Annotated in this window: 82 protein-coding genes and 1 pseudogene (2 of these 83 cut by a window edge); 42 read left to right on the forward strand and 41 right to left on the reverse strand. The window is 46.5% G+C overall.

The features are described from left to right. On the forward strand, positions 1-4,696 hold the 3' portion of the coding sequence (locus tag ACOJUN_RS00190) for a hypothetical protein (protein ID WP_422134678.1). The gene continues 512 nt to the left of window position 1, outside the view; the window shows 4,696 of its 5,208 coding nt (coding positions 513-5,208); its start codon lies beyond the left edge, outside the window; its stop codon occupies positions 4,694-4,696. Continuing rightward, a complete protein-coding gene (locus ACOJUN_RS00195) occupies positions 4,686-5,189 on the forward strand; it encodes a YcgN family cysteine cluster protein (RefSeq protein WP_422134679.1) in 504 nt (167 codons plus the stop codon). The genes ACOJUN_RS00190 and ACOJUN_RS00195 overlap by 11 nt, the downstream gene beginning before the upstream one ends. Before the next feature lie 119 nt (positions 5,190-5,308). Here the strand turns inward: ACOJUN_RS00195 and ACOJUN_RS00200 are convergent, their stop codons facing one another. The 6 genes from ACOJUN_RS00200 to ACOJUN_RS00225 form a co-directional block, all read right to left on the reverse strand. Continuing rightward, complete coding sequence (locus ACOJUN_RS00200) at positions 5,309-5,584, reverse strand: hypothetical protein (protein ID WP_422134680.1); 276 nt, start codon at positions 5,582-5,584, stop codon at positions 5,309-5,311. Between the two features lie 74 nt (positions 5,585-5,658). After that, a complete protein-coding gene (queF, locus tag ACOJUN_RS00205; RefSeq protein WP_422134681.1) occupies positions 5,659-6,483 on the reverse strand; it encodes an NADPH-dependent 7-cyano-7-deazaguanine reductase QueF in 825 nt (274 codons plus the stop codon). Positions 6,484-6,574: 91 nt separating this feature from the next. Further along, positions 6,575-7,288 (reverse strand): ABC transporter permease, encoded by a 714-nt coding sequence (locus tag ACOJUN_RS00210; protein ID WP_422137128.1) that lies wholly within the window; start codon positions 7,286-7,288, stop codon positions 6,575-6,577. Between the two features lie 62 nt (positions 7,289-7,350). Next, on the reverse strand, positions 7,351-8,322 hold the full coding sequence (locus ACOJUN_RS00215) for an ABC transporter ATP-binding protein (protein ID WP_422137129.1): 972 nt from the start codon (positions 8,320-8,322) through the stop codon (positions 7,351-7,353). Positions 8,323-8,580: 258 nt separating this feature from the next. Continuing rightward, positions 8,581-9,486 carry a TIGR01777 family oxidoreductase gene (locus ACOJUN_RS00220; RefSeq protein ID WP_422134682.1) on the reverse strand — a complete coding sequence of 302 codons (906 nt, stop codon included), beginning with the start codon at positions 9,484-9,486 and terminating at the stop codon, positions 8,581-8,583. 413 nt (positions 9,487-9,899) lie between these two features. Further along, positions 9,900-11,651 (reverse strand): hypothetical protein, encoded by a 1,752-nt coding sequence (locus tag ACOJUN_RS00225; protein WP_422134683.1) that lies wholly within the window; start codon positions 11,649-11,651, stop codon positions 9,900-9,902. A gap of 363 nt (positions 11,652-12,014) precedes the next feature. Between ACOJUN_RS00225 and ACOJUN_RS00230 the strand changes: the two genes are divergently transcribed. Then, entirely contained in the window at positions 12,015-13,019 is a 1,005-nt protein-coding gene (locus ACOJUN_RS00230; protein WP_422134684.1) for a LacI family DNA-binding transcriptional regulator, read from the forward strand. A gap of 194 nt (positions 13,020-13,213) precedes the next feature. Continuing rightward, entirely contained in the window at positions 13,214-14,650 is a 1,437-nt protein-coding gene (gene ptsG, locus ACOJUN_RS00235) for a PTS glucose transporter subunit IIBC (protein WP_422134685.1), read from the forward strand. A 5-nt stretch (positions 14,651-14,655) separates the two neighbouring features. On the opposite strand, the gene ACOJUN_RS00240 is transcribed toward ptsG, so the two are convergent. The 12 genes from ACOJUN_RS00240 to ptsI all read right to left on the reverse strand — a co-directional run bounded on the left by ACOJUN_RS00240 (position 14,656) and on the right by ptsI (position 31,098). Beyond that, entirely contained in the window at positions 14,656-15,390 is a 735-nt protein-coding gene (locus tag ACOJUN_RS00240) for a copper homeostasis protein CutC (RefSeq protein WP_422134686.1), read from the reverse strand. A gap of 288 nt (positions 15,391-15,678) precedes the next feature. After that, positions 15,679-16,380 carry a hypothetical protein gene (locus ACOJUN_RS00245; protein WP_422134687.1) on the reverse strand — a complete coding sequence of 234 codons (702 nt, stop codon included), beginning with the start codon at positions 16,378-16,380 and terminating at the stop codon, positions 15,679-15,681. A 334-nt stretch (positions 16,381-16,714) separates the two neighbouring features. After that, on the reverse strand, positions 16,715-17,221 hold the full coding sequence (gene crr, locus ACOJUN_RS00250) for a PTS glucose transporter subunit IIA (protein WP_422134688.1): 507 nt from the start codon (positions 17,219-17,221) through the stop codon (positions 16,715-16,717). 291 nt (positions 17,222-17,512) lie between these two features. Next, positions 17,513-18,493, reverse strand: a complete 981-nt coding sequence (gene pfkA / locus ACOJUN_RS00255; protein WP_422134689.1) for a 6-phosphofructokinase — start codon at positions 18,491-18,493, stop codon at positions 17,513-17,515. Positions 18,494-18,570: 77 nt separating this feature from the next. Further along, positions 18,571-20,007, reverse strand: coding sequence for a pyruvate kinase (pyk, locus tag ACOJUN_RS00260; RefSeq protein ID WP_422134690.1), 1,437 nt, complete (start codon positions 20,005-20,007; stop codon positions 18,571-18,573). A gap of 393 nt (positions 20,008-20,400) precedes the next feature. Next, positions 20,401-21,408 carry a type I glyceraldehyde-3-phosphate dehydrogenase gene (gap, locus tag ACOJUN_RS00265; RefSeq protein ID WP_422134691.1) on the reverse strand — a complete coding sequence of 336 codons (1,008 nt, stop codon included), beginning with the start codon at positions 21,406-21,408 and terminating at the stop codon, positions 20,401-20,403. 708 nt (positions 21,409-22,116) lie between these two features. Further along, entirely contained in the window at positions 22,117-22,374 is a 258-nt protein-coding gene (locus ACOJUN_RS00270; protein ID WP_422134692.1) for an HPr family phosphocarrier protein, read from the reverse strand. Positions 22,375-22,693: 319 nt separating this feature from the next. Beyond that, a complete protein-coding gene (nagE, locus tag ACOJUN_RS00275; protein WP_422134693.1) occupies positions 22,694-24,076 on the reverse strand; it encodes an N-acetylglucosamine-specific PTS transporter subunit IIBC in 1,383 nt (460 codons plus the stop codon). A 315-nt stretch (positions 24,077-24,391) separates the two neighbouring features. Continuing rightward, a complete protein-coding gene (locus ACOJUN_RS00280) occupies positions 24,392-24,907 on the reverse strand; it encodes a YgjV family protein (protein WP_422134694.1) in 516 nt (171 codons plus the stop codon). 25 nt (positions 24,908-24,932) lie between these two features. Continuing rightward, positions 24,933-26,138 carry a 5-aminolevulinate synthase gene (gene hemA / locus ACOJUN_RS00285; protein ID WP_422134695.1) on the reverse strand — a complete coding sequence of 402 codons (1,206 nt, stop codon included), beginning with the start codon at positions 26,136-26,138 and terminating at the stop codon, positions 24,933-24,935. A gap of 437 nt (positions 26,139-26,575) precedes the next feature. Continuing rightward, positions 26,576-29,194 (reverse strand): bifunctional acetaldehyde-CoA/alcohol dehydrogenase, encoded by a 2,619-nt coding sequence (gene adhE / locus ACOJUN_RS00290; protein WP_422134696.1) that lies wholly within the window; start codon positions 29,192-29,194, stop codon positions 26,576-26,578. 182 nt (positions 29,195-29,376) lie between these two features. Next, the gene (ptsI, locus tag ACOJUN_RS00295) at positions 29,377-31,098 is read right to left on the reverse strand and encodes a phosphoenolpyruvate-protein phosphotransferase PtsI (protein WP_422134697.1); all 1,722 of its coding nucleotides are present in this window, start codon (positions 31,096-31,098) and stop codon (positions 29,377-29,379) included. A 959-nt stretch (positions 31,099-32,057) separates the two neighbouring features. Here ptsI and fba (ACOJUN_RS00300) point away from each other — a divergent pair. The 5 genes from fba (ACOJUN_RS00300) to ACOJUN_RS00320 all read left to right on the forward strand — a co-directional run bounded on the left by fba (ACOJUN_RS00300) (position 32,058) and on the right by ACOJUN_RS00320 (position 37,665). Further along, on the forward strand, positions 32,058-32,915 hold the full coding sequence (gene fba / locus ACOJUN_RS00300; protein ID WP_422134698.1) for a class II fructose-1,6-bisphosphate aldolase: 858 nt from the start codon (positions 32,058-32,060) through the stop codon (positions 32,913-32,915). Positions 32,916-33,287: 372 nt separating this feature from the next. Further along, positions 33,288-34,352: a class II fructose-bisphosphate aldolase gene (gene fba / locus ACOJUN_RS00305; RefSeq protein ID WP_422134699.1), complete on the forward strand. Its 1,065-nt coding sequence runs from the start codon at positions 33,288-33,290 to the stop codon at positions 34,350-34,352. A 90-nt stretch (positions 34,353-34,442) separates the two neighbouring features. Further along, on the forward strand, positions 34,443-35,348 hold the full coding sequence (nagK, locus tag ACOJUN_RS00310) for an N-acetylglucosamine kinase (RefSeq protein WP_422134700.1): 906 nt from the start codon (positions 34,443-34,445) through the stop codon (positions 35,346-35,348). Between the two features lie 73 nt (positions 35,349-35,421). Next, the gene (locus ACOJUN_RS00315; RefSeq protein WP_422134701.1) at positions 35,422-36,444 is read left to right on the forward strand and encodes a hypothetical protein; all 1,023 of its coding nucleotides are present in this window, start codon (positions 35,422-35,424) and stop codon (positions 36,442-36,444) included. 237 nt (positions 36,445-36,681) lie between these two features. Further along, on the forward strand, positions 36,682-37,665 hold the full coding sequence (locus tag ACOJUN_RS00320; RefSeq protein WP_422134702.1) for a hypothetical protein: 984 nt from the start codon (positions 36,682-36,684) through the stop codon (positions 37,663-37,665). A gap of 28 nt (positions 37,666-37,693) precedes the next feature. On the opposite strand, the gene ACOJUN_RS00325 is transcribed toward ACOJUN_RS00320, so the two are convergent. The 3 genes from ACOJUN_RS00325 to ACOJUN_RS00335 form a co-directional block, all read right to left on the reverse strand. Continuing rightward, positions 37,694-38,545 (reverse strand): hypothetical protein, encoded by an 852-nt coding sequence (locus ACOJUN_RS00325; protein ID WP_422134703.1) that lies wholly within the window; start codon positions 38,543-38,545, stop codon positions 37,694-37,696. Between the two features lie 194 nt (positions 38,546-38,739). After that, on the reverse strand, positions 38,740-40,467 hold the full coding sequence (locus ACOJUN_RS00330) for a WD40 repeat domain-containing protein (RefSeq protein WP_422134704.1): 1,728 nt from the start codon (positions 40,465-40,467) through the stop codon (positions 38,740-38,742). A 457-nt stretch (positions 40,468-40,924) separates the two neighbouring features. Beyond that, positions 40,925-41,260 carry a PBPRA1643 family SWIM/SEC-C metal-binding motif protein gene (locus ACOJUN_RS00335; RefSeq protein ID WP_422134705.1) on the reverse strand — a complete coding sequence of 112 codons (336 nt, stop codon included), beginning with the start codon at positions 41,258-41,260 and terminating at the stop codon, positions 40,925-40,927. Positions 41,261-41,691: 431 nt separating this feature from the next. Between ACOJUN_RS00335 and ACOJUN_RS00340 the strand changes: the two genes are divergently transcribed. The 9 genes from ACOJUN_RS00340 to ACOJUN_RS00380 all read left to right on the forward strand — a co-directional run bounded on the left by ACOJUN_RS00340 (position 41,692) and on the right by ACOJUN_RS00380 (position 52,838). Beyond that, complete coding sequence (locus ACOJUN_RS00340) at positions 41,692-42,696, forward strand: ArsJ-associated glyceraldehyde-3-phosphate dehydrogenase (RefSeq protein ID WP_422134706.1); 1,005 nt, start codon at positions 41,692-41,694, stop codon at positions 42,694-42,696. Between the two features lie 64 nt (positions 42,697-42,760). After that, on the forward strand, positions 42,761-43,555 hold the full coding sequence (locus ACOJUN_RS00345) for a metalloregulator ArsR/SmtB family transcription factor (protein ID WP_422134707.1): 795 nt from the start codon (positions 42,761-42,763) through the stop codon (positions 43,553-43,555). Continuing rightward, positions 43,530-44,768, forward strand: a complete 1,239-nt coding sequence (gene arsJ, locus ACOJUN_RS00350; RefSeq protein WP_422134708.1) for an organoarsenical effux MFS transporter ArsJ — start codon at positions 43,530-43,532, stop codon at positions 44,766-44,768. Before ACOJUN_RS00345 ends, arsJ begins: the two co-directional genes overlap by 26 nt. 242 nt (positions 44,769-45,010) lie before the next feature. After that, complete coding sequence (fkpA, locus tag ACOJUN_RS00355; RefSeq protein ID WP_422134709.1) at positions 45,011-45,790, forward strand: FKBP-type peptidyl-prolyl cis-trans isomerase; 780 nt, start codon at positions 45,011-45,013, stop codon at positions 45,788-45,790. Between the two features lie 176 nt (positions 45,791-45,966). Further along, positions 45,967-48,000 carry an amidase gene (locus ACOJUN_RS00360; RefSeq protein ID WP_422134710.1) on the forward strand — a complete coding sequence of 678 codons (2,034 nt, stop codon included), beginning with the start codon at positions 45,967-45,969 and terminating at the stop codon, positions 47,998-48,000. A gap of 397 nt (positions 48,001-48,397) precedes the next feature. Continuing rightward, positions 48,398-50,374: an amidase gene (locus ACOJUN_RS00365; protein ID WP_422134711.1), complete on the forward strand. Its 1,977-nt coding sequence runs from the start codon at positions 48,398-48,400 to the stop codon at positions 50,372-50,374. Between the two features lie 102 nt (positions 50,375-50,476). After that, positions 50,477-51,550, forward strand: coding sequence for an SbmA/BacA-like family transporter (locus ACOJUN_RS00370; protein ID WP_422134712.1), 1,074 nt, complete (start codon positions 50,477-50,479; stop codon positions 51,548-51,550). Positions 51,551-51,702: 152 nt separating this feature from the next. Next, positions 51,703-52,179, forward strand: a complete 477-nt coding sequence (locus tag ACOJUN_RS00375) for an RING finger domain-containing protein (RefSeq protein ID WP_422134713.1) — start codon at positions 51,703-51,705, stop codon at positions 52,177-52,179. A gap of 203 nt (positions 52,180-52,382) precedes the next feature. After that, a complete protein-coding gene (locus ACOJUN_RS00380; protein ID WP_422134714.1) occupies positions 52,383-52,838 on the forward strand; it encodes a DUF29 domain-containing protein in 456 nt (151 codons plus the stop codon). A gap of 59 nt (positions 52,839-52,897) precedes the next feature. Here ACOJUN_RS00380 and ACOJUN_RS00385 read toward each other — a convergent pair whose 3' ends face one another. From ACOJUN_RS00385 to argR, 6 genes are read right to left on the reverse strand one after another with little or no spacing between them, the layout of a single operon-like run. Further along, positions 52,898-53,479: a PqiC family protein gene (locus ACOJUN_RS00385; protein ID WP_422134715.1), complete on the reverse strand. Its 582-nt coding sequence runs from the start codon at positions 53,477-53,479 to the stop codon at positions 52,898-52,900. Between the two features lie 4 nt (positions 53,480-53,483). Continuing rightward, positions 53,484-54,452: an MlaD family protein gene (locus ACOJUN_RS00390; RefSeq protein ID WP_422134716.1), complete on the reverse strand. Its 969-nt coding sequence runs from the start codon at positions 54,450-54,452 to the stop codon at positions 53,484-53,486. Beyond that, positions 54,449-55,282, reverse strand: coding sequence for an ABC transporter ATP-binding protein (locus ACOJUN_RS00395; RefSeq protein ID WP_422134717.1), 834 nt, complete (start codon positions 55,280-55,282; stop codon positions 54,449-54,451). Before ACOJUN_RS00395 ends, ACOJUN_RS00390 begins: the two co-directional genes overlap by 4 nt. A 2-nt stretch (positions 55,283-55,284) precedes the next feature. Further along, entirely contained in the window at positions 55,285-56,406 is a 1,122-nt protein-coding gene (locus ACOJUN_RS00400; protein WP_422134718.1) for an ABC transporter permease, read from the reverse strand. Further along, positions 56,375-56,569: a hypothetical protein gene (locus tag ACOJUN_RS00405; protein ID WP_422134719.1), complete on the reverse strand. Its 195-nt coding sequence runs from the start codon at positions 56,567-56,569 to the stop codon at positions 56,375-56,377. The genes ACOJUN_RS00400 and ACOJUN_RS00405 overlap by 32 nt, the downstream gene beginning before the upstream one ends. Positions 56,570-56,614: 45 nt before the next feature. After that, positions 56,615-57,073: a transcriptional regulator ArgR gene (gene argR, locus ACOJUN_RS00410; protein ID WP_422134720.1), complete on the reverse strand. Its 459-nt coding sequence runs from the start codon at positions 57,071-57,073 to the stop codon at positions 56,615-56,617. Positions 57,074-57,450: 377 nt separating this feature from the next. Between argR and ACOJUN_RS00415 the strand changes: the two genes are divergently transcribed. From ACOJUN_RS00415 to ACOJUN_RS00435, 5 genes are all read left to right on the forward strand, one after another. Then, on the forward strand, positions 57,451-58,188 hold the full coding sequence (locus ACOJUN_RS00415; protein WP_422134721.1) for an ATP-binding cassette domain-containing protein: 738 nt from the start codon (positions 57,451-57,453) through the stop codon (positions 58,186-58,188). Positions 58,189-58,375: 187 nt separating this feature from the next. After that, positions 58,376-59,152: a lysine/arginine/ornithine ABC transporter substrate-binding protein gene (locus ACOJUN_RS00420; protein ID WP_422134722.1), complete on the forward strand. Its 777-nt coding sequence runs from the start codon at positions 58,376-58,378 to the stop codon at positions 59,150-59,152. Between the two features lie 53 nt (positions 59,153-59,205). After that, complete coding sequence (gene artQ, locus ACOJUN_RS00425) at positions 59,206-59,868, forward strand: arginine ABC transporter permease ArtQ (RefSeq protein WP_422134723.1); 663 nt, start codon at positions 59,206-59,208, stop codon at positions 59,866-59,868. Beyond that, positions 59,868-60,545, forward strand: a complete 678-nt coding sequence (gene artM / locus ACOJUN_RS00430; RefSeq protein ID WP_422134724.1) for an arginine ABC transporter permease ArtM — start codon at positions 59,868-59,870, stop codon at positions 60,543-60,545. The genes artQ and artM overlap by 1 nt, the downstream gene beginning before the upstream one ends. A 62-nt stretch (positions 60,546-60,607) precedes the next feature. Continuing rightward, positions 60,608-61,303 carry an HD domain-containing protein gene (locus ACOJUN_RS00435; RefSeq protein WP_422134725.1) on the forward strand — a complete coding sequence of 232 codons (696 nt, stop codon included), beginning with the start codon at positions 60,608-60,610 and terminating at the stop codon, positions 61,301-61,303. A 20-nt stretch (positions 61,304-61,323) separates the two neighbouring features. On the opposite strand, the gene ACOJUN_RS00440 is transcribed toward ACOJUN_RS00435, so the two are convergent. Then, entirely contained in the window at positions 61,324-61,932 is a 609-nt protein-coding gene (locus tag ACOJUN_RS00440) for a TetR/AcrR family transcriptional regulator (protein ID WP_422134726.1), read from the reverse strand. 137 nt (positions 61,933-62,069) lie between these two features. Between ACOJUN_RS00440 and ACOJUN_RS00445 the strand changes: the two genes are divergently transcribed. Then, positions 62,070-64,118, forward strand: a complete 2,049-nt coding sequence (locus ACOJUN_RS00445) for an FAD-dependent oxidoreductase (protein ID WP_422137130.1) — start codon at positions 62,070-62,072, stop codon at positions 64,116-64,118. A 726-nt stretch (positions 64,119-64,844) separates the two neighbouring features. After that, entirely contained in the window at positions 64,845-65,747 is a 903-nt protein-coding gene (locus tag ACOJUN_RS00450; RefSeq protein ID WP_422134727.1) for a transposase, read from the forward strand. A gap of 501 nt (positions 65,748-66,248) precedes the next feature. On the opposite strand, the gene ACOJUN_RS00455 is transcribed toward ACOJUN_RS00450, so the two are convergent. From ACOJUN_RS00455 to ACOJUN_RS00465, 3 genes are all read right to left on the reverse strand, one after another. After that, entirely contained in the window at positions 66,249-66,929 is a 681-nt protein-coding gene (locus ACOJUN_RS00455; RefSeq protein ID WP_422134728.1) for a hypothetical protein, read from the reverse strand. A 175-nt stretch (positions 66,930-67,104) separates the two neighbouring features. Then, positions 67,105-68,133 (reverse strand): hypothetical protein, encoded by a 1,029-nt coding sequence (locus tag ACOJUN_RS00460; protein ID WP_422134729.1) that lies wholly within the window; start codon positions 68,131-68,133, stop codon positions 67,105-67,107. 345 nt (positions 68,134-68,478) lie between these two features. Next, positions 68,479-69,606, reverse strand: a complete 1,128-nt coding sequence (locus ACOJUN_RS00465; RefSeq protein ID WP_422134730.1) for a hypothetical protein — start codon at positions 69,604-69,606, stop codon at positions 68,479-68,481. Positions 69,607-70,048: 442 nt separating this feature from the next. Here ACOJUN_RS00465 and ACOJUN_RS00470 point away from each other — a divergent pair, with 442 nt between their 5' ends. Continuing rightward, positions 70,049-70,579 (forward strand): hypothetical protein, encoded by a 531-nt coding sequence (locus ACOJUN_RS00470; RefSeq protein ID WP_422134731.1) that lies wholly within the window; start codon positions 70,049-70,051, stop codon positions 70,577-70,579. A gap of 134 nt (positions 70,580-70,713) precedes the next feature. Here ACOJUN_RS00470 and ACOJUN_RS00475 read toward each other — a convergent pair whose 3' ends face one another. From ACOJUN_RS00475 to ACOJUN_RS00500, 6 genes and pseudogenes are all read right to left on the reverse strand, one after another. Further along, complete coding sequence (locus ACOJUN_RS00475; protein ID WP_422134732.1) at positions 70,714-71,865, reverse strand: hypothetical protein; 1,152 nt, start codon at positions 71,863-71,865, stop codon at positions 70,714-70,716. A 137-nt stretch (positions 71,866-72,002) separates the two neighbouring features. Next, positions 72,003-72,347, reverse strand: coding sequence for a hypothetical protein (locus tag ACOJUN_RS00480; RefSeq protein ID WP_422134733.1), 345 nt, complete (start codon positions 72,345-72,347; stop codon positions 72,003-72,005). A 199-nt stretch (positions 72,348-72,546) separates the two neighbouring features. Then, positions 72,547-74,475 (reverse strand): DNA topoisomerase III, encoded by a 1,929-nt coding sequence (locus tag ACOJUN_RS00485; RefSeq protein WP_422134734.1) that lies wholly within the window; start codon positions 74,473-74,475, stop codon positions 72,547-72,549. Positions 74,476-74,605: 130 nt separating this feature from the next. Next, positions 74,606-76,462, reverse strand: a complete 1,857-nt coding sequence (locus tag ACOJUN_RS00490; protein ID WP_422134735.1) for a hypothetical protein — start codon at positions 76,460-76,462, stop codon at positions 74,606-74,608. Positions 76,463-77,164: 702 nt separating this feature from the next. Further along, a pseudogene (locus tag ACOJUN_RS00495) lies at positions 77,165-77,598 on the reverse strand (DNA topoisomerase); the annotation flags it as partial. 362 nt (positions 77,599-77,960) lie between these two features. Next, positions 77,961-79,769: a hypothetical protein gene (locus ACOJUN_RS00500; RefSeq protein WP_422134736.1), complete on the reverse strand. Its 1,809-nt coding sequence runs from the start codon at positions 79,767-79,769 to the stop codon at positions 77,961-77,963. A gap of 469 nt (positions 79,770-80,238) precedes the next feature. Between ACOJUN_RS00500 and ACOJUN_RS00505 the strand changes: the two genes are divergently transcribed. From ACOJUN_RS00505 to ACOJUN_RS00530, 6 genes are all read left to right on the forward strand, one after another. Continuing rightward, positions 80,239-85,176 carry a hypothetical protein gene (locus ACOJUN_RS00505; RefSeq protein ID WP_422134737.1) on the forward strand — a complete coding sequence of 1,646 codons (4,938 nt, stop codon included), beginning with the start codon at positions 80,239-80,241 and terminating at the stop codon, positions 85,174-85,176. A gap of 386 nt (positions 85,177-85,562) precedes the next feature. Continuing rightward, entirely contained in the window at positions 85,563-90,611 is a 5,049-nt protein-coding gene (locus ACOJUN_RS00510; RefSeq protein ID WP_422134738.1) for a hypothetical protein, read from the forward strand. A 385-nt stretch (positions 90,612-90,996) separates the two neighbouring features. Then, positions 90,997-96,153, forward strand: coding sequence for a hypothetical protein (locus ACOJUN_RS00515; protein ID WP_422134739.1), 5,157 nt, complete (start codon positions 90,997-90,999; stop codon positions 96,151-96,153). A gap of 190 nt (positions 96,154-96,343) precedes the next feature. Then, positions 96,344-97,606, forward strand: coding sequence for an SGNH/GDSL hydrolase family protein (locus ACOJUN_RS00520; protein WP_422134740.1), 1,263 nt, complete (start codon positions 96,344-96,346; stop codon positions 97,604-97,606). Between the two features lie 354 nt (positions 97,607-97,960). Further along, positions 97,961-99,418 (forward strand): dGTPase, encoded by a 1,458-nt coding sequence (gene dgt / locus ACOJUN_RS00525; RefSeq protein WP_422134741.1) that lies wholly within the window; start codon positions 97,961-97,963, stop codon positions 99,416-99,418. Between the two features lie 152 nt (positions 99,419-99,570). After that, a complete protein-coding gene (locus tag ACOJUN_RS00530; protein ID WP_422134742.1) occupies positions 99,571-99,888 on the forward strand; it encodes a hypothetical protein in 318 nt (105 codons plus the stop codon). 70 nt (positions 99,889-99,958) lie between these two features. Here ACOJUN_RS00530 and purL read toward each other — a convergent pair whose 3' ends face one another. The 3 genes from purL to tadA all read right to left on the reverse strand — a co-directional run bounded on the left by purL (position 99,959) and on the right by tadA (position 105,518). Then, positions 99,959-103,864 (reverse strand): phosphoribosylformylglycinamidine synthase, encoded by a 3,906-nt coding sequence (purL, locus tag ACOJUN_RS00535; RefSeq protein ID WP_422134743.1) that lies wholly within the window; start codon positions 103,862-103,864, stop codon positions 99,959-99,961. Positions 103,865-104,603: 739 nt separating this feature from the next. Next, positions 104,604-104,906, reverse strand: a complete 303-nt coding sequence (locus tag ACOJUN_RS00540) for a hypothetical protein (protein ID WP_422134744.1) — start codon at positions 104,904-104,906, stop codon at positions 104,604-104,606. 111 nt (positions 104,907-105,017) lie between these two features. Beyond that, positions 105,018-105,518, reverse strand: coding sequence for a tRNA adenosine(34) deaminase TadA (tadA, locus tag ACOJUN_RS00545; protein WP_422134745.1), 501 nt, complete (start codon positions 105,516-105,518; stop codon positions 105,018-105,020). 235 nt (positions 105,519-105,753) lie between these two features. Between tadA and ACOJUN_RS00550 the strand changes: the two genes are divergently transcribed. The 9 genes from ACOJUN_RS00550 (at position 105,754) to sctU (ending at position 112,836) form a co-directional block, all read left to right on the forward strand. After that, positions 105,754-106,251: a type III secretion system chaperone gene (locus ACOJUN_RS00550; protein ID WP_317145613.1), complete on the forward strand. Its 498-nt coding sequence runs from the start codon at positions 105,754-105,756 to the stop codon at positions 106,249-106,251. 110 nt (positions 106,252-106,361) lie between these two features. Then, a complete protein-coding gene (gene sctN, locus ACOJUN_RS00555) occupies positions 106,362-107,693 on the forward strand; it encodes a type III secretion system ATPase SctN (RefSeq protein ID WP_422134746.1) in 1,332 nt (443 codons plus the stop codon). Between the two features lie 5 nt (positions 107,694-107,698). Beyond that, positions 107,699-108,160: a type III secretion system stalk subunit SctO gene (sctO, locus tag ACOJUN_RS00560; protein ID WP_422134747.1), complete on the forward strand. Its 462-nt coding sequence runs from the start codon at positions 107,699-107,701 to the stop codon at positions 108,158-108,160. A 27-nt stretch (positions 108,161-108,187) separates the two neighbouring features. Then, positions 108,188-108,922, forward strand: coding sequence for a type III secretion HpaP family protein (locus tag ACOJUN_RS00565; RefSeq protein ID WP_422134748.1), 735 nt, complete (start codon positions 108,188-108,190; stop codon positions 108,920-108,922). 67 nt (positions 108,923-108,989) lie between these two features. After that, positions 108,990-110,015, forward strand: coding sequence for a type III secretion system cytoplasmic ring protein SctQ (sctQ, locus tag ACOJUN_RS00570; RefSeq protein ID WP_422134749.1), 1,026 nt, complete (start codon positions 108,990-108,992; stop codon positions 110,013-110,015). 30 nt (positions 110,016-110,045) lie between these two features. Continuing rightward, positions 110,046-110,705: a type III secretion system export apparatus subunit SctR gene (gene sctR / locus ACOJUN_RS00575; RefSeq protein ID WP_422134750.1), complete on the forward strand. Its 660-nt coding sequence runs from the start codon at positions 110,046-110,048 to the stop codon at positions 110,703-110,705. 9 nt (positions 110,706-110,714) lie between these two features. Then, a complete protein-coding gene (gene sctS, locus ACOJUN_RS00580) occupies positions 110,715-110,978 on the forward strand; it encodes a type III secretion system export apparatus subunit SctS (RefSeq protein ID WP_317145607.1) in 264 nt (87 codons plus the stop codon). A gap of 14 nt (positions 110,979-110,992) precedes the next feature. After that, positions 110,993-111,784 (forward strand): type III secretion system export apparatus subunit SctT, encoded by a 792-nt coding sequence (gene sctT / locus ACOJUN_RS00585; protein ID WP_422134751.1) that lies wholly within the window; start codon positions 110,993-110,995, stop codon positions 111,782-111,784. Continuing rightward, the gene (sctU, locus tag ACOJUN_RS00590) at positions 111,781-112,836 is read left to right on the forward strand and encodes a type III secretion system export apparatus subunit SctU (protein WP_422134752.1); all 1,056 of its coding nucleotides are present in this window, start codon (positions 111,781-111,783) and stop codon (positions 112,834-112,836) included. Before sctT ends, sctU begins: the two co-directional genes overlap by 4 nt. A gap of 23 nt (positions 112,837-112,859) precedes the next feature. Here sctU and ACOJUN_RS00595 read toward each other — a convergent pair whose 3' ends face one another. Next, positions 112,860-114,140: a DNA polymerase Y family protein gene (locus tag ACOJUN_RS00595; RefSeq protein ID WP_422134753.1), complete on the reverse strand. Its 1,281-nt coding sequence runs from the start codon at positions 114,138-114,140 to the stop codon at positions 112,860-112,862. Positions 114,141-114,342: 202 nt separating this feature from the next. On the opposite strand from ACOJUN_RS00595, the gene ACOJUN_RS00600 reads away from it, so the two are divergent. Beyond that, positions 114,343-115,343, forward strand: the 5' portion of a protein-coding gene (locus ACOJUN_RS00600) for a hypothetical protein (protein WP_422134754.1). It continues 253 nt past the right edge of the window; only the first 1,001 of its 1,254 coding nucleotides appear in the window; it begins with the start codon at positions 114,343-114,345; its stop codon lies beyond the right edge, outside the window.

Below are 115,343 nucleotides of genomic sequence, written 5' to 3' on the forward strand. Positions count from 1 at the left end.
ACTATGGGCTACTATGACGGGCCAAACAACGCTGGCCCGGATTATGTCAGACCGGATCATGGTAATTAAAGCCGACCTTCTTGATCTGGAAAGGTCAGGCCCTGCCGGGTTTCAAACGGGGCTGGTTCAGTCATGGCTGGCAGAGAATGGTCAGGAACTCAGTGTTTACTGTGAAATCATTTCTGGCAAATATTCTGGCCGACAGGCGGCTTCCGGCGACAAGAATCAAACCTCCCGAACGACCAAAGAACCAACAACTGCGGCCACAGCTCAGAACAGCCAGAGGAGCCGGGGCGCAGCCCCTAACCAGAGAATCGCTTCAATAGACGGCAGCGATCGTGGAGGCGATGAGCCACCGGGCCCCTCAGCTCAGCAGGATACCGGAAAAGCCGCTGTCAATTGTTCGAAGTGTGACAAGGCGCTGACTCAACAGGAATTAAGACGTGTAGCTAATGAGACAGCAGCTTCAGCATTTTTATGCAACCAGTGCCTGTCGGACACTCACAGTAAAAAAAGGGCAAGACCAGCCCACCATGAAACAGAGCCGGATTCATCAGAACCCGCTCAGAAAAAAAAGAAGGACGTGGGTAGAAAGAGAAATATTTCAATAGCAGCCGCAGCACCACCGGCCAAAAAAAGTAAACCGGCAGACACTCAGCCCCCCGATGACCCATTGGAAAAAGTAAAAGAAAACATCAAATACAAATTAAGCAAGGAAGATCTGGAGAAAGTGCAAACTTTGCTTGAGGTATTCAAGAAAAAAAACATCACCGTCAAGCACACTTTTTATAAACTGCTTGGTTTCGTAGAGAGAGAGTCTTTTAATGGTTTCTTCGATAATGCCACTGCGTTTTTTGGGCAACTTCCTGAAAACGTCAAAAATACCGGCATGCTGACCAGCATGCTACATAATGTCAGAAAATATATTCGTAGCTTTGCACAAACTAGCCAGGATGAACTCGAATATTTGGCGGGTTTGGATTTATTGACTTCCCTCTCTTCCATGAACAATAGCAAAGGCATACCCAGACAAGAGGAAGTGGAAGAAGTGCTGGGCTGGCCGGAATGGAAAGACCAAAATGGCGAGTTCGACAGGGAGCGGTTCCAGTCTTTCTCGTCCATGTACAACACAAAAGGTTTGCCCGAGCATAAGGATGTGGAAGAGGTGCTTGGCTGGTCGGAGTGGAAAGACAAGGATGGCCAGTTCAATATAAAGTTATTCCGCTGCTTCTCATCCATGAATCATGCCAAGGGAAAGCTCAAATATGGGAAAGTGAAAGAAATATTGGGCTGGCCGGAATGGAAAGACAAGTATGGAAAGTTCAACATGGAGCTGTTCCGCGCCTTCTCGTCCCTGAATAGTTCCAAAGGCATGCTTAAACATGAGGCAGTGGAAGAGATCCTTGACTGGCCGGAATGGAAAGACAAGTATGGAAAGTTCAATATGGAGCTGTTCCGCGCCTTCTCGTCCCTGAATAGTTCCAAAGGCATGCTTAAACATGAGGCAGTGGAAGAGATCCTTGACTGGCCGGTATGGAAAGACAAGGATGGCGAGTTCAATATGGAGCTGTTCCGCGCTTTCTCTTCCATGAATAGTTGCAAAGGCATGCTCAAAAAAAAGGAAGTGGAAGAGGTGCTGGCCTGGCCGGAATGGAAAGACAGGGATGACGAGTTCAATATGGAGCTGTTCCGCGCTTTCTCTTCCATGAATAACGGCAAAGGCGTGCCCAAAAATGAGGAACATAAGAAATTAAAAGCGATGCTGGGCTGGCCGGAATGGAGAGACAAGAATGGTCAGTTCAATATGGAGTTATTCCGCTCTTTCTCGTCTATGTTCGCCAAAAGAGGCATACCCAAACACAAGGAAGTGAAAGTGGTGCTGGGCTGGCAGCTATGGAAGGACAAGGATGGCCAGTTCAATATGGAGCTGTTCCGCGCTTTCTCGTCCCTGAATGGTTCCAAAGGCATGCCTTTACATGAGGAAGTGAAAGAGATCCTGAGCTGGCCGGTATGGAAAGACAAGGATGGCGAGTTCAATATCGAGCTGTTGCGCGCTTTCTCATCCATGAATTGTGGCAGAGGCATGCTCAAAAAAAAGGAAGTGGAAGAGGTGCTGGCCTGGCCGGAATGGAAAGACAGGGATGGCAAGTTCAATATGGAGCTGTTCCGCGCATTCTCGTCCATACATAACAACAAAGGCGTGCCCAAACATGAGGAGCATAAAAAATTAAAAGCGATGTTGAACTGGCCGGAATGGAGAGATGAGGATAGCCAATTCAATATGGATTTATTCCGCTCTTTCTCGTCTATGTTCGCCAAAAGAGGTATGCCCAAACACAAGGAAGTGAAAGCGGTGCTGGGTTGGCAGGTATGGAAAGACAAGGATGGCGAGTTCAGTATGGAGCTGTTCCGCACCTTCGCGTCCTTGAATCATGCCAGAGGCTTGCCTGAACATGAAGAGGAAGTGAAAGAGCTTCTGGGCTGGCAGGTATGGAAAGATGAGTATGGCGAGTTCAGTATGGAGCGATTCCGTACTTTCACAGCCATGAATTCTGGCAAAGGCCCACCCAGATATGAGGACGTAAAAGAGATGCTGAACTGGCCGGAATGGAAAGAAAAGGATGGCAAGTTCGTTATGGAGCGGCTCCGCGCATTTTCTTCCATGAATTTTAGCCGGGGCATGCCCAGATATGAGCAAGTGAAAAGAGTGCTTGGCTGGCCGGAGTGGAAAGACCAGGATGGCGAGTTCAGTAAGGAGCGGTTCCGTGCCTTCTCGTCCATAAATTATGGCCAGGGCGTGCCCAAACATGGGCCAGTGAAAAAAGTAATGAACTGGATAAGCTGCGGGGGGGCACCCAACCATCTGTTATTGCAAATTATGGCCAGACTCTGGGCATCAGAAGGGCTACCTGCTACCGAAGAGCTGAAACACCAGGAAGCACAACTGAAGCAGTGGCTGTTGACAGAATCTACTGAAGAAAATAGCGGCTTGGATGACAACCTGGATAATGAAGAGAATGACAAATTCAATCGCCAGCTAAAAACAGTTTCCCTTTATCTTTCCACCCCTAAACCAGACTGGTTAATCAACTGGGCGGTTTTAAAACAATTTCACCACCGTGAAAAGACTAAACCCGCTCTGATGCTGAAATCATTAATAAGGCTTCTGTCTTCTTATGGAGGGAAAGGCGTCAGGAACTATCTTAAAGCTAATCAACGGAACCGGAATTTTTTGTGGCGTCATTCGGGTAAAACCACGCCTTTGCACGTGTTAAAGAAGACAATGGCTTTGTTTTCTTCAGATGAATACAGAGAGCGTTATGTCTACTTTGTCAAGCGGCTGATGTCATTGCCGGGTAAAAACCAATGGCAACAGCTCTCAACCCGGTTGCAACAACTATCGGGCGTGCTGAAACACGACTCTATGAAAAGACTCTACTGGGAAATCCTGCAACCCTTAACAAAGGATGATCAACTGCGTTTTCTGGATGCCAGCCATGCCCGGGCTGTATTCGATCTGTTTCCTTCTTTGAGCGCCCTGCAAAAACTCAGCAAAGAGCATTCCTCTCAATATTTAAAACGGCTGCTTGAAGCCTGCCTGCAACTAAAAACCCATGAAATCACCAAAAAAGGCATCCAGATACTGTTTGAAGCATTACTCAAAACCCACAGTCTTCTGCCCTGGGATCAGGATATCCCCGATCACTTTCTGTCCGGGATGCGTTCAACCGACAACAACAATGTTGAGATAACTGTCTCTGGACATATCCAGTCAGGAAAACAGTTGGCCCTGAGCTATATCGCTGTGCTGCTGCAAAACCTCAACGAGATGTCTTTTACCGTCAAAGGGCAGCGGCTTGAGGTTGAGGTTGACGGTGTTCAGACCTACCGTTTCCCCATGCCACTGCTGAAAATACGGGATGAAAAAATAGAAATCAGCAACTGGACAGAGGAGCAACTCAGGATTTTTTTGAAAATCACTGAGATGTCTGAACGTTATTATCTGACAGCAGATGAGTGGCAAAAGCGTTTAAAACCCGATTGCCCGGTATACATCCAAAGACGTAAAGCCAAACTGGCCGCAAACAGAGAGCTGAGGGCAGAAGGTGCGTTGACAGCAGCCCCCTTCAATCCGATACCTGTTCATGTTCTGATTCTTCTGGTCAGGAGAGGAATGACCATCAAACCCATCACCTGGAGATCCCTTGACCATCATAAAGAGAGACTGCCTGCCCCCCTGTTTTGCCAACTGAGAGAAAAAGTCGAAGCATCAGGTAGCGAGTGCCCCGATGAGATTAAAGAATCGCTGTCCCAATACCTGGACAACATTCAACCCGGAGACGCTGAAGCCTGTGACACGGTGAGTGAAACAGAAGCACAAAGCATTAACCTGCCAGACAGCAAAAGAGAAAAACAGGCGTTTGACAGCTTGTGGTCAAAGCTAAACCAGACAGAAATTTTTGGCACCGAAATTCTGAACTTACTCGACGAGTATGGGGATGAAATGGAGCTTACGCATACGGTGACCGTCCTTAAAAAAGCCAAAATCGATATCGCTGACCACATACTGGAAGGATGGAGGCAACGGGCATGCAGTAAAATAGAGCAGTTAAAAAAACGGGACACTTTATTATCAGATGTTGCTCCTGATGTTTATCAGAACTGTCAGGAACTGGAGTTGCTTGATGAGCATTAGTCCGTTAGTTTCCCAGTCACACGACACTGTAAATAGTCGGCATTGCGATATGACAACACCTTTCTGGCAGACCCAATCTCTCGAACAGATGACCCCTGAAGAATGGGAGAGTCTTTGCGATGGCTGTGGTCGCTGCTGCCTGCAAAAACTCGAAGATGAGGAGACAGGAGAGGTTCACAACACCTCTCTGGCCTGCCAGCTGCTGGATATTCACAGCTGCCGGTGTTCAGACTATGAACACCGAAAGGAAAAGGTTCCTCAATGCCTGAAACTTACAGCCGGTGATATACCTCATTTTCACTGGTTGCCAGACACCTGTGCCTACCGACTCCTGGCCGAAGGTAAACCGCTCTTCGACTGGCACCCTCTGATATCGGGAAACCCGAACAGCGTTCACCTGGCTGGCATTTCCGTCAGGGCCTTTGCGCAATCAGAAACCTCGGTGCCTGAAGAGGATTGGGAAGATTACATTATCCCCATGCGGCCTGTTTAGAGTTGAGTCACAAGCAAACGAAGTGGCCTCTCCTGCCAGGTTTTTGCTGGCTCCCTGTGTCGGGGAGCCGTTATTTGCCCTTGGCGGAGTTACAGGTCAACTGTGTCAGATCGACTGAGCTATGGGGAGAAGTAATCCAGTACCTCTGTATAGTGTACGCAGCCTCGAATCACAATACCGATATGGCTGGGGAAGAAGTTTGTTGGAGCTGGGTAGCCCTGCACCAGATAAGGAAGAAACTGTTGTCTGCTGGACAACCAGAGAATACCCCAGCCGTTTGATAAAAGTATTAAACTAGCCACTGAATGATAGTCATAAGGACTGCGGATAACATAGCCTGCGGCAAAACTTTTACAGGAAAGACAAAGAGCAGTAAGAGCTATATATTTTTTCATATCGGTAGAGAACCTCCATATACCAAAGAATATATATGGACCAACTTACTGATCTTGCAACTCAAAACCTGACTTTATTGCCTGATCAGACGCCTATCATCCTGCCCGGCCTGATCAGTGCTGCGCCATGGGTTAATATCCAGCCCCCCCCGGCGTACATAGCGGGCATAGACGGTCAGGGACTCCATTTTGAAACGGGCCTGTATTTCTGTGAATACTCTTTCCACACATTGCTCATGAAATTCCTGATGCCCACGGAATGAACAGATAAACTTCAGAAACGACTCATGACTAATGGCTTCTCCCTTATATTGAACAACCACAGTTCCCCAGTCTGGCTGCCCGGTCACAGGACAGTTGGACTTCAGCAGATGAGAATGGATAGTTTCTTCCCGAATGCCTTCAGCCTTTTGCAAAAGATCAGGTGTATAGTCATAGCAATCAATAACCACATCCAGCTCATCCACTCCGGTGCCGGGAGCCGATTTGAATCCGAAAGCTTCCATTTCAGCAATCGTCATCAGCTTTACTCTGACCGGCGCACCTGCAGCCTGGCTGAGATCCTTTTCCATAACCGCCTGAACCTGTGCCACAGAATCAAACTGAGTCTGGTTGAATGAGTTCAGATAAAGCTTGAAGGACTTGGATTCAATCAGGCAGGGAGACTGGCAGGGCAGCTCAAAGCGACCGATCATTGCCAACGGCTTACCCTTGGCGTCAAGCCAGGACAGCTCATAACCAAACCAGACATCACTGCCTGCAAAAGGGAGGTTATCGGGGTCCAGCCCCAACTCCAACTGCTTCTCCCTGCGGGGAATAGGGAACAAAACTTCCGGATTATACTCCGCCTGATACTCACTGTTTTTCCCCAGCGGGGAAGCATTCACTAATTCACTCATAACTTCACTTGACCCAATCCTGTTTGCCCGGCAACCCCGCCAGATCAGTATCCTCTGGAAAAAACGAGGCCTGGAAAGCCTCGCTTCAAATTCAGTTTCGAAGGCCTTTGCCCACTCGCAGAAGGTGGAGAGCCCAGGCGGCCAGTATTACGATAGCCAGAACCATCACAACAAAAGCCCAACCTAAACTGATACCACTGTCCTGTCCCAGGATTCCATATCGAAAGGCATTCACCTGATACAGGATAGGATTCAGCAGCGAGATGGATCGAAATGGCTCTGGAAGCACGTCTATCGAGTAGAAAACACCTCCCAGGTAAGTAAGAGGCGTCAGTACGAAGGTCGGGATGATGGCCACATCGTCAAACTTTCTGGCAAACACTGCATTGATGAAACCACCCAGTGCAAACAGAGTTGCAGTCAGGAAAACAGCCAGCAGGGTAATAAGAATATGATGTACCTGTAGTTCTACGAAGAAAGCGCCCAGTAGCATAACCAGAACACCTACGTAGACCCCCCTGACAACACCACCCATGGTGTAACCGGCCAGAATCACCCAGTTCGGTACGGGTGACACCAGCAACTCTTCAACACACTTCTGAAACTTGTTACTGAAAAAGCTGGAAGCCACATTAGTGAAGCTGTTGGTAATCACCGCCATCATGACCAGACCCGGTACGACAAAGGTCATATAATCAAAGCCACCCATCTCGCCCACTCTGGAGCCAATAACAGCACCAAAAATAACGAAATACAAAGACATGGTCATCGCCGGTGGCAATAGCGTCTGTGGCCAGATCCGCATGAAACGACGAATTTCTTTAGTGAAGATCGTATTAAATGCAACCAGGTTATATTTCCACTCACTCACTGTGCACTTCCTCCCTTCACGGCCGCGCTGTCCTTTGTTTGTCCTGAAGCCGCTAAAGCATCCGAAGTCAGACTGACAAACAACTCCTCAAGACGGTTGGACTTGTTTCTCATACTGGCCACTTCAATTTGATATTCACTCAGCTGCCGGAACAGGTCATTAACCCCCTGGTGCTTGCCGACCTCAACTTCAATACTGTGGTTATCCAACTTCTTGACAATATAATCCGCAAGGGTCGGCAGATCTCCAATCGGCTGTTTCAGATCCAGCACAAAACTTTCTTGTTGCAGTTTGCCCAGCAGAGCCTTGGTGCTGGTGTTCTCGACGATCCTGCCACTGTCAATGATGCCGATATTGCGGCAGAGCTGCTCGGCTTCCTCAAGGTAATGAGTAGTCAGGATAATCGTGGTGCCCTGCTCGTTGATCTCCCTGAGAAAATCCCAGAGAGAGCGACGAAGTTCAATATCAACTCCGGCGGTCGGTTCATCAAGAATCAGTAGTTTTGGCTGATGAATCAGGGCTCTGACAATCATCAAACGTCGCTTCATACCACCGGACAACATTCTTGAGACATTGTGTCGTTTATCCCACAGGCCCAGCTGCTTGAGATACTTCTCGGCACGTTTGCGGGCTTCTTTTGCCGATATGCCGTAATAGCCGGCCTGCGTCACAATGATATCTTCAACTTTTTCAAACTGGTTGAAGTTGAACTCCTGGGGAACGACGCCCAGCATCCGCTTGGCCTTGACAAGGTCAGTATCAATATCGTGCCCGAATATTGAAACCTCGCCTGAAGTCTTGCGAACCAATGATGAAATAATACCAATAGTGGTTGATTTGCCAGCACCATTGGGTCCCAGCAGGGCGTAAAAATCGCCTTCTTCAACTGAGAGATCAATCCCTTTCAGGGCTTGAAATCCATTGTCGTATTGTTTTCTAAGATTCTGTATTTTCAGTGCCTGGGGCATGCTTCTATAGTCCGTATTATGCAGGATTTCTTCTCCATCAGAGCCTCTGCACAGTTTCACTCTTGCTTTACCCTGCTTCCTTTTCATCCATTGCGTGAAGTCAAACAGAGGCGATTAGTCTTGGCAGTTACTTTGAACGTTTTTCCATCATCAGGAAATAGAAAAATATCCTGTTGCTTATGGCTGTCAGTACTTAAAAGAGGGTCATTTTATTATAAAACGACGAAGTAAACGGCACTTTTAGAGCATTTTTTCACGCTATGCTCTGATCAACTGCGTCAGTGCCGGTTTCAATTGTGGATAGGTGAACTGATAGCCTTCAGCCATTAGACGCTCTGGATAAACATTCTGGCCTTTCAATACCATTTCAGAAGATTCCCCCAACATCCACTTCAGAACCCTTGCTGGCATTTTCAACAAGGCGGGACGATTGAGAGTACCAGCCAGAGCCATCGCAAAGTCTTTATTGCTGACCGCTTCAGGGGCGGTGGCATTAAAAGCACCCTCAGCTGATTCATTCTCCAACAAAAACAGCAGCGCATTCACCATATCTTCCATGTGAATCCACGACATCATCTGTTGGCCAGAACCCAGCGGACCTCCAATCCCTAAACGAAAAGGAGTCATCATTTCATGCAACGCACCTCCTTCGGGGTGTAACACAACGCCAGTTCTGACCAGACAAACCCGTACCCCCAGACCTTTGGCACGCTCGGCAGCCTGTTCCCAGCGCACACAGAGCCCTGAAGCAAAGTCGTCTCCTGCGCCGGAAGACTCGTCCAGACGGGCCGCATCATCCCTGCCACCATAAAACCCGATGGCAGAGCCACTGATCAGGCAGCCTGGTCGGTTTTCCATTCGTTCAATCAGGTCAACCAGTTCTGAAGTCAGGGCGACCCGGCTATCGAGCAACTGTGTTTTTCTCGAGGGTGTCCAACGTTTATCCATTACCCCCTCACCGGCCAGATTGATAACGGCATCGAAAGCCACAGAAGGATTCACTGCCGTCAAAGACTTCACAGAACTCACTTCAGGGGTCAGCAGACGTTGGACACCCACGGCATCCTGCCTGCTTAAAATGGTCAGCCGATGCCCTCTTGACAAAAGCCTGGCCACCAGTCGTCGGCCAATAAATCCTGTTCCCCCGGTAATCAGTATCTGCATAACATTAAGTCCTGAAAAAAAACCTTGAGATGGTATTAAAACGTCTTCGGTCCCACGGGACAAAAACCCATGGTTCCATAGTAAACAGCCATGGGGGTCAGAAACAATTTTTCACTGACGATTTTATTACAGAAAGAATGAACTCCGGGCAGTTTTTTTACCCATAAAAAAATACCCGTGGTCCCCTCAAACCCGGGTATTTGATCGGCTGGCTTGTCACTGGCTCCCGCTTCTTTTTTTTATGTCCTTAATTCTCTGGCGCTTTTTATTATTTTTCTTGATTGCCTGAGTGATTCCATAATACGTACTAGCCACTATCAAAACCTTGACCTACATCAATAAAACTTCGGTTTACACTTACCCATCCATCCAAGCCTGACATGCGACACACTCTGAAAGAGCGGAGAAACAAATTAAGGTCTGAGGTTATCTTTCTGGTCCATATCAACGGGCTTGCGTTTTCGATGTATTCTTTTGTGGATCGACAAGGCTTGAGCATTATTGCAGACAGCCCCGCATGACCGCTGCTGACCATCCTCCCCGAACTCTCTCAGGTTACAGATTTTTTGTCCGCTATGGCTTCTGTTTTTGTGAGACAACAGGATTCCGGCATTTTCGCAGACTCTCCCACATGTCTGTGGATGCCCATCTTCTCCGACCACGATTTCGTCACAGGTTTTTTGCCCACTGTGTACTTTGACTTTGTGACTCCACATGGCTTTAGCATTCTTGCAAACCATTCCGCATGGCCGTGGCTGGCCGTCCTCCCAGACTATTGTTACATCACAGGTTTTTTGCCCGCTATGGTATGTGACTTTGTGATTCGCCAGGGCTTGACTATTCTTGCAGACTACTCCGCATGGCTGCGGCTGGCCATCCTTCCCGACTACTGTGGCGTCACAGGTCTTTTGCCCGGTATGGTATTGGCTTTTGTGTGACGACAGGCCTTTAGCATTCTTGTAGGTCCTCCCGCATGGTCGATGCAGGCCATCCTCCCCAACCACAATCGCATTGCAGGTTTGTTGCCCGGAGTGAATTAATCTTTTGTGATACGCCAGGGCTGTAGCACTCTTGCAGACCATCCCGCATGACTGCCGCTGTCCATCCTCCCCGGCTACTGATACATCACAGGTTTGTGGCCCGGAGTGGATTCCTCTTTTGTGATCGAATAGAGCTTTTGCATTCTTGCAGACCGTTCCACATGGCTGTGGCTGGCCATCCTTCCCAACCCTGATTGCATTACAAGTTTTTTCCCCGCTGTGAATGCTGCGTTTGTGACTTAAAAGCGCTTTGTTATTCTTGAGGACCTTCCCGCATTGCCGCAGTTGACCATCCTCTCCAACCAGGATCACGTTGCAGGTTACTTGCCAGTCAGGGTCAATTGTATTAGCTGTTCCTGCTGCCATTGAATCTGAGGCGACCCCGTCTAAGGCGACCCCGTCTAAGGCGACCCCGTCTAAGGCGACCCCGTCTATCAAGTTGCAACGATAACAGTGTGCATTGGTCAAATGGTTGCATAAGCTGTGTTCGGGTGTTGCTACAGTGCTGTCTGTCGAACTTTCTTCACAATTCTGCACTCCGCTAACCAATGAATCGGAAAATTGTCGAAATCGACAGACGCCATGACAGGGCTGGACAAAACAATTTAAACCCAACGAATGCTGGTGTCGTTCAGAGCCTCCGTTCCCGTCACTGTAGTCAGTATCCCGGGGGCGGATGAAAGAAACTGTTCGGTGGCGGTTGACTGGTGGTCCTTGCTGGCTGGATGGTTCTGATGGCTGGTGTTGTTGCTGATCCTGTTCTGAGCCAAACATAAATGCCGCCTCTTGTTGTTCAATCGGGTTAAACAGCGGTGAATCTATGTTCCAATAGCCTTTCAAAAGCCAACTGACAGTGACAATCATTTCTACAGATAACCATGAATAAGGGGTTGAGCTTAGAGTAATGATTGTTTTTGCCCTGTAGTTGCCAGGTTTTTGTCGTTTGTTATCAGCAGGAAAATCGGGTTCTTCATAAACGTCTGTGTCGGTAATCTCTAGCGGGTTGTCAGACAATGTTCGCAGTTCACGCTTTATAGAAAAGCTCTGTTTTGAAAAATCTACAATCTGTTTAGACTCGAAAATAAAATGCTCTGTCAAAGATTTAGCCTGACAAATGGCAGACAACAGCGACAGCAGCACAATAAAGAGTGAGTGTTTAATAATCCTATCCCTGTCTTCTGACCTACAGAGAGAAAGGATAGATCAAGAAAATAAGTGTGTTTTTGTGTTTTCCTAATACCAGACATCTGTTTGTTGTTGACCTGATTCTCATCGACGAAGTCCATAATTTGGTTTTTTGACTTAGATCAACCATTATGAGGCCGGTCGATAAAACCGGTTACATCTAAAAACACACAGCGCAGACCGGTGTCCTGACTATCTTTACCTTGAAACATTTTCTGAGGACCATTTAATGACATCCATGCTGGCCCGGGAAATGGTTCAGGAGTTGATAACACTTCACAAAAAAGTCGATCAGAAGCAATAATGGCAACCATTAAAGATGTCGCTGAGCGAGCCAAAGTATCCCGCGCTACGGTATCCAGGGTACTGAACAACACCGGACAGGTAAAGGAGACAACTCGTCTGAGAGTAGAGTCCGCCATCGACGAACTGAATTATCATCCAAATCCTGTTGCCCAGTCACTGGCGAGCAATACCACCAATACCATCGGCTTGATGGTCTCGTCCTTCCGGGGTGTTTTTTTTGGTGACCTTATGGCAGAGGTTCAGCAGGTCGCAGACTCTGCAGGTAAAGTGATGATCGTCACCCAGGGCAAGCACAGTGTTGAAAGCGAGCGTGCCGCTATCGACCACCTGATCAACATGCGGGTTGACGGATTACTGCTGCACGTCCGTTACCTGGGTGATGATGAGCTGATTAACATTGCAGAAACCGCTCCGCCCTTTGTACTTCTGGATCGTTACGTCGATGTCCTGGCCGACCGCTGCGTCACCTTTGATCACATCAAAGCCAGCGACAACACCGTAGAACTGCTTCTGAAAAATGGCCACACCTGTATTGCCTGTCTGGCCGGAAAACTCGCCAAGTCAAAAGCAAAAGAACGTTTCCAGGGTTATGCCAATGCCCTTACCCGGCATGATATTGCCCTGGATATGGACCTGATCACTGAAGGCAACTATACGAGACAAGCCGGATACGAAGGCACCAGGCAACTACTCACAACCGGCAAACCTTTTACTGCTGTATTTGCTTGCAGCGAAGAGATGGCGGCAGGTTGTATGGACGCCTTTCGTGAAAACAACATCCGTGTGCCCGAAGACGTTTCTCTCATCAGTTATGACAGTGTGGACCTTTGTACTTTCCTGACTCCACATGTCACTGCATTGCATTTTCCAATGACAGAGATGGCCAGAGTTGCCGGAGAACTCTTGATGAACCGACTACGGGAGGAGGGTTTTAGCAGGCCGGAAAGCACCCATTTTGAGGGCGAGCTACGCCTGAGAGATTCAATAGGAAGGCTCTGTTAGTTTTACTTCAGTTTGTCAAAGGACTTTCATCCTAGACTGTCGCCGCCCTCAGCGGCGCACGTGCCCGGACTTGCAATACACCCAGGAAAGAAGATGTTTTTTTCTACGCTCATGGCTGTTTGGTCTATTCTTCCATAAATCCACGAGTCTTCGGTTTGCTCTCAGATCAGAATCGTCTCCCCGGAGTTTCTCCAATGGTCAAATCTGCATTCGGCACACTTCAGCAGATAGGTCGGGCGCTGATGCTGCCTGTAGCCGTTCTGCCTGTTGCAGGGATACTGCTGGGCGTCGGCAGTGCGGGCTTCAACTTTATTCCAGATCTCGTCTCCAGCGTCATGGCCCAGGCCGGCGGCATGGTTTTCGGAAACCTGCCCATTATCTTTGCCATTGGTACTGCTATTGGCCTAACTGATAATGACGGTGTTTCCTCAGTAGCGGCAACTGTCGGCTACGTGGTCATGCTGGGAACCATGGGCGTTATGGCCTCAGAGCTGGGAGTTGAGCCCAGTTCTGTTATGGGAATAGATACCATTGATACCGGTGTTTTCGGTGGGATCGTTGTTGGTATGTTGGCCTCATGGATGTTCAGACGCTATTACAAAATCAAACTTCCGGATTACCTGGGCTTCTTTGCAGGAAAGCGCTTTGTTCCGATCGTCACTGCCATAGGAGCCGTCTTCCTTGGCATTCTCCTCAGCTTTATCTGGCCCCCTATACAACAGGCTATCGACGCCTTCTCTCAATGGTCAGTGACTGAGAACCCGGTTCTGGCTGGCTTTATCTACGGTGTGGTTGAACGTGCCCTGATTCCATTTGGCCTACATCATATCTGGAATGTGCCCTTCCAGATAGAGATGGGTGAGTTCATTGATCCATCAACAGGTAACGTCTTCAGAGGTGACATCGCGCGATTCTTTGCCGGTGATCCTACTGCCGGATTTCTGGCAGGCGGCTATCTTTTCAAAATGTTTGGCCTACCTGCTGCGGCCATTGCCATCTGGCATTGCGCCAAATCTGAGAATAAACAAAAAGTCGGTGGCCTTATGATGTCAGCGGCGCTTACCTCATTGCTCACTGGTATCACCGAGCCCATAGAGTTCTCATTCCTTTTTGTCGCTCCGATACTTTATGTGATTCATGCGCTGCTGGCCGGACTGGCTTACGCCATTACCAATTACCTCGACATCAAGATGGCCATGTCATTTTCCAACGGCATGATCGATTATCTCCTCTATTACAGCATAGCCACCAGACCCGCCTGGATTATCGGCCTGGGACTGATCTACGCAGTCCTCTATTATGTGATCTTCAGAGTTATGATCACGCTGCTGGACCTCAAGACACCCGGGCGAGAAAGTGAATCAGAATTATCAGCGAAAGTGGTTCCATCCAGTGAACTGGCCAGGGACCTTATTCTGGCCTTTGGTGGCAAGGGAAATATCAAGAATCTGGATGCCTGCATCACTCGTTTGAGAGTCACGGTTAACAACCCTGACAAGGTTGATCAGGAGGCCATTAAACAGCTGGGAGCCACGGCTGTAGTGGTGATAGGTCAGAATATGCAGGCTATCTTTGGTACTCAGTCCGACAATATCCGAACCGAGATGGAAGAAGCCATTAAGGCCATGTAGACCGGCTAAAAGGATTCTACTGCTGCACACAGGGAACGGACTCTCTCCACCGATAACTCCCCTTCATCAAGAACACTGCTGTACGCGTGAATGCTGGCTGAATGATTCGCTACTGGCAGCTGTTGTAGTATCTTTCCGATATTTTCCGGATCAACCCCGCCACCGACGACCACCTCCAGCCTGTTTTCAGCTTTCAACATAAGTTGCTCGAGCATCCTCACACCTTCAAAGGCACCGTCAGCAGAACCCCAGGTTGTACCACTACTCAGAATACGATCCACACCATATTGAATCAGTACATCCAGGCTCTCAAACATATTGGGCGTAGCATCCAGTGCACGATGAAAAGTCACAATCAGATTTCGGGTCTTGGCGGTATCGACCAGTCGGCCCAACACATCACGATTAATGGTATTACCGGGAGGCGCAAGAGCGCCAATGACGACACCATCAGCACCTGCCTTTGCAGCATCACAGATCTGCTGTTCCATAAGCAGAACCTCTTCAGTGCCGAATGAAAAGTCGCCACCCCGGGGACGAATCATGCACAGTAAACCACAGCGATCCTGAAAGGCTTTCCGGGCGGCTTCCAAAGCTTCTATTGTGGGAGTAGTGCCTCCCACGGACATATCGTCACACAACTCTATACGTGCTGCGCCCCCCTCGTAAGCGGCTGCAGCAGAGCGGTAAACATAGTCTGGATTCAGACTGTTGATGCAGATCTCAACAGGTATTGACAATGTATGACTCCTGGCTGGATATCAGTTATAGAAGTCTGGCCTACTATTTAAAGTGACTAAATTAAAGTGACTGAATTAAAGTGACTAAAAACATAGACAGGACAACTCTGACAATAATAACCAGATTGTCACAGACTGCTCAGGAAATCATAGTCTTTACAAAAAAAATCTCACAAAATTGAGAGTGGTGGTCTTCATGAGCTAACAGGAGAGTTTAAGAGAAAGCTGGCAACCCTTAACCAGAGCCACGGCTAACCATACGACGTAAACCTTTTATTTAGTCATCCATCAAGGCAACTCACCCGTCATTCTGAGCACATCATCAATCAGCATCTTGTCCAGCTTCTGTTTCTGCTTAAGCATTTCCATCTTACCCGGGCTGACCCAAACCTTGTAACTTTCAGGCTCACCCTCGGTAATCGCTGCAGGCATTGTAACGGTATATTCCTCATAGGATGGGTCCATAACAAAATAGGGCACAGGATGAAGAAAATCGCCAAAACATCCCCCTGACTGATACCTCAGAAGGTCATCATAATAAGACGACATATAAGAGGAATAGGCTGATCTTGCTCCCATACACCCGTTGCCTGAGCTTTTTTTGACTATGTCATCGAGGCCCCATATCTCTGCTGTCTTGGCAGTTTCTTCCTGCGGAGGAAGAACGATTCCGGCAAGTTGGGTAGCCTGACTGACCTGCAGGGTTTCAAGACGCTTGAGCTCTGCAACCAATTCCTGATGGGACATCTTGTTCAAGCGAGCCTCACGAGCCTTGTCGTAAGACAGATAGCTGTCCCCATTCAAGAGCGGGTCTCCGTCCAGGTATTTGGACACTGTCTCGCTTCTGATAAAGTCCAACTCATCAATAACAACCTGCAAACTTTCTGCCTCCCCAGGCTCTTCCGTGGGTACAGACACTTTTTGGAATGAAAAAATCAACAGCAGGAAACCGGTAAACACCATCACTAAAAGTGACACAATTCCTTTCATATACACCTCCTTCAGCCTAATCGCATAGGGTTTTTATTATGGGGATAAGTCACGACAGGCGGTTACTACGCATTGCTTTTCAGGACGTAAACCGCATTTCTAAATTCATACCTGTCTATATAGTGAGACAACGAGTTACCCAAAGGGTTCAATCGCAAACAGGATAGAGGAAGGAAGATAAGTCTTCACTAACGGGGTGGTCAGGGATACTAACTGGCAGGGAAAGCTTTAAGGCTTTAAGGCTTTAAGGCCAGACATTTTAAAAGCCGACAGAGAACCGGCTTCAGGGTATGGCTGATTTTTTTGTTCAAAAAATAATAGTCTTTGTAAAGTTTTACTTCATTTTGACCACCAGCAGCTTGTCGTTGCCCTGAACAACAGAGCCCGAAGATTTTTCCAGAGAGGCTACATCGTCCATGTTGGAGATCACAACGGGCGTAATAATACTTTTGGCATTCTCTTTCAGAAAGTCCAGATCCACTTCGATGATGGGATCTCCAGCCATGACTTGCTGGCCTTCACTGGCAATACGCTTGAAACCCTCGCCCTTCAGCTCAACGGTGTCGATACCAAAGTGAACAAACAGCTCAACCCCGGTTGGCGTCTCCATGCTGAAGGCATGATTGGTTTCAAAGATTTTGCCAATCTCACCATCGCAAGGGGCTACCATGACTTTGCCGGTGGGATTAATGGCGATACCATCACCTACCACCTTGTCAGCAAAAACAGGATCAGGTACTTCTTCAATTGGTACAATGTCGCCGGTCAACGGTGCTCTGATCACCGTTCCCTGACTGGCACCCAGCCCCATACTTTTCTTGAGAGAGTCAAAAAGGCCCATCACTTTCACCTTCTACTTCAAACGCATTGATTTTAGGAGCCTTTGAGTAATCAGGCCAGTTAACCTGACTGAAACTCCCGATTCCTTTCCAGATTAACAGCTGAAACGGCAGACCACAGCTGCTATACCAATCGAACTTTCTAACTCCCTATTGCGCTGAAGATTTGAGCCTTAATCCTGCGTTGGCGATCATCGCAGCTAAGACTATGACTCCTCACCCCGCCTTTTCTTAAGGCTCAAATCTCCATGCTCATCACGGAAGTTAGAAAGCACGATTAGTATTATATGTCTTTATACTGTAACTATGTCCGCTACTTTCAACAGTTGGCTGTCAATCTCATTGTGTTTGCTAATGGCTTCCTTTAAGGGTGTATGGACAATCTTCTGATCACGTACACCCACCATCACTCCACTGACACCGTCAAGCAGAGCTTCCACAGAAGCCACTCCAAGACGACTGGCCAGGACACGGTCATAACAGCTGGGCTTGCCACCGCGCTGAATATGGCCCAGCACCGTCACTTTGACTTCATAGGCCGGGAAGTTTTCTTCCACAGCCCGGGACAGTTCAAAAACACCACCGGATTTATCACCTTCTGAAACCACTACGATACTGGATGTTTTCCCGGCTCTGCCACTGCTTTCAATAGAGCCCATCAACTGATCTATGGGCTTCTGATCTTCCGGAATCAAAATATCTTCTGCACCCGCAGCAATACCGGCGTTCAATGCGATAAAGCCTGCATCACGACCCATAACTTCAATCAGAAACAGACGATTATGAGAGGTGGCGGTATCACGAATCTTGTCAATCGCCTCGACCACGGTATTCAGGGCGGTGTCATAACCGATGGTGAAATCGGTTCCGAAGATATCGTTATCAATAGTGCCGGGAACACCAATGCAGCGAAGACCATGCTCTTGTTCCAGCAGCATGGCACCCGTGAAGGAACCGTCACCGCCAATAACAACCAGTCCATCCAGTCCGGCGGCAGAGGCATTTTTATAAGCAGCAGCCCGTCCCTCCGGAGCACGGAATTCCTGACAACGGGCAGACTTCAGGAATGTCCCACCCTGGTTGATAATATTGGCCACTGAACGCGCATTCACTACCTTCAGATCGTTTTCAATCAGGCCTTTGTAACCTTCATAAATGGCTACCGGCTCAACCCCGTAAAAGATGCAGCTACGTACTACGGAACGAATGGCAGCATTCATGCCAGGCGCATCGCCACCTGAAGTAAGCACACCAATTTTTTTTAGTTCTGCCATGATCTGCTCGTCTCCTGAATCCCATAAGGGAAAGCGTGAGGCATGCTGCCCAGTCAACATGCCTGAATTGACTGAAATTATTTCACAGTAACGATCTGCATGGTGTTGGTACCGCCCTCAATTTCACAGGACTCACCCTTGGTCAGAATAATACGGTCGCCGGATTCCAGCAGGCCACGACCTTTTAGTTCGGCAATAGCACGCTGATTCACTTCAGGACCGTACTGGCTGCCACTGTCAAAAGCGACCGACTCCACCCCACGGTAAAGTGCAACGCGGCGCTCGGTGGTTTTGTAGCGAGTCAGGGCAAAAATGGGCAGGCTGGTATTAACACGGGACATCCAAAGAGGAGTCGCACCGGTTTTGGTCAGGCAAACGATCGCTTTTACACCTTCCAGACGGTTAGCCGCATGCATGGCAGCCAGCGCAATGGCGGCATCGGTTTCACCGGCATAGGCCTTATCCAGGTTGCTTCCGGAGATCATTTCAGGATGTTTTTCAGCGCCCTGACAAATACGGGCCATGGCCTTGACGACTTCATGTGGACGCTTGCCTGTAGCTGTTTCACCGGAGAGCATGACTGCGTCGGTGCCATCGAGAACGGCATTGGCCACGTCAAACACTTCAGCACGGGTTGGCTGTGTGTTGTGAATCATGGATTCCATCATTTGTGTGGCGGTAATGACAGGACGGTTCAGTCGACGGGCAACGTTGATCATCTGTTTCTGAACACCAATCAGTTCAGCGTCACCAATTTCCACCCCCAGGTCACCACGAGCTACCATGACCGCGTCTGAGGCCCGGATCACTTCTTCCAGCAATTGAAAGCTTTGAACCACTTCAGCACGCTCAATCTTGGACAAAATGGCAGCAGTACCACCGGCTTCAGCCAGCAGCTTGCGAGCCTGTTCAACATCACTGGCACTGCGAACGAAAGACACAGCCAGGAAATCCACCTCCAGAGAGGCAGCCAGCTTGATGTCTTCCTTGTCTTTTTCGGTCAGGGCATCGGCAGAAAGACCCCCACCGGCCAGGTTGATACCTTTGTTATTAGACAGCTCACCACCATCCAGAGTAGTGGTTACAATGCGCGAACCTTCAATCGACTTAACCTGCAGGCTCAGACGACCGTCGTCCAGCAACAGCACATCGCCCACCTTGCAATCGTTTGGCAGATTCTTGTAAGCCAGACCGACCTGGGTTTCATCACCGGCATCAATAGGCAGCTCTGCATCCAGAACGAACTCAGCGCCATCGGGCAGAAAGATCTTGCCATTCTGGAAACGACCAATTCGAATTTTGGGCCCCTGCAGGTCACCCAGAATCGCAACACTGCGACCCAGACGGGCAGCGATATTGCGAATGCGCTCTGCACGGACACGGTGATCATCAGCATCACCGTGGGAGAAGTTCAGTCGAACAACGTTGACACCGGCTTCAATCAGCTTGGTGAGCTGTTCTTCGGACTCTGTAGCTGGTCCGAGTGTGGCAACGATTTTTGTGCGTCTGAGCATGATATCCTCTCGCGAATTCGCCACGAATCGACCCAGCACGATGAAACTACTTAAAGGAAGAGTCGACCGGGGCATAAATGCCATACGGCAGTTTGACAACAATTTTTAAGTGAGGAACGTTCGAAGTGTAACGTTCCTGCATCTGCTTATCTTGATAAAGCAGCAAAAAGGAGAGTGTGTACCTGAAAGCCAGTATGCCAATCTGAGCCCATTATAGATGGCAGGCTAATCTACCATCGTCCAGAAGGCAGGTTGAGAGGTTAATTCCCGGCCAGCTTCATAAACACCTTCTTCTTTTTGCCACTCAGTCTCAGGAATCCAATGCCCTGTTATCAGAGCATCGGCATCAACCTGAAAAGCCTCAGATCAGCGAGGCTTTTCAATGATCTGGATTCAGGCGCCCAGCAGCGCTTTAGCAGTATCCAGCATTCGGTTGGAAAAGCCCCACTCGTTGTCGTACCAGGACATAACCTTCACCAGGTTACCCTGAACGCGAGTCTGTGTGGCATCAAAGCTGGAAGAGAATGGGCTGTGGTTAAAGTCCATGGAAACCAGAGGCTCATGGTTTACGTGCAAAACCTTGCCCATCGCTTCGGAAGACTTGGCAGCAGAAGCAATGATTTCGTTAACTTCTTCAGCAGAAGTTTCACGACTGGCCACAAAACTCAGGTCTACCAGAGATACGTTGATGGTAGGTACACGAACGGCCATACCGTCAAACTTGCCTTTCAGCTCCGGAACCACCAGGCCAACCGCTGCAGCGGCACCGGTAGCAGTCGGGATCATGTTCTGTGCAGCAGCACGGGCACGATACAGGTCACTGTGGTATACATCGCTGAGACGCTGATCATTGGTGTAGGCGTGAATAGTGGTCATCAAGCCTTTTTCAATCCCCAGAGCATCGTTCAGAGGCTTGGCAATGGGAGCCAGGCAGTTGGTGGTGCATGAAGCGTTAGAGATAACGGTCATGTCAGGAGTCAGAGTGTCGTGGTTAACACCATAAACGATGGTGGCGTCTACTTCCTTGCCCGGAGCAGAGATGATGACTTTCTTGGCACCAGCACTCAAGTGAGGTTTGCAGGCTTCCTTGGAACGGAACACACCGGTGCATTCAAATACAACGTCTACACCCAGAGCGGCCCAGGGCAGACTGGAAGGATCACGCTCAGAGAATGTCTTGATTTCGTCACCATTTACAAACAGTGCACCTTCACCCTCCTCAACCTGAGCGTCGAAACGACCATGTACAGTGTCGTACTTGGTCAGGTGAGCATTGATTTTCGCATCACCCAGGTCATTGATAGCAACAATCTGGAATTCTTCACGGCGACCTGCTTCGTAGAGTGCACGCAGAACGTTGCGACCGATACGACCATAGCCATTGATTGCGATTTTGATCATGACGTCTCCAATACCCTTAGTCACAGCGGGATAACCCGCCAGTTCATTAGTAAATAGGATTTCCGGTGTAAATTCAGCCTCGTGAAAATACCTAACCCCCTTGCCACACAAGGGCTAACAGGCTTTTTCAACAATCAACAGAGTTGATGACTCTGCCCAACATACAGTCACACCAAAGGACACTTTTATTCACGGAACACAACAAAAGTTATCCGTATTAAACCACCAGGACTTGACACAGGATTGGAACGACGTTACAAATACGCTCAACAAGACACACATAATCGCACACTTGAAAACATCGTTCCCCGGCAAATCTTTACTGGAGGATCGTAATGTACCTGTTAAAGAGTACACGAAGAGCCGGAATTCTCTGTACAGAAGGCAATCTGAAGAGAATCCGGAACATTTTAACAAGTAACAACACCTGACAATTTAACTCACCAGAGCGCATTACCCGCCAGCTATCCAACAGACATACTTGAGAACACGTCTCAGTATTGCCTCGTGAATGACATGGCCCGATGTATTCGTTCAGATACACCCGGTACGTGATACTCTCTAGAGAATACCCGCAACCGCCTTAGTATTACAGGCATTTTTGCAGCAGCAAACTAATCCGTCAGAGGACGACTCAATCATTTCCTGATTCACGACTGCTTTATTCCGAGAGACAACCCGGCCGGAGAGGCCAGGTCAACAAAGAGCTTACTTCAAAGTAATGATAAACTCTGCCAGATGCTCTACAGCCTTTTCAGCGCCATCACCTTCGCCGATGATGGTCACTGTTGAGCCTTGAGTCAGCCCCAGGGTCTGCAGTTTAAACAAACTCTTGGCACTGGCCTGCTTGCCACCTGCTTCCAGTTTGATGTCACAGTCAAAACTCTTGGCTTCTTTAACAAACTGAGCAGCTGGACGAGTATGAAGGCCATTCTCAGCCGTGATCACTACATCTTTCTTAAACATATTCGGTCTCTCTCTAACTTGAGCACCTGTCAGGAAGCAAGAGGCTGGACAGGCCTGACTCTAAACGGATGCATCAGAATAAAGATACACTATCTGTCTGCTTTAATTCAGACGCTGAGCCTGAATTTCAGAACGTAAGCCGACAGGAAATATTGATTCACCCAGTCATTCGGCAAGTCGAACATACTCCAGGTATACTCCGCACCATAACCTAAGAATCAGACAGCCCTGACTAAAAAGGTATCCGGATTTTCCCCTAAACTGCTTTGCGGGGAAAGACCGGTACAAGTTTCTTTGAGTCAGGGCAAAATAGCTATTGTCAAGCCATCAGGGCATTTATTTCACCCGCAATGATCTCAGCCTGAGGCCCAAGAATCACCTGCAGGTTATTTTCACCCAGCTTCACCACACCTTTGGCACCCACGGCTTTCAGGCCAGCTTCATCGATCAGGTCACGATTGGCCAGAGTCAGACGCAGACGGGTGATACAGGCTTCAACAGAGGTCAGGTTGCCCTCACCGCCCAACAGTTCGATGAAACGCAGAGCACGCTCCGAACCACTGACTGCTTCAGAAGATCCTGCTGTTTCCGGCTCCTCGTCTTCGCGCCCCGGTGTCTTCAGGTTGAAAGCCCTGATAGCGAAATAGAAAACACAGAAGTAAATAACAGAGAAAGCCAGACCAATGAACACCAGGGTCACAGGCTTGGTAGCCAGCCCCCAGTTCAGAGCCATATCCAGGGCACCCGCAGAGAAACCAAAGCCATGCAGAACACCAAACATATTGGTGATTACCAGAGATAAACCTGTCAGCACGGCATGAACAGCGTAGAGACCTGGCGCCAGGAATACGAACATGAACTCCAGAGGCTCAGTGACACCGGTCAGGAAGGCAGTAGCACCGACAGACAGCAGAACACCACCTACACGGGCACGATTTTCTTTAGGCGCCGCCAGATACATAGCCAGCGCAGCAGCTGGCAGACCGAACATCATGACCGGATAGAAGCCCGCCATAAAAGTACCGGCAGTGGGGTCACCGGCAAAGAAACGAGGCAGATCGCCCGTAACTACCTCACCGGCAGCATTGGTGAATTCACCGAAGCCAAACCAGAAAACAGAGTTCACAACATGGTGCAGACCTACCGGAATCAGGCCACGGTTCAGCACTCCATAGGCAAACTGTCCAATGGGGCCAGACTCAGAGATACCATTAGCAAATGCATCAATGGCAGACTGGATGACTGGCCATACATAACCTGCTGCTACAGAGACCGCCAGAGCAATCAGACCGGTCATGATCGGAACCAGACGTTTGCCACCGAAGAACGCCAGATAGGGTGGCAGTGCCACCGCATGGAAACGGTTGTAACTATGACCGGCAATAATACCGGCAATAATGCCGCCAAAGAATGACATATCAATGTCGGCATTGATGGTCTTGGCCCCGGCAGTCAGGACAAAATAGCCAACTGCACCCGCCAGCACCGCTGCACCGGCATCGTCCTTTGACAGTCCGGCAGCAATACCCATCGCGAACAGCAAAGGCAGGTTACTGAAAATAGCGTTACCCGCTTCTGCGACAAAGGCAATATCCAGCAGGTCAGGCTGCCCAAGACGCAACAGGATTGCTGCAATAGGCAGAGTGGCGATGGGCAGCATCAATGCCTTACCCAATCTCTGCATATAGCCAAGAATGTTCAAAATAGTTACCCCTTAGATATTAACGTCACTGCACAAACCTCAATCAAAACCCCGTGGAACTCAAACAGGCAGACAGTTGATGGGCAGCGCATGGTTTGGGACGAAATGTAACCGGTCACAATGCACCAGTTCAACTGTGTTGTGAAGGTTTCGTAAAGAGATTAACCGGTTATTGACCCAGAGCAAAAAAGCAAACAGAACATGTGGCATCAGTAGTCATATATGACACACCACAATAGAGAGCACCTCAATGAGGTGCTTAAGCGATGGGAGCCAGATGTCTGTTCATTAGCTGGAATGAAACAGACGTAAAGCTCAGTACTCGGACTTTGTCACTATTGGGCTCTTGTTGTAGAACCTCAGGTAGGCCACGATGTTACTGAGCAGGAACAGCACTTCCATGACGACGGCCATCGGGGACAGGACAAGAACGTTGTGGCTCAACCAAACTACCGCACCCACCATCATGATCAGTCTCATCTCACGATCGTCTTTACTGAATGCGCCTATCGTTTGCAGGCAGGAGCCGACGAACGCCACGAGACTGATGAAAGACTCGTAGGTAACAAAGAGTGTCACACCATTGATAATCAAAAACAGGTTTCTTACCCCGGGCCGAGACGTAAAGTAACTGGTCAGATAGCGTATTGACGCAATCGTCATAACCACGGCCGCTGTGAAAGCATTGAGCAAGTAAAAGTGCGTCGCAATCAACGCTCCCGCAATAAACAGGCACAACACCACGTGTTTGCGTGTTTTGAACTGGAAAGACAACAGGTCAAACACAATAGCGATGGATACCAGGATCTGTGAAAGCGTGTAATTATCCATGTTTACAACCCTTGTTCACTCTGGCTCACCCAAGCGCAACAGTTTGATCGATTTCTAGCTCAACGAACACGCTCTTGATTGCCTCAGCGAGGTGACGAATATGCGTCTCGGTGTGATTGGGCGTTGCATTGATCCGCAAGCGCTCGGTGCCTACCTCGACGGTTGGTGAGTTGATCGACTGAATGTAAATCCCATGCTTGCTCAGCAGCAGATCGGCCGCTTGTTTGCATTTCCGGGCGTCGCCGATCTTGACTGGCAAAATGTGCGTTTCTGAGCATCCCATGATGGGAATGCCCAACTCCGCAAAAATCGCGCGCAAGAGCGCTGTATTGAACTTGAGCTTCTGGCGCTCAGAGTCCGAGGCTTTCAAGTGGTTGATGCTGGTTAAACAGGCTCTGGCGATGCTTGGAGGCAATGAAGTGGTAAAGATAAAGCCGGACGAAAACGAGCGAATAAAGTCGATAATGGTTCGGTTGCCAGCAACGTAACCACCAATCACGCCGATGGCTTTCGCCATGGTACCTTGTATGATGTCGATATCCGATTCGTGGCCCAAGGCCTCCGCAATACCCGCCCCGCGTGCGCCGTACATACCTATGGCATGTACTTCATCCAAATAAGTCAAGCATCTGTATTTCTTCGCTAGTGTAACAATCCCAAAGATGTCGGCAATGTCACCATCCATAGAGTAAACGGATTCAAAGATGATCAGTTTCGGGCAATCGATGTCGACGGTTTTCAGAAGTGACTCGAGGTGGTCTGCGTCATTGTGTCTGAAGATGTGCTTTTGGTTTTTAGATGAGCGAATGCCATTAATGATGGAGGCATGATTCTTTTCATCAGAAAAGATTATTAGCTCTGGGAACATCCTCAGTAAACATTGCAAGGTGGCATCGTTTGAAGAGTAACCGGTCGGGTAAACCAGTGCAGCTTCTTTTTGATGCCAGTCTGCAATCGAGACTTCCAATTCAGTGAGGTATTGGTGCGTGCCACCAATATTACGAGAGCCGCCGGAGCCAACGCCATGCTGTTGGATGGCATCCACGGCGGAGGCCATGACCAGATCATTCTGAGACATACCCAGATAGTCGTTACTGCACCAGACCGTGACGGGCTTGCCGTTGGATAACGCACGAGGGTAATTGCCTCCAATGCGATTGATGTCCGTAAATATTCTGTATTCGCCGGATTGTTTTATGCGAGCCAATTGGCTTTCCATTATTTCATACATCAGCAATTTGCTCTTTTTTTGTTATGCCTCATGCTTATTTTATTGCGAGATGTAACAAACTGAAATAATTCAAAACATCAAATTATCCAATATAATCATTCACTTATTGCATTCGAGATAGGACATAGCCTCGCGACCATACTCCTGCCAGTGGGCTCACCCAAAAGAACCACCTCATCAGGTGCTCACAGAAGTATACTTGAATCACTCAGCACTTAATGACCTCCTCATCCAACCGCTAATACCAAGCCAATACGCCAGCACGCCATAAACATCGGAGCCTCTCTGGCTAATGCTTGCCGGATAACGTTAGGCTCTTCGCTTTCGCCCCTTTGATTTCTTGCATTTGCCAACAGTCCATTGAACCAGTGTGACTCCAGATAGTTCAGAGCCGCCTTCAATGCTGATGTGTGGAACGCCCCACAGTAAAAACAAGATCACTCACCGTAATAAGCTTTCCTCAGCAAAGTTTCCAGCTCAGAGATCAGTGGCATTCTTGGGTTTGCCGTAGTGCACTGATCTTCAAAAGCATGATCAGCCAGCATTTTGACTTTTTCCATAAACCCTTTCTCAGAAACCCCCAGCTCTTTCAGAGATAAAGGCATCCCCAGCCGCTTCATCAATTTACGAACAGCATTGGCCAGGGATTTGACTCCTTCTTCAGGGGTTTTACAGGGCAGGCCCAGCGCCCTGGCCACTTCGGTATATTTCTCATGGGCGATGTAATGATCGTATTTCGGGAAAGAAGCCACCTTGGAAGGATTCGGACACCCGTTGTACTCAATCACATGAGGCAACAACAGTGCATTGGCCAAACCATGGGGAATATGGAACTCATGCCCCAAATTATGAGCCATAGAGTGATTGATACCCAGGAAAGCGTTGGCAAAGGCCATACCGGCAATGCAGGAAGCATTATGCATCTTTTCCCTGGCTACCTTGTCAGCTTCTTCGCAGGATTTCGGCAGATACTCAAAAACCAACTGAATCGCCTTCATAGCCAGGGCATCCGTATAATCTGACGCCATCACAGAGACGTAAGCTTCCAGTGCGTGAGTCAGGACATCCAGACCTGTGTCTGCGGTCACCTTTTTGGGCACCGTCAGCACCAGATTCGGGTCCAGAATGGCTACATCAGGCGTTAACTCATAGTCGGCCAGAGGATACTTGATGCCTTTCTCTTTATCGGTAATAACGGCAAAGGAAGTCACCTCAGAGCCGGTTCCGGACGTTGTGGGAATAGCCACCAGTCTGGCTTTCTTGCCCAGTTTCGGGAACTTGTAAACCCGCTTGCGGATATCAAAAAACTTCTGGGCCATACCCGCAAAATCAGCTTCTGGCTGCTCGTAGAACAACCACATGCCCTTGGCCGCATCAATAGGAGAGCCACCACCCAGAGCAATCACGACGTCCGGATTGAACAGCGCCATATCCTCGGCACCCTCGCGAATAGTCGCCAGACTCGGATCGGCCTCAACCTGATTAAATACCCTCACCTGCACTGGCACCGGACGTTTTCTCAGGTGGTACCGAACCTTTTCAACATATCCCAGACTCTGAATCACCTCGTCTGTCACGATGAACACACGAGAAATGTCGGGCATTTTTTCAAGGTATTGCAGGGAGTTGGCTTCGAAATAGATTTTTCTGGGCACTTTGAACCATTGCATATTAACCCTGCGCTTGGCCACGCGCTTGACGTTGATGAGGTTAACAGCAGAAACGTTGGACGTCGTACTGTTCCCACCATAGGTGCCACAACCCAGAGTCAGGGAGGGCATGTTGGTGTTATAAATATCACCAATAGCACCATGGGTGCTTGGTGAGTTAATGATAATACGACCGGCCTTCATCGCCAGCGAGAATTCATCAATCACATCATCGTTCTGGGAGTGCAGAACAGCGGAATGCCCGAGACCACCGAAGTTCAGCATCTGGTCGGCCAGTTCAATACCATGTTGGGTATCCCTGGCCTTGAGAAAGCCCAACACCGGCGAGAGCTTCTCGCGGGACAGGGGAAACTCGGGCCCAACCCCTTCAATCTCAGACGCGATAACCCTTGTCTCTTGCGGTATTTTAATATCTGCCAGCGCAGCAATATCGGATGGCTTCATCCCCACAATCTTACTGTTGACATGGCCATCAATAATGACCACTTCAGCCAGGCGATCGGTCTCTTTGGGAGAGGTGAAATAGACATTCAGCCTCTTCATCTCTTCCTTAAAAGAAGCATAAACTTCGTCGTGTACTATGGCAGCCTGCTCGGAGGCACAGATCATTCCGTTATCAAAACTCTTGGACAGAACCAGATCATTGGCGGCCTGCTTGATATTGGCAGTGCGATCAATAACACAGGGCACATTACCCGGACCCACCCCCAGAGCCGGCTTGCCAGAAGAATAGGCGGCCCGAACCATACCTGAACCACCGGTGGCGAGAATGACTGAGATCTCGGGATGGGTCATCAACTTCTGAGTGGCCTCCAGCGATGGATGCTCTACCCAGAGTATGCAATCTTCTGGCGCTCCTGCCTCTATGGCCGCATCGCGAACAATTCTTGCCGCTTCTGTTGAACATTGTTGTGCCGAAGGGTGAAAAGCAAAAACAATAGGATTACGCGTCTTGGCAGCAATAATAGACTTGAACATGGTGGTGGAGGTGGGGTTTGTCACTGGCGTGATACCACAGACAACGCCTACTGGTTCAGCTACCAACATGAAATCCTCCTCCTCATTATCTTCAATCACACCGACAGTTTTATCGTATTTGATAGAATGGTAGATGGACTCAGTCGCAAAGATGTTTTTGGTGACCTTATCTTCGAGGATTCCCCTTCCGGTTTCCTCAACGGCCATTCTCGCCAGCTCCATGTGAGCAGACTGCCCTGCCAGAGCCATAGCCCGTGTCACCCGGTCCACGTCTTCCTGGTTGAGCTTCAGGTACTTTTCTCTCGCTATCCCGGCTCGCTTAAGCAGACCATCCAGCTGCTCATTCACACTGGACGCACTGTCGTGTTTTTTCTCCCTGGCCTTGGCTGCTGATTTATTACTCACCATGAGAAGCACCTCACACTGTCGTTTATTAAGGCAAAATCACTCGCTAAGACATAGTTGGTTCGAAATATTCTTACTCTTGGGCACTGTGTACGGGCTATCGGACTCTAATCCGGAACTGCTTGTCTACTGACTTTCTCTGGCAATTCTGAAAAAAGGGAGCCCATGCCCCCCCCCCCTGTCGGTCATTGAATAAATGCATCAAGGGCTGCTTGTACATCCTTGATGGTAGGTTGATTTACCACATCATTGGCCAGCTTTTGCAATGCTTCGAAACGCTGCTCTCTGAGCACTTTTTTAACCCTGGGAATCGACGTAGCACTCATACTGAACTCATCCAGCCCTAAACCCGCAAGTATCAAAGCGGCACGTTCATCGCCCGCCATTTCTCCACACATACCGGTCCACTTGCCTGCTTTATGAGAGCAATCAATCACCCGTTTGATGGCACGCAGTACAGCGGGTGACATAGGTTCATAGAGATCAGCAATCATTTCATTGCCACGATCCACAGCCAGAACGTACTGGGTCAGGTCATTGGTACCGATACTGAAGAAGTCCACTTCTTCAATCAGCAGGTCGGCAATCATAACCGCAGCAGGGGTTTCCACCATGATTCCTGCCTCAACATGGTCATCAAAGCACACGCCTTCATTGCTGAGCTCTGACTTGACCGCTGCCATCATGGCATTCAGCCGACGGGCTTCTTCCACGGAAATGACCATGGGGAACATAATCTTCAGTTTGCCAAAAGCACTGGCTCTGAAAATGGCACGTAACTGGGTGTTAAGAATTTCAGGCTTGTCAAAGCACATTCGAATGGCTCGCCAGCCGAGAAACGGATTCAGTTCCTCAGGCAGATCAAGATAGGGCAGCTCCTTGTCACCACCGATATCCAGAGTGCGGATAATTACCGACCGCCCCCCCATGGCTTCAGCAACGGCCTTATAAGCCTCGAACTGCTCTTCTTCCGAAGGCATTTGAGTGCGGTCCATAAACAGGAACTCGGTTCTGTAGAGACCCACACCTTCAGCACCATGACGATCAGCTCCTCCGATATCCTTGACCGTACCAATATTGGCACAGACTTCGAAGGCTTTACCGTCCAGGGTCTCGCAGGGGAGATCCTTAAGCTTGGTCAGCTCAATACGTTCTTCATCCAGCTGTTTCTGAAGCGTCCGGTAGTAATCCAGCGCGGAGGCATCAGGATTCACCAGCACTTTATTGTTGATGGCATCAAGCACCACCTGATCACCACTCTGAATTCTGTCAGTCGCCACCCTGGCTCCAACAATGGCGGGCAACTCAAGAGAACGAGCCATAATAGCAGAGTGAGAAGTACGACCACCGACGTTGGTCACAAAACCCCAGACCTTTTTGAGATCAATCTGGGAAGTATCAGAGGGAGTCAGGTCATTGGCAATAATAATAGAACCCTCTTCCACCTCCTCCAGAGAGGTCACAGGAATACCCAGCAAATTCTTCAGCATCCTGCGCCCTACATCCCTGATATCCGCTACACGCTCACGCAGATACGGGTCGTCCAGCTCTTCCAGCATACTGACATTAGCCATAATGGCGTCATTCAGTGCCGCATCTGCCGGTTTCAGCGAACGGATTGCTGAAATAACTTCTTCTTCCAGCTCTTCGTCTGTTGCCACCAGAATGTGACCTTCAAAGACTTCAGCTTCCTCTTCCCCCAGTTTGCCTGCAGTTTTATCACGAATGGCTTCAAGCTGCTCAACTGCGCGATCTCTGGCCTGCCTGAAGCGAGTGATATCCGCCTCGACCTCAGAGTTGTCCAGAACGCCATCGCTGATCTGTATTTCGACCTCTTTCAGCACAAAGGCGTTACCAATGGCCACGCCGGAAGACGCAATGATGCCTGAAAACATGATCTTACCCACTCAAAAAGTTACCTGCCGGGAAAAACAGCCCGCCCGCCCTCTTCTCATGATGAAAAGTGACGCAAACTACTCTTCTCGGCTCATAGCTGCTCAGCTACCGGAGTATCCGGCTTGTAAGCGACAGGATACAACCGGCAATCAATCACACAAACCCTGACATAGCTCGACAAATTATTTCAAAACGTGCACCTGAATACGGAGTTTCTTACAAACTTCATTGCTTATAGAGAGACCCACTCCAAGATAGTGCATCATCTAATTAATCGCCTGCCGTATGATGAACAGCCACACTAAAATAAACACCATCAACAAGCGGTTTAGAATGCCTTCAAACCATAAAAAGCCCACTGCTATGTAATGTTTTTTCATTAATAAACCGGATCAATCCACTAACATTCAGGGTTGCTTCAGGGAGGCGACGTTATTTAGCACTTCAATCCCAAAAAAAGACGTGTCACTCCTTCAGGAAATACTAAAAAAGCCCCCACCTTCTCACAAAAAATTGCTCCACACCTTAATAGGATTGACCTCCAGCCAATATACGCATTACTACCTAACACCCTGTCAACAGACCGCTGCAAGCATTTTTTTTACGACATACTTCAATAAAATACTCAGAATTTTCATACACCTTACCCAATGACTCTTTTCATTAAACGACAACATTATTTTAATAAAGAGGAAATATAATTCTTGTCAACATAAGCCCCCTGAAAGGATCAAGGCATTAATAAGCTGAAAAAATTCTTAAACTCTCTTTCTATATAACTGGAGAAAGATAAAGTTTTTTTGTTAGACTTCAGGCAAGCCAAGTTTCCGGCCTCAGGATTAATTTGCATCACAGCATAAACATTTCAGTTTGCACGGCTCAGTATGAAAGTGTTATCAAACTTCATCGTTGACTGATACTCAAACTGATTCAGACTCAGCTCTCCCGACCACTGACCGAGGAAACCTTTATGGCACTGGTATCCATGACCGAAATGCTGAAAAAAGCTCTGGAAGGCAAGTACGCAATTGGCCAGTTCAATATCAATAATCTGGAGTGGACTCAGGCTATACTGACTGCCGCCCAGAAAACCCGGTCTCCCGTTATTCTTGGTGTATCTGAAGGCGCGGCTCGTTATATGGGTGGCTTCAAGGTGATTACCGCGATGGTAAATGCCCTGATCGAGAGCATGAAAATTACTGTACCGGTTGCTGTTCATCTGGATCACGGTTCCAGCATTGAAAAATGCAAAGAAGCCATCGAAGCCGGTTTCTCTTCCGTGATGATCGACGGCTCTCACGGCCCATTCGAAGAGAATGTTGCCATGACCAAAACCGTGGTTGAGTATGCTCACGCTCTTGGCGTATCCGTTGAAGCGGAACTGGGTGTTGTTGGTGGTCAGGAAGACGACGTTGTTGCAGATAGCTGCATCTACGCTGATCCACAGGAATGTAAAGAGCTGGTTGAACGCACTGGCGTAGATTGTCTGGCCCCTGCTCTGGGCTCTGTTCACGGCCCATACAAAGGCCTGCCAAATCTGGGCTTTGAAGAAATGTTGCAGGTTAAAGAGCTGACGGGGGTGCCACTGGTTCTGCATGGCGGCACAGGCATACCGACTGCCGATATCCAGAATGCCATCAGCCGTGGCACCGCCAAGATCAACGTAAACACAGAAAACCAGATCGCCTGGACTAACATGGTTCGCAAGGTCCTGGCCAACGACGCTGAAGTTTACGACCCACGTAAGGTCATTGGCCCGGGTAAAGAAGCCATCATTGAAACCGTCATGGGTAAAATCCGTGAGTTCGGCTCCGAAGGCAAAGCCTGATTTAAGTACTCAACCATACGAAATCATATTTTCTGACTTCTTGTTCAGGCACTCGCGGCAACTGCTCCTGCGTTGCTCTAGCTCCTGCATCCATGCAGTCGTGATGCGTTGCAACTCTGGTCACATAGCTTGCTATGTTCCCGTCGTTGCGCCTTGCAGAGCACCTGCCCAATAAGCCAGAAATATTCGATTCCGTATGGCTGAGTACTTATCAGCCCGGTAGTTCAGACTAACGGGCTTATTATTTGCCCACCTCTTTCTTATCTGAACTAGTATTCAGATACCTGAAGCCGTTCATGTTTTGCACCACTCCCAAGAAACAGGGATAATAGCCACCGAATTCAATCACCCCTTGATTAGCAGGAGCAGGCAATGGCCCTGATCAGCTTGCGTGAGATGCTCGACCACGCCGCAGAAAACAACTACGGTGTCCCCGCATTTAATGTCAACAACCTGGAACAGATGCGCGCCATTATGGAGGCTGCCGACGAGACTGACTCCCCGGTCATCGTTCAGGCTTCTGCAGGCGCCCGTAAATACGCAGGTGCCCCTTTCCTGAGACACCTGATTCTGGCCGCCACTGAAGAGTTCCCCCATATTCCAGTCGTTATGCATCAGGATCACGGTACCAGCCCCGCTGTATGCCAACGTTCCATCCAGCTTGGCTTCACCTCCGTGATGATGGATGGCTCACTGAAAGATGATGGCAAAACACCGTCTTCCTACGATTACAACGTTGATGTAACCCGTCGCACAGTAGAAATGGCACACGCCTGTGGTGTTTCTGTAGAAGGCGAACTGGGTTGCCTGGGCTCTCTGGAAACCGGACAGGCCGGTGAAGAAGACGGCGTCGGCGCAGAAGGCACCCTGTCACACGATCAGCTGCTGACAGACCCGGATGAAGCAGCAGAATTTGTAAAAGCCACTCATGTGGATGCCCTGGCCATTGCCTGCGGTACCAGCCACGGCGCCTACAAATTCACTCGTCCACCGACAGGCGATATTCTGGCGATCGACCGTATTCGTGAAATCCACCAGCGCATCCCGAACACCCACCTGGTGATGCACGGCTCCTCTTCTGTTCCCCAGGAATGGCTGAAAGTCATCAACGAAAACGGTGGGCAAATCCCTGAAACTTACGGTGTACCGGTGGAACAGATTCAGGAAGGTATTCGTCACGGCGTTCGCAAGGTCAACATTGATACCGACCTGCGTCTGGCGTCTACGGGCGCTATTCGCCGCTTCATGGCAGAAAACCCTTCCGAATTTGACCCGCGCAAATATTTCGCAGTGGCCACCAAAGCCATGAAAGACATCTGCATCCAGCGTTATGAAGCGTTCGGCGCTGCAGGTCAGGGTTCAAAGATTGGCAACACCAGTCTGGAAAGCATGTTTATTCGTTACGGTAAGGGTGAGCTGGACCCAAAAATCCAGTAATACAACCGTCGCTTGATCACAAAAGCCAACCTCCTCCGGGGTTGGCTTTTTTATGCTTAAACTACTTTAAAACAGATTCAGGAGTGAGCCATGCTGTATGGAGTGGATATCGGTGGCACTAAAATGGAGCTGGCCGTTTTTGATCATGAGCATAACAAACTCGTGAGCAAACGCTTACCCACACCGACCGACTCCTACGATGCCTTTAAAAAAGCCATACGTGAACTGGTATTAGAAACCGATCGTGAATTAAACACACGAGGTAGTGTAGGTATTGGTATTCCCGGATTTGTTAATCCTGATACCGGCAAGGCTCAGTGTGCTAATGTGCCCTGTACCAACAACCAGAATCTGCAAGTTGATCTTGAATTACTTCTGGATCGCCCCATCAAAATTGAAAATGATGCCAACTGCTTTGCCCTGTCGGAAGCCATTGGCGGAGCAGGTGATAAAATTCCTACGGTTTTTGGGGTGATTCTCGGAACCGGTTGTGGTGGCGGTCTCTATATCAACGGCAAGATTCATGATGGTAGAAACAACCTGGCAGGCGAATGGGGACACACACCACTGCCCTACCATGTTTTCAAACTGGCTGGCGAAGACTTTCCCATTGTCAAGTGTGGCTGTGGCATGCACGGCTGTCTGGATAACTACTTGTCAGGCAGAGGTCTGGAGCTGGCATATAAGCATGTCGCCTCCGAGTCCCGGTCAGGCAAAGACATAGTACAACTATACCGCCATCATGATGCCCGGGCAGAACGAGCTGTTGAGATTTATTGTGAACTGCTCGCTTCGGGACTGGGTGCCATGATCAATATTCTGGACCCCGGTGTCATTGTTCTGGGTGGCGGCCTGTCAAACTTTGATGAACTCTACGAACTGGTTCCTCCTCTGCTGCCAAAATACACTCTGAACATCGGACAACTGCCGGAGATACGCAAGGCAGAATTCGGTGATGCCGGGGGTGTGCGTGGTGCTGCTATGCTGAATGCCTGATTTCTGCAAAGGGTCTACGCTTTCCTGCATGTCTTATTCGTCTGATTTATTCTTCTGATAGTAAGAGGCACCAATGACTCCTTACCAAAGGCTTGCAGGATGCCCGGGCTGCAATAAACAGTTCTTAAAAGTCAGCGCACTGATAATCAAACTCCTCGGCACTATCCAGCTCATGGCTCTGTTCAGTTTTTGTTTTCACATGTCAGTGCAAGCGGATGACGGGGTACAGATGAGTAAAATCCATGAAAGCTGTCATAAAGCCATGCGGGACCGTCACCATTTCGATCCCTTTCATTTCCCCAAACACCTGAGATGCAAAAGCATCCTTCACACTGAAAAGGATCTCTTTATCGAGAAGACCGCATTCGTGCCTCCCAACAGACTGGAATACACTTGTCGCTCATTCGCCAGAAATACCTCTGAGAAAGCCCAGTTGTCTGAATGCCAGGCAATGTCAAATAAAACCGTCCCCCCCAGCCGAGCCGTCGAAATACCCCGCTCCCCCTACCCGATCGTACTCATCAAAGACGATATCTATCTGCACCCCGAGCAGACCTTGTCAGAACTCATTACCTCTGTCTTATACAATGGTGGCAATCTGGCTGCTGCCCTCTTTCATGGCATGATCTACCGGGAAATATGGCAAAACTATCAACTCTCCAACAATGCCTTCGCTTTTCGACTGACGGTGCTCGGCGTAGTCTGGAACTCCCTTGCAATCTATAAACACAGCCTGCATGCGATTAACACTCATAGTGAGCATCAATTCACCATCGGGGAAACCGCTTTTGAACTTATCAGCATGCCCATTAAAATAGATCTTGAAGCACCGGGAGTCATTAAGGCATTTAAATTATTGCCAATTATCCGGGGCGATTACTATTTAATGAAAGATTTCCGGGACGAAATCAATTTTATGAAGGAGAGTATATTTGTTGGACTCATCGGGTTGAACTGCATCGTCATTGCAACTTCATGGATTTCATACTCCATTGACAACCATTACCATGAGGACTGCCCGACCCTGGCTTCTGCCCCCGAAAACGCTCCCTGCATCAAACAGATAGAAGAAATGCACGTTCTTCTGGATCAATAGATTTCCACGTAACAAAAAACTTTACCCGGAATGTCTGACCGAAACAGGATGACCTGCTGCGGGTCTGAACTTTTCCAGAAGGTCTCTGGCAACAGAAACAGAAATGGCTTTTTTCATTGAGACGAACTTAGCGGGTGTCGCAAAGCTCCATTGTGCAAAAACCATTCTTTTTTACAATTTATCAAAAAGGTCTATTCTTCGCTGGAGGTCTGATCCTTTAGAAAGGAAAAGTCACCGATGAATTCTTCCCATAATCCTGCAAGATGCCCGGGCTGCAATAAATTGCCTTCAAAAGTCAGCTCACTGAAAATTAAAATGCTTAGCACTGTTAAGCTCATTGCGTTACTCGGCTTTTATTTTCATATGGCGACACATGCGGACGACGGTGTTCAGATGAGTAAAACCCATGAAAGCTGTCATAAAGCCATGAGGGATCGCCATCAGCTTGACCCCTTTTATTTTCCCAGGCACCTGGTATGCCATACCATCCTTTCAAATGAGGAGCGTTGGATCTTCGAGAAAACTGTTTTCGTGCCTCCCAACACACTGGAATACGCATGTTACTCATTTCCCTCATTGACCTTTAACAGCTCTGGGAAAAACCTGCTCCCTGACTGTCAGACACTGTTGAAAATAGCTACCTACAACAACCATGTCTATGAAATACCCGACTACCCTATCGTGCCCATAAAAGATGATATCTATCTACATCCAGAGTCTTTATCAGAACTCGCTACTTATGCCCTGTACAATGGGGGTGGCAACCTGGTTGAAATTTTCTTCCATGGCATGATCTACCAGAAAATATGGAACACTTATCAACTATCAAACAGTGTCTATGCCTTTCCGATGATGATGCTCGGCATGGTTTGGAACTCCCTTGAAGCCTATAAACACAGCCTGTACATCAACATCCATCGTAGCGAATTCAGCTTTTGGGAATTTGTGCTTGAAGTGTTCAGTAATTGCATTGAGATAAGCCTTGGCACGCCAGATATCTTTGATGCTTTAAGCTTCTGGCCTAAGACTTTCCGGGGCAAGATTGAGGCAATGAAAGAAATAGCATTCTTTGGGTTGATCTGGATGAACTGTATGATTGCTTCACCCTCCCGAACGCCTAATCCCGGTTATGATGAGAATTGCCCTGAACTGGCTTCTACCCCCTCAAACATCCGCTGCAGCAAACAGATAGAAGAAATGCACGTTCTTCTGGACCAGTGACTTTGATAAAATCGTCGCAATCATTTAGTTACGAAAAATCATCAATCCCCTGCAGGGCTGCCTGTAAGTCGACTAACTGCCCCTTTACTTTTTGATAAGTTTCATAGATTTTGATGGTTTCTTGCAGTTTGACATCATCCTCAAGTGACCTTCTGTCTGGATCATAAATAGCTGCAGCATCTTTTGCCAATTCCAGTGTCTTCATTAATTCCGCGCAAATACCAGCGTTACTGAGTAATTTGGGTGTAGGGTCAGCCTCAGGGCGATTGACAGCCTGTTTGGCATGATCCCCTGCAGACTGGACATTAACAGTATCCACCTGCTTGTTCAGTTGCGCCCTGTGGTATGCGACTGTTGACTTTTTTACGGTACCGCGACGCATAGCCATGGCGTAGTTAATTACGTCCCGGGCAGCTTCCGAATCGATATCCACACGGGGGACATAAGTTTCCCATTTGCGGCTGATTTTAAGACACTCAAGTCGTAATTCGATAATGGCGTCGGTCAGCTGTTTTTTTTCTTCCTGACGTGCAGCAAGCTCATCCGACAGATTGCATTCTGTTGAACTTTCAGGGACCTTTGCCTCTGGAGCCCTCGCTGCTGCCTTTGCATCTTTCTCCCGAACACCAACCAGAAAAGGCGAATCCTCAGGCACCTCAGGAAAGGTAATGGTGCACTCGTCCAGTTTTTTGGGTGCAGCATTTTGCTGTCTGTCGGAAGGAATGTAGGGAACAACATGTTTCGGCACGACAGGTAGCGTGTCAGTTATAGAATCATCGTCGTCTGGATCACGATTCAGGACTTCATGGGCAGCCGCCATGAGATCTTGCATGAAAGCCTCGTGACCAGGAATGGCCAAAACGGGAAAATTGGGTACCATATAATCACCACATAACCACCATGAAAAACATTTACTCCCAGAAAAAATGCCGAGAATAACTGACAGAACCACCAGAAATTTCCTGAAATTCACACCATACCCTTCAAAGGATATGCAGACCTTCAGAGCAGACCAACCTGTAAAAAAATCCTGTAACGCCAGTGTTGGCCGTTGATTTAGACTGAGAAAAAAAATCAATTACCCATCCTTATTTCAGTGATTTTCACCGTCTGATCACGACTGGCGGTTAACACATAGCGAACATCGCTACTGAAGGTGGCTGAGTCGACTGCACCCTGATGCGAAATGGTGCCTTTCACTACCCATGATCCATCAATCTCCTGGCCAATGATTTTAGCCGTTTTATCTTTACTCGCAGTCACCACATGGCGACCATCAGAGCTGAAGATCGCTGAATTGACCTCGTCGTCATGAGCAATGGAAGCTTTTTCTTTCCAGACTCCATCGGCCCTCAGAACATAGATTTTCACTGTTTTATCATAGCTGGCAGTCACCACATGGCGACCATCGACGCTGAAAGTGGCTGATACCACCGACTTCTGATGGACAATGTTGGCTTTTCGTTGCCATGATCCATCGGCCTTCTGACCATAGATTTGCGCCATACCATCTCTACTGGCAGTTACCACGTGAATGCCATCGGGGCTGAAGCTAGCTGAGTTGACCTCACGAAAATGCCTGATGTCAGCCTTTTCTTTCCAGAATCCATCGGAATCCTGGCCGAAGATTATCACCATGTAATCGCAGATGGAGTCGGGGGTGAATAGATCCATATTGTTCGCAAACATTTGACCAATGGTCATCACGTGGGCGCCATCGGGGCTGAAGATGGCTGAGTCTAGATTACTGTCATGGGTAATAGTGTCTTTAAACAGCCATGATCCATCTTCCTCTCGGTAATGGATCCTCAGCTTCATATCATTACCAGTGGTTATCACATAGCGTCCATCAGCGCTGAAGTTGGCTGAGGTTATCGAACCTTCATGAAAAATGCTGGCTCTTGGTACCCAGGATCCGTCGGCCTCCAGACCATAGATTTGCGCATTGCAATCATCACTGGCGGTGACCACAAGAGTACCATCGGGACTGAAGATGGCTGAGTTGACCTCACGAACATGATTAATGGTCACTTTTGCTTCCCAGGATCCATCAGCCTCCTGACCATAGATTTTCGCCGTGCCATCACTACTGGCGGTGACCAGATGATTGCCATCGGTGCTGAAGTTGGCTGAATTGGTACAATCGATATGAGGAATGTTAGCTTTTACATCCCATGATCCACTGATGCTCTGACCAAAGATTTTCACTGTGTTAGGACCGGCAGACACCCTCCTGGTCAACACATGGAGGCCATCGTCGCTGAAGGTGGCTAATGCAACCCGGCCAGCATGAGAAATCTCACCATTATCAACCAATTTAAACGTTTCACATTTAGACATCAGTTCAGTCATGGTGAAATAGAAAATAGCAGGAAAATCACAACTCTCCCGGCATTGTATAAGTGATTTGATTAGTGCCTTATCATTCGTAAACTGTCCCAACCAATCGTGAAGCTGGTTGTCATCTTTTGTACTGACGATTGTTTCCAGTCGAGCCTGATGTGCCGAAGGAAACCGGTTATACCAGGCTTTTGCCAGAACATCGCCGTCTTTGATAGCATTTTTGAGGTTGGAGCATGTCCGTTTTAAAAGGTTTGCAGTTGGAAGATGCAAGTAGTCAATGATTTTATATTTCAATTCTAAGGGCATTTGCTCCAATAAAGATTCACACTGGCCAGATGCATTAATGTCTCTGCCCATACCGATACCGGTTGGCGGCTCTGATTGAGATCGCCCTGAGGGCGTCTGTATTGAATCGACAATTTTGGAATTGTCATTTAATTGCCTGATTTCTGGTGTCATTTCCAGCTCCTCTAAAATTTTATTTGTCCTTATTTTGAAACGACATTAAAAGTGGATACGGCAGTTGGACACGGATTTGGAATAAAAGTTCATACTATGTTGGTAATGGCAACCAACAGTGCTTCTGTCTTTCATCACACACTGGGCAGCGCCGCTTAGCACCAGCTCACTCCGCTACAGATTCCGAACTTCGTTGATCAATAACAGTCTGCACAGGTCCAAATCAGCGAATTCGATAATCCGCTGGATAGGATAAATTAACTCCAGAATCACCATTCGTTATAAATGCTTGCAGCTTCACAGATGCCAGAGTTACAAAACGATAGGGCAATAATCAAGGTGGGAGACAGTCGAGTCCGGTGGCAAATGAACTACCACCAGGTAACCAACAGAGCCTTTTGAAGTGAAAGCCGCCTGAAAAGTCTGGCAGGTTCTTATGTAGCACAGTGCCAGGCTATTATGATCGGCCACAGCACTTCTTGTATTTCTTACCGCTACCACAAACACAAGGATCGTTGCGACCCGGCGTTTTTTCTACCACCCTGGTGGTTGGCAGGTTCTTCAGTAACTCCAGATCAGAGACATCTTCCTGCTTCTCTTCATCAATCTCAATGGTGTAAAACCAACCATTCTCTTCAAAAATGGCCGACAGCTCCTGCTCACGCTCTTCATTCTGAACAACCACACTGGCAGGATTTTTCTCAGTACCCAGCCGGGCTGTTTTCTTACGCTCGAAACCCCGGTTGTGTTTATCCGCAAGGTTCATCAGACGGTTGCCTTCGGCATAAAGCATAGGTAGCCCACCACATTTGATCGTAAATTTTTTATCCGTACCCGATAACCTCTGAGCAGGGATAGCCAGTAAAACCGACGTAATCTACTGGATTTGAAAGGATTTAGCCAGAAGTCTGATGAATTTTTAGTCAAATTGCTCATTACTCAGCCTCCAAGGCCGCGACTCCACGCCAGCGAGCCCTGATGACCAGTTCAAGAATGCCACCAGTGAAAACCGGGTCTATCCTTTCATCCATAACCGCTATCTCCATAGAAATCTGCTACCAAGAGCTTTTTAGCCATGCAAACCCAACTTAAGTCCTGCAGGTAGAATGACTGAAATCAACGCGTAATACTTGACACTCTTTTTTTTATATTTGATTATCCGCATATTCAAATATTCAAACTTATTCTTCAATTCATAAAACAACCTGAAGTAGTGAGGTCATCATGGCAGTAAAAGTAGGTATTAATGGTTTTGGCCGAATAGGCCGTCTGGTGTTGCGTGCAGCTTTTGACTGGCCAGAGCTGGAGTTTGTCAGAATCAACGATGTAGCAGGCAGTGCCCCAACCCTGGCGCACCTGCTGGAGTTTGATTCTGTTCAGGGTCGCTGGTCACGCAATATTTCAGCCGCTGACAACCGCATTAACGTTGATGGCAGAACGATTGCCTGCAGTCAGATGAAAGAAATAGACGACATTGACTGGTCAGACTGCGATGTGGTTATTGACAGCACCGGCGTTCACAAGAAAACGTCAATCCTGCAAAAATACCTCAATCAGGGTGTCAAGCGTGTGGTTGTAAGCGCTCCTGTCAAAGAAGAAGGGGTCCTGAACGCCGTTATGGGTGTTAACGATCACCTCTTCAATCCGGAAACACACCGGATTGTAACGGCTGCATCCTGCACCACCAATTGCCTGGCACCTGTCGTAAAAGTTATTCACGAGAACCTGGGCATTGTTCGTGGCAGCATGACGACTATCCACGACATCACCAACACCCAGACCATTCTTGATGCTCCCCACAAGGATCTTCGTCGTGCCAGAGCCTGCGGTATGTCACTGATTCCAACCACCACCGGCTCTGCAACAGCCATCACCCACATCTTTCCGGAATTGAAGGGCAAGCTGAATGGCCATGCTGTTCGTGTGCCTCTGGCCAACGCTTCTCTGACCGATATGGTGTTTGAAGTGGCAAAAGACACCCGTATTGAAGAAGTGAACAGTCTGCTGAAGTCAGCCGCCGAAAATGAACTGGAAAGCATTCTCGGTTACGAGGAAAGGCCCCTGGTTTCTATCGATTATCTGGGCGATACCCGCTCCAGTATTGTCGATGCGCTCTCAACCATGGTGGTCAATGATCGAATGGTGAAGATCTATGCCTGGTACGACAATGAGATGGGTTATTCAGCCAGAACGGCTGAACTGGCCAGAAAAGTCGGGCTAGGAGCCTGAGTTAATTTCAAACCCGGCCCTGAGCCGACCAAACCGAGTGTTATACGACGGACATTTATTACCGATGACGACACTGCTTTCTATCTTGTTTCTCTGTACCGGAAACTCGGCCCGCTCTCAGCTGGCAGAAGCCATCTTTCGCAATATGGCCGATGATGACTTCAGAGTTTTCAGTGCCGGAACCCAGCCCCAGGGTATTGATGACAGAGTCTTTCAGACGCTGAAAAAACGGGGCATCGCCGCTGATGGCCTGACAAGCAAGAGTCTGGAGGATCTTGAAGAACAGCATTTTGATTATGTTATCACCCTGTGTGATAACGCCAAAAACGAATGTGCTCACTACCCTCAATCGGACGCACTGTTACACTGGGATCTTGCAGACCCCAGACGACAGGAAGGTCTGAGCCCGTTTGAAACTACTGCAGACATTCTGGAAGGACACATCAAACTGTTTCTCCAGCTGAATACCCCCAACGTTATCAAAAATGATTCCAATCCGGGCGACTTTTTCAAGCTGCTTTCTGACAATACACGACTGCGTATTCTTATGCTGATTGAGGATGAACATGAACTCTGCGTCAATGATCTGGTAGAAGCCCTTCAGGAAAGTCAGTCCAAGATTTCCCGTCATCTGGCACAGATGCGTACTTTAAAAGTGCTGAGCTCTCATCGCCGTGCCCAGAACATTTTCTATCGCCTCAATCCCAATCTTCCACCCTGGATGAAGCTGATTCTGGCGGTAACAAGAACCGGCCAGCCGGATTTTATTAACCAGGAAAAGATCCGCCTGAAAGAACAGGCTTCAAACAGCAGCAGACAAAAGTCGGGAAAGTATGGTGTTAAAGAATCTGTCGTATGACCTCAGACAGTATTTGCTGGTGACGTTCAATTACTGGAATTTCACTCTGACCGATGGCGCCCTCCGGATGCTGGTGGTACTGCATTTTTACAGTCTTGGCTATCAGTCTCTGGAAATAGCCATGCTCTTTCTGTTCTATGAGTTCTTCGGTGTCGTAACCAACCTGGTCGGTGGCTGGCTGGCGTCCAGACTGGGACTGAACCGCACGATGAACTTCGGCCTTGGCCTGCAGATTTTTGCTTTGTTGTTGCTTACCGTACCTTCCCAGTGGTTATCGGTGCCACTGGTCATGTTTGCCCAGGCCCTTTCAGGTATTGCCAAAGACCTGAATAAAATGAGTGCCAAAACAGCCATCAAAAAACTGGTCAGTAGCAAACAACAGGGTAAGCTGTACCAATGGGTCGCTATCCTGACAGGATCAAAAAATGCTCTGAAAGGGGCTGGCTTCTTTCTGGGTGGTGCACTTTTATCACTGATTGGCTTCAGAAATACACTGTTTGCCATGGCGACAGTTCTGGCTCTGGTTCTGATTATGAGTCTGATCTGGCTGAACCGGGACTTCGGCAAGTCCAGAGCAAAAGCGAAATTTAGTCATATATTTTCTGACAACCGCGCCATCAACATCCTCTCAGCAGCCAGAATGTTTCTGTTTGGCTCCCGGGATGTCTGGTTTGTCATTGCCCTGCCGGTCTATCTCTCTGGTGTCTTTGAATGGAGTCACTCTGAAACCGGTGGCTTTATGGCCCTTTGGGTGATGGGTTATGGGTTTGTGCAAGGGCTGGCGCCACGAATTACCGACAATGAAAGTGACTCACCTCCCGGACGCAGAGCTGCCACTGTCTGGGCAGCAGCACTGTTATTATCCGCAATAGCTGTTGCCTCGGGCATCCAGCTGGAATGGCACCCTGAGCTGACTATTATTGCCGGACTGCTGGTGTTTGGTGCCATCTTCGCTATTAACTCCTCACTGCATTCATACCTGATTGTCAGCTATGCCCGGGAGGATGGGGCGTCCATGGATGTGGGATTCTATTATATGGCCAATGCCATGGGTCGACTGACGGGTACCCTATTATCAGGATGGCTGTTCCAGTTGGGTGGACTGACTGTCTGCCTCTGGGTATCCTGCCTGTTTGTTGCCTTGACTACATTGATCTCCCTTGGCCTGCCGAGGCTGCATCCTCATGCTCCCTCTCCCGTTAACAAGCTTTAAGACACAGGCTGAATCCATAAAAATATGCACAAATGTACCAATAAAGCCGCTAATTTAGTCAACATCCAGTTTGAAAAGGTCAAGAGAGTGTCAGAACCCACAAAAAAAGCTCTGAAAAGTTCAATTACTATAATCCCTGTGCCATTATTCAATATTTAATCATCAGGGCAGGGTTCTCCCTGTCTTTACCGGGTCTAAGCCCTTGACTGGCAGGACTTTGACCAACCCATTGGAGAAAAATAGTGAAAAAGGTTCTCAAAGTAACCGCGTTGGCCGCAGTAGTTGCTCTTGCCGCAGGTTGTAGGGAAAACACCCAACCCGTTACTGAAGAAGTCAAGCTGGAATCCCCTGAGCAGAAAGCCGCCTACGCTATGGGGGCTTCGCTGGGCAACTACGCAGATCAAACCCTCAAGCAGCAGGAAGAAATGGGTATCACCATTGACCGTGAACTGCTCAAGAAAGGATTTATGGAAGCCTTGAATGGCGAGAGTAAGCTGAACGATGAAGAGATTCGCACCGCCCTGCAGGGTCACGAAGAGCGTATCCGACCCATCATTGAGAAAAAGGTTCAGGAGCGTCTGGACGAAGACCGCAAGAAGGGAGAAGACTTCCTGAAGGAAAACGCCAAGAGAGAAGGCGTGAAAACCACTGATTCAGGTTTGCAGTACGAAGTCATTGAAGCCGGTAAAGAAGATGCAGCAAGGCCGGGCCCTGAAGACCAGGTCACCGTTCACTATACGGGCACCCTGATCGATGGCACCGTTTTCGACAGCAGTGTTGAGCGCGGCCAGCCAGCTACCTTCCCTCTTAACGGCGTGATCAAAGGCTGGCAGGAAGGTCTGCAATTGATGCCGGAAGGCTCCAAGTACAAGCTGTATATTCCAGCTGAACTGGGGTACGGTGATCAGGCTGCAGGGTCCATCCCACCAGCTTCTACACTGATCTTCGAAGTTGAACTGCTGGATATCGCTGACGACAGCGATAAAACCAAAAATGACAAAAACAGCACTGACAAGAAGTAATTCCTGACTATCGTTTTCAGTCAGTCAAAAAGGCCGGAGATCTTCCGGCCTTTTTTTATGTTAAAAAATGAGTACAGGTCGATACCAAAGAGAATCTGAAACCTTGTCGGCTCCCATTAATCTATACTGGACTCCTGCTTAGAAAATTGTCAAAGAGACTCTATTGAGGAACTACAATGCAGCGTTCAGGTGTGGCTCTTGTATTCACTCTTCTTCTAGTGGCGGCCGTTAGTTATGGCTATGTCTTATCCGACCCTGTTCTTGTTGATATTGATCGTCGTACCAGGCAAAAACCTTATATCACCAGGGACTATTATCCTGACTGGCTGAGTTCTTCAGAAAGCCTTTCCGGATTTTCGCTGTACTATACCCGAAATTGGGTAGTGGGTCTTGGGAGTATCAATGAACAGATTGAGTACATCAAAAGGCAGTTGGTCATGAGCTGCATAAACCCTGAAGATCCTGTGCTTTTCTCCGACGCAGAATTATCAGCACTCAACGCAGGTATTCCGGGCAGGCCTGAACGGCGACCTTTTGAAGAAGGTCCTTTTGAAGAGGCTCCTTCTGAAGAGGCTCCTTCTGAAGAGGCTCCTTCTTTAGACAATGTCTCTCGCGGCAGTCCAACTGCCAGGATATCCGAACTTTTTGATCGTGCCGGTGGCATTGATGACATTCAACAATTGTTTGCAGAACAAAAACTAACCCCTCTCAGGTTGGTTGAAGATATTTATCTCTGGTACGAAAAGAAGCTGCCAGAAAGTATGAAGGATGTGCTGATTGAACAAGACAAAAATCTGGCAATGAAAATGGCTGAAGCTTCGGATCTGCGATGGCGGAATTGTACTTCAGCATACCTGGGTGTTATTGAAGAGTGTAAAAAAAAACGGATTATTAGAGAGCTGGAAGGTATTCCTATTGCCGTAAGCTCAGAAATCAATGTTGCAGGGTATTACCCGACCGCTGGCCTTCGTCGCAAAATGGCCTATCATCCGACCTTTTACATGGCGTTTGAAAATACTGAATCTGAAGTGGTCCAACGGTTAAAGAGTGAGGGAGTTATTATTCTGGGGTCAACCCATCAACATATTCTCGGGCTTGGAGCAACGGGAGAAAATCCACAATTTCCCAGGATCTCTAATCGATTCAGTCCTTTCCATGTCGCGGGTGGATCATCCAGTGGCAGTGCCCTGATGGCTGCTCTTGGCTTGTCGCCATTAACAGTAGGTACCGATAATGGAGGGTCTGTATCCATTTCTGCCTCATTAAATGGTTTACCCGGTCTTAAACCCACCACAGACAAACTGTCCACCAAAAATTATGACTACGCAGTGCCGGCTCTGACGGCTATTGGACTTATTGGTAACCGTTTTAAAGATATTGCCCTCGGTTATCAGGTTTCAAGCGGAATTCATCCCACCCCTCAAGTAGCTGAGGCTTTGAAGACTCTAAAAATAGGCCTTGATCCTGATTGGCTTGAACATGCAGATAAAGAAGTTTCAGAGAAAACATTTGAATGTCTTGACCGATTGGGAACCCAACTTAAAAAACTGCAAAGTCACAAAGACAGCCTCTTTGTCAGAATGCAATTTATGCCTGAGAACTTCAGAAAACGGCTCTGGGCGACCCATATGATCCTGTTTGGGCATGGTGCAGCGGAGGGGAAATTCAAATTTGTAGGCAAAACTGATGGTATGGATTTACCCCATGAAACTGAAATGGCTCTGTTGATGGGCAAGGCCCTGTCTTATGAACAAGTCCAGCGAGCCAAACAAAACCAGAGAGACCTGGTCGGTCATTTTGAAAACAATATATTTTCAAAGGTTGATGTTATTGCCATGCCTACGACCTTAACGCCTGCTACAGCCAAATTGAAACACTGGCTAACAAATACAGCTGGCGAGTTGAATTTTGCCACCACGTATCTTCTGGCATTCAATACTTCGCTGGCCAACCTGACAGGCAGCCCAAGGATAACCATCCCCTGCGGCTTTAATCATGAAGACCTGCCTTTTGGTCTTCAGCTAATGGGTGCTTTTCATAGTGAATACCTGTTGCTTGCACTTGGCAATTTGCTTGAGCAGGAAATGGACGGAGAACTCAGAAAAAAGGCGGATAGCAACACGTTTTTGAAACGTTTTAAACCCTATCAAAAACCATCCCCTGATGATGGTGGCAGTGTTCCTTATAAAGTCAGGAAAGGAGATTTGTAGCTATTGCGCACCATGATGGTCAAAATTCCTTTCGCAGCACTGCTGCTTCCGCTGCCGTCTAGCAGCCTGTCGGACTTAAGACTGTCCTACCGGCAACTGCTCCTGCGTTGCTCTAGCTCCTGCATCCATGCAGTCGTGCGGTTGCAATAAATTGGTCTAAAAATCTCTGTTTCTTCGTCAAATAGCTCGCTATTCTCCTCAGAAACAGAGATTTTTATCCTCAATTTCTTGCAATCCTCGCTACGGACGCTTAAGTCCGACAGGCTGCTAGGAGTTTAGTGGCACCCTCGTTTGGGCGAGGGTTTGAACGTTTTTGCTAAAATGGCTCAGACTCCGAGTGTTCTATACTGGGCTCCTGTTGAAAAAATTGTTAATGATAATCTATTGAGGAACTCTAATGCGGCGTTCAGGTGTAGCTCTTGTATTCACTCTTCTTGTGATGGCAACCGGCAGTAATGGCTATGACTTATCTGACCCTACTCTTGTTGATATTTATAACCCTTACCGGCAAAAGCCTTATATTTCCTGGGACTATTACCCAGACTGGCTAAGCTCTTCACAAAACCTTTCCGGATTCTGGCTGTCCTTTGTTCGAAGTTGGGTAGTGGGTCATGGGACTGTTGATCGACAGATTGAGTTCGTCAAAAGTCAGTTGGTCATGAGTGGCATAAACCCTGAAGACCCTGTGCTTTTCTCTGAGGCAGAATTGACGGCTCTCAATCCAGGTATTCCGGACAAGCCAGAACGGGCTCCTTTTGAAGAGACAGCTTCTGAAGAGACACCTTCTGAAGAGAGAGGCTCTCGTGGCAGCACAACTGGCAAGATATCCGAACTTTTTGATCGTGCCGGTGGCATTGATGATATTCAGCAATTGTTTGCAGAACAAAAACTAACCCCTTCCAGGCTGGTTGAAAATATTTATGACTGGTACGAAAAAAAACTGCCAGAAAGCATGAAGGATGTACTGATTGAGCAAAACAAAGATCTCGCCATGCTTATGGCCAGGGCCTCCGATCAGCGGTGGCTAAAGTGTATTTCAGCGTATAATGGAGTTATTGAAGAGTGTAAAAAGCAACGGATTATCAGCGAGTTGGAAGGTATTCCTATTGCTGTAAAATCAGAAGTCAATGTTGCAGGCTATTACGCGACCGCTGGCGTTAATCGAAAAAAAATAGCCGATCAATCGCTTTTTCCCATTGTCACTGAAGAGACTGAATCTGAAGTGGTACGATTGTTAAAGCATGAGGGTGTTATTATCCTGGGCCTAACCAATCAACATCTTTTCGGGCTTGGGGCAACGGGAGAAAACCCCCACTTTCCCGGGATCTCTAATCGATTCAGTTCTTTCCATGTCGCGGGTGGATCATCCAGTGGCAGTGCCCTGATGGTTGCCCTTGGCCTGTCGCCATTAACAGTAGGGACTGATGGTGGTGGCTCTGTATCCATTCCTGCCTCATTAAATGGTTTACCCGGTCTCAAACCCACATCTGACAAGTTGTCCACCAAAAATTACATCAACGCTGAGTTAGACATGGTGGCTATTGGGCTCATCGGTAAGCGTTTTAAAGATATTGCTCTGGGCTATCAGGTTGCAAGCGGACGTCATCCCACCCTTCAAGTAGCTGAAGCTTTGAAGACTCTAAAAATAGGCCTTGATCCTGACTGGCTTGAACATGCAGACAAAGAAGTTTCAGAGAAAACATTTGAATGTCTCGACCGATTAGGAACCCGACTTAAAAAACTGCAAAATCGCAAAGACAACCTGTTCGTCAAAATGCAGTTTACCTCTGAGAATTTCAGAAAACGGCTCTGGGCAACCCATATAACCCTGTTTGGGAGCTGGGCAGCGAAAGGGAATCTCAATTTTTTGGGCAAAGGTATACCTTATGAAACTGAAATGGCCCTGTTAATGGGCAAAGCCCTGTCTAATGAACAGGCCGAACGAGCCAGACAGAACCAGAAAGTGCTGGCAGATCACTTTGAAAAAAATATCTTCTCAAAGGTTGATGTTATTGCAATGCCAACAACGTTAACGCCTGCTCCGGCCAGAGTGAACCACTGGCTAACAAATACCGCTGGCGAGTTGAATTTAGCCAAAGCTTACCTTCTGGCATTTAATACTTCACTGGCCAACCTCACAGGAGGCCCCAGGGTGACCATTCCCTGCGGCTTTAATCATGAAGACCTGCCTTTTGGCCTTCAGTTAATGGGAGCAATTGACAGCGAATATCTGTTGCTTGCCATTGGCAGTTTGCTTGAACAGGAGATGGCTGAAGAACTCGTGAAAAAGGCGGAGAGCAATACGTTTTTGAAAGGTTTTAAACCCCATGAAAAACCATCCCCTGACGCTCATCTGCCTCATAAAGATTTATAGCTATTGTAAACAGGCTGATAGCGGCTGCTGCACTAACAAATGAACTTTTAGAATCTTCAACTGTCAAAAGTTATATACACAATGCAGTAGAGGAGTGCAGGGATGCTGAAGTGCTTTTTCTTGTCAAAACACTGGGCTATATGGGCCTGGGGAGGACTTGCCGCCCTGCTGACCTCCATATTTATTGAAGTCAGCATGATGGTCAGAATGAATGAATGGTATGGCGAGATGTGGAATATGATGCAGCTGGCCAAACCGGAAACCATTGGCCGTTTCTGGGAACTGATTCTTCTATTCTGCGCCATAGTTTTTCCCTATATTTTATTGAGAACCCTTTCCAGCTTCCTTTCACAGCACTTTTGCTTCCGCTGGCGGCAAGCCATGACCCTGGCTTACCTGCCCTTCTGGCAAAAAGTAGATAGCGATATTGAGGGTGCCTCCCAACGCTTACAGGAAGATCCCCAGCGTTTTGCCAGAGTTACCGAACTGCTGGCCCTGGGACTGTTTCGCTCCATTCTGACATTGATCGCTTTTATCCCCATTCTCTGGACGCTCAGCGAAGAGATTTGTAGCAAGCTGGCGGATTGGCTCAACAGCCCGGCTTTTACGGAGAGCTATGATAAAATTCCACTATCCCTGAAAGGCATGGAAATCATGGGTCAGATACCTGGTTCCCTGCTCTGGTTTTCCTGCCTCCTGTCTTTCAGCGCCGTCATCATCTCCTACGTTGTGGGCATCCGCCTGCCCGGCCTTGAATACAACAACCAGAAAGTTGAAGCCCGCTTCAGAAAACAGCTGGTTTATGCTGAAGACGATAAAAACTACGCCGAAACTCCAACGCTGCTGGAGCTGTTTACAGGACTGCGTTTGAACTATTTTCGACTGTTTCTCAACCACTCCTACTTTTCCCTCTGGCAGAACTTCTTTTTCCAGTTTGTGTCCATTGCCGACCTGATGGTCATTGGTCCGGGCGTTATTTACGGCATCATCCTGATGGGGACTTTAAACAGAGTGTCCCATGCATTTAGCAGTGTTTCGGACAGCCTTTCCTACTTTACTGAAAACTGGGCAAACGTCACTGAGTTGTTATCCATTATTAAACGCCTGAGAGAGTTTGAAGTGAATATCGGTTATCGTTCTGAACCGGGGTCATCCGGACTGTTTAAAATTCAATAATAATCTTAACTCTGCGCTGGCGTTGCTCTAGCTCCTGGATCCATGCGCAGCAAATTGGTCGGCCTTCTGGATCTTTCCGGGTCGTTTAATATCCTTCATAACTAAAGCATCGGCCACACTTCAGAAAGCAAATCTATCACGGGCTTAATAATATGAAAATTAATACAATCAGACATTTTTTAATTTTTATAATTATTTTTTTTATTTCAAATGCGGTATCTGCCCAATCAATCTGCCCTATTTGTCTTGAAATATTGCACTATGAGGATAAAGGTATTTCTTTATGCTGTCAGCATACATTTCATGAGCGTTGTATTTCACGCTGGAATAAAAGAGAAAAAAAAGACACATGCCCAATATGCAGAAAGGAACTAATCTACCATCACGATTTGCATATTTTAAAAGCTCATGACTTATGCGGAAAAGTTCCTTACATTAAAATTGAAATCACACCCCACCTTTGCTCTTTTTCTGAACTTTTCTCTGTCAGATCAAGAGTAGATGAGGTTTTATCTGTAATCTTAAAAAAAGAAATTGATATGAGATTGGAAGAAGAAATAGAACGCTTAAGATTGAAGATCATTAATCTACATCTTGTTGACGATGATGACGATGACGATGACTTGTGAAAGCATTACAGTCGTTCTGTGCTATCAAGCTGATTGAAACCGGAATGCTGACCTGCCGTGTTGACGTGTCTGATCCAGTAAAATTGCGGCCCCGGTGCGACCCAATAGCCGGTTCAGTAGCGATCTACGCTGGTTGGTATTGATGGGAATGACATTACAATACTTGTCCTATACTCTGCTGAAATTAACGGGGGAATTACATCATGGATAATGATCAGAAAACACTTTACGAGTCCGACTTCTATAGCTGGACTAAACAGCAGGCTCAACTCATTAAAGAACGCCGGTTCGACGAACTTGATCTCGATAACCTTGCTGAAGAAGTGGAAGATATGGGGAAGTATGAGCCGCGTTCATTAACCAGTCACCTGATGCAACTGCTCATGCACTTATTAAAATGGCAATACCAGCCAGAGCGACGTTCAAGAAGCTGGCGAGACTCCATCATTTTACAAAGAGCCAAGGCTAAAGATTTACTTGATGAAAACCCCGGTCTGAAGCTCAGGAAGGCAGAACTGTATAAAAAAGCCTACCAAAAAGCCGTCGTCCTTGCGGCCAAGCAAACCGAGTTACTCCTTAAAACCTTCCCTTCAGAATGTCCGTGGACGTATGAAGAAGTCATGCACGATGACTTTCTTCCAAAGGACCCGCCGCACTAGTAGGCTGACCGAGAATAGCGCCCGTCTGGGCGACCCCGTCCAGGCGACCCAACAACTCTTCAATGCTGAGCAACAATGCCCTTCTCTATTCGCTGACTCAGATCAGCCAGCAAATAACTGAAGCTTTCAACCCATTGCTCAGAAGTGCTTCCTTTTGGGAGATTTCTGGTTAACCTGACGGTGCGAAATTCAACGCTTGCCTGTTTTTTAAGGAGGGTAAAACTGGCATCCAGCTCCATGTTATTGCCAGACCAGGCCAGATTATTAATGTCAACTGCCACAGCAATATCAGGTGCCTGACTCCTCAACCAGGGTCCGGCCTGAATATCAGAGTGAGGAAATAATGCCATCAGATTCTGAGTCAGGGTACGTGTGATTGCATCCTGTAGTGGTTCACCCCAACGCTGATTATCGAAGCGGATAAGTTTGTACCCCCCGTCGTTTATAATCAGACCAGATCGATCCATCCAGCCCGGGATTCTGGCCGGAGCCACTCCGATTGACGATACTCTAGTCTGACCGGACTCCCCCTCAACTACCGGCTTCAGAGTGTAGTACTGAAAAGGTCTGACTTGACTCACGCAGGCCGACATAAGAAACACGGCAATCAGAGGCAGAAACCATTTAACATGACTTTTCATGACATTACTCCCCTGTATCTCTGCCCAACAACACTGAACCCGGCTGTTCTTCCAACAACTCTGCCAGCTCCCTGACAGCATCTGCCGAGCGACTGATATCCTTACTGCTGCGATCCAATTGATACATCAGAGGCGAGTCAGGTGCCAGGGTATCACTCAGTTCCATTGTCGTTTGCTCCAGTGCTTTCAGGGCAGCTTCTACAGAGGATAATACCTCGCTTACCCGACCAAGCGTTTTTGGCAGTTCTCTCTCAATAGCCTGAGACATCTGGTTCATGCTATCAGCCATAGGGACAAATTCATCCCTGATGTCTGACATGCTTTTAGCCATATCCTCTGACATAGCCCCAAACTGTGAAAAAGCCTTATTGAGTTTTGTCGGCATCTGCTGAAATGCCTGACTGCTACTGATGGTATTCAGGTTGTGGGCAATACTTTTCAAGTCTGCTATAAGCGCAGGCAGGTTCATTTCGTCCAGATCTTGAGTAATGGTTTCAAAATCAGTGGGCACCGTCGGGAGCTGAGGGTATTGTGTAGAGACAGGAATCGTTCGCGCACTGGTTTTGTAGAAGTCCACTTCGACGTACAACAATCCTGTGAGAAGACTCTGGGTTTTGAGCTTGGCTGCCAGTCCCCGGAACACCAGTTGCTTCATGATATCTTCAGGAACTTTTCCTCCCTTACCAATAACCATGTCCGGATAGATATCGATAATCACCGTATTTAATAACTCTTCCTTGTCCACATACAGCTGGGTGCGGATATCCGTGACTTCACCAATTTTGACCCCTCGCAGCGTAACAGGAGCTCCAATATTCAGACCCATAACACTACTGTCGTAGATCAGCTCATAACGCTCTTTGCTGTGACTGGAGTAACTGCCCTGGCCTACAAACATGGCAAGACCCACTGCCAGTCCGATCATGGTAATCACGAACAGACCGGCAAAAATGGAGTACCTTTTTTTATTCATCGTCCTCTTTCCCCGGAAGACCGCTGAAAGCTCTTCTCAGAAGCCCGCTGATGGCTCTGCCCTCGGGACAGAAAGTCTCTGACCAGGGGCTGAGAGCTGTGATTCAGCATATAGGACGGAGCCCCCGTATCCAGCTGTGTTTTAGTCTGCGCATCGAGAAATACGCCATTGGAGCCTATGGCAAAAATACTTTCCAGTTCATGGGTTACGATCACAATCGTTACTCCCAGTGACTGACTGAGCTGAAGAATCAGATCGTCCAGCCGCCTGGCACTGAGAGGATCAAGACCGGCTGACGGCTCGTCGAAAAACAGCACGTCAGGGTCCAGAGCCATAGCCCTGGCCAGACCGGCACGCTTGGCCATACCACCACTGATTTGTGACGGATAATAGTTTTCATAGCCTGCCAACCCGACCAGAGCCAGCTTGTAACGCACCAGATCGAATACCTCTGCCGGTTTCATCCGGGTATATTGGGTGAGAGGAAAACCGACATTTTCTGCCAAAGTCATGGCACTGAACAGGGCTCCACTCTGATAAGTGACTCCCCACCGCTTCCGCATTTCCAGCTGCTGGTTGTCTGTGGCAGAAAAATAGTCCCGCCCCTCATAGGCAATGGTTCCGGCGGCTGGCTGATAGAGTCCGATCATATGCTTGAGCAAAGTGCTTTTACCACAACCACTACCTCCCATGATCACAAACACATCGCCTTTGTGAACCTTAAAGGTCAGGTCCTGCTGTATAAGGTTGCTGCCGTATTTCATAGTCAGCTGGCTGACTTCTATTGCTGCGCTTTTTCTATCCGTAGCTTGGGGACCTGGCTGCTCCATTATCAAATACCCATCTGGAAATAGAGAATATTCAGACCTGCATCCGCGACCACCAGATAGACAATAGCAGTAACCACCGCCGTAGTGGTTGCCTTACCCACTGCCGCAGAAGAGCGGCCACAGGCCAGTCCGGCCTGACACCCGGCAAAACTGATCAAAATAGCGAACACCAGACTTTTAAATAAGCCTGTCATCACATCGGCCATGGCGAAGGAACCGGAAAGCTGATGAAAATACTGGGTGAAGGTGATGTCCATACTGAGAGCCACAGCCGAGCCTCCCAGCATTCCCAATACATCGCTATAAAGCGTCAACAATGGCATGGCCACAATAAGGGCCAGCATTCTCGGAAGCACCAGATAATCAACGGTCTTGATGCCCAGCGTGGTAAGAGCATCAACCTCTTCATTGACCTGCATGGTACCCAGCTGTGCGGCGTAGGCAGCGCCTGTTCTACCGGCCATGATGATAGCGGTCATCAAAGCCCCCATTTCCCGCACCATACCAATACCCACCAGATCAGCCACGTAAACTTCAGCACCAAACTGTCGTAACTGGACTGTCCCCAGGTAGGCCAGAATCATGCCTACCAGAAAGCTCAGTAAGGTCACGATGGGTAATGCCGCTGGCCCGGTCTGATGCAAAAACTGAAAAAAGTCACCAGGTCTGACATCGCTGCGCAACCTGAACATTCTGATTATTCCGAGCGTGATATCGCCCAAAAAAAGAACAACATTTTCCAGCCACTGAAACACTCCTTTCGTCAGGAATTGCAGTGACTGCAGTGAAAAAAAAGTCTTTTTAGTCGAAACGTTTTCCACAGGAACTGCGATGGCCAACTGATGAAGGTTCTGGACATCTTCCGGCAACCCGGAGAGTAACAACTTTATATTATTACTATCACAGTGTCGTTGAAGCTTGAGCAACCAGGCACAAAACAGCGAATCCCATTGAAAGGAAGCGTCGGTCAGGAGATCAAGCGTCTGGAGGTCCCCTGAAATCAGTTCAGAAAATAACTGCACAGCATCAGGTAACGCCTGATACCGGTCCCAACTACCGGACAGGATCGCACTCATGTGTTCTGGATTAACGTTATGCGCTATCTTGAAACCGGGTGATGCCATCGACTCTGGAAGCACTGAAAAAATGAGCCACAAGCATATAGACAAAAATGAACCGGGTAAATATGCCTGTGGCAGGCTTTACCCAGCCCATCAGCTCATTCAGCAACAGTTCGGGTCCGCTCAAAATTATTAATTCATTGACGTACAAAACAGCATCTCGCACTCACGTTCTGCGAGGATGTCAATCAGTCCAATGATAATCAGGGTGTTACATAAACAGCTTGACGATACCGTCCTGAAGCCTGTCAATTTCAGCAGAGGAAACGGGAGCTACAAAAATAGTGTCGTCGCCCGCTACACACCCCAGGATACCATCGGAGCGGCCGACGGAATCCAACAGCCGTGCGATCATCTGGGCAGCCCCCGGACTGGTTTTGATCACGATCAACATGCCGTTGTTAGCTACGTCTTCCACCAGATCTCTGACGGCAATATTGGAATCCATTTTCCCCAGTTCCGGGGGCAGACAATACACTTGTTCATTGCGGGCATTGCGAACACGAACAGCACCGTGGCGACAAAGTAACCGGGAAACTTTTGACTGACTGATATTATCAAAGCCCTGACTCTGAAGTTGCTCAACGATCTGGCTTTGGGACCCGCAGCGCTCTTCTTTAAGCAGCTGTCTGAAAGCCTTAATGAGTTCTTCCTGTTTTTGACTGGCCATAACCTTTGTTCATTGCTCCTGAATTCCCAGGCAGTAGTGACCAGAATCCCTGGCCTCTTCTGGATAAAAAAGCACCAATTATGAATAAGTATTCTAAAAATACTTGATTTTATCCATATTCATATAAGAGAATCTATTTTTGTGTGAACCAGTCGTCTGTTCGGCCTATGCTTTTCTGGTAAGAAAGGGTCAAGCTCAACGGACTCCGTCAGCCCTGAAGCCTGCCCATACGATAAAATCGGGACAGGCTTTTTTGTGCAAGCACCACAAACACCTTGTAATGGGCAGTACTCTCACACAGTCATGAGCACAAAAAAACCCGCTGCATCTCGTACCCGGCAAAGCGGGAATTCTCACAAAATGGCAGATGAAAGGCAATGGGCATAGTCGTAGAGGGCCTCAGCAAAGCATTTGGCTCCACACAGGTTCTTAAAGATATCAGTTTTAATATTCCCCGGGGTGAAACCACCGTTCTTCTGGGGGCCAGCGGTGCAGGTAAAAGCACCCTGCTGCGCATGCTCAACCTGCTGGAAACACCCGACCAGGGCACCATGAAAATCGCTGATATGGCGTTTAATTTCAACAATGGCCATAACAGCAGGCACCTGAACAAACAGGCTTGCGCCCTGAGACGCAGGGTAGGCATGGTATTTCAACAATACAATCTCTGGCCACATATGACCGTGCTTGGCAATCTGATTGAGGCTCCGGTCGTACAGGGTATGCCCAAAGAACAAGCCACCACCAAAGCCAGAGAACTGCTCGAGCGTGTTGGCCTGTCTGAAAAAGCCCACGCCTGGCCTTCTTCGCTGTCGGGTGGCCAGCAGCAACGGGTAGCTATTGCCCGCTCCCTGATGCTGTCGCCAGACGTTCTTTTATTCGATGAGCCCACTGCTGCTCTTGATCCGGCTATCACCAATCAGGTGGTAGAAGTGATCAGGGAGCTGAGCCAATCCGGTATCACCCAGGTAGTTGTCACTCACGAAGTCGAATTTGCGCGAAAAATTGCCAGCAAGGTGATTTATCTTGAAGATGGTCATATTGTTGAAGATGGATCATCCGATCACTTTGCTCACCCCCGGACAGAGGCTTTTCGCAGCTATCTGGAACATTGACCCACCGGAGACAGTGTCTCCGACCATTGCAGCCAGGTGCTGATGCAGATAAACACTCCTTTCGTCCTGAGCTTTTTGAAGGATGGTGTCACCGCGCTTCAACAAGTCTGCTGTTTATGGAATGGAGCCTTACGCCTGACTGCACTGGCTTGTTTATAGACTTTCATGATTTCTGGAGTATCAAAAAATGAAAAAGATGTTCGCTTCCCTGCTGGCGACCAGTGCTTTGACTGTTGCCACGCTCATTGGCGCTCAATTCACTCAGGCTCAGGCTGTCGAGACTATTCGCTTTGCCACAGAAGCCACTTATCCTCCTTTTGAGTTTGTGGGTAAAGACAATCAACTGGAAGGGTTTGATATTGATCTGGCCAAAGCCATCTGTAACGAACTGAAAGCAGAGTGTACGTTCAGCAATCAGTCCTTTGACAGCCTTATTCCCAGTCTGAAGTTCCGCCGTTTTGACGCAGTGATTTCAGGGATGGACATTACTCCAGACCGTCTCAAGCAAGTCGACTTCAGTGGCCCTTATTATGAGAACTCGGCCATCTTTGTCACCGACAAAAACAAGGGATTAACGTCTATTGAAGCGCTCAAGGGTCACTCTGTGGGTGTTCAGAACGGCTCAACCCATCAACAGTATCTGATCGAAAAGCTGGAGAGTCAGGGTGTTAAGGTCCGTCCTTATGACACATTCCAGAATGCTTTCCTGGATATGACCAGTGGCCGGGTTGATGCGGTCTTCGCCGATACTGCGGTTGCCAGAGAATGGATGAAAGAAAGAGGCGAAGGTCTCTATGCCCAGGCAGGCCCGGAGGTGAAAGATGCAGATTATTTTGGCATCGGCTACGGGATTGCAGTCAGAAAACAGGACAAACTGAAGGAAGAAATTGATTCTGCCCTGAAAAAACTTAAAGAAAACGGCACTTACCAAAAAATCTACGACAAATACTTTAACAAAGCCTGAACTGCATCCTGCCCAGTTGCAGTCTCTTTATTAACTGACAGACCCATGTACCCATGCTTGATCTCTTCTTCAATGCAACTCTGATGACTCTGGGACTGGCGCTTTCTTCCCTGCTTCTGGGCCTGATACTCGCGGCCCTGCTGGCTTTGGGTGAACTGAGCCGTTTCCGGTTGCTTAGATACCTGACCGTTTCATGGGTCACTCTTATCAGAGGAATGCCCGAGATTCTGGTGGTCTTCTTTATCTATTTCGGTGCGGCTCACCTGCTCTTTCTGCTTACCGATGAATTTATCGAGATCAGTCCTTTCACAGCCGGTACCGTTGCCCTGTCGCTGATCTTTTCAGCCTATGCCAGCCAGACTCTGCGGGGTGCTTTCATGGCCGTTCCCAGGGGGCAGTCGGAAGCGGCCAAAGCTCTGGGTATCAGCTCTGTCCGCTGTTTTTATCGAGTGATACTGCCCCAGGCCTGGCGCCACGCACTACCCGGGCTGGGCAATCAGTGGCTGGTGCTTCTGAAAGATACGGCACTGGTCGCCCTGATAGGCGTGACGGACCTGCTACGTCAGGCACAACTGGTTTCATCCCAGACTTATGAACCTTTTACCTGGTACGCAACAGCTGGTGCCATCTATCTGCTGATCACCCTGATCAGTCAACATTGCCTGAACAAGATGAAACAGAAAACCAGTCAACATATCAGGACGGTGAACGTATAATGCCGGAATCCTTGTATGAATACCTGCCCCTCCTATCAAGAGGTCTTCAGACCACCCTGGAGTTGACCTTAGTCAGCTTGCTGGCTGGTCTGGTCATGGCCTTGCTTTTTACCCTGATCCTTTCCTTGCGTTTTAAACCTCTGGTCTGGCTGGTTCGCCTGCAAATCCTGATGTTTACAGGCACCCCCCTGCTGGTGCAGATTTTTCTGATTTATTATGGTCCGGCTCAGTTTCCGATCCTACAGGAAACAGTATTCTGGTCATTGCTCAGCGAACCCTGGTTCTGTGCCATGCTGGCTCTGGCCCTGAATAGCGCGGCTTATTCCACTCAACTATTCAAGGGTTCTATTGATGCGGTCTCTGCCGGTGAGTGGGAAGCGGCTATGGCGCTGGGTATGACGCGCCAGCAGGCTTTGACCCGGATCGTTCTGCCCCACGCGATTCGCAGGGCATTGCCAGCCTATGGCAATGAAATGATTCTGGTTATGAAAGGAACCTCACTGGCCAGTACCATTACCTTAATGGACCTCATGGGTTATGCCGCTCGCCTGAATGCCCAAACATACGACACCCTTACAGTTTTCTCACTGGCGGGTCTTATCTACCTGACTCTGACTGGAATCCTGACACTGATAATAAGGTGGATAGAGCGCAGGGCCCTGGCATTTTCCCGCTAAATCGTAAAGGTTTTGCCGCCTGTCAGGGGCGGCAGACAACCTCATCAGGAATATACATTGCAATGTCTACTCCGGCCTCCCAAAATCCTGTCAGCCACTCTGTCATTAATACTATTATTTTCAGGCATTCAGGCATTCAGGCTGAAGGTACTGCCCAACCCTGCCGACAGTTCTCCCTGAATGGATATGGACGCGATCAGAGCAAAACCATGCAGAACTGCCTGAACGACATAAAAGCAAAAGCCAGCGTTTTTTATCAGCAGCAGGACCCTTACCACAACCTGAGGCATGGAGAACGAGTGGTAAAATACGCCCTGAAGATCAATCAGTATGAATCGGGTAATTCCTTTCTTGTTGAAGCGGGTGCCTGGCTCCATCAATATCATGACCATCTGGAGCAACTCGATAAACTTTTGAAAGAAACCGGATTGAATCCCGTCGTTCAATCTCAGCTGTACGAGATTGTCAGGCTGTGCCGTCCTCATCTGATTTCCGGGCGTTCCCCCTTAGAGGCGAAAATTGTCTTTGATGCCGATGCCATGGACCTAATGGGAGCCCGGGGCATAGCCCGCGAACTGGCCTGTAACCTTGAAGTCAGAAAATTCCCCTGCGATCAGGCGTTGATGCAAACCCGAAGAGTACAGAACCTTTTTGAAGAAAAACTGATGACCGAAACAGGTCGATCCATGGCTCAAAATGATATCAGAATGGCTCGCCTTTTCTGGCGTAGCTTTGATGAGTCCGAGCGGCCCTTATGAATCAGAGCAGCTAAAAACAGCTATGTTGACTTCATATTCTGTACCAGTAACCTTGCCGCTACATCGCACATGCTATTGATGGAGGCCTTATCCAGATAAACCCCATCAATTAATAAACGACTTAAACCGTGCAAACTGCCCCAGGATACCTGGGCTACCCGCAGGGCATCCTGATCCTGACTGAAGCTGTCACCCGGTAAGTATTTTTTGACAAAGTCAGCATAACGCTGAAAAGCTTCAAATGAGATTTTACTGAGTTCATCAGTGGCTTGCCCATTCTTCCAGATAGGTCGGCCAAACATCAGGTCATACTGTTCGGCATGATTCTGGGCAAAATCGATGTAAGCATAGGAAAACTCACGAAACCAGGTTTCAAGATCGTCGGGGACTTCTGTCAGCCTGCTTCCCAGTTCCTGGTACCAGTGATTGAACCCTTGCTCTGCGATGGCACATAAAAGTTCATTCTTATCTTTGAAATGATGATAGGCTGCGGTTCTCGAGACACCAACAGCATCAGCCAACCCACGCATAGAGAGCTTCTCAACGCCGGACCCGGCGATCATCCGGGTTGCCTCATTAATCAGGCTTTGTCGTAAGTCTCCATGATGGTAATTCTTCTTGGCTGACATATTTTTACTCAAAGACAGTGCTCTGTTTCAGAAAATGAATACTCAATCTTGACAGTGTCAACATACAGTCTTATCTTGACGCTGTCCAGATAAGATAATTACAAATGTCCCTTAAAAAACCTGATGAGGATCTGTCGATGACCATCTCCCCACACAGCTCTGAGCCCCATAAGCTCTACCCTCACCTGCTGGAACCACTGGATCTGGGCTTCACACAGTTGAAAAACCGGGTGCTGATGGGCTCCATGCACACTAACCTGGAAGAGCATCCCGGTGGCTACGAGCGGCTGGCCGCTTACTTTGGTGAGCGCGCAAAAGGTGGCGTCGGTCTGATGGTGACCGGCGGCATTGCGCCCAACTGGGAATCCGGCGGCTTGCCCAACGCAGCCCAGATTACAACAGAAGAAGAGATTGCCGGTCACAGCCTGGTCACCCGGGCCGTACACAACGAAGGCGGCAAGATCTGTATGCAGATTTTGCACACCGGTCGCTATGCCTACCACCCTAAAGCCATTGCTCCCAGTGCCCTGCAAGCACCGATTGCGCCTTTTCCTCCCAAAGAGCTGACGCCCGAAGAGATTGACAGCCAGATTGAAGACTTTGTGCAATGTAGCCTGAATGCCCGGAAAGCGGGCTATGATGGTGTTGAAATCATGGGTTCGGAAGGTTATTTCATCAACCAGTTTATCGTCGCTAAAACCAACCACCGTGATGATGACTGGGGTGGACGTTACGAAAACCGCATTCGACTGCCCATTGAAGTCATTCGTCGTGTAAGAGAAAAGACCGGCAAAGACTTTATTATTATTTATCGTCTCTCCATGCTCGACCTGGTTGAAGGCGGCAGCAGCTGGGATGAGATTGTAGAGCTTGGCAAAGAGATCGAAAAAGCGGGTGCGACCATTATCAACACCGGTATTGGCTGGCACGAGGCTCGCATTCCCACCATTGCAACCATGGTCCCCCGTGCTGCTTTCACTTGGGTCACTGCAAAAATCAGAAAAGAGTTAAGCGTTCCTGTTATTACCTCCAACCGTATTAACATGCCAGAAGTGGCTGAAACGGTTCTGGCCAGAGGCGATGCCGACATGGTTTCCATGGCTCGCCCTTTGCTGGCTGACCCAGAGTGGGTTAAAAAAGCTGAAGAGGGCCGTGCTGATGAAATCAACACCTGTATCGCCTGCAATCAGGCCTGTCTGGACCATGCTTTTGAATTGAAACTGGTCAGCTGCCTTGTTAACCCCAGAGCCTGTCATGAGACCGAATTAAACTATCTGCCTACTGACAAGCCGAAAAAGCTTGCGGTGGTGGGTGCTGGTCCCGCCGGCCTCTCTTTTGCGACAACTGCCGCATACAGAGGCCATGATGTCACCCTGTTTGAGGCTGCTGACAAAATCGGTGGCCAGTTCAATATTGCCAAACAGGTACCGGGCAAGGAAGAGTTCCATGAAACACTTCGATACTTCCAGCGTCAGTTAGAGCTCACCGGTGTAAATCTGAAACTGAACACCCGGGTTTCTGCCAGTGAACTGGAAAACAGCGATTTTGATGAAATCATCGTAGCGACTGGCGTTACACCACGTACACCCGATATTGAAGGATTGGATCACCCCAAAGTTCTGACCTACCTGGATGTCTTCAGGGGTGCAAAAGTCGGTAAAACCGTAGCAGTGATCGGTGCTGGCGGAATTGGTTTCGATTTGAGTGAATTTATTACCCAGAAAGGGCCTTCACACAGCCTGGATGTCGAAGCCTTCATGAAAGACTGGGGGGTTGATATGAGTCTCAGCAACAGGGGTGGTCTGGCTGCTTCCGGCTCCCGGGAAGAAGAAAGTTCACGGGAGGTTTACCTGCTTCAGCGCAAAAAGACGAAGCCGGGAGCCACCCTGGGTAAAACCACCGGATGGATTCACCGAACCGAAATGGTCAAGCGTGGCGTGAAAATGGTGCCTTCCTGTGAATACCACAAGGTAGACGATAGTGGTCTTCATGTCTCCATTGATGGTGAGCCAAAGGTTCTGGATGTGGATAACGTAGTCATCTGTGCAGGTCAATTACCTCTCAGAGAGCTGGCTGATACTATCATCAGCAAGCCTGTTCACCTTATCGGTGGTGCCGACGTTGCCGCCGAACTGGATGCCAAGAGAGCCATTAACCAGGGGGCTCGCCTTGCCGCAGAAATCTGATCCGGTTATGTGCGGATAGACTCACACTCTGTTGACCTGAGGTTGCCCTGAGCATGTCGAAAGCTGCGACTAGCCCGGGGCGATCGTAATAAATAAAAGAAAAAAAATAATAAAGAAAAATAATAAAAGGAAAATAATAAAGGGACACCCAAAAAAATAAAAGGACACCCAAATAAACAAAAAATAAAAGGACACCCAATAGAAAAATAAAAGGACACCCAAAAAAATAAAAGAAAAATAAAAGGACACCCAAAAATAAGAAAAATAAAAAAATAAAAAAATAAAAGGAAAGAAAAATAAAAGGACACCCATAAAAAAGAATAAAAAGACCCCCTTATATTTGACAAACAAACCAGCTTGTCTACTTTTTTCTTGTTGCTGATTTTTAAAATAAAAGGACACCCAAAAAATAATAAAGGGACACCCAACAAAAAATAAAGAAAGAAAAATAAAAGGACACCCAAAGAAAAATAATAAAGGAACACCCAAAAATAAGAAAAATATAAAGAAATAAAAGGACACCCATAAAAAAATAAAAGGACACCCATAAAAAAGAATAAAAAGACCCCCTTATATTTGACAAACAAACCAGCTTGTCTACTTTTTTGTTGTTGCTGATTTTTAGTTCCGGCAGGAGAGATTATGACCCGTGCGCGAAGTTCTCTGATCGACCCAGGTTCCACACCTTATTATCACTGTATAGCTCGGTGCGTACGCAGAGCATATTTGTGTGGAGAAGATCATTTAACGGGCAAAAACTACGAGCACCGTCGGCAGTGGGTTGTAGACAAGCTCAGAGAACTGGTTTCAATCTTTTCTATAGAGGTCTGCGCCTATGCTGTCATGTCGAATCACTATCATGTGGTTTTGCATATTAATCAGATACCTGCCGGAGAGTGGACACGAGATGAAATTTTGAGTCGATGGACAAGGCTTTTCACAGGTCCGCATCTGGTTCAGAGGTATCTTGCTGCTGACCAGCTGAGTCATTCGGAACTGGCTCGCGTGGACGAATTTGTTGAAGAGTATCGAAATCGATTAACGAACATCAGCTGGTTCATGCGTTGCCTGAACGAACATCTTGCCCGTGAGGCTAACCAGGAAGATGGCTGCAGAGGTCGATTCTGGGAGGGGCGTTTTAAAAGTCAGGCGTTGTTGGATGAAGCAGCGTTGTTGACCTGCATGGCCTATGTTGACTTGAATCCGATCCGTGCCGAAATATCGGAAACACCAGAAGAATCAGACTACACGTCGATCCAGGAACGAATTGAAAAGTTGGCAGGCTCTGATACCCGAAAGCAGCCAATCACCCTTCTGCCTTTTCGATCACAAGGGCAAAACCCGGCTAAGGCATTGCCTTATATTCTTCACGATTATCTTGAGCTGGTTGACTGGAGTGGGCGTGCAGTTCGATCTGATAAGAAAGGTTCAATCCCTTCAGATATTCCACCCATTCTGACCCGACTGGAAATTGATTCAAATGAATGGCTCAAAACCATGAGATGGAATAGCCGCTTCTATCGGGCAGTGGGCAAGCTGGAAGCCATGAAAACTTTTGCTCAGGAAATGGGGCAGCATTGGGTACAGGGGATGTTCGCCTGTAGTCGTTTATTTTATGGCGTAAGTTAATTGACCAACTTTTCCGTTGTTATTAGTTTCCCCTGTCATATGGGGAGCTTTGCTATTTCTGACTTTTCTCCCTTTTGAGTGATTCGCTTTTTGTTTGTTCTGATAAACGATTAATATTTACCTTTTAGTGGCTGTCAGGGTTTGATTGTATTTTATATGGATGTCCTTTAAACATTTATTTTCGAGCTCTGAACTTTCTGGCAGGCTGTATCTGCCTCGGTGGGCTGAGATTGCGAGGGAATTATGGATAAATACATGGAAGTACTCCTTTACAATTCCAATTCATACCTTTTATTAGTCCATATTTTTCCGAAAAAGTTCAAAATTTTGATACTTAGCCCAGAGCTTGTCGAAGCCTTAGACAAGCTCTGGCACCTGGCTGCAATGGTTAAGGTAATTCTATTAGCTCCTGAAGAATCTCCTGAACGGCTTCGGTTGAATGGTCTACATAAAATTTACTTGCTTTTTGTTAATGGCAAGAATGCCAGCCTCTCCCTTTTATTAACCGCCGGGTCTCTCGTACCCGGAGCATTTGAACTTTCTAATACACATACCTACACCATCTCCAAGAGTGAACCAATGAAACCATCCGGTGCATCTGCCAACCTGTGCTATAACAAAATAGGATGTAACCAAAGCAACCACAGCAGCCGCCCCGACCCCGACCCACAGTCCGGCTTCAGAGACGGTATTTTTCCAGTTCTGGCAACTGCCTGTCAGTTCATCAAGATAAGATTCGGTTTTGTCACAAGCAGGCTGTGTAAGCGCCGAAATATGATACTGGGGGTAGATATATTGCCATTCCGAGCCAGTGACTGTACAGGGTAATGTCTCTGAACCGGTATCCTGCATGTTTTCCTGCCCCTTGAGCAAAGCAGTGCGGATGGCTTCGCGGCCAAGACACTTTTTCATTGCCTGAATATCAAGCCGTGAAGCCTTGTCGGCTTTGGTTGTAAAAATAGTGCGTTCCCACTGAAACACAGTTTCCCCTGTTGATGCATTGAGCGCACAGCCGCCCAGGCAGTCAATCGGATGATTTTTACAAACCTTTTCTCCGTTCGGGCAGGAAGCATCAAATATAATGCCATTACTGTTTCCTTCCACAATAGGGTTTGCTGCTACCAAAGCAGAAGAAAGGCTCGCAAAAAGTAGCAAAATGTTTTTGTTCAGGGGATTGAGCATGATTATTTTTTACTCCAATTTAAAAAACATAGAAATTCGCCTGCATCGCTCATACAGGCTGCTTAAAAATGGCATAAAATCAGCCATATTCAATTTGAAAAACAAATCAGTATTGGCCAGTCAGCAACAGGAGACACTGAAGCCTCCTGCTTTGTGCAGCGGCTTGTTACTTGATTCAAGGCTTACGGTACGATGGTGTATAGTTAATCTGCACGACCTGAAGTGACTCAATTTGCTTTTTAAGACTCTCCTGAACATCTTCCGGCCATTGACTTATATAGGCCCTGGTAAAGCCATCCTTTGATATCTGACTTCCGTTCATCTCTAAGAACAGTTGATTCAGATCGTAAAACACTCCCGATGGTTCCAGAACAGAAACAGAAAGCCCTATGGTATCAATCAGCGAGAAACCCGACTTTTCATCATAAAAAACATTATTGAAGTTCGGGTCTCGATGAACCGCCCTGGAAAGGGTATAAATCCCATCGAATTTCGAAACCCTGTGACGCAGGTGAAATTTCGCCAGAATTTGCCCAAGCTCGGAAAACAATGCTTCAATATCAAAACTGCTTGAGGGCCTGCGGGACTCAGCAACCCAATCCCGAAGAGAGCGCCCTTTTACGGCTTTGAACAGTGAGTGCATCCTCCCCCCGATCAATCCACTCCACTCATCAAAACCAAAAGCCACCGGCTCTTCTTCAGGCACAAAGTAGCATTCAGCCACTTTCAACATAGGGGTAATCATAAAGCCAGTTTCAGCATAACCTTTCAAAATAAACTGCTGACCGTTGATCCGTATCGTGTTCAACGAAAACACCGAAGGAGAACGAGCCAGAAAAGCTATGAACTCAGCTTCATCCGTGTTGTCAGTCGCCCACTGTAAGCCCTTGTAACGCACAGGAATTTGTTGCCATTGGCTGGCGTTGTTCCCCGGCCAACGCCAGTTGAAATAATCTTCCAGGTCAGCTTGCCAATCATCGCAGGACATTGTTGCAGCATGAATGGCTTGGGTTTTTCTTAATAGTTTCAAAGCTTCTGCGCAGTTTTTACTGGCAGTCAGAGACTGACAAAATTCACTGTCCAGTTTCGGCTTCCAGAGTTCAAAGGGTTGGATACTACAGGATTCATCATCCCCGGTTATTGGCGAGTGCGGTGTCTCGGGCCATGCAAAATAAGCAGCTGCAGACGCAAACAGCACGGCCAAAGGGAACCGATAACCTCCACGACTCCATGGCTCTGTCGGACAACTTTCCAAAGAAAAAGAATATGTGGACTGCATTAACAGCAGGAGGGTCAGCATAATAAAAAATAACGGCCCAAAGGCTAAGCGGTTTCGCGGCATAACATGTTCCTGAATCAGATATTGGTTATTCTATGACCGTAATTACTCCAGAGAGTTCAACACCCATCGAACATCGTTCGATGATTCAGATTCATGCTGCCAGCCTGATTACGGTTCTATATTTAGTCCAGACCGGTAAAAAAGACGCCCTTTAACCCACTTTTTGGCCTGGGTAGCAAGCTCAGGGCAAACGTCTCGTTGCAAGATTTAAAGTGACTCTATTTCCTGCTTGAGATTCTCCTGAGCTTCTTCTGGCCACTGACCTACATAGGCACTGATAAAGCTACCCTTTGATATTCTGTGTTTGTCCATATTCTTGAACAGCATAATAAGGTCATTATGCACTTTAGACGGTTCCAAAACTGAAACAGAAAGCCCGATGGTATCAATCAGAGAGAAGCCCGACTCTTCATCATAAAAAACATTCTGGAAATTCAGGTCATGATGAACGGCTCTGGAAAGGGTATAAATTCCATCCAAATCCGAATCTCTGTGACGCAGGTGAAATTTCGCCAGAATTTGCCCAAACTCCGAGAACAAGGCACCAAGGTCAACCTTACTTGAAGGTTTACGGGACTCATCCAGCCAATCATGGAGTGAGCGCCCTTTCACGGCTTTGAACAGGGAGTGCATACGCCCCGCGACCCATCCGCTCCACTCATCAAAACCAAAAGCCACGGGCTCTTCTTCTGGCACAAAGTAGCATTCTGCCACTTTCAACATGGGGGTAATCATAAAGCCAGTGTCCGCATAGCCCTTCAAAATAAACGGCTGACCGTTGATCTCGATCCTGTCCAACGAAAACACCGAAGGAGAACGAGCCAGAAGAGCTATGAACTCAGCTTCATCCATGGTGTCAGTCACCCACTGTAACCCTCTGTGATGCACAGGATTTTGTTGCCATTGGCTGGCGTTGTTCCCCGGCCAGCGCCAGTTGAAATAGTCTTCCAGATCAGCTTGCCAATCATCGCAGGACATTGTTGCAGGTTGCATGGCTTGCGTTTTTCTTAATAGTTTCAAAGCTTCTGTGCAGTTTTTACTGGCAATCAGAGACTGACAAAATTCACGGTCCAGTTTTGGCTTCCAGAGTTCAAAGGGCTGGATAGTACAGGATTCATCTTCCCCGGATTCTGGCGAGTGTGGTGTCTCGGGCGATGCAAAATAGTTAGCTGCAGACGCAAACAGGACGGCCAAAGAGAACCGATGCCCTCCAGAGCGACGGCATGGCTCTGTATGATAACTTTCTGAAGAAAATGAAGGTGCCGTCTGCATTAAGAACAGTGAGGTCAGCAGAATAGAAAGTAACTGCCCACAGGCAAAGCGGTTTGACGGCATAAAGTACTCCTGAATCAGATCCTGATCATTCTATGACCGTGATAACTCCAGAGAGTTCAACGGCCATCGAACATCATTCAACGATTCAGATTCATGCTGCCAGCCTGAGTAAGATTATTTGGTGAATCCTGATCGGCAAAGAAGAGGCTCACTAATCCACGTTGACGCTTTGGTTTCTTAATAACACTGCTGTTATCAGGTCTAACTAGTAAGTACCTAACCAGTTGGTTTCGCATATTCTGGACGGCGGCTTTTTCCATCCTTCTGCGTTCCAACTCTGGTTGCGTAGCTATGGCTACGCGTCCGTCGTTGCGCCTTGAAGGATGAAAAAATCCACTTGCCAGAATATGCGAAACCAACTGGCCAGGTACTTAAGGAACTATTTTTTTTAATACGCGTCAAAAGTAGTAATTATTTATAAAAAATCATGTGGGGTATACGAATGATAGGTGCTTGCAAAGAAAAAACTTTGAGCTTTTCTAACTCTACTGATCACATGTCAGAAAATACTGGTGCAAAAAAAACTGTTTATTTATGTAAAGAGTTCAATGAAGAAGGAAAACTTTTAGCCAGAAATAATAAAATACCACTTCTGAAAAGAAAATGTTCGCTGGTAAAAAAAATAGCTGGCAATTGCATATCTATTTTTGATAGATCCGTTTCCAGAGTCTGCGGGTCTATTGAACTGGCATTCAGTGAATGTAAAGATATGATTCATTTTAAATATATTATTAGACCTGTATATAAATGCTTGCCTTCAAGAGTAGGACGCCCGATTGCCACAATCGCAACATTTTTTTTAGCTGATTGCCTATTTCATAAGCCCCCCGCATATTTAATGCAATATATGAACAAAGGACAAATAAAACCTGATTATACTGACCTTTATTCAAACATGTGCTGGACAGCTCTTGGTTGCATGGTGGCATACTCTAAATATAAAAATCACCGACCCAATTCAGATACAAATTAGTAATTTTTACTTTTGAAAGCTTTTGAGAGTGTGAAAGATCGAAGTGTCGATTTCATGATCTACCAAGTAATTCAGCGTGTATTCAAAAGACCCCGACTGCCGCTCTGGCTTCGATAACAAGCTCAGGGCCAACGTTACGGGCTATATCTCAACTTCAGCGCCAATTGAAGTACTGCCAAGTCCTCCTTGATAACTGCCTGAGTCTCTTCTGGCCACTGACTTGCGTAAGCCCTGATAAAGCCTCTCTTTGATATCCTGCTTCTGTTCATATCTTCAAAGAGCTGACTCAGATCATGGATCATTTCGGAGGGTTCCAGCACTGAAATAGAAAGCCCAATGGTATCAATCAGCGAGAAACCCGTCTTTTCATCATAAAAAACATTCTTGAAATCCAGGTCATGGTGAACCGCTCTGGATAGAGTATAAATCCCATTGAAATTTGAAGTTCTGTGACGCAGGTGAAACTTCGCCAGAACTTGCCCAAACTCCGAGAACAAGGCATCAAGATCAACCTGGCTTGAGGGTTTGCGAGACTCAGCAACCCAGACCCCAAGAGAACGCCCCTTCACGGCTTTGAACAGGGAATGAATACGCCCCCCGATTAGCCCACTCCACTCATCGAAACCAAAAGCCACCGGCTCTTCTTCGGGTACAAAATAACATTCAGCCACTTTCAACATAGGGACAATAATAAAGCCACTGTTGATATAGCCTTTCAGGATAAACTGCTGACTGTTGATCTGTATCGTATTCAACGAATAGATCGAGGCAGAGCGAGCCAGAATACCTATAAAGTCAGCTTCTTCGATGATGTCAAGCACTTGCTTAAAAGCCCCTACAGGTATTTGCTGCCATTGGCTGGCGTTGTTTCCTGGCCAACGCCAGTTGAAATAGTCTGCCAGCTCAGCTTGCCAGTTATGGCAAGCCACTGTCGCAGGCTGCATAGCTCCCGTTTGCCTTAATAGTTCCAACGCTTCTGTGCGGTCTTTCAGGGAAACCAGGGACTGACAGAATTCTCTGTCCAGCCTGGGCTTCCAGAGTTCGAAGGGGTGAATACTGCAGGATTCATGCTCACCGGATAAAGGAACGTCCGGCGTCTCAGACCATGCATAATAGGTCACTGCAGAGACAAACAGGGCTGCTAAAGGAAACCTATAGCCTCGAAAGCCACTGCATTCGCTTGTCTGACAACTTTCTGAAGAAAACGACAGAGACGACTGCACAGACAGAAGAAGGATTAGCAGAGCAGAAAGAACCTGCCCATGGGTAAAGCGGGTTGGCAGCATGAGGTGTTCCTGAATCAGTTACTGGTAATTCTTAGACCCTGATTACCCCAGAAAGTTTAACTACCGCGATCGAACATGATTCAGATTCATGCTGCCAGCCTGAATGTGGTTAGCTTTAAGCCCGGATCAGCAGGTATTCAGCCGGACTCTGGCGCTCTCGTTTCGGCATCTTCTGGCAGACTGCCACCGGTTTTTGGCTGGTCGAGGGTGCAATTCCAACCCCAACCTTCCTGTTTTTTCACAAATTCTGAGGCTTGACCTTCGCAATAGCCTTCAGTGTAAGTGGCGTTCCAGAGTGTCTTTTCATCACTGCCTTTGGTGTAGCGGACCTCACAGGGCAGGCTGGATTCACGCTGAAGATAGATGACGCTTATCTTTCGTTCCTGATTGCTGCGGTCACAGGTGTATGAGTAATTATCCGATGCGGATGCCAGTCCGGTCATACCCAACCCAACCAGAATGGCCAGAAAAGCTCTGTACATGGGGGATCATCCTGTTCGAATTCATAGTCAACCATCCCAGAAACGTTGGCTGAGTCAGCCCAACGAATCTGCCCGTGTAGGATCAAAAGAACCACTGGGGCACTCTAACACAGCCTTTGCCAGAAACTGAAAATTCTTGGACAAACATCTTACCAGGCAGAAACGGAACGCTGAATTCGTTCACATTCAGGGATCTTTGTCAGGAAGCTCGACGAGAGTTTTTTCTGCGCCGGGTTTTCTTCTTGAAGCGGTTTGGCGATACCGGAGGCAACCCCTGTACATTAATGGCTCCGGACTGCCCAGCCTCCCGCAACAACTGAACCAGATGCTGTTCCAGCTCACTCATAAAAGTCTGATAAGAGCCTTTTTTCTCTACAATCTGATTCAGTGAGGCTTCCCAGCGGGCGGTCATGTCAGGACGACTGACAGGCTCGGGCAGAGCTTTTATCAATGCTTTCCCGGTCTCTGTAGCATGAATGTTTTTACCCTGACGGGTAAGATATTTCCTATTGAACAATAATTCTATAATGCCTGCCCGGGTGGCTTCGGTACCCAGACCGTCGGTCTCCTTGAGCACCTTCCTGATCCCGGTATCTTTAACATAGCGGGCAATACCGGTCATGGCCGACAGCAGAGTGGCGTCGGTGAAAGGTCTGGGTGGCTGAGTTTGCTTTTCTGCCAAATCCGCATCCTTGCAGAGCAGTGCCTGCCCCCTGTGCAATTCCGGCAACCTCTGACCGTCCTCTTTATCCTCAGAGACGGACGGCTTGCGGGGAAAAATGGCTTTCCAGCCTTCTTCCTGCACCTCCCTGCTGCTGGCCGTGAATTGCCCGCCTTCCAGGGTGACACTGACTTTACGAGCTAAAAACCGGTGATCCGGATAAAACTGTGCCACATACTGTCTGGCGATGAGGCCATATAAGTTGCGCTCCCGGTCACCCATTTTGTAGAGATCAGTTCTTCGGGTGGTCGGGATAATACCGTGGTGTGCGCTTACTTTGCTGTCATTCCAGGCTTTGCTTTTGCGGTCGGGTAATGCACCGTCCACAGCACTGGCCAGTTTTTCATCATTGCTTCGTATCGCGCCAAGCACTTCCGGTGCCTCCCTGAAATGCTCCACAGGCAGATAACGACAATCCGATCGGGGATAAGTCACCAGTTTCTGCTCATAAAGCTTTTGACAGACATCCAACACTTCCTTGGCACTCATCCTTAACTGTTTGGCAGCATCAATCTGAAGAGCGGAAAGTGAATAGGGTAACGGTGGCGATTCCTTGCCAGGTTTCTTCTCCAGCTTAGTGACTGTCCCCTCCTTGCCCTGAATCCTGCTGACAACATTTTCCGCCAGTCGACGATCAAGTACACGGCCCTCGTCATCCATCCAGGGCTGGCAGGCTTCACTGGGTTGCCATTTTGCCTTGAAACACTCACCCTGGTCAGTCACCAGCAGGGCAAAGACTTCGAAATAAGGTTTGGGTTGGAAATCGGCAATATCTTCGTCTCTTCGAACCACCAGGCCCAAAACCGGAGTCTGTACCCGACCGACAGAAAGCAAACCGCCATAACCTGCCTTTTTGCCAAGAACGGTATAGGCACGGGTTAAATTGATACCATAGAGCCAGTCGGCACGGGAGCGTGTCAGAGCGGAAACAGAAAGAGGTACAAAATCAGAATTGCTCTGCATTCGATCGAAGGCTTTCTTAACTGCCGGACCGTTCAAGTCATTCACTAAAAGACGACGGACACTTTTTCTGCGGGTTGGTGAAAGTTTGAGATAATCCAACACTTCATCGACCAGCAACTGCCCTTCCCTGTCCGGGTCTCCGGCATGAACAATGACATCAGCCGTTTTCAACAGCTTACGAATCACCGATAACTGGGAGCGAGTGTTTTTTCGTGGTTGCAGTTGCCACTGCTGGGGAACAATAGGCAAATGTTCAAAACGCCATTGCTTGAAGGCAGGGTCATACTGCTCAGGCTCAACCTGCTCCAGCAGGTGGCCTATACACCAGGTGACGACATCACCGGATGCGGTCTCTATGTAGCCATCCTGTCGTTTATGGGGGCGGGGCAAAACATCGGCTATGGCTCTGCCCAGACTGGGTTTTTCAGCAATGATTAAACGCATCAGGTCAACAAAAGTTACATCAGATCAATGGTACAGCTGCCTATAATAAGTTTCTTTCTGGCCGTATCATAGCCCTGAATAAGCAGACAGCCCAAGGCTTCAGCCTTTTTCAAGTATCTGGCCAGTTGGTTCAATATACGTTCAGCAATGATAGCAGGTACTCCCTGAGCCTTGAGTCATTAATTAACTTGAAGAATTCGTCAAGCTGTTCTTTATCATAACCGGTATTCTGATCGAATATGTGCTGAATCAGTACCTTGGTTGCCAAAATATCACGAATATCCTTGCTTTCTGTGTTTTTGATTTCATCAAATAATTCCTTGTTCTCACCCTGTACCAACTTTCTCTTAACTTGTGTATCGAGACGCCAAACTTCAGCATTGGGGCAGTGGACCAGCCATACAACATCCAGCAGATCAGGCATGGCGTTTTTTGCCTTAATGATTTGCTTGTTTGTCTGACGACGAAGCGGTGAGTCCTGGTTAAATTGATTCAGTGCTGCTGCCTTTATTTCTGGCTGATAGTCATTCACGAAAAATGACTCAAGGCCTGTGCCTTGCCAGAGTGATTGAAGATGTTCGTTCACCTGAGTTTGAAAATGACGCCATTGGTAAAAAGGAATCTTATTCATTGTGATGGCTTTGGCCAGGTTGATATCTCCTGTAACCAGGGTTAATGGTTGAGAGAAGTAAGCCAGAGCATTGTAAGCATTGTCGTTATCAATAAAACCAGAATCGATAAACGTTATTTTTCTATATTCAGAGACATTAGGGTCACAATCGCTATACGTTATTTTTTTATATTCAGAGGTTGTGCGCTGACAATAGCTATTTGATGCACTGTTTGATTTGTAATGAACATTGCCAAAACCCAGTTCACTGAGCATTTCTTTAAAGGATTCTGTTGATAACATTGACCATTTAAGGTCGGTAACAATTTTTATGTCACCCGGATCTATTCTTCTGATAATCTCCAAATACTCTTTCAAGAAGGCTTCATCGTCGTAATAAGCGGTATAATACGACACGTTCTGAATAGCTTCTGCCTGAGCATCCAAATCACTACGACCCGTAAGAGCAAGTCCCAGCCATGGCCTATCTTGCAGTAATTGCTTTAAATCTTCATACAGTGGAGTTGACGTTTTGTCATCTGAAATTTCGTAATTATCAACTTTCTCGATCAGTTCTGAGTTAAAGGGTAACCCAAGGTGCAGTTCACCCAGACCAAACCTTGGCGTAGCAATAGAGAACTTATGTTGTTCTGTTTTAATTGAGCACTCTGTAAGATTTTGACACAAATCATAACCTTCAAACCGAAAGTCCGAGATGTAGTTCATGGTTTGACGATTCAAAGGCATAGATTCAAGGCTACTGACTCCAGATCTTTGGTGAAAATTTTCTACCAGCCATAAACTGACAATAAAGCTCTCAGCCAAACTCTTGCCTCCGGCACCAATATTAGAATACTGACCAATTCCCAACCAGTTGGATGTACTGGGGATTCTCATTCCTGCCCAGGTTGACAGGGAGAGGGTAAAACTTCCGAACTCCATCTGCATCGAACTGGTGTCGTATTCCTGCCTTTCATCCTTAAAAATCCAATTAATTTTCAGATCAGAAGCTTCAGAAAAAGCACGGTAGAGCTTTTTTTTCTGAGATTGAGTGCTCTGTACAGTCAATTCAACAGGAATATTGTTAAAAGCTTTATCACGACGAAGCTCTTTGTTGACTTCCAGTAAACAGGCAAAGTCATCCAGACCATCTTCGGCTATTGTTGCCAAAATCAGTTTTGGCTCATTGGGATAATAAACATAGGGCCTTGCATTCAGTGCCAGCAACCATTTGACTAAGGACGATTTGAGGTTGATCTCCCTGTCATCCATATCGACTTGTGTAGCGCAGACCGATGATGGCAAAAAATTAAGGAAAAGAGCCAGTAACAAAATCATCATTAATGTAAAAGTTTTGTAGACGTTTTTTAGCTGCATAATGTATCAGACCTCCTATGAAACAAGCGTACCTGATACCGACAATTTTTGCGGGTTACGATTATTTGCATCAGATAATTGAGAAATCAACGCCTGTATTGAGGCAGGCTGTTATAAGTACCTAACCATAGAACCTCTCTGCTGAAAGCTAAAACCTGACATCTTTCCTGATCGATTCGATGTAGCAATCACAATCAGAGTGTATGATAGTTCCGTTAACAGGATAGAAATAGTAGTTCATTTTTTATGAAGTACATCAATATCACAGGAAGATTTTTTAAATGACATCAATCCGATTGAAAGCCATGTGATGTATTTCCTGAATTTCCTCAGATATAAAAGATGAACAAATGACAAAAAACTTTAGTTCCAATCATAGGTAAGCAAATGTTTTTGAAACAAGCTACTCTTCACTCGCTAAAGATTTTAGTAAAGAGTACCCAGCCAGTGACGTTCAATAGACAAAATTTCAAGAAATTAAAAGTACTCAGCCATACGGAATCGAATATTTCTGGCTTATTGGGCAGGTGCTCTGCAAGGCGCAACGACGGGAACATAGCAAGCTATGTGACCAGAGTTGCAACGCATCACGACTGCATGGATGCAGGAGCTAGAGCAACGCAGGAGCAGTTGCCGCGAGTGTCTGAACAATGAGTCAGAAGATATGATTTCGTATGGTTGAGTACTAAAGGATTACTTAGAAAGCTTTTGACAGACATCCAACACTTCCTTGGCACTCATCCTTAACTGTTTGGCAGCATCAATCTGAAGAGCGGAAAAACACTCACCCTGATCAGTCACCAGCAGGGCAAAGACTTCGAAATAAGGTTTGGGTTGGAAATCGGCAATAGCTTCGTCTCTTCGAACCACCAGGCCCAAAACCGGAGTCTGTACCCGACCGACAGAAAGCAAACCACCATAACCTGCCTTTTTGCCAAGAACGGTATCGGCACGGGTTAAATTGATACCATAGAGCCTTTCTGCAGAGGGACCTACTCCAGCAGGTGGCCTATACACCAGGTGACGACATCACCGGATGCGGTCTCTATGTAGCCATCCTGTCGTTTATGGGGGCGGGGCAAAACATCGGCTATGGCTCTGCCCAGACTGGGTTTTTCAGCAATGATTAAACGCATCAGGTCAACAAAAGTTACATCAGATCAATGGTACAGCTGCCTATAATAAGTTTCTTTCTGGCCGTGTCATAGCCCTGAATAACCAGACAGGCCAAGGCTTTGACCTTTTCCTAAGTATCTGGCCAGTTGGGTAAGTTTCTTTCTGGTCCTGTGTTAGCCCCGAATAACCAGACAGGCAGGGTCTCCGGGGTTTCTAGGAGCCTGACCGAGAATAGCGCCCGTAGCGAGGACGTCAGAAAATTGAGGATGAAAATTCGGTTTTGTGAGGAGAATAGCGAGCTATTTGACGAACAAAAGCGGATTTTCAGACCAATTTGCTGCCGCCGCAGTAGGGCAGACTATTCTCGGTCAGCCTCCTAGTGCTAATGTTTGTTTAGCAATGGTATCAGGTATTCTCTGAGCCTTGGATCCTGAATTAACATGAATAATTCGTCAAGCTGGTATTGATTAAAGCCCGTACTCTGATCACGACTGTGCTGAATCAGCACTTTGGTAGCCAAAATATCCCGTATATCCATACTCTCCGTCTGTTTGATCTCATGGAACAATTCATCGTTCTGCCCATTCTCCAATCTCTCTCTGACCTGTGTATCAAGATTCCAGAGTGCATGACTGGGACGATGGACCAACCATATAACATCAAGTAGACCGGGCATGGCGTTGTGCGCACTAATAATTCGCCTGTTTATCTCACGACGAAGCGGTGAATCAAGGTTAAATTGGTTAAGTGCTGCAGCTTTTATTTCCGGCTGATAGTCACTCACAAAAAATGACTCAAGGCCTGTGCCTTTCCAGAGTGATTGGAGATGCTTATTTACATCAGTTTGAAAGTAATGCCATTCGTAAAAAGGAATCTTATTCATTGTGATGGCCTTGATCAGGCTCATATCTCCTGTAACCAGAGTGAGTGGCTGAGAGAAGTAGGCGAGAGCATTATAAGCACGCTCGTTATCGATAAAACCAGGATTGATAAAAGTTATTTTTCTATATTCAGAGCCAATGCGTTGAAAATAGATGCCAGACCCACCTCTTGATTTGTAATGTATAGTGCTAAAGCCCATTTCATACAACATTTCCCTAAAAGCTGGCGTGCTTAATATTGTCGATTTAGTGGGGGTAACAATTTTTATTTCACCCGGCTCTATTCTTCTGATAATGTCCAGATACTCTTTCAAGAAGGCTTCATCTTGATAATAAGCAGTATAATACGACACGTTCTGGATAGTTTCTGCCTGAGTATTCAAATCACGATGCCCCGTAAGAGCATATCCCAGCCATGGCTTATCTTGCAGTAATTGCTTTAAATCTTGATGCAGCGAAGTTGATGCTTTGTCGACTGACATTTCGTAATCATCAATTTTTTCGATCAACTCAGAGTTAAAAGGCAACCCAAGGTGCAGTTCACCCAAGCCAAATTTTGGCGATGCAATACAGGATTTATCCTGAGCTGAATCAAGGGAATATTTCAAGTAGGGATGATTAACATTATGATTATAATGTTCTGGGTCTGAGAGGAACCTTCTATTTCGACGACTCAATGTCAGATTAGCAAAATTATTAACACCAGAACTCTGATAATAATTTTCTGTTAACAATAAATCGTCAGTAATACTAATGTCCAAGCCTTTATCCATAGCCTCAATATTAGAAAAGTGACCAATTCCCAACCAATTGGATGTTTTGGGGACTCTCATTCCTGACCAGGTAGACAGAAACAGGGAAAAGCTTGCATACTCCATCTGCATTAATCCAGTCAAGTATTCCTGCCGTTCATCTTTATAAATCCAATTAATTTTCAAATCATAAGCTTCAGAAAAAGCACGATAGATCTCCTTTTTTTGAGATTCAGTGCTTTGCACTATCAGTTCAACAGGAATGTTGCTAAAAGCTTTATCATTACCAAGCTCTCTGGTTACTTCCAGTACATAGGCAAAGTCATCTGTACCTTCTTCGGCTATTGTTGCCAAAATCAACCTTGGGTCATAGGGAATAAAGCTGTATGGCCTTTTGTTCAACGCAAGAAACCATTTGATTAAAGAAGATCCGGGGTTGATCTCCCTGTCACCCATTTCGACTTCTGTAGCGCAGATAAATGATGCCATAAAACTAAGCATTACTGCTATTAAACACATTGTTGCTGTAGAATTTTTGTGGAAGCTTTTTAGCTTCATAATGTATTAGACCTCCTGTGATACAAGCGATAAGCGCAACTCATATCAACAATTTTTTAATGGGATATAACTGTTAGCTTGAAATAAAACAGATATAGTAGTTCATTTTCACTGAGACACATCAGTATGACAGGACATGTTTTTGTTGAATAACAATAGCCTGATCTGAAACCATGTCATATATTTCCCGAAAAAACCCTGAAACTGTATGGACTGAATGAAGAACACTCAACGTTATACGGAAAAATTATGATTCATCATAGAACCCAATTCGAAAAAATCAGCCTGGACGGAGTAGTTTCCTCCGATATAAAAGAGGATCAAATAAGAATAAACTTTAGTTCCAATCATAGTAAGGCAGATACTTTTAAAACAAGCTACCCTTCACTCGCTAAAGATTTTAGTGAAGAGTACCCAGCCAGTGACGTTCAACAGACAAAATTTCGAGAAATTACAAAGATTACTTAGTATGGTTTTTACCGCATTAACCAGATTTAATAAGAAAACTATTAAGACTATCCTGTTGTCAATAAACCTGATAACAGGGAGTGCTCTGGCAATAACCGAAGATCAAAAAAGCATACTAAAACAACTGACCCTTCAAGAGTATGTAGAGCTTGATCGAGAAATTAAAGAAAAAAAATTGTATGTGCAGGCTAAATTTTACATTAATAAAATGATGGCAGGTGTTAATAGAAGAAAAAGAAATGTTTTTTTCAGAAGAAAAAACAGGGAAATAGCTAAGAAAATGGGGGTTAAGGCTAGTTATAATACTACCAAGTTTGGTATGCCTTATACCCTACTAAGGACGTTTAATCTTGTTCAGGCAATGATTCACTATGGTAAAGTAGAACCTATTAAGCAAATACCAATAGCCGATACAGATCAAGTAATGCTTCATAAAAGTAATAGAGCAGCCAGTGTCGTTGAAGACTATGTAGACAAATTATTGGAAAGAGCTGAGCAAACGCCCACAACCGATATGGGATTGGTAAATCTGTTCTATGAGGACCGAAGTCATCAAAAAGAAGGAACAAGTATTATTAAGACAGAAAAAAATAAAGACTTTAATTTTCAATCAGTATACCCAAACAACAATCTATATCATCTAATTCGCTTAGCAGATAATCCAGACTACCATCCGGATCATCAACTGCACCTGCTACGTAATGGTGAATTTGTTTTGACCCATGTCAATATAATTCGGCAGGGAAATTTAGAAGATGGCGATAAAATAATCTACCTGGATAAATCGAGATTATTTAAACCTAAATCAACATCACCCACGAGAAACTCCGCATCCAGAGCCAGAGAGATTTATATTGCTGTAGATAGACTTCAAACCTTCCTTGATAAGAGGTATCCAAACAAATTTAGACTCAGTATCAATGAACAAAATTTTTTTCAGGTTTTATTGGATTTTGTAGCACCCTATGGTTGGTGGAAAGATGCATTTTTTAGAATAGAGTTTAATTTTGACAATATTGGCAACGAAGGACCAGAAGTTTATGTTAAATATGCACCAAGGGTAGCCAATCTTTATGGTGAAAGTCTTTGCCTGATGCAGATTTATAAAAATTCTGAAAGATTCAATCCCGGCTATAGCAAATGGTGGTGGTTAAATTGTTTCAGACGTGTGCGCTATGGATCGGACATTTTTACTGTAGAAGAGCTTATTTTAAACGTTATAAATTATATGATCGCTGACTTCAATATTAGATCAGAAGGTATTCTTTCTAGCAATAACTATAGAGAGCCCACCAAGGATTTAATTACAGAAGAAATAATCAAAGTCAATAATCAGGCAAAAATGGCCAGCAAGTCTGTTTATGTAGAAACAGATCATAATAAGATAAAAGAAAGTGTAAATACAAGATTAAAAGATGGAGAAGACCCGGCTTTTTATCACTTGTTTTTTGATGACGAGTTTGATGCAGAATTCGATAACACAAAGAATACAGAATCAATAAGGACAGATATTTTTATTCCAGTTGAAATGCATGCTGAAGCTGAAATTGTAGAATTTGATTACACCTCAATTAGAGATTTTGATGATCTGATATATGAAGCCAGAAGGAAGTCGGAATTTAAAATACCAAAAAATATTAAACCCGTTATTTATTATAACAATGAAAAGCTGGATGAGAATAATTACAAAAGGGTTTGGGATGGCATAAGGAATCAGAATAAAAAATATATAAAAAAAGAAAAAATGATAAAAAAACGCAAAAAAAAGCATAACGCCGTGACGATGATTGTTAAAGTCCCTGATTATGAAAGTCGAGCTTTTGAAAATGCTAAAGCTAGTTCACTGACGCATTATATTCCAGAAAACCCGTGTCAGCAGCCGCTCGATTGTCACAAGCCAGCTTACATATTTGAGGTAGGCAAACCCATAAAATGGGAAATACACCTAGTTGAAAATAAGAAATTGGCAAAAGCTAATAATATGCTTTATCAATACAAACTTATTTTACCTTTAGAAACACAAAAGACAACAGAACGCTACAGAGGAGGAGCTCAGTATGGAAGTTTCGCCAATGTCTGGATACCCACTATTAGAAATGATATGTCAGACGTTGAAAAGAAATTCGCTTTGATGTCAATGTATGATTTATCAAGAAATAAATTTAAAATTCCAAATAATCTCAAAAAAAACTCCGTTTCAAACTTTGGCAACAATATTATTACCAAATCATTATTGACGCCACAGAACGATGTCTGGTTGCCAACTCAGGCCAATTTGGAATTTTTGTTGCAAAGAGTTCAAATGTCTCTCCTTCTCAGTAATGAGGACTACTCAATTGCAGAGGAAAATAATGTTTTTTTTGAAAGTCTCATCAGTGGAAATATTGATGAGAGTGTTATCAAAGATTTGGGATTTTTTATCGGGTACCTGGCTCCAAGCCTGAGACATGTATCAAGAATGAATAATCCTGATAAAGTAGAAGTTATTTATCGTATTGTTTTAAACTATCTCGTTGAATTTTGTGTCAGGACTCTGACCTCTAACGAATTTGACGCAAGCTCTGAAATAGTCAAAAAACTTATAGAAAAACCGGAGCAATTTAGCCTGGAGGACATCCACAATTCCAGCAAAAAAGATATTTCTGTAGCTTTTAAGGTATTACAAATAGCTGATTTCCTTTTCGGAAAGACCCTCTTTAATCCTTTTTATAAAGAGGCTTCCGATTTTTATTTTTATGAGAATGAGCTAGAAAGTCTTCAGCTTAACATCAAGAGTATGCATAAAATTATTGATGGTGGGAAAAATCTTATTCCACTATTTTTCAGTCACTTGTTGCCAGCCGCTAGGTATTGCTCAGGCGGTCTTGATTTCGAAAGCAACGATTTTTTAAATAAGTTCACCTTAAGTATTTTGGAAAAATTTTTAAGTCGAACAACAAATAACGATATAAAAGCTTCACTGCAACTTTTCCTGAAAAAAACAGGACAAAAGTCGGATATTTTCAGTAAAGAAAAAACGGAGGAATTAATCACTTTATTCAGGAAAAATTCTCCGAATTTTTTTATTAATGCACAGAATGAACAAGGTAGTTTCGTACAAACCTGTTACCATTGTGGTGAACTGTATCAAACTGAAGAACCTATAAGAGGGAAAGGGAGTCGTAAAAACAAAAACACGGGTAAATCAAAAGAAACTCTCGTCAGACCTTTTCACAGAGCCTGCATGGAAGAAGACAGACGCATCAGGCAGCAAGCAGGGCAATTATTTAAAGAGATGGAAAAGAGCTATCCCAAAAAACAGCTATATGGTCCTGATTATCACTATAACCCTGTTCCCGACGGTTTTGAGCTGATAAGAATCAATGGCGATGGTAACTCTATGTACTCGTCCATTGCAGAGATATTCAACAGGCATGCATGGTCAGAACAAGCGGTCCAATGGAACCAACAAACAGTAAGAGAGATCATGGATTATAATCTTCGTGAGATTTTTTTCACGATACAGGCTCATCCCGACAAACACAAACTGATGCAGGAGCTTGAGCTACTCTTGGGGATCGATGCTGGCATTATTCCAGCGATCCTCGATAACAATGTTATTACTGATTCAGCCTCTTTCGCCCACCCCGAATCAGACAGATTGCAACAATTTGGCGCTGCCCGGCTGATTACCCTGCTAGTACCGACACAGGGTGTCTGGTTCCCGGTGATTACACAAGGTCAGGCTGGGCCTTATCATGAGATTTATGACCTGAGGCGCTGGGTCAATTTTGCTCCTGACCTTTTGGCTATGCTATTACAAAACGAAAATTATACCTTTCCTGATTTCTCTGAAAGTCAAAGGGCAACACTTTTACAGTTGTTGTTAAACCAGAATTTCGATCAAGCCAAGCTCTTCGTCTCCCACATTCTGAAAGCTTCCTATCAGTCTTCAGCTTATCTTATCCACTACCCTGGTTCAGTAGCTCTCATAGAACACTTTGATGCAGCAGTAAGCATTGAAAATTCCCGGAATATCGAGGTTGGAGAGACTTTTGAAGCTCTTTCCATCGATGAAAATAATAGAAGAATGAGGTCTGATACTGTTTCTTCGGTTTCAGCCAATAAGACTGACAGTGAGACATCAGAAAATCCCGACCCCTTATTGTTAATGATTCAAACCAGTTTTGAACTGATAAGAGTTAATGGTGATGGTAACTGTATGTACTCGTCTATCGCAGAGATATTCAACCGGAATGGGCGGTCAGGACAAGCAGGCATATGGGACCAGCAAACAATAAGGCAGATTGTGGATTATAACCTTCGTCAGATTTTTTCCACGATTCAGGACCATCCTGACAGGGAAAAACTGATGCAAGAGCTTGAGCTTCTGTTGGGGATCGACGCTGATGTTATTCCAGCCATTCTCGATAATAAGATCATTACTGAATCAGCTTCTTACGCTCAATCGGACTTAGCCAGATTACAACAATTTGGCGATGCCCAGCTGATTGCATTGCTAGTGCCAACTCATGGTGTCTGGTTCCCCGTGATTACACTAGGTCACCAAAGCTCTCATCACGAGATTTATGACCTGAAGCGCTGGGTAAGCTTTACTCCTAATCTTTTGGCTATTCTGTTACAAGACAAAAATTATGATTTTCCTGATCTCTCTGACAGTGAAAAGACGATACTTTTACGGTTGTTGTTAAGCCAAAATTTTGATCAAGCCATACTCTTCGTCTCCCAAATTCTCACAGACTCCCATCAGTCTTCAGCTTATCTTATCCACACTCCCAGTTCAGAAGCTCTCCTGGAACACTTTGATGCGGCAGTAAGCATTGAAACGCCCCCAAATGTGGAGTTTAATTCGTCACCAACTGTAGAGGACCATAACCTCCTATCGTTAATGATTCAAGCCAGGCTTGCAGTCCACACCACACCAACCAATACTCTATAGGTTAACAACCTCCCTGCCCGCTCAAGAGGTTGTCACCAAAAGCCGGTAATCGGGATTACGAATAACTTAACGGCTTTCCTATGTGGCTGCATACCGCTTCAGCACCCCTTCCAGACGAGCCTAAACTACACGACAAATTCGACTGTTTCTTTCATAGAATTGACAAAGATAGCTGCAATGAGGCGGCTGGTAAGCGTCGTGTAATCCATAGGCTCTTATTCACTTAAACATGAGTTCCAGTAATGGCAAAGCAGATGTTTTTAAAACAAGCTACTATTTACTCGCTAAAGGTTTCAGTAAAGAATACTCAGCCTGTGACGTTCAATAGATAAAATTTCAAGATATTGTAAGGCTTACTAAGTATGGTTTTTACAGTGTTGACCAAATTGAATAAAAAAAGTGTTCCTCTTATCGTTTTATCGATAAACCTGATTTCAGCGAGTGCGCTTGCAATAAACGAAGATCAAAAAAGCATACTAAAACAACTTACCCTTCAAGAGTATGAAGAACTTGATCGAGAACTTAGAGAAAAAAAATTGTATGTGCAATCTGAATATTACATAAATCAAGTGATGACTTCTATTGACAGAAGTAAAATAAATCTTTTTTTTAAAAGAAAAAACAGGAAAATCGCTAAGGCAGTGGGGGTGAAGGCTAGTGATAATACCGCCAAGTTTGGTATACCTTACACCCTGCTAAGAACGTTTAATCTTGTTCAGGCAATGATTCATTATGGTAAAGTAGACTCTATCAACCAAACACCAATAACAAATATAGATAAAGCAAAACTTGATAAAAGTAATAAGGCAGTTAATGCTGTTGAAAAATATGTAGACAGATTAATATCAAAAAGAACTGAGCAAACGCCCATAACAGATATGAATTCGGTAAATCTGTTTTTTGAAGACCGAAATCTTAATCATAAAATAACGCGTAATATTAAGGGGTCAAAAAACAAAGACTTTGATTATGATTCAATATGTCCAAAAGACCATCCAGATTATAAAAAACACCTGCTACACTTGCGAGACGAATTTACAGACAAGAGACTACACCTAGTTCGCAAAGGAGAATTTATTTTGACCCATGTCAATATAATTCGGCAGGGAAATTTACAAGATGGAGATAAGATAATCTACCCATACCGCTTTAAAAGATTCAAACCTAGCGCAATATCACCCAAAAGAAATTCGGCATCCAGAGCCAGAGAAATTTATATCGCTATTGATAGGCTTCAAAACTTTCTTGAAAAGAGGTATCCAAAGAAGTTTAGATTCAGTATCAGTGAAGAAAATATGTTTAAGGTATCTCTGGATTTTGTAGCACCCTATGGTTGGTGGAAAGATGCATTTTTTAGAATAGAGTTTTATTTTGACAATATTGGCAACGAAGGACCAGACATTTATGTTCAATATGCACCAAGAGTATCCAATCTTTATGGACATGTTCTCTGTCTGATGCAAACTTATAAAAATTCTCAAAGAACCAGTGACGGCCCTCCCAAAATGTATGGTGGCATGGACCAGTGGTGGTGGCATCATTGTTCCGGACATGTGCGCTATGGATCGGAAAATTTTTCTGTACAAGAGCAGATTTTAAATGTTATCAACTTTCTGACAGCTGACTTCGATATAAGATCAGAAGGTATTCTTTCACATAATACTGATGGAGAGAAAACTCAGGATGTGATTACAAAAGAAATAATCAAAGTTAATACTCGGGCAAAAGATATTGAAACCTCTGTTTATGTTGAAACAGATCGTAATAAGATAAAAAAAAATGTACGTAAAAGAATAAAGCCAGACAAAGATCCAAGCTTTGATTATTTAATTATGGATGATGAGTTCGATAATGCAGAGAAAACAGAATCAATAAGGACTGATATATTTATTCCTGTCGAAATGCATGGTGAAGCTCAGCTTGTAGAACTTCACTCTACCTCGATTAAAAATTTTAATGATCTGATATATAAGACCAGAAAGTGTTCGGGATTTAAAATACCAAAAAATGTTGAACCCACTGTTTATTATAAGAATAAAGAATTGAACGAGCATAATTTTCAAAACGTTTTATATGACATTAGGAGCAAGAATACAAAAAAGAAGAAAAAAGAAGGAAAGATAAGAAATAATATCCTGACACTGATTGTTAAAGTCCCTGGTTATGAAAGGCTAGCGTTTGAAAATGCTATAGCCAGTTCGGTTAACTATTATGTTCCAGATAATCTTCGTCGACTGACGTACAACGACAGACATAACGAAAGCGAGGAAGTCGAAGACATAGCCAAGAAAGGAAAACCCATAAAATGGGAAATACATTTAGCTGAAAAAAAGAAATTGGCAAAAGCTAATACTATGCTTAACCACTACAAACTTATTTTACCTTTAGAAAAGCAAAAGACAACAGAACGCTACAGGGGGGGAGCTCAGTATGGAAGTTTAGCCAATGTCTGGATACCTACTATTAGTGATGACATGTCAGATGTTGAAAGAAAATTTGCTTTGATGTCAATGTACGACTTATCGAGAAATAAATTTAAAATTCCAAATAATCTTAAAAAAGACTACGTTTCAAATCTAGGGAATAACATTATTACCAAAGCACTACTAACACCACATAACGATGTGTGGTTGCCAAATCAGCCCCGTCTAGAATTATTACTGCAAAGAGTTCAGATGGCTCTCCTTATAAGTCACGAAAATTATTCAATGACTAAGGAAAAAAATATTTTTTTTGAAAGTCTCATCAGTGGAAATATTGATGAGAAGGTTATCAAGGATTTAGACTTTTTTATTGGAGAACTGGTGCCAAGCTTGAGATACCTATCCAGAATCAATTATCCAGATAAGAGAGAAGTCGTTTATCGTATTGTTTTAAACTATCTCATTGAACTATGTGTCAGGACTCTGACCGCTAACGAATTTGACGCAAGTTCTGAAATAGTTAGAAAACTTATAGAAAATCCGGATCAATTTAGCATCGAAGACATCCACGCTTCCAACAAAAAAGGTTTTTCTGTAGCTTTTAATGCATTACAAATTGTTGATTTCCTTTTTGCAAAAACTATCTTTGATCCTTTTTATAAAGAAGCTTCTGACATTACTTTTTATGAGAATGAATTAGAGAGCCTACAGTTTAGTATCAGGGGTATGCGTAAAATTATTGATGCTGAGAAAAATCGCATTCAACTATTTTTCAGTCATATATTGCCAGCAGCAAAGTATTCCTCCGGTGATCTTGATTTTGAAAGCAATGATTTTTTAAATAAATTTACCTTAAGTATTTTGGAAAAGTTCTTAAGTCGAACAACAAATGAAGATATAAAAGCTTCACTGCAAGCTTTTCTAAACAAAAAAGAACAAAAGCCAGAGATTTTCAGTAAAGAAAAAACCGAGGAACTAATCTCTTTATTCAGGAGAAATACTCCAGAGCTTCTGATTAATGTTCCGAATGGACAAGGCGGTTTCAGGCAAACCTGTTACCATTGCGGTGAAGTTTATGAAACTGAAAACGCCATTAGAGGTAAAGGTCACAGTACAAACCGAAAGGCCAAAAAAGCAAAAGAGACGCTGGTAAGACCTTTTCATAAAGCCTGCATGATTGAAGACAAACGCATCAGGGAACAAGCAGGGCAATTATATAAAAAGATGGAAAAAGGATACCCCAAAACACAGATTTATGAACCCTACTATTCTCATCATAATCCCGTCCCCGAAGGTTTTAAGCTGATAAGGATTAATGATGATGGTAACTGTATGTACTCGTCCATTGCAGAGATATTCGACAGGAATGGACCGTCAGAACAAGCAGGCAAATGGAATCAGCATAGGGTAAGGCAGATTATGGATTATAACCTTCGTCAGATTTTTGAAATTATTCAAGGTCATCCCGACAAAAACAAACTGCTGCAGGAGCTTGAGCTACTATTGGGGATCGATGCAGATGTTATTCTAACGCTACTCGATAACAATGTTATTACTGATTCAGCTTCATTTGCTCATTCGGATTCAGGCAGATTGCAACCATTTGACAATGTCCAGCTTATTCCCTTGCTAGTGCCGACACAGAGTATCTGGTTTCCGGTGATTACACAAGGTCACGATGGGCCTTATCACGAGATTTATGATTTGAAGCGCTGGGTCAATTTTGCTCCTAACCTTTTGGCTATGCTGTTACAAAACAAAAATTATACCTTTCCTGATCTCTCTGAAAGTCAAAGGGCAACACTTTTACAGTTCTTGTTAAAGCAGAATTTCGATCAAGCCATGTTCTTCGTCTCCCAAATTCTGATAGCCTTCCATAAGGCTTCAGCTTATCTTATTCATTACCCAGGTTCAGTGGGTCTCATGGAACACTTTGATGCAGCATTAAGCATTGATACTCTCCAGAATATAGAGGTTGATGAGGCTTTTGCAGCTCTTTCCATCGATGAAAATAATAAAAGAATGAGGTCAGATTCTGTTTCTTCGGGATCATCCACTGAGACTGACAGTGAGACTTTAGAAAATTACGACCCCCTATTATTAATGATTCAAACCAGTTTTGAGCTGATAAAAATTAATGGTGATGGTAACTGTATGTACTCGTCCATTGCAGAGATATTCAACCGGAATGACCGGCCAGGGTATGCAAGTGCATGGGACCAGCAAACAATAAGGCAGATTATGGATTACAGCCTGCGTCAGATTTTTTCCACGATTCAGGACCATCCTGACAAGGAAAAACTGATGCAAGAGCTTGAGCTACTATTGGGGATCGACGCCGACGTTATTCCAGCCGTTCTCGATAACAATGTCATTACTGAATCAGCCTCTTTCGCGCAATCGGCCTTAGCCAGATTGCAACAATTTGGCGATACCCAGTTAATTGCATTGCTGGTGCCTACGCAGGGTGTCTGGTTCCCGGTGATTACACAAGGTCAGCATGGGTCTCATCACGATATTTATGACCTGAGGCGCTGGGTAAGTTTTGCCCCTAATCTTGTGGCTATTCTGTTACAAGACGAATATTATGAATTTCCTGATCTCTCTGAAAGTCAAAGGGCAATGCTTTTACAATTGTTATTAAGCCAAAATTTTGATGAAGCCAGGCTCTTTGTCTCCCAAATTCTGACAGACTCCCATCAGTCTTCAGCTTATCTTATCCACTCCCCCAGTTCAGAAGCTCTTCAGGAACACTTTGATGCGGCAGTAAAGATTGAAACGCCTCTGAACATGGAGGTTAATTCTTCAAAAAACAATCTGAACGCTGAGTCTTTTGAAGATCTTTCCCAAGATGGAATTAACAAAAGAATGAGACCTGATCCCGCTTCTTCAGTTTCAACCAATGAAACAGACAGTGAGACACTACAAGACCACAGCCCTTTATCGTTAATGATTCAAACCAGAGCTGAAGCACTTCTTACCTTGCCAGGCACACCGGCCAATTTCATGTAAGTTATCAACCTCCCCGTACACTGAACAGTGTGTCAATAAAAGCTGGTTATCGGGACTATGAGGTAACTTTACCGGCTTCCCAGTGTCTCGCTACATGGTGTATCAGACACACTAACCAACTGGTTAGGTACTTATGATATGAGCCTGACCTGAACGAAAAATCCCACTGTTTGCTTCAGAGAATGGACAAAGATACCGCATTGAAGCGGCTGGTTATCGTCTTGTAATCCATTTGGCCCTATTCACCTAAACATCAGTTCCATTAATAGGAAAGCAGATGATTTTAAAACAAGCTACTATTCACTCGATACAGTTTTTAATGAGGAGTACTCAGCCAGTGTCGCTCAATAGACCAAATTTCAGAGAATTATAAGGATCGCCAGGTATGGTTTTTACTGCGTTAGCCAAATTGAGTAAAAAGAGTATTCATCTTATCTTTTTATCAATAAACCTTATATCAGGGAGTGCTCTTGCAATAAACGAAGATCAAAAAAGTATACTAAAACAACTTACTTTTCACGAGTACGAAGAAATTGATCGAGTACTTAAAGAAAAAAATTTGTATGTGCAAGCTAAATTTTACATTGATAAAGTGATGTCAGGCGTTAATCGAAGAAAAAGAAATAATTTTTTTAAAAGCAAAAATAGAGAATTGGCTAAGAAAATGGGGGTTAAGGCTAATCATAATACGACCAAGTTTGGCATACCTTACACCCTGTTAAGGACGTTTAATCTTGTTCAGGCAATGATCCATTATGGTAAAGTAGAATCTATCAAACAAACAACAATAATAAATTCAGACCGATTAACACTTGATAAAATTAATAGGGCAGTCCGTGTTGTTGAAGACTATATAGACAGATTATTATCAGAAAGAGCTGAGCAAACGCCCACAGCGGACATGGAATTGATAACTCTGTTCTTTGAAGACCGAAATTGTGCAAAAAAAATAACGCGCATTATCAAAGCCAAAAAAAATAAAGACTTTAATCTTCAATCGCTATATTCAGTCAACCATCCTGAATATGAAATAGACATGCAACGCAGTCCAAACTGCCGGTCATTGCATCTGCTACGCAATGGAGAATTCATCTTGACCCATGTCAATATTATTCGGAAAGGAAACTTACAGAATGGAGATAAAATAATTCACGCAGTTCCCTTAAAAAAATTCAAACCTAACCCAATATCACCCAAAAGAAATTCCGCATCCAGAGCCAGAGAGATTTATATCGCTATTGATAGACTTCAAAATTTTCTTAATAAGAGGTACCCAAAGAAATTTAAATTCAGTATCAATGAAGAAAATATGTTTATGGTAACACTGGATTTTGTAGCACCTTATGGTTGGTGGAAAGATGCATTTTTCAGGATAGAGTATTATTTCGACAATATTGGCAACGAAGGACCAGTCATTTATGTTAAATATGCACCAAAGGTATCCTATCTTTATAGCCATAATCTTTGCCTGATGCAGACTTATAAAAATTCTCAAAGAGTCAGTGAAGGGCCTCCCAAAATCTATGAAGGCTTTGATCAATGGTGGTGGTTTCATTCTTCCGGACGTGTTCGCTATGGATCTGAAAACTTTTCTGTAGAGGAGCAGATTTTAAATACCATCAATTTTCTGACAGCCGATTTCGATATACGATCAGAAGGTATTCTTTCAAAGACCAGGTATCTAACACCTCCTCAATTTGAAGGTATTCTTTCAGAGATCAGGTCTCTAACAAGCACCCAATTTCTTATCACATATGAAATATTCGAAGTTAATACTCTGGCAAAAAAAAACAACAATTCTGTTTATGTAGAAACGGATTACAACAAGATAAAAAGAAGTGTGAATGAAAGAATAAAAGATGGAGAAGACCCAGATTTTGATTATTTAGTTATTGATGATGAGCTAGATAACTCAGAGAAACCATTATCACTAGGGACAGATATTTTTATTCCTGTTGAAATGCACAATGAGGCTGAGATTGTAGAATCCACTTATACTTCGATAAGAAATTTTGACAATCTAATAAATGAGGCCAGGAAGAAGTCGGGATTTAAAATACCAGAAAATGTTAAACCTATTGTTTATTATAAGAATGAAAAACTGGATGAGTATAATTTTCCAAAGGTTTTACATAATTTAAGGAAGAGAAATATAAAAAAGAATAAAAAAGAACAAAAGGAAGGAAAAATAAAAAATAACATCATCACGATGATTGTTAGAGTTCCTGGTTATGAAAGGCCAGCATTTGAAAATGCCATAGCCAGTTCTGTTACCTATTATGTTCCGGAAAATCCTCGTCAACTGACGTATAATGAGAAACATAACCAAAGCTACCAATTCAAAACCACAGCTAATAAAGGCAAACACATAAATAACGATATAGGTAAACCCATAAAAAGCAAGGTAGTTAAACCCATAAAATGGGAAATACACTTAGCTGTAAAAAAGAAATTGGCAAAAGCTAATACTATGTTTTATCAATACAAGCTTATTTTTCCTTTAGAAACACAAAAGACAACAGAACGTTATAGAGGAGGAACTCAGTATGGAAGTTTTTCCAATATCTGGATACCCACTATTAAAGATGATATGTCAGATGTTGAAAAAAAATTTGTTTTGTTGTCAATGTATGACTTATCAAGAAATAAATTTAAAATACCAAACAATCTCAAAAAAGCCTCCGTTTCAAATCTGGGTAATAACATTATTACCAAAGCATTATTAACGCCACAGAACGATGATTGGTTGCCCTCTCAGGCCCATTTGGAATTATTGCTGCAAAGAGTTCAGATGTCTCTCCTTATAAGTCATGAAGATTATTCAATTGCCAAGGAAAATTACATTTTTTTTGAGTGTGTTATCAGTGGCAATATTGATGAGAAAGTCATCAAAGATTTGGGATTTTTTGTTGGGCACCTGGTTCCGAGTCTGAGATACGTCTCAAAAATCAATGGTCCAGATAAAGTAGAGGTTATGTATCGTATTGTTATAAACTATCTTATTGAAGTCTGTGTAAGGTCAATTACCTGTAACGAATTTGACAGAAGTTCTGGTATAGTCAAAAAAATTACAAAAAAACCAGAGCAATTTGGCCTGGAGGACATTTACACCTCCAACAAACAAGGTATTGCTTTAGCTTTTAATGTGTTACAAATTGTTGATTTCCTTTTTACAAAAACCCTCTTTACTACTTTTTATAAAGAGGCTTTCGATTTCGTTTTTCATCAGAACGAGTTAGAAAATCTTCAGATTATTATCAAGGGCATGCGTACAATTATTGATGGTAAAAAAAACCCTATCCCACTTTTTTTCAGTCACTTGCTCCCTTCCGCAAGACATTACCCGGATAGTTTTAATTTCGAAAACAACGTTTTTTTAAATAAGTTCACCTTAAGTGTTTTGAAAAAAACCGTAAGTCGAACAACAAATAAAGATATAAAAGCTTCATTGCAAGCTTTTCTAAAAAAAACAGAACAAAAATCGGATATTTTCAGTAAAGAAAAAACTAATGAATTAATCTCTTTATTCAGAAAAAATACTCCCAGGATTCTGATTAATGTTCCAAATGGACAAGGTGGTTTCAGACAAACCTGCTGCCATTGCGGTGAAGTTTATGAAACTGAAAATCCCATACGAGGGAAAGGACGTCATACAAACCGAAGCACTAAAAAAACAAAAGAACCGCTGATAAGGCCTTTTCATAAAGTCTGTATGATTGAAGACAAACGCATCAGAGAACAAGCAGGGCAATTATATAGAAAGATGGAAAAGGGATACCCCAAAACACAGGTTTATGAACCCTACTATTCTCATCATAACCCCGTCCCCGAGGGCTTTGAACTGATAAGAATTAATGGCGATGATAACTGTATGTATTCGTCAATTGCAGCGATTTTCAACAAATATGAACCGTCAGGACAATGGAACCAGAAAACAATAAGACAGATTATAGACTTTAACCTTCATCAGATTTTTTCCATGATTCAAAATCACCCCGACAAGGATATACTGATAGAGGAGCTTGAGCTGTTATTGGGGATCGATGCCGACATTATTCCAGCGGTTCTCGATGATAATGTCATTACTGAATCAGCCTCTTTCGCACAGTCTGGGTCAAGCACATTGCAACCATTTGCCAGTGCCCAGTTGATTGCCTTGCTAGTACCTACACAGGGTGTCTGGTTCCCGATAATTACACAAGGTCACGATGGACCTTATCAAGAGTTTTATGACCTGACATACTGGATTGATTCTGCTCCCAACCTTTTGACTATGCTGTTACAAAACGAAAATTATACCTTTCCAGATCTCTCTGAAAGTCAAAGGACAACACTTTTACAGTTATTGTTAAACCAAAAATTCGATCGAGCCAAGCGCTTCATCTCTCAAACTCTGGCAGCCTCCCATCAGGCTTCAGCGTATCTTATCCACTACCCCGGTTCAGTGACTACCATGGAACACTTTGATGCAGCAGTAAACATTGTCACGCCTCAGAATATGGAGATTGATGAGGCTTTTGAAGCTCTTTCCAACGATGAAAATAATAGACAAATGAGGTCCGGTTCTGTCTCTTCGGTTTCAGCCAATGAGACTGACAGTGAGACTTTAGAAAATAACGACCCTTTATTGTTAATGATTCAAACCAGTTTTGAACTGATAAAAATTAATGGCGATGGTAACTGTATGTACTCGTCCATTGCAGAAATATTCAACCGGAGTGGGCGATCAGGACAAGCAGGCGACTGGAACCAGCAAATAATAAGGCAAACTATCGATTATAACCTTCGACAGATTTTTTCCACGATTCAGGCTCATCCTGAGAAGGAAAAACTAATGCAAGAGCTTGAGTTATTATTGGGGATTGATACTGACGTTATTCCAGCCGTTCTCGATAACAATGTCATTACTGATTCGGCCTCTTTCGCTCAATCGGATTTAGCCAGATTGCAACAATTTGGCGATTCACAGCTTATTGCACTGCTCGTGCCGACACATGGCGTCTGGTTCCCGGTGATTACACAAGGTCACCATGGGTCTCATCACGAGATTTATGACCTGAATCGCTGGGTAGTTTTTGCTCCTAACCTTTTGGTTATGCTTTTGCAAAACAGCAATTACACATTTCCCGATCTCTCTGAAAGTCAAAGAGCAATGCTTTTACACTTGTTGTTAAAGCAAAATTTCGATCAAGCTAATCTCTTCGTCTCCCAAACTCTGACAGACTCCCATCAGTCTTCAGCTTATCTTATCCACACCCCCAATTCAGAGGCTCTCCTGGAACACTTTGATGCGGCAGTCAGGATTGCTCCCGACCGGAATATAGAACTTGATTCGCCACAAATCGCTCAGCTCGATGAGACTTTTGAAGAAATTTCTATCGATGGAAATGATAAAAGAATAAAGTTTGATTCTGCTTCTTCTGTTTCAACCAACGAGACTGACCCTAAGACTTCACAGGATTACAACCCCTTATCGTTGATGATTCAAAGGATCACAGGGGCATTCTCTACCACTTCAGTCACACCCACCAATACTCAGTAAGTTAACAACCTCCTACATCCTACAGCGAGTATCGAAAAACTTACCAAAAAGCTGGTAACCGGGATTTTAAAGTAGCTTTATCGGCTTTTGCATGGCAACAGGGCCAAAATAAAGATTAATACAACCGCACGGGGAGAGTAATCCACTATAATCCTCAGCTTTTTAGTAACTGCTCTATTAGGGTTTCAATATGATTCGTAGTTGGCTGGGTCTGGTATTACTGCTGTTGTCGTTACCCGGTTTGGCGTATGAAAAACTTTTTTATCCCAAATTCACCGAACGTTTTTGCTCGCAGGAGGCACAACCTGTCAGCAATGTCTTTGTGGTGGGTGACAGTAGCGTTGATTCGGGTAATTTCTATAACTACAGTCGATTCCTTACAGGTAGCGGTACACTGAATGAACGTCAAATGTCACTTTATCCCTGGAGCGGTCGTATGTTACCGGGCTTTATTTTTGGCAGTTTCTGTGGTGCCATACCGGGTGCCAATTATCATGGAGGGCGTTTTTGTGATGATCTGATGGCACCAGAGCTTATTGCCAGAGCCCTTTATCTGAATACCTCCAATAAAACCGAGTTTGTCGATCAGTCACATGGTGGCAGTACGGTGGTCGGTTTTTCAGAGGTGTTAACGGATTTTTTCTGGTCGTTTCTGTTTGGTGAAAGTCAATTGGCCAATATCAGTTTTCTCACCAATAGCATCAGAGGTGGAAAGCCTATTCTGAGTTCGGTCGAGGAACAGATAAATCACCTTGTGCAACATCATGCACCCTTTTCTGAGGATCAGATTTTTATGTTAGCCGGTGGCGCTAATGATTATCTCAACCGTTACTGGAATTATCGTCTGGTGGTTGCCAAGCTGTCAGCGGCTATTGAAAACCTCTATGCCCATGGAGCCAGAACCATTTTCTGGGGAACGGTTCCCGATGTCACTAAAACCCCCTGTTTGCGCAATTCAGAAGATCGTCAGGAAGTACGTGAGGTGATCGTCAATCATAACCGATTGGCTACGAAAGCGTTTTTTCGGCTGAAAAGACAGTATCCTGACCTGTTACTCCTGTTTTTCGATTACAACAGAATGTTTGACATTTTGTTAGAACATGCCCGCCAGCAAGATGTTGACACTGAAACCCCCTGTCTCGATGTCACCTTCAGAGGCTGTTCTGATAATGCCCAGGTAGATATCTGCGAGAGTCACAAGGCGAGCCCCTGCAAAAACCGCAGTGATCATTTTTATGTTGATTCCGTTCATCCATCAAGTACGGTACAGAACTGGATATTCAACTTTAACTGCAAAATGCTGTCTATGCTCAACTATGAAGTGAAGTGCCCGGAGATAGATCGCAGGCTTGCTGACGATCTGCTGCTGCATTATTTTACCGGCAAGCCAGGCTATCTGGAGCGGGAATATGTTCAGTTGATATTTGAAGGGCGATGTCCGGCAGAATTCTAGCAGCCTGTCGGACTTAAGCGTCCGTAGCGAGGATTGCAAGAAATTGAGGATAAAAATCTCTGTTTCTGAGGAGAATAGAGAGCTATTTGACGAAGAAACAGGGATTTTTAGACCAATTTGCTGCCGCCGCACGACTGCATGGATGCAGGAGCTAGAGCAACGCAGGAGCAGTTGCCGCGTAGGACAGTCTTAAGTCCGACAGGCTGCTAGTCCAATCTTGAACGGCTGTTGCTTGAAAAGCATCTATAATATTCCCTTTCATTCCTTTGGCTAAAACCCTATGTCCTTAACCTGCTGGCTTTTAGCCTATAGAGAGCCAGGTCAAACCTCACCTTCAAACAGATCCTGCCGACTATGATCAGCATGAACTATCTGACTAAACTCACCTGCACTCGCCCAAGACTCAGTTCTGTCGAACCGGATCGGGACCTGTTAACTGAAACAGAAAGCAACCGGGGGCGAATCATTCAGTCAGCGGCCATACGTCGGCTGCAACAAAAGACTCAGGTTTACCCTCTGGAAACCAATGCCGCTGTTCGCAGTCGTCTGACGCACTCTCTGGAAGTGCAACAAACCGGTCGTTTTCTGGCACAGACGATTCTGCAGCGCCTGTCAGAAAGCGGCCAATTAACATCGCTGGGATTAGACAATCAGGACACGGCTTTTATAAATCTGGTAGAAATGGCCTGCCTGATGCACGACATTGGCAACCCTCCATTCGGTCATTTTGGCGAGGCGGCTATCAGCCGCTGGATGCAGGATAAAGCCGGGCTATGTTATGAAAAAGCGTGCAAAGGTCAGAAAGCCCGGTCAGCCTTACTGGAGTCAACCCTGCTGCCAGACTTGTCTATTTACGAAGGCAATGCCCAGGCGTTAAGAATTATTCATCACCTTCAGGATCTAAACCTGACCTATTCCCAGATGGGCGCGCTTATGAAATACACCCGTACGCCCTATGAGCCCAGACCCGAAAAAGGCTCACCCGATGCCTATCGCAAGAAAAAGCCGGGTTACTTCTTTTCCGAAGCCATTCTGGTCCGTGACATCTGGCAGCATCTGGCTATCAATGAAGGTTGTCGCTTCCCTCTGGTTTATATCATGGAAGCCGCCGACGATATTTCCTACTGCATTGCCGATCTGGAAGATGCAGTCGATAAGGGGATTCTCTCTTTCCGCGATCTTCGCTTCAGTCTCTATGAAGTCTGGGAGGAATTTACTGAATATAACGAGTATTTGCCCAATATCATGGAGTCTGCGGTCAAGAGAGCCGGCAACAACAAGCAGGAATTTATTATCCGGCTGCGCACCCGGTTGGTAAGAGATCTGGTGGATTATGCTGCAAATCGTTATCTGCAAAAGCATCAGGCGATCTTTGACGGGACGCTCGATGAGCCTCTGATTGACGGCCAGTCCGACCAGCATCTGGCACTGCAGACCCTGAAAACCGTCGCTATTCGCTATGTCTTTACCAGCATGGAGAAGGAAACTCCGGAACTCAGGGGCTACTCTGCCCTGATGGGACTGATGGATATTTTCCAGCCTTTGCTGGAACTGAGCCGTGAAGAATTCGCCAGTCTTACTGAAAAAGATTCCAGCCGACATTTTATCGAGCAACGTCTTTACCACCGCCTCTCTGGCAAACATAAAATGGCGTATCACCGGGCAGTGAAATCATTGCCTGGCAGCAGTTACTCCGCTAAAGAACAGGATGAGCTGGAATGGTATTACCGGGCAAGATTATTGATTGATTACGTCAGCGGGATGACCGATCACTTTGTGTTGACCGAGTTTCAAACTCTTTCTGCTATCTGAGTCAAAAAGCATAAGTCGTCATTGTTCAAGCCTCTCACTGGAACTCTTTATTAGAACGAATGTCTAACAATTAAGCGTTCATTAAAAATTCAAATCAAATCCTGACTTTCTGGTGAACTGATCTTTGACTATTTAAAGAAGGAGTAAATTCTATGAAAAAATTCATTCTGGCAGCCCTGTTGGCTGCAGCGTCTACCATGGTTGGTGCAGAAGTAGAACGAACAAACTGGCAAACGTTTAGGGATCCGTGGTTCGACAGGGCCATTGAAAACTACTTTGACAAAGTTTCTCAACAATATTGTCTGGTGGTTTTAGATAAGGTTTCTAGTGGATATAATTCGCTTATGCACTGCAAAAGTGTCCATGAACTCTCAGAGCAAGCACAGAGAAACATTCTCGGCGACGCCTATGTACCAAAATCTGGCGCTGGCGCGTGTGATGCCTCTTCGGATAGTTGTCCCAAAAACTGATTTTTAGTGATTAAGCCGGATACTCATTGAGTACCCAGCTTAATCAATTGCTTTACTACTCGCCCAACATTCAATCAACCCAGACCCGGGCATTCCTGAACATTCTCATCCAAGGTGAATCTTCACCCCAGGTATCCGGATACCAGCTGTTCTGAACCGCCCTGAATACCCTTTCCGGATGAGGCATCATAATCGTCACCCTGCCATCAGCCGAAGTCAGGCCCGTGATCCCCTGAGCAGAACCGTTAGGGTTGTAGGGGTAACGCTCAGTAGCCCGCCCCTGATTATCCACGTATCTGAGGGCCAACTGACCACTGGCAGACAGTTTCCGGATTTGGTCAGCCTTTTTGAACTCGGCGTAGCCTTCACCGTGGGCCACCGCAATAGGCATTCTGGAACCTTCCATACCTCTGAGGAGAATAGACTTGTTCTGCTGGACTTCGACCATCACGGTTCTGGCTTCAAACTGCTCAGACTGATTACGAACAAAGTGTGGCCAGTACTCTGCACCCGGAATCAATTCATGGAGATTGGACAGCATCTGACAACCGTTGCAGACACCCAGGGCAAAACTGTCCGGACGATCAAAGAAAGCCGCAAACTGGTCACGGGCCATGCTGTTAAACAGCACTGATTTCGCCCAGCCTTCTCCCGCACCCAGAACGTCACCGTAGGAGAAACCGCCACAGGCTACCAATCCTTTGAATTCTGTCAGGTTACGGCGACCGGAAAGAATGTCACTCATGTGAACATCCACTGCCTGGAAGCCGGCCTTATCAAAAGCCGCTGCCATTTCCACATGACCGTTAACACCCTGCTCTCTCAGGATGGCTACCTGAGGTTTGCTCGCTCCAGTCGCAATAAATGGAGCAGCAACATCCCTATTGATGTCGAACGGCAAAGAGGCATGTAAACCTGTGTCGCCGTCATCCAGCAGGTTATCAAACTCCTGGCGGGCACATTCAGGATTATCTCTCAGCGCCTGCATACGATAGCTGGTTTCAGCCCACCAGCGCTGGTATTTAACCCGGCTTTCGCTACTGATCAGCTCGTCATTGAAGACCAAGTTGATGCGCTGATCCGGTCTCAGAGAAGCAATGGTATGTACGCAGGAGGCCAGACCCAGGCTTGCCAGGATATCTTTAACTTTACCTTTGTCGGCACGACGAACCTGCAGAACGGCACCCAACTCTTCGTTAAACAGGGCCGGGATAATGGCTGCTTCAGAGCCTGCCAGTTTATTCAGATTCACCTCAATTCCGGTGTGACCGGCAAAGGCCATCTCAACCAATGTGGTAAAGAGACCCCCGTCTGAACGGTCGTGGTAAGCCAACAGCAGGTCTTCTTCCAGACATTGCTGGATGGCAGTAAAGAACCCTTTGAGGTCTTGTGCAGAAGAAACATCAGGCGCCACATCACCAATCTGACCATAAACCTGTGCCAGAGCAGAACCACCCAGACGGTTTTGGTCACGACCCAGATCCACCAGCAAAAGATCAGTCTCACCTTTATCGGTACGCAGCTCTGGCGTAAAGGTCTTGCGGATGTCTGTTACGGGAGCAAAAGCCGAAATCACCAGCGACAGAGGCGAGGTAACACTCTTTTCTAAATCGCCATCTTTCCAGCTGGTGCGCATGGACATAGAGTCCTTGCCTACAGGAATAGCAATACCCAGTTCCGGGCAGAGTTCCATACCAACCGTTTTACAGGTTTCATAGAGTCTGGCGTCTTCACCCGGATGACCGGCAGCGGCCATCCAGTTTGCCGACAGCTTGATATCACCCAGCTTGCCAATACGGGTGCTGGCGATGTTGGTAATCGCTTCACCGATCGCCATACGACCTGAGGCAGGCGCATTGACCAGAGCCAGAGGGGTTCTCTCCCCCATGGACATAGCTTCACCCGTGAAGGTATCAAAAGCAGTAGCGGTGACCGCACAGTCAGAAACAGGAACCTGCCATGGGCCAACCATCTGCTCACGGGCTACCAGACCGGTAATAGAGCGGTCGCCAATAGTAATCAGGAAGTTTTTGCTGGCGACGGTTGGCAGCTTGAGAACTCGCTCAGACGCTTCTTCCAGAGTCACACCGGAAAGGTCCAGTGCATCCTGTTGAATGGTTTCTGCCTGCACATCACGATGCATGCGGGGAGGTTTGCCCAACAGAACGTCCAGAGGCATATCCACTGGCTTGTTATCAAAGTGGCTGTCTTCCACCAACAGGTTTGGCTCTTCAGTGGCCTCACCCACAACGGCATAGAGACAACGCTCTCGTTGACAGATGGCTTCAAACAGCTCCATATTTTCTGGAGCTACCGCCATCACATAACGTTCCTGGGATTCATTACACCAGAGCGCCAGGGGGGATATGCCTGGCTCATCATTCAGAATATCCCTGAGCTGGAAGCGACCACCTCGGCCACCATCGCTGACCAGTTCTGGCAGCGCATTGGACAGGCCACCCGCACCCACGTCGTGGATAAAGACGATGGGGTTTTCATCACCCAGCTGCCAGCATTGGTCAATCACTTCCTGGCAACGACGCTCCATCTCGGGGTTATCACGCTGAACGCTGGCAAAATCCAGATCTTCCTGACCTTCACCGGAAGTCATGGAAGAGGCTGCACCACCCCCCAGACCGATCTGCATGGCCGGACCACCCAGAACAATCAGCTTGGCGCCAACGGGAATATCAGCTTTCTCAACATGAGCGGCGCGGATATTACCCAGACCACCTGCCAGCATGATGGGCTTGTGGTACCCCCTCACTTCTTCGCCAGCAGAGCCTTTGGCTGTGGCTTCAAAGGTACGGAAGTAACCGCAAAGGTTTGGACGACCAAACTCGTTGTTAAAGCCTGCACCACCCAGAGGACCTTCCAGCATAATATCCAGGGCAGTCACGATCCGATCCGGCTTGCCGTAGTCTTTTTCCCAGGGCTGTTTGTAGCCGGGAATATTCAGATTGGATACCGAGAAACCGGTCAGCCCCGCCTTTGGCTTGGAGCCTCGACCGGTAGCCCCTTCATCACGGATCTCACCACCAGCACCGGTAGCAGCACCGGGCCAGGGCGAGATGGCGGTTGGATGGTTATGTGTTTCCACTTTCATCAGGATATGAATGTCTTCCTGATGATACTGGTAATCTTTCTTTTCAGGAGACGGGAAAAAACGCCCGGCTCTGGAGCCTTCAATAACAGAGGCATTGTCTTTATAGGCCGAGAGCACACCTTCACTGCTCATAGTGTGGGTGTTACGGATCATCTGGAACAAAGAATGATCTTGCCGCTCACCGTCAATGGTCCAGGTCGCGTTAAAAATCTTATGGCGGCAGTGCTCGGAGTTAGCCTGGGCAAACATCATCAGCTCAACATCAGTGGGGTTCCTGTCCAACCCCTCATGGCTGGTGACCAGATAATCGATTTCATCTTCTGCCAGAGCCAGTCCAAGGGACTGGTTGGCGGCAACCAGAGCCTCACGTCCGCCTTCAAGAATATCCACACGGGTCAGGGGCGCTGGCTCGGTTTCTGCAAAAAGAAGCTCTGTTTCTCTGGCATCAGCCAACACAGCCTCGGTCATGCGGTCATGAATCAGGCTGGATACCACTTCTTTCTGGTGTTCACTGAGGCCTTCTTCGGCATACACATAGTAAGCCAAACCGCGCTCAATACGGTGAACCTTGCTGAGACCACAATTTTCAGCAATGTTGGTGGCTTTGCTGGACCATGGGGAAATAGTGCCTGGACGGGGTACGACAAGAAACAAAGTGCCTGAGCACTCACCTTCCTGCATCCGGGGACCGTAGGTCAGCAGCTGTTTCAGAACTTTCAATTCCTGGTCGGACAATGCCTCGTCGACCCGGGCAAAGTGCTGGTATTCAGCAAAAACACCGGTAATTTCGGGGATCCTGTGTTGCAGGGTTTCAAGCAGCTTTTGGCTACGAAACGGCGAGAGAGCCGGAGCACCACGCAAAATGAGCATGTTAAAAACTGTCCTCGACTGGACTCAGGGAGATAATCAGGGGCGCTATGATAATCGAAACCCAGGTATGGAAACCAGTGATTGATCTATGGATCTTGGCAGGTTTTCCCTTCAATGGTTCCCATCTATCTGTGACACTCCCCGCCTTGTCAGGCGAGGCTTCTGACTTCACAGGCTACAACCAGCCTATAGCGACTGGACTTACACAGAAGCCTCCATCAGCAGTAACCGGGTGCCCCTCGGTTATTTATTGGTCTTTTGTTTGATTTGCCGCAGCCTTAACGGGTCACTCAGGTATGGGCTCGTCTGGTTCTTCAAGGGCGGTTGGGCAGTTGTCTCTGCCTTAATTTTTTGTTAACAGTGCTTGATTTTCGTCACCGTGAGTCTCTGCATAGAGACAGACCGATGGAAAATATAACCAACTACATACAAATGCTCAACCGGAACGCTCTGCGTTCCCGTCTTATATCCCCGCCCGATTGAGGGTGTCGCAAAAGGTCAATTAAAACGCTTCAAGCTTCAAACCGTCATCTCCGCGAAGGCGGAGATCCACTGCTCGTGGTGGGTTCCCGCCTGCGCGGGAACGACGATCTTGATATATCCTGCTGACCATACCCTTTTGCGACACCCTCGATTGGGCGAGGGTTTACGACGATTTTGCTAAAAATGCAGCTTGAGTGTACTTTCAGAGATAAATGTAAACTGAGTATTTCTTCCGTCCGGGTTAACACACTGAAATTCAGTTTTTGGGACAATAGCCTTTAGAAACTCCGCTTTCGCCAACGCAGGATTTTGGTACGTACATGTTGCCAAGAATGTTTCTTTGAGCCCGCTCTGAAAACTTATGGATAGGTTTGCAATCCAAAATCGAATGTTTAGGGTCAACAACCAGCAGACAGTACTGTTCAGACACTGTGTCAAAATAACTTGTCATGGTTCTTGAGTCCCAATCACTCAATAGCTTTCGTTCAATTTCTCGTATTTCTGCAGCAGCCATGATAGGTGCTACAACCAGTGGGATCGCCAGAATAAGTTTTTTCATCAAAATGTACTCCTATTCACAAAGATAAGTTCACCCAAAAGTCAGGATTTGGGCTGCTCTTTCAATGAAAGGCTAATTCTAGGACAGTCCCTCTTAATAAAAAGTTTCATCTCAGCACAACCTCAAGCGCCTCTTCTCTGCTTTCTTGGCCTCACGTCGGGCTCTGAAAAAAGAGGAAATGATTTCGCTGCACTCCTCTTCAAGGACTCCGGGAGTCATTTCCACCCGATAGTTCACATAGGGCAGCTCTAAAGTCCGGTTCTGACTGACCAGAGCCCCGGCCTTGGGCTCCAGAGCACCAAAGATCACTCGTTTTACCCGACTATGGATAATTGCTCCGGCACACATGGTGCAAGGCTCAAGAGTCACGTAGAGTTCACAATCCACCAACCGGTAGTTGTTGAGAGTGGCAGCCGCTTCCTGCAAGGCGAGCACCTCGGCATGGGCCACCGGATTGCAGCCACTGATGGGCTGGTTATACCCTCGACCTATGATTTCGCCTCCCCTGACCACAACGGCCCCGACCGGAACTTCGTCTTTTTCCCGGGCTTTTTCTGCTTCCTTCAGGGCCTCGCGCATCCAGAGGCTATCGGTACTGTTTTGATCTGCCAAAAAAGAATCTCACTACTCAGGGAATAAAACTGCCATGAGCTGAATATTTAAAAAAAGTTGAAACAAGTATACAGACGTTCGTCACTTTGACCGATAAAAACTCTAATCGGGTCTTGGAGTTCCCCAGAGCAGGTAATCAGGAATTCTCCAACGCAAGACAAAAGAGCGATATATACTGAAAGTTACTTATCGTTATTTCAGTTTCTGACTAAGAACCATTGGAGGGTCTGTTCGAATGAGTTACAAGCAAAATGTAGAAGAGAATATACAGCATTTTGCAGAGAGCATCGGTCTGGGTGAGCTCAGCTTGAATGAACACGATGCCTGTGGTCTCTGTTTTGATGACACCCTGATCGTAAACATGGAATACCTGGAAGAAGACGAAGCTCTGGTATTCGTTTCTTCAGTAAAACCCATGGACGCTCACGACGACGCCAAAACCAGCCTGTATGAAAAGCTCCTGTCACTCAACCTTCAGCATCACAGTATGCAGGGTGCCTTCCACGCCCTGAACCATGACAAGTCTGAAATTCTGCTGATTCGCTCTATGCAGGCTTCATCGGACTACGGTAACTTTGAATCCACTCTGGAGAAGTTCGTCAACACGCTCGAGTGGGTGATCTCCGAAGTGAATAATACGGAAAGCGATGGGACTGCCCCACCTAAAGATAGTGGCCCAAAGCCCCCTCCCACCGCTCCTGGCGGACCCGGAGACATGGGCATGATGGTCTGACTCTTGATCAACACATCAAAAAAGAGGGCTTATTCAGCCCTCTTTTGCTTTCTAGCTGATCAAACCCTATAGGGCGACAAAAGCAACGACTGGCAGAGGAGACAGGGATCGTGGCCGAAGCACTTAACTACCTCACTTCAGCGCTTCAAAATGCGGTTGAAAGCAGTCGGCTATTAGATATTCGTGGCCGTGTTACCGAAGTACAGGGCATGATCATCAAGGCGGCGGTTCCCGGTGTCAAGATTGGCGAGTTGTGTGAGCTGGTGACTCCAAACGATGACAAAACCAGCTATGCCGAGGTGGTAGGCTTTCAGGGTCACGAAACAGTACTCTCCCCCATGGGTGAAATCATGGGTATCTCCTCCACGACAGAAGTAATTCCTACAGGTAAGGTTCACCATGTGGGCGTTGGCTCTCATCTTCTGGGACACGTGCTTGATGGTATGGGAAACCCTTTGAATCCGTCAGCCTTCGAAGGAGTGGAGCCTGAAACCTGGTATCCGGTTTATGCCGACAGCCCTGACCCGATGACCCGCCAGATCATTGATAAACCCTTACCTCTGGGCTTGAGAGTTCTGGATGGCGTCCTGACCTGCGGAGAAGGACAGCGTATGGGTATCTTCGCAGCCGCTGGTGGCGGTAAGAGTACGCTGCTCTCAATGCTGGTGAAAGGCGCTGAGGTTGATGTCACCGTACTTGCGCTGATCGGTGAAAGGGGACGGGAACTCAGGGAGTTTATCGAGCATGATCTCGGCCCGGAGGGCGTCAAGAAGTCCGTTATCATCGTTGCAACTTCGGATAAATCTTCCATGGAAAGAGCCAAGGCTGCCTATACCGCCACGGCTGTCGCAGAGTATTTCAGAGACAAAGGCAAAAAAGTTCTGCTGCTGATGGATTCCGTCACCCGTTTTGCCCGTGCCCAGCGTGAAATAGGACTGGCAGCCGGTGAGCCACCTACCCGTCGGGGTTTTCCACCTTCGGTCTTTGCCACGCTTCCCAAGTTAATGGAACGTGCCGGTATGTCAGATACAGGCTCAATCACGGCGCTCTATACAGTACTGGTAGAAGGCGATGACATGACTGAACCGGTAGCGGATGAAACCCGATCCATTTTGGACGGTCATATTATCCTTTCCAGAAAACTGGCTGCCGCTAACCATTACCCTGCTATTGATGTTCTATCCAGCGCCAGCCGTGTCATGAATGCCATCACTCCGGAAGAGCACAAAGCCGCTGCGGGCAAACTCAGGGAACTTCTGGCCAAGTTTGATGAGATTGAACTGCTGGTTAAGGTCGGTGAGTACAAACCGGGTTCAGATCCGGTGGCTGATGAAGCCTTGCGAAAAATAGACGCCATACGAACCTTTCTGAAGCAGCGCACCGACGAATTCAATGACTATGACACGACCATCCAGCAGCTGCGTCACGTCGTTGGAGTCTGATCTGAATGCTGCACGAACTTCTCAAGGTTAAGCAGATTCGTGAAAAGTCTGCTCAGGACCAGGTGCGTAAGTGTGAATACCGTTTGGAACAGGCTCAGCTGGAAGTCAAAAACAAAGAGCAGGAACTGGAAGAGTACATTGACTGGCGCTGTAAAGAAGAACAAAGGCTCTACGATAACATTATCAATACCGAGGTAAAGCAGAACGAACTGGATCAGCTGAAAGCCAATGTAGCCAGGATGCGTGAAAAGGATGTACTGCTGGAACAGGCCATCAACGAAGCCAGACAGGATGTCGAGAAGGCCAAAGAGCAGCTTGAACAGGCCCGTGAAGATCATATGAAAGCCATGCAGGCTGTGGAAAAGTTTGAAGAGTTTACCAAAGTTCAGGACGAGGAAGCCGCAAAAGAAGCCGCTCGCCTCGAAGACCTGGAAATGGAAGAATTTACTGTTCGCCCGAAATCCTAGGGTCTACAGATCGCAAGGAGGCCAATTATGCAGCCCACCAACGCTAATCAGAATGTTCAGCAGAATAACAACAACCAGCCTACCCAGAATCAGAGCCAGAAGGTGTCTGAGGATCAGGCTTCTGACTTTTCCAAAAAGATGAAAAAGAAGGAAGACCCGAAAAGCGCCAAAGGGGAATCCAAAGACGGTCAAAGTCTTGAAAGCCTGATGGCAGAACGCAGAAAAAGTGCCAAGGAAGCCCTGGAAGGCAAGTTTAAAGATCAGGGTAGTGGTCGTGAAGGTCAGAAAGGTCAGGAAGAAGGTGCCATGAAGTCTATGCTTGACGGCAGTGACCATGTGATCGGTCAGGTCAGGGAAACTCAGCAGGCCTCAGAAACTCAATTGAAAAGCATCCAGGCGGTCACTGGCCCCAAAGAGATCAATGAAGTCATCAACAAGCTGGTTGATAAAATCATGGTGTCTTCAAAAGACGCTATCCAGGGTGCCGAAGTTCGAATTACTCTGAAAGACAATATTCTGCCGGGCACGGAAATCCGCATTCAGAGAGTATCTGGTGAACTGCAGGTCACCATGAATACCTCCTCAGCAGATTCCCACAACTTTCTGGTAGCCAACGAAGCCAGCTTGATGAAGAATCTGGAAAAGCTGGGCGAAAAAGTTCAGGTCAACATCAACCTGTCTGGCGATGGCAACGAACAGAATGACGGTCGTTCCCAACAGGAGTACGTGGGTGAAGAAGATCAGGAAGACAATGATTCCTAGTCGGACTTAAGACTGTCCTACTGCGGTTAATTCCGACAGGGACTCCCAAAAGAGCGGATAAACACGAATGGAAGCGATACCACTGAAGTTTGAAACAATATCAGCCACCGAGCTTCAGTTGGGGCAACTCCTGTGTCATCGCAAAGCCCGCTACCAGATTCAACTGAACGCTATCGAATTCACTGTCTCCCTTGCCGGTCTTGGTCACCAGACATCCAGTTGGCAGGCTGATCTGGAACTGGCGGGTTACCCCGGCAAACTCTATCTGGGCCGACAGGTTCTGGATTTTCTTCTACCCAAAAAACTCGACCATCAAATCATTAAAAAACTGCCCGAAAGCCTTCGTGACGCTGCTATTGCCAGTAGCCTGACCCCCCTGTTTAATTTTCTGGGTCAGATGTTAGGTCAGTCTGTCACGCTCAGTCATCTCAAACCTGCAGAGCCGACAGACGCTCCTCTCATTACAGTGGATCTTGAAGCCGAAAACATCCGCTCAACTATACAGATTGAGTATTCCGAGGTAATAGAGAACCTCTTGAAGTCAATTCCGCCTCATCAATCCACCTCGCTGCCCGATATACCTTTATGGGTATCCCTGCAAAAAGGCAGCACCATACTCAATCGCAGTGAACTCAATGACCTGGAAGAAGGTGACATTGTTTTTCTGGAAAAACACGTCAGTGACTCAGAGGTGATTGTAGGAATCAAACAGAATGTTGCTTTTTTGGGCACTCTCGAGGATACCCGGGTCACTATTTCACAGAGGCTTCAGGCTATGGAAGAACATTATGACCAGGGCTACACGGATTATGAAGAGCCTATGCCGGAAGGTGAAGCTCCTCAGGCACCTGCAGGCCCTGTTGATCTTCACGACCTGCCGGTGACACTCATGTTTGAAGTGGGTGAGCAGCAACTGACATTCGCAGAACTGCAAAGCCTGACGCCAGGCTATGTTTTCCAGCTCAGTAACCCCATAGAAGCACCGGTCAGGATCAGAGCCAATGGCCAACTCATTGGTAGATGTCAGCTGGTAGAAATTGAAGGCCGACTCGGAGCCCGGATCACAGAGCTGACGGGTAAGACTGAATCCTAAGCAGTACATCGATTAAAGCAGGTTCCCGCCATGGAAAGCGGCATTCTGAATTTAACCAGCCCATTTTATTTGATGGTGCCACTGGCACTGATGGCGCTGATTCCATTCATGGCAGTCATGGGCACTTCTTTTTTGAAGCTGGTGGTGGTTTTTTCCATTCTCAGAAACGCCACCGGTCTCCAGCAGATTCCACCTAACATTGCCATGAACGCCCTGGCCATTATCCTGACACTCTATATCATGGCACCTATAGGCTATGAGTCTTATGAGTTGCTGGAACCTGAAAAAATTAATTTTGAGGATCTTTCCTGGATCGAGTCTGTCAGGCTCGCCAGCGCCCCTTACAAGCAATTTCTCAAAGACAACACCAACGAAAATGAGCGTAACTTCTTTCTGAAATCGGCACGCCTTTTGTGGCCAAAAAAATACCAGCAGGAACTCTCGGGCGATGACTTGATTGTGCTGCTGCCCTCTTTCTGTATCACGGAATTGACCAAGGCATTCCAGATTGGCTTTTTGCTCTATTTGCCCTTCATCGTCATTGATCTGATCGTCTCAAACATCCTGCTGGCCATGGGTATGATGATGGTTTCGCCCATGACCATCAGCTTGCCTTTCAAATTGCTCCTGTTTGTCTTGCTGGACGGCTGGACCCGTTTAATTCAGGGGCTGGTATTAAGTTATGGCTAGGAAAAGAACATGGTAGATTCGGACATCATCCAGCTCACAGCCCAGGCGCTGATGCTGACTCTGATTTTATCCATGCCGCCTATCATTGCCGCGGCTGGCGTAGGTCTGCTGATCAGTTTGATTCAGGCCCTGACTCAGATCCAGGAACAAACCCTGCCCTTCGCCTTCAAGCTGATTGCCGTCATCATCAGTATCTTTGCTACTGCCCGATGGCTGGGCATTGAGATTTATCATTACTCTCTGGCCATCATGAACAAAATCCCGGACCTCTAACCGGATAATCCGCCATGGTCATCCCAATAGATGAGCTAAAAGAGTGGTTTTATGTATTTACCATGGGCACGCCCAGAATTGTTGCCCTGTTCACTCTGATTCCTTTCCTGCACAAGCGCATGCTGGGGGGTGCCATGATGAGAAATGGCATATGCGCCTGCATGATCCTGTTTCTCCATCCTATGCTGGCAGAACACAAACCCGATGACACTATCACCATTTATGCCACTGCCGGAATTGTCCTGAAAGAAGCGTTTATCGGAGCCATTATCGGATTTTGTATCACCATCCCGTTCTGGGCACTGGAATCAGCAGGTTTCTTCATTGATAACCAGCGGGGTGCTTCCATGGCCAGCGCCCTGAACCCTCTGTCCGGTGCCGAAACTTCACCCATGGGTGTTTTGTTCTCCCAGGCCTTTACCGCCATTTTCATGACCAGCGGCTTATTCCTGCTGTTGTTGCAAAGTCTTTTCATCAGCTATGAGGTATGGCCTGTATTCAGTTTCTATCCCAGGTTGAACCCTGAAGCCTCCACTTTTTTCCTGAATCAGTTCAACCTGATTATTGGCTTGGCCATGTGGCTTTCTGCTCCTGTCGTTATCGCGATGTTTATCACAGAATTTGGTATCGCCCTGATCAGCCGCTCAGCCCCTCAGCTTAACGTATTTATTCTCGCCATGCCGATCAAATCCGGTGTCGCGGCAGCCATCCTGGTGATTTACGTCAGCACGATTCTGAAACTGGCCAAAAAACATGACGAAGGCATTCCCATGGTCTTTAAAACCCTGGGAGAGCTCTGGAAATGAGTGCTGAAAAGACAGAGAAACCCACTCCGAAAAAGCTGCGTGACGCCCGCAAAAAAGGTCAGGTAGCCAAGAGCAAGGAAGTCTCCAGCACCTTTGGCATTATCGCTGTGTTCTGCACCCTCTGGTTTATGAGCGATACTTACCTCACGACCATTCAGGAAATGGTGATCCTCCCGGCAACGGTTTATAACGAAAACTTTCAGGACGCTTTCAAGATTGTCACACAGGGCATTCTTGAAAAATCCATTGAGCTTCTGCTACCTCTGGTCATGGTATCCATGCTGTCTGCCATCATAGGCAACATCATGCAGTTTGGCTTTCTGCTGGCCGGTGAATCGGTAAAACCCGACCTCAAAAAGATCAGCCCCATTGCCGGATTCAAGCGCATTTTTGCCATCAAAAACCTGGTGGAATTCTTCAAGTCTGTTATCAAGATTGTGTTTCTTTCCATCGTTGTTTATTTCGTTATCAGAAACAGCCTCGCTGATATGTTCAACCTCCCCTACTGTGGTAGTGACTGTATTCTTCCTGTTGTCGGGGTCCTGATGAAAAAACTGATGATCTATGCCATTGCGGCTTTCATAGTGATTTCTGTGCTGGACTATCTTTTCGAGAAGCAGCAGTTCACTAAAGAAAATAAAATGTCCAAGGATGAAGTCAAGCGCGAACATAAAGAGATGGAAGGTAGCCCTGAAATCAAAGGTAAACGAAAAGAAATCCACCAGGAGATTCTCAACGAAGCAGAAAACACCAAGAAGTCAGACGTGGTGATCAAAAACCCGACTCACCTTGCGATCGGCCTGCACTACAAACAGGATGTGACGCCACTGCCCGTGGTAACGGTTAAAGGTCGCGGTGGGCGTGCACGCTTTATTGTGAAAATTGCCGATAAGGAAGGCATCCCCGTTATGGAGAATGTCCCCCTGGCTCACGCCCTGTTTGATACAGACATTGCCAGTTACATCCCCAGCGATTTGATTGAACCGGTGGCAGAAGTCTTCCGATGGGTAGAAGATCTCAAGGAAAAACAGGGCATCTCAGACGAGTCTTGAGATTGAGCCTGTCAAACGTCCAGTCAACTCTCCAAAGTATTTCTGGGCCCCGCTGGTCGCCAGGCCGGTGAGATAACATTGGGCATTTCCGAGCGATTCAGCAAGAGGGCCTTGCACAGAGCGAACTCTCCATAACGATGGTTGACCTCATCAATGGTCGCCAGCAGTTTTTCTTTTTTGGCATCTTCTTCCGTAAACAGCTCTCTCTGCCTATGTTTGGGTTGAGGGTCCAGGGCTCCAACGTGTACCTGATGCACGCCCTGACTTCTCTCGCCTTGATCCCAATAGACATCCAGAAAAAAGTCCGCCAGTGCCATGATCTGATCGCCATCGGATGTCGGGGTTGTCGTCCTCAGCTTTTTGCTGACCCAGCCTCCGGGCGTATTCATGCCAATGGCAAACAACCGGGCTTCAAAGTCATAACGTCTGAGGCGGGCAGCCACCTTTTCACACATATGCAACAGATAGGTTCTCAGGATGGTTTTATCCCGGGTATTGGGCGGAATCACCTTGCCATGCCCGATGCTCTGGGGCACGCCCACTTCTTTATGCAGTGGCTCCGGGTCCATGCCCTGGGCCATCAGCCAGATACGTTTACCCAGATTGCCAAAACGATTGCCCAGCACGCTGATGGGCACTTTCTGCATATCACCACAGCGATGCACCCCGTATTGAGCCAGGTAACGTCCAATGCCTGACCCTACGCCACACAGGTCAGTAACCAGCACATTCGACAGGGTTTCACGAGCCTGATAGGGGTGGACAATGGTCAGTCCGTCCGGTTTCTGCTGCTTGGCTGCCCACTTGGCGGTGCTCTTGTCACCACTGATCCCTACTGAACAGAGCAGGCCGGAAGCCTCAAAAACGCACGCCTTGATCCTTCGACCTATCTCGGCCACCGGGCAATCATAAAGCGACTGACAGCCGGTCAGATCGAGAAAAGCCTCGTCCACCGAGAAGACTTCTATTTCCGGCGTGATGCTTTCCAGAGCTGCCATAATGCTGGAAGAAATCTGGGCATAACGATAAGGCCGGGAAGGTGCCTGGATCAGGTCAGGTGCCAACCCTCTGGCCTCGCGCAACCTCATCCCGGTTTTGATGCCCCGGGCACGGGCCTCATAGGAGGCGGTAATGATGCAAGTCCCTGTTCGGCCATTGGTGACACACACCGGCTTTTGCTGCCATTGAGGCCGATCCAGCTGCTCAATGGAGGCAAAAAAGGCATTCATATCCACCAGCGCAATCATTCTGGGCCAGGGCTTGTCTTTTACAGAAATACTGTTCATGCATACAGTATTATTCACCTGAAGCTTCCAGACAAGCCCCTCGTTGATTGATTTTTTTTATTGCCCCGGAAACAGGGGAGTAAACGTGTGAATTGAGGCGTATGAGTGCAGTTTTACAAGGTCTTCCGGTTTCGTCAGCACTGCTGACAGAGATGTTATGCAAGCCTTTGTCTGAATCTCGTACGATCAGCTCTACATTGGTTCACACGGGGAAGTAGCCATGTTCAAACACGCAAGGATCGTCTTTCAAATCGTACTGACACTGTTCAGCTTTTTCGGCTTCAACGAAGCCGTTCTGGCGGCCAGATACCGCACCACGGTCTACGTAAGCAATTTCGACGCCCGGATGGCCGTTGCTCACACCGGCATCGAAACGCCTGCCTTTGCAGGTTATGCATCTTCAGGCAAAGATGCTCATCTGGCCGAAGACCCCGGCAATATCGCATTCAACGAATCGCCACTAAAACTGTTGGAAAGCGCATTAAAAGACATGTTGGAACACTCGAAGCTGGCGCCCAACAGCAGCACGGATCTCGTTATTGGTATCGCTGGCTACGATTTCTATCGCCAAAAGCCAGCACCTGAACCAGGCCAGCTCTCAAAATATCGATCTCTGATGACTAAAAACTGCCCGGTTAGTCAAAATCGGGAGGCTTACTTCACCTGTATGGCAAAGGCTCTGTTCAGGGAACACGGGATGATGGTGGAAAACGTAAAGTTGGTGGGCGACCATACCCTGATGGCCGCCAGTGCCAAAAGCTGGTTGCACAGAAACCATAAAGCCAGCAGACATTTCGACCTGATTCAGGCCACCACAATAGCGGTGCCTTACCAGGTCAAAAACGGCCAGATCACCCCCTGGTCTGCCAGATTGCCGAAATGGCTGAGTATGGCGGGGGGTTACTGGAATATTGGCCAGGCCAGCCAGAACGCCTGGTTCAGCCCTGCACCCTGCAAAAACAAAAGTTATCTTCCCTATATGGCGTCACAGCCAATCCATCAGGCCCTGTTCGCCAGCGACTATGTGCAGGAATATGGTAAATACAAAGGTGATCCCTATGCCATGATGAAGCGCTGGGGTCGCACAGGTATCAATACTCTGGGTTACCAGGTCAGCCAGATCTACAACGACGGCAACCGTCAGGATTATCTCAGCGGTCAGCATGCAGTGAGCCGCAGCAACTATGACAAGGCCCGAACTCAACTGAAAGACCTTTTCCA

The sequence above is a fragment of the Endozoicomonas sp. ALD040 genome, from assembly GCF_049275945.1.
In the GTDB taxonomy this organism is placed as follows: Bacteria; Pseudomonadota; Gammaproteobacteria; order Pseudomonadales; family Endozoicomonadaceae; genus Endozoicomonas_A.

What these genes read in the sequence shown, in the direction of transcription:
- ACOJUN_RS00195 (WP_422134679.1), top strand. Translation starts at nt 4,686, where the DNA reads ATGAGCATTAGTCCGTTAGTTTCCCAGTCACACGACACTGTAAATAGT.
- ACOJUN_RS00200 (WP_422134680.1), bottom strand. Translation starts at nt 5,584, where the DNA reads ATGAAAAAATATATAGCTCTTACTGCTCTTTGTCTTTCCTGTAAAAGT.
- queF (WP_422134681.1), bottom strand. Translation starts at nt 6,483, where the DNA reads ATGAGTGAATTAGTGAATGCTTCCCCGCTGGGGAAAAACAGTGAGTAT.
- ACOJUN_RS00210 (WP_422137128.1), bottom strand. Translation starts at nt 7,288, where the DNA reads ATGCGGATCTGGCCACAGACGCTATTGCCACCGGCGATGACCATGTCT.
- ACOJUN_RS00215 (WP_422137129.1), bottom strand. Translation starts at nt 8,322, where the DNA reads ATGCCCCAGGCACTGAAAATACAGAATCTTAGAAAACAATACGACAAT.
- ACOJUN_RS00220 (WP_422134682.1), bottom strand. Translation starts at nt 9,486, where the DNA reads ATGCAGATACTGATTACCGGGGGAACAGGATTTATTGGCCGACGACTG.
- ACOJUN_RS00230 (WP_422134684.1), top strand. Translation starts at nt 12,015, where the DNA reads ATGGCAACCATTAAAGATGTCGCTGAGCGAGCCAAAGTATCCCGCGCT.
- ptsG (WP_422134685.1), top strand. Translation starts at nt 13,214, where the DNA reads ATGGTCAAATCTGCATTCGGCACACTTCAGCAGATAGGTCGGGCGCTG.
- ACOJUN_RS00245 (WP_422134687.1), bottom strand. Translation starts at nt 16,380, where the DNA reads ATGAAAGGAATTGTGTCACTTTTAGTGATGGTGTTTACCGGTTTCCTG.
- crr (WP_422134688.1), bottom strand. Translation starts at nt 17,221, where the DNA reads ATGGGCCTTTTTGACTCTCTCAAGAAAAGTATGGGGCTGGGTGCCAGT.
- pfkA (WP_422134689.1), bottom strand. Translation starts at nt 18,493, where the DNA reads ATGGCAGAACTAAAAAAAATTGGTGTGCTTACTTCAGGTGGCGATGCG.
- pyk (WP_422134690.1), bottom strand. Translation starts at nt 20,007, where the DNA reads ATGCTCAGACGCACAAAAATCGTTGCCACACTCGGACCAGCTACAGAG.
- gap (WP_422134691.1), bottom strand. Translation starts at nt 21,408, where the DNA reads ATGATCAAAATCGCAATCAATGGCTATGGTCGTATCGGTCGCAACGTT.
- ACOJUN_RS00270 (WP_422134692.1), bottom strand. Translation starts at nt 22,374, where the DNA reads ATGTTTAAGAAAGATGTAGTGATCACGGCTGAGAATGGCCTTCATACT.
- ACOJUN_RS00280 (WP_422134694.1), bottom strand. Translation starts at nt 24,907, where the DNA reads ATGGATAATTACACGCTTTCACAGATCCTGGTATCCATCGCTATTGTG.
- hemA (WP_422134695.1), bottom strand. Translation starts at nt 26,138, where the DNA reads ATGTATGAAATAATGGAAAGCCAATTGGCTCGCATAAAACAATCCGGC.
- adhE (WP_422134696.1), bottom strand. Translation starts at nt 29,194, where the DNA reads ATGGTGAGTAATAAATCAGCAGCCAAGGCCAGGGAGAAAAAACACGAC.
- fba (WP_422134698.1), top strand. Translation starts at nt 32,058, where the DNA reads ATGGCACTGGTATCCATGACCGAAATGCTGAAAAAAGCTCTGGAAGGC.
- fba (WP_422134699.1), top strand. Translation starts at nt 33,288, where the DNA reads ATGGCCCTGATCAGCTTGCGTGAGATGCTCGACCACGCCGCAGAAAAC.
- nagK (WP_422134700.1), top strand. Translation starts at nt 34,443, where the DNA reads ATGCTGTATGGAGTGGATATCGGTGGCACTAAAATGGAGCTGGCCGTT.
- ACOJUN_RS00315 (WP_422134701.1), top strand. Translation starts at nt 35,422, where the DNA reads ATGACTCCTTACCAAAGGCTTGCAGGATGCCCGGGCTGCAATAAACAG.
- ACOJUN_RS00320 (WP_422134702.1), top strand. Translation starts at nt 36,682, where the DNA reads ATGAATTCTTCCCATAATCCTGCAAGATGCCCGGGCTGCAATAAATTG.
- ACOJUN_RS00325 (WP_422134703.1), bottom strand. Translation starts at nt 38,545, where the DNA reads ATGGTACCCAATTTTCCCGTTTTGGCCATTCCTGGTCACGAGGCTTTC.
- ACOJUN_RS00330 (WP_422134704.1), bottom strand. Translation starts at nt 40,467, where the DNA reads ATGACACCAGAAATCAGGCAATTAAATGACAATTCCAAAATTGTCGAT.
- ACOJUN_RS00335 (WP_422134705.1), bottom strand. Translation starts at nt 41,260, where the DNA reads ATGCTTTATGCCGAAGGCAACCGTCTGATGAACCTTGCGGATAAACAC.
- ACOJUN_RS00340 (WP_422134706.1), top strand. Translation starts at nt 41,692, where the DNA reads ATGGCAGTAAAAGTAGGTATTAATGGTTTTGGCCGAATAGGCCGTCTG.
- ACOJUN_RS00345 (WP_422134707.1), top strand. Translation starts at nt 42,761, where the DNA reads ATGACGACACTGCTTTCTATCTTGTTTCTCTGTACCGGAAACTCGGCC.
- arsJ (WP_422134708.1), top strand. Translation starts at nt 43,530, where the DNA reads ATGGTGTTAAAGAATCTGTCGTATGACCTCAGACAGTATTTGCTGGTG.
- ACOJUN_RS00360 (WP_422134710.1), top strand. Translation starts at nt 45,967, where the DNA reads ATGCAGCGTTCAGGTGTGGCTCTTGTATTCACTCTTCTTCTAGTGGCG.
- ACOJUN_RS00365 (WP_422134711.1), top strand. Translation starts at nt 48,398, where the DNA reads ATGCGGCGTTCAGGTGTAGCTCTTGTATTCACTCTTCTTGTGATGGCA.
- ACOJUN_RS00370 (WP_422134712.1), top strand. Translation starts at nt 50,477, where the DNA reads ATGCTGAAGTGCTTTTTCTTGTCAAAACACTGGGCTATATGGGCCTGG.
- ACOJUN_RS00375 (WP_422134713.1), top strand. Translation starts at nt 51,703, where the DNA reads ATGAAAATTAATACAATCAGACATTTTTTAATTTTTATAATTATTTTT.
- ACOJUN_RS00380 (WP_422134714.1), top strand. Translation starts at nt 52,383, where the DNA reads ATGGATAATGATCAGAAAACACTTTACGAGTCCGACTTCTATAGCTGG.
- ACOJUN_RS00385 (WP_422134715.1), bottom strand. Translation starts at nt 53,479, where the DNA reads ATGAAAAGTCATGTTAAATGGTTTCTGCCTCTGATTGCCGTGTTTCTT.
- ACOJUN_RS00390 (WP_422134716.1), bottom strand. Translation starts at nt 54,452, where the DNA reads ATGAATAAAAAAAGGTACTCCATTTTTGCCGGTCTGTTCGTGATTACC.
- ACOJUN_RS00395 (WP_422134717.1), bottom strand. Translation starts at nt 55,282, where the DNA reads ATGGAGCAGCCAGGTCCCCAAGCTACGGATAGAAAAAGCGCAGCAATA.
- ACOJUN_RS00400 (WP_422134718.1), bottom strand. Translation starts at nt 56,406, where the DNA reads ATGGCATCACCCGGTTTCAAGATAGCGCATAACGTTAATCCAGAACAC.
- argR (WP_422134720.1), bottom strand. Translation starts at nt 57,073, where the DNA reads ATGGCCAGTCAAAAACAGGAAGAACTCATTAAGGCTTTCAGACAGCTG.
- ACOJUN_RS00415 (WP_422134721.1), top strand. Translation starts at nt 57,451, where the DNA reads ATGGGCATAGTCGTAGAGGGCCTCAGCAAAGCATTTGGCTCCACACAG.
- ACOJUN_RS00420 (WP_422134722.1), top strand. Translation starts at nt 58,376, where the DNA reads ATGAAAAAGATGTTCGCTTCCCTGCTGGCGACCAGTGCTTTGACTGTT.
- artQ (WP_422134723.1), top strand. Translation starts at nt 59,206, where the DNA reads ATGCTTGATCTCTTCTTCAATGCAACTCTGATGACTCTGGGACTGGCG.
- artM (WP_422134724.1), top strand. Translation starts at nt 59,868, where the DNA reads ATGCCGGAATCCTTGTATGAATACCTGCCCCTCCTATCAAGAGGTCTT.
- ACOJUN_RS00435 (WP_422134725.1), top strand. Translation starts at nt 60,608, where the DNA reads ATGTCTACTCCGGCCTCCCAAAATCCTGTCAGCCACTCTGTCATTAAT.
- ACOJUN_RS00440 (WP_422134726.1), bottom strand. Translation starts at nt 61,932, where the DNA reads ATGTCAGCCAAGAAGAATTACCATCATGGAGACTTACGACAAAGCCTG.
- ACOJUN_RS00445 (WP_422137130.1), top strand. Translation starts at nt 62,070, where the DNA reads ATGACCATCTCCCCACACAGCTCTGAGCCCCATAAGCTCTACCCTCAC.
- ACOJUN_RS00455 (WP_422134728.1), bottom strand. Translation starts at nt 66,929, where the DNA reads ATGCTCAATCCCCTGAACAAAAACATTTTGCTACTTTTTGCGAGCCTT.
- ACOJUN_RS00465 (WP_422134730.1), bottom strand. Translation starts at nt 69,606, where the DNA reads ATGCCGTCAAACCGCTTTGCCTGTGGGCAGTTACTTTCTATTCTGCTG.
- ACOJUN_RS00470 (WP_422134731.1), top strand. Translation starts at nt 70,049, where the DNA reads ATGATAGGTGCTTGCAAAGAAAAAACTTTGAGCTTTTCTAACTCTACT.
- ACOJUN_RS00475 (WP_422134732.1), bottom strand. Translation starts at nt 71,865, where the DNA reads ATGCTGCCAACCCGCTTTACCCATGGGCAGGTTCTTTCTGCTCTGCTA.
- ACOJUN_RS00480 (WP_422134733.1), bottom strand. Translation starts at nt 72,347, where the DNA reads ATGTACAGAGCTTTTCTGGCCATTCTGGTTGGGTTGGGTATGACCGGA.
- ACOJUN_RS00485 (WP_422134734.1), bottom strand. Translation starts at nt 74,475, where the DNA reads ATGCGTTTAATCATTGCTGAAAAACCCAGTCTGGGCAGAGCCATAGCC.
- ACOJUN_RS00490 (WP_422134735.1), bottom strand. Translation starts at nt 76,462, where the DNA reads ATGCAGCTAAAAAACGTCTACAAAACTTTTACATTAATGATGATTTTG.
- ACOJUN_RS00500 (WP_422134736.1), bottom strand. Translation starts at nt 79,769, where the DNA reads ATGAAGCTAAAAAGCTTCCACAAAAATTCTACAGCAACAATGTGTTTA.
- ACOJUN_RS00505 (WP_422134737.1), top strand. Translation starts at nt 80,239, where the DNA reads ATGGTTTTTACCGCATTAACCAGATTTAATAAGAAAACTATTAAGACT.
- ACOJUN_RS00515 (WP_422134739.1), top strand. Translation starts at nt 90,997, where the DNA reads ATGGTTTTTACTGCGTTAGCCAAATTGAGTAAAAAGAGTATTCATCTT.
- ACOJUN_RS00520 (WP_422134740.1), top strand. Translation starts at nt 96,344, where the DNA reads ATGATTCGTAGTTGGCTGGGTCTGGTATTACTGCTGTTGTCGTTACCC.
- dgt (WP_422134741.1), top strand. Translation starts at nt 97,961, where the DNA reads ATGATCAGCATGAACTATCTGACTAAACTCACCTGCACTCGCCCAAGA.
- ACOJUN_RS00530 (WP_422134742.1), top strand. Translation starts at nt 99,571, where the DNA reads ATGAAAAAATTCATTCTGGCAGCCCTGTTGGCTGCAGCGTCTACCATG.
- purL (WP_422134743.1), bottom strand. Translation starts at nt 103,864, where the DNA reads ATGCTCATTTTGCGTGGTGCTCCGGCTCTCTCGCCGTTTCGTAGCCAA.
- ACOJUN_RS00540 (WP_422134744.1), bottom strand. Translation starts at nt 104,906, where the DNA reads ATGAAAAAACTTATTCTGGCGATCCCACTGGTTGTAGCACCTATCATG.
- ACOJUN_RS00550 (WP_317145613.1), top strand. Translation starts at nt 105,754, where the DNA reads ATGAGTTACAAGCAAAATGTAGAAGAGAATATACAGCATTTTGCAGAG.
- sctO (WP_422134747.1), top strand. Translation starts at nt 107,699, where the DNA reads ATGCTGCACGAACTTCTCAAGGTTAAGCAGATTCGTGAAAAGTCTGCT.
- ACOJUN_RS00565 (WP_422134748.1), top strand. Translation starts at nt 108,188, where the DNA reads ATGCAGCCCACCAACGCTAATCAGAATGTTCAGCAGAATAACAACAAC.
- sctQ (WP_422134749.1), top strand. Translation starts at nt 108,990, where the DNA reads ATGGAAGCGATACCACTGAAGTTTGAAACAATATCAGCCACCGAGCTT.
- sctR (WP_422134750.1), top strand. Translation starts at nt 110,046, where the DNA reads ATGGAAAGCGGCATTCTGAATTTAACCAGCCCATTTTATTTGATGGTG.
- sctS (WP_317145607.1), top strand. Translation starts at nt 110,715, where the DNA reads ATGGTAGATTCGGACATCATCCAGCTCACAGCCCAGGCGCTGATGCTG.
- sctT (WP_422134751.1), top strand. Translation starts at nt 110,993, where the DNA reads ATGGTCATCCCAATAGATGAGCTAAAAGAGTGGTTTTATGTATTTACC.
- sctU (WP_422134752.1), top strand. Translation starts at nt 111,781, where the DNA reads ATGAGTGCTGAAAAGACAGAGAAACCCACTCCGAAAAAGCTGCGTGAC.